The sequence below is a fragment of the Neobacillus rhizosphaerae genome, assembly GCF_937468385.1.
Lineage (GTDB): Bacteria > Bacillota > Bacilli > Bacillales > Cytobacillaceae > Neobacillus > Neobacillus rhizosphaerae.
In genome coordinates, this window is the sequence record NZ_CALBWS010000006.1 from 56,114 (window position 1) to 165,896 (window position 109,783).

The 109,783-nt window shown below is 37.0% G+C and carries 107 protein-coding genes, 2 tRNA genes, 1 pseudogene and 2 other annotated features (1 of these 112 only partly in view); of the genes and pseudogenes, 37 read left to right on the forward strand and 73 right to left on the reverse strand.

The features are described from left to right. Both M5A78_RS07005 and M5A78_RS07010 read right to left on the reverse strand, forming a co-directional pair. Positions 1-317 carry the 5' portion of a DUF2089 domain-containing protein gene (locus tag M5A78_RS07005; protein WP_248734570.1) on the reverse strand. 55 nt of this gene lie to the left of the window's left edge, so the window shows 317 of its 372 coding nt (coding positions 1-317); the start codon lies at positions 315-317; the stop codon falls past the left edge of the window. A gap of 153 nt (positions 318-470) precedes the next feature. After that, a complete protein-coding gene (locus tag M5A78_RS07010; protein WP_248734571.1) occupies positions 471-689 on the reverse strand; it encodes a helix-turn-helix domain-containing protein in 219 nt (72 codons plus the stop codon). Positions 690-844: 155 nt separating this feature from the next. Here M5A78_RS07010 and M5A78_RS07015 point away from each other — a divergent pair, with 155 nt between their 5' ends. Then, on the forward strand, positions 845-1,018 hold the full coding sequence (locus tag M5A78_RS07015) for a hypothetical protein (protein ID WP_248734572.1): 174 nt from the start codon (positions 845-847) through the stop codon (positions 1,016-1,018). A gap of 61 nt (positions 1,019-1,079) precedes the next feature. On the opposite strand, the gene asnS is transcribed toward M5A78_RS07015, so the two are convergent. Further along, a complete protein-coding gene (gene asnS / locus M5A78_RS07020) occupies positions 1,080-2,471 on the reverse strand; it encodes an asparagine--tRNA ligase (protein ID WP_248734573.1) in 1,392 nt (463 codons plus the stop codon). A 379-nt stretch (positions 2,472-2,850) separates the two neighbouring features. Here asnS and M5A78_RS07025 point away from each other — a divergent pair, with 379 nt between their 5' ends. Beyond that, positions 2,851-3,081, forward strand: coding sequence for a hypothetical protein (locus tag M5A78_RS07025; protein ID WP_248734574.1), 231 nt, complete (start codon positions 2,851-2,853; stop codon positions 3,079-3,081). A gap of 179 nt (positions 3,082-3,260) precedes the next feature. Next, positions 3,261-3,395: a BA3454 family stress response protein gene (locus M5A78_RS07030; protein ID WP_248734575.1), complete on the forward strand. Its 135-nt coding sequence runs from the start codon at positions 3,261-3,263 to the stop codon at positions 3,393-3,395. Positions 3,396-3,455: 60 nt separating this feature from the next. On the opposite strand, the gene helD is transcribed toward M5A78_RS07030, so the two are convergent. Further along, positions 3,456-5,780 carry an RNA polymerase recycling motor HelD gene (gene helD, locus M5A78_RS07035; protein ID WP_248734576.1) on the reverse strand — a complete coding sequence of 775 codons (2,325 nt, stop codon included), beginning with the start codon at positions 5,778-5,780 and terminating at the stop codon, positions 3,456-3,458. 416 nt (positions 5,781-6,196) lie between these two features. On the opposite strand from helD, the gene M5A78_RS07040 reads away from it, so the two are divergent. Further along, positions 6,197-6,727, forward strand: a complete 531-nt coding sequence (locus M5A78_RS07040; RefSeq protein WP_248734577.1) for a YceI family protein — start codon at positions 6,197-6,199, stop codon at positions 6,725-6,727. A 77-nt stretch (positions 6,728-6,804) separates the two neighbouring features. On the opposite strand, the gene M5A78_RS07045 is transcribed toward M5A78_RS07040, so the two are convergent. After that, the gene (locus tag M5A78_RS07045; RefSeq protein WP_248734578.1) at positions 6,805-7,740 is read right to left on the reverse strand and encodes an ATP-grasp domain-containing protein; all 936 of its coding nucleotides are present in this window, start codon (positions 7,738-7,740) and stop codon (positions 6,805-6,807) included. Positions 7,741-8,217: 477 nt separating this feature from the next. Between M5A78_RS07045 and M5A78_RS07050 the strand changes: the two genes are divergently transcribed. Beyond that, positions 8,218-9,441 carry an MFS transporter gene (locus M5A78_RS07050; RefSeq protein WP_248734579.1) on the forward strand — a complete coding sequence of 408 codons (1,224 nt, stop codon included), beginning with the start codon at positions 8,218-8,220 and terminating at the stop codon, positions 9,439-9,441. Positions 9,442-9,560: 119 nt separating this feature from the next. On the opposite strand, the gene M5A78_RS07055 is transcribed toward M5A78_RS07050, so the two are convergent. The 9 genes from M5A78_RS07055 to M5A78_RS07095 form a co-directional block, all read right to left on the reverse strand. Then, the gene (locus M5A78_RS07055) at positions 9,561-10,049 is read right to left on the reverse strand and encodes a L,D-transpeptidase family protein (RefSeq protein WP_248734580.1); all 489 of its coding nucleotides are present in this window, start codon (positions 10,047-10,049) and stop codon (positions 9,561-9,563) included. A 112-nt stretch (positions 10,050-10,161) separates the two neighbouring features. After that, the gene (locus M5A78_RS07060) at positions 10,162-10,425 is read right to left on the reverse strand and encodes a metal-sensitive transcriptional regulator (protein WP_248734581.1); all 264 of its coding nucleotides are present in this window, start codon (positions 10,423-10,425) and stop codon (positions 10,162-10,164) included. Positions 10,426-10,488: 63 nt separating this feature from the next. Continuing rightward, positions 10,489-12,957 carry a CoA-disulfide reductase gene (locus tag M5A78_RS07065; protein WP_248734582.1) on the reverse strand — a complete coding sequence of 823 codons (2,469 nt, stop codon included), beginning with the start codon at positions 12,955-12,957 and terminating at the stop codon, positions 10,489-10,491. Between the two features lie 122 nt (positions 12,958-13,079). Beyond that, positions 13,080-14,588 (reverse strand): aminotransferase class V-fold PLP-dependent enzyme, encoded by a 1,509-nt coding sequence (locus tag M5A78_RS07070; protein ID WP_248734583.1) that lies wholly within the window; start codon positions 14,586-14,588, stop codon positions 13,080-13,082. 186 nt (positions 14,589-14,774) lie between these two features. Continuing rightward, positions 14,775-15,110: a hypothetical protein gene (locus M5A78_RS07075; RefSeq protein ID WP_396954607.1), complete on the reverse strand. Its 336-nt coding sequence runs from the start codon at positions 15,108-15,110 to the stop codon at positions 14,775-14,777. 162 nt (positions 15,111-15,272) lie between these two features. Beyond that, positions 15,273-16,013, reverse strand: a complete 741-nt coding sequence (locus M5A78_RS07080) for a polysaccharide deacetylase family protein (protein ID WP_248734585.1) — start codon at positions 16,011-16,013, stop codon at positions 15,273-15,275. Between the two features lie 93 nt (positions 16,014-16,106). Further along, the gene (locus M5A78_RS07085) at positions 16,107-16,769 is read right to left on the reverse strand and encodes a DUF2306 domain-containing protein (protein ID WP_248734586.1); all 663 of its coding nucleotides are present in this window, start codon (positions 16,767-16,769) and stop codon (positions 16,107-16,109) included. Positions 16,770-17,000: 231 nt separating this feature from the next. Further along, positions 17,001-17,600 carry a TetR/AcrR family transcriptional regulator gene (locus tag M5A78_RS07090; protein WP_248734587.1) on the reverse strand — a complete coding sequence of 200 codons (600 nt, stop codon included), beginning with the start codon at positions 17,598-17,600 and terminating at the stop codon, positions 17,001-17,003. Between the two features lie 33 nt (positions 17,601-17,633). Further along, positions 17,634-18,278 carry a VC0807 family protein gene (locus M5A78_RS07095; RefSeq protein WP_248734588.1) on the reverse strand — a complete coding sequence of 215 codons (645 nt, stop codon included), beginning with the start codon at positions 18,276-18,278 and terminating at the stop codon, positions 17,634-17,636. Between the two features lie 257 nt (positions 18,279-18,535). On the opposite strand from M5A78_RS07095, the gene M5A78_RS07100 reads away from it, so the two are divergent. Next, positions 18,536-19,408 (forward strand): MerR family transcriptional regulator, encoded by an 873-nt coding sequence (locus M5A78_RS07100; RefSeq protein ID WP_248734589.1) that lies wholly within the window; start codon positions 18,536-18,538, stop codon positions 19,406-19,408. 109 nt (positions 19,409-19,517) lie between these two features. After that, a complete protein-coding gene (locus M5A78_RS07105; RefSeq protein ID WP_248734590.1) occupies positions 19,518-20,039 on the forward strand; it encodes a MerR family transcriptional regulator in 522 nt (173 codons plus the stop codon). Between the two features lie 84 nt (positions 20,040-20,123). Here M5A78_RS07105 and M5A78_RS07110 read toward each other — a convergent pair whose 3' ends face one another. After that, a complete protein-coding gene (locus M5A78_RS07110; RefSeq protein ID WP_248734591.1) occupies positions 20,124-20,588 on the reverse strand; it encodes a GreA/GreB family elongation factor in 465 nt (154 codons plus the stop codon). 507 nt (positions 20,589-21,095) lie between these two features. Here M5A78_RS07110 and M5A78_RS07115 point away from each other — a divergent pair. Beyond that, positions 21,096-22,052: an NAD(P)H-dependent flavin oxidoreductase gene (locus M5A78_RS07115; RefSeq protein WP_248734668.1), complete on the forward strand. Its 957-nt coding sequence runs from the start codon at positions 21,096-21,098 to the stop codon at positions 22,050-22,052. Between the two features lie 91 nt (positions 22,053-22,143). Here the strand turns inward: M5A78_RS07115 and M5A78_RS07120 are convergent, their stop codons facing one another. The 4 genes from M5A78_RS07120 to M5A78_RS07135 form a co-directional block, all read right to left on the reverse strand. Beyond that, positions 22,144-22,827 carry a M50 family metallopeptidase gene (locus M5A78_RS07120; protein WP_248734592.1) on the reverse strand — a complete coding sequence of 228 codons (684 nt, stop codon included), beginning with the start codon at positions 22,825-22,827 and terminating at the stop codon, positions 22,144-22,146. 139 nt (positions 22,828-22,966) lie between these two features. Then, a complete protein-coding gene (locus tag M5A78_RS07125; RefSeq protein ID WP_248734593.1) occupies positions 22,967-23,377 on the reverse strand; it encodes a hypothetical protein in 411 nt (136 codons plus the stop codon). Positions 23,378-23,452: 75 nt separating this feature from the next. Next, positions 23,453-24,838, reverse strand: coding sequence for a sensor histidine kinase (locus M5A78_RS07130; protein ID WP_319942261.1), 1,386 nt, complete (start codon positions 24,836-24,838; stop codon positions 23,453-23,455). Between the two features lies 1 nt (position 24,839). Then, on the reverse strand, positions 24,840-25,511 hold the full coding sequence (locus tag M5A78_RS07135) for a response regulator transcription factor (RefSeq protein ID WP_248734594.1): 672 nt from the start codon (positions 25,509-25,511) through the stop codon (positions 24,840-24,842). A gap of 168 nt (positions 25,512-25,679) precedes the next feature. Between M5A78_RS07135 and M5A78_RS07140 the strand changes: the two genes are divergently transcribed. Both M5A78_RS07140 and M5A78_RS07145 read left to right on the forward strand, forming a co-directional pair. Then, on the forward strand, positions 25,680-26,246 hold the full coding sequence (locus tag M5A78_RS07140; RefSeq protein WP_248734595.1) for a membrane-spanning protein: 567 nt from the start codon (positions 25,680-25,682) through the stop codon (positions 26,244-26,246). Positions 26,247-26,260: 14 nt separating this feature from the next. Next, positions 26,261-26,848: a hypothetical protein gene (locus M5A78_RS07145; RefSeq protein ID WP_248734596.1), complete on the forward strand. Its 588-nt coding sequence runs from the start codon at positions 26,261-26,263 to the stop codon at positions 26,846-26,848. Positions 26,849-26,901: 53 nt separating this feature from the next. Here the strand turns inward: M5A78_RS07145 and M5A78_RS07150 are convergent, their stop codons facing one another. The 12 genes from M5A78_RS07150 to M5A78_RS07200 form a co-directional block, all read right to left on the reverse strand. After that, positions 26,902-28,266 carry an aspartate kinase gene (locus M5A78_RS07150; RefSeq protein ID WP_248734597.1) on the reverse strand — a complete coding sequence of 455 codons (1,365 nt, stop codon included), beginning with the start codon at positions 28,264-28,266 and terminating at the stop codon, positions 26,902-26,904. A 205-nt stretch (positions 28,267-28,471) separates the two neighbouring features. Beyond that, complete coding sequence (locus M5A78_RS07155; protein WP_248734598.1) at positions 28,472-29,086, reverse strand: NUDIX hydrolase; 615 nt, start codon at positions 29,084-29,086, stop codon at positions 28,472-28,474. A gap of 111 nt (positions 29,087-29,197) precedes the next feature. After that, positions 29,198-30,361 (reverse strand): homogentisate 1,2-dioxygenase, encoded by a 1,164-nt coding sequence (locus M5A78_RS07160; protein ID WP_248734670.1) that lies wholly within the window; start codon positions 30,359-30,361, stop codon positions 29,198-29,200. Beyond that, complete coding sequence (locus M5A78_RS07165; protein ID WP_248734599.1) at positions 30,361-31,293, reverse strand: fumarylacetoacetate hydrolase family protein; 933 nt, start codon at positions 31,291-31,293, stop codon at positions 30,361-30,363. The genes M5A78_RS07160 and M5A78_RS07165 overlap by 1 nt, the downstream gene beginning before the upstream one ends. 4 nt (positions 31,294-31,297) lie before the next feature. After that, complete coding sequence (locus M5A78_RS07170; RefSeq protein WP_248734600.1) at positions 31,298-31,918, reverse strand: flavin reductase family protein; 621 nt, start codon at positions 31,916-31,918, stop codon at positions 31,298-31,300. Positions 31,919-32,020: 102 nt separating this feature from the next. Then, positions 32,021-33,136: a 4-hydroxyphenylpyruvate dioxygenase gene (hppD, locus tag M5A78_RS07175; protein WP_248734601.1), complete on the reverse strand. Its 1,116-nt coding sequence runs from the start codon at positions 33,134-33,136 to the stop codon at positions 32,021-32,023. 251 nt (positions 33,137-33,387) lie between these two features. Beyond that, positions 33,388-34,182, reverse strand: a complete 795-nt coding sequence (locus M5A78_RS07180) for an ABC transporter ATP-binding protein (RefSeq protein ID WP_248734602.1) — start codon at positions 34,180-34,182, stop codon at positions 33,388-33,390. Further along, entirely contained in the window at positions 34,157-35,188 is a 1,032-nt protein-coding gene (locus tag M5A78_RS07185) for an ABC transporter permease (RefSeq protein WP_248734603.1), read from the reverse strand. The genes M5A78_RS07180 and M5A78_RS07185 overlap by 26 nt, the downstream gene beginning before the upstream one ends. 125 nt (positions 35,189-35,313) lie before the next feature. Further along, a complete protein-coding gene (locus M5A78_RS07190; protein ID WP_248734604.1) occupies positions 35,314-36,312 on the reverse strand; it encodes an ABC transporter substrate-binding protein in 999 nt (332 codons plus the stop codon). A gap of 338 nt (positions 36,313-36,650) precedes the next feature. Further along, complete coding sequence (locus M5A78_RS24695) at positions 36,651-36,779, reverse strand: hypothetical protein (protein ID WP_264760441.1); 129 nt, start codon at positions 36,777-36,779, stop codon at positions 36,651-36,653. 185 nt (positions 36,780-36,964) lie between these two features. Continuing rightward, entirely contained in the window at positions 36,965-38,125 is a 1,161-nt protein-coding gene (locus tag M5A78_RS07195; RefSeq protein WP_248734605.1) for a cation:proton antiporter, read from the reverse strand. A 264-nt stretch (positions 38,126-38,389) separates the two neighbouring features. Then, positions 38,390-41,797, reverse strand: a complete 3,408-nt coding sequence (locus M5A78_RS07200; RefSeq protein ID WP_248734606.1) for a hypothetical protein — start codon at positions 41,795-41,797, stop codon at positions 38,390-38,392. A gap of 211 nt (positions 41,798-42,008) precedes the next feature. Between M5A78_RS07200 and M5A78_RS07205 the strand changes: the two genes are divergently transcribed. Next, complete coding sequence (locus tag M5A78_RS07205; protein ID WP_248734607.1) at positions 42,009-42,485, forward strand: hypothetical protein; 477 nt, start codon at positions 42,009-42,011, stop codon at positions 42,483-42,485. A 45-nt stretch (positions 42,486-42,530) separates the two neighbouring features. Here M5A78_RS07205 and M5A78_RS07210 read toward each other — a convergent pair whose 3' ends face one another. Together M5A78_RS07210 and M5A78_RS07215 are read right to left on the reverse strand one after the other, a co-directional pair. Then, on the reverse strand, positions 42,531-43,040 hold the full coding sequence (locus tag M5A78_RS07210) for an HD domain-containing protein (protein ID WP_248734608.1): 510 nt from the start codon (positions 43,038-43,040) through the stop codon (positions 42,531-42,533). A gap of 257 nt (positions 43,041-43,297) precedes the next feature. Next, complete coding sequence (locus M5A78_RS07215) at positions 43,298-45,256, reverse strand: LTA synthase family protein (RefSeq protein WP_248734609.1); 1,959 nt, start codon at positions 45,254-45,256, stop codon at positions 43,298-43,300. 516 nt (positions 45,257-45,772) lie between these two features. Here M5A78_RS07215 and M5A78_RS07220 point away from each other — a divergent pair. Then, positions 45,773-45,961, forward strand: a complete 189-nt coding sequence (locus tag M5A78_RS07220) for a hypothetical protein (RefSeq protein ID WP_248734610.1) — start codon at positions 45,773-45,775, stop codon at positions 45,959-45,961. A 105-nt stretch (positions 45,962-46,066) separates the two neighbouring features. Here the strand turns inward: M5A78_RS07220 and M5A78_RS07225 are convergent, their stop codons facing one another. Together M5A78_RS07225 and M5A78_RS07230 are read right to left on the reverse strand one after the other, a co-directional pair. Then, complete coding sequence (locus tag M5A78_RS07225) at positions 46,067-46,228, reverse strand: hypothetical protein (RefSeq protein ID WP_248734611.1); 162 nt, start codon at positions 46,226-46,228, stop codon at positions 46,067-46,069. Positions 46,229-46,352: 124 nt separating this feature from the next. Further along, positions 46,353-47,690, reverse strand: a complete 1,338-nt coding sequence (locus tag M5A78_RS07230; protein WP_248734612.1) for a TrkH family potassium uptake protein — start codon at positions 47,688-47,690, stop codon at positions 46,353-46,355. Positions 47,691-48,104: 414 nt separating this feature from the next. Here M5A78_RS07230 and M5A78_RS07235 point away from each other — a divergent pair, with 414 nt between their 5' ends. Together M5A78_RS07235 and M5A78_RS07240 are read left to right on the forward strand one after the other, a co-directional pair. Then, positions 48,105-49,610: an MFS transporter gene (locus M5A78_RS07235; RefSeq protein WP_248734613.1), complete on the forward strand. Its 1,506-nt coding sequence runs from the start codon at positions 48,105-48,107 to the stop codon at positions 49,608-49,610. A gap of 231 nt (positions 49,611-49,841) precedes the next feature. Beyond that, positions 49,842-51,143, forward strand: a complete 1,302-nt coding sequence (locus M5A78_RS07240) for a NarK family nitrate/nitrite MFS transporter (protein WP_248734671.1) — start codon at positions 49,842-49,844, stop codon at positions 51,141-51,143. A gap of 50 nt (positions 51,144-51,193) precedes the next feature. On the opposite strand, the gene M5A78_RS07245 is transcribed toward M5A78_RS07240, so the two are convergent. The 3 genes from M5A78_RS07245 to M5A78_RS07255 form a co-directional block, all read right to left on the reverse strand. Further along, positions 51,194-52,036, reverse strand: a complete 843-nt coding sequence (locus M5A78_RS07245; protein WP_248734614.1) for a LysM peptidoglycan-binding and 3D domain-containing protein — start codon at positions 52,034-52,036, stop codon at positions 51,194-51,196. Between the two features lie 243 nt (positions 52,037-52,279). Continuing rightward, positions 52,280-54,340, reverse strand: a complete 2,061-nt coding sequence (fdhF, locus tag M5A78_RS07250; protein ID WP_319942262.1) for a formate dehydrogenase subunit alpha — start codon at positions 54,338-54,340, stop codon at positions 52,280-52,282. A gap of 151 nt (positions 54,341-54,491) precedes the next feature. Beyond that, positions 54,492-56,645 carry a PAS domain S-box protein gene (locus tag M5A78_RS07255; RefSeq protein ID WP_248734615.1) on the reverse strand — a complete coding sequence of 718 codons (2,154 nt, stop codon included), beginning with the start codon at positions 56,643-56,645 and terminating at the stop codon, positions 54,492-54,494. A 298-nt stretch (positions 56,646-56,943) separates the two neighbouring features. Here M5A78_RS07255 and yhfH point away from each other — a divergent pair, with 298 nt between their 5' ends. Then, positions 56,944-57,078 carry a protein YhfH gene (gene yhfH / locus M5A78_RS07260; protein WP_248734616.1) on the forward strand — a complete coding sequence of 45 codons (135 nt, stop codon included), beginning with the start codon at positions 56,944-56,946 and terminating at the stop codon, positions 57,076-57,078. A 253-nt stretch (positions 57,079-57,331) separates the two neighbouring features. Continuing rightward, positions 57,332-57,517: a hypothetical protein gene (locus tag M5A78_RS07265; RefSeq protein WP_248734617.1), complete on the forward strand. Its 186-nt coding sequence runs from the start codon at positions 57,332-57,334 to the stop codon at positions 57,515-57,517. Positions 57,518-57,773: 256 nt separating this feature from the next. On the opposite strand, the gene M5A78_RS07270 is transcribed toward M5A78_RS07265, so the two are convergent. After that, positions 57,774-57,989, reverse strand: a complete 216-nt coding sequence (locus M5A78_RS07270; RefSeq protein WP_248734618.1) for a cold-inducible protein YdjO-related protein — start codon at positions 57,987-57,989, stop codon at positions 57,774-57,776. A 50-nt stretch (positions 57,990-58,039) separates the two neighbouring features. On the opposite strand from M5A78_RS07270, the gene M5A78_RS07275 reads away from it, so the two are divergent. Beyond that, complete coding sequence (locus M5A78_RS07275; protein WP_248734619.1) at positions 58,040-58,177, forward strand: hypothetical protein; 138 nt, start codon at positions 58,040-58,042, stop codon at positions 58,175-58,177. A 43-nt stretch (positions 58,178-58,220) separates the two neighbouring features. Here the strand turns inward: M5A78_RS07275 and M5A78_RS07280 are convergent, their stop codons facing one another. After that, positions 58,221-60,146 carry an endonuclease MutS2 gene (locus M5A78_RS07280; protein ID WP_248734620.1) on the reverse strand — a complete coding sequence of 642 codons (1,926 nt, stop codon included), beginning with the start codon at positions 60,144-60,146 and terminating at the stop codon, positions 58,221-58,223. A gap of 474 nt (positions 60,147-60,620) precedes the next feature. Between M5A78_RS07280 and M5A78_RS07285 the strand changes: the two genes are divergently transcribed. Then, complete coding sequence (locus M5A78_RS07285) at positions 60,621-61,322, forward strand: Crp/Fnr family transcriptional regulator (protein WP_248734621.1); 702 nt, start codon at positions 60,621-60,623, stop codon at positions 61,320-61,322. A gap of 37 nt (positions 61,323-61,359) precedes the next feature. Here the strand turns inward: M5A78_RS07285 and M5A78_RS07290 are convergent, their stop codons facing one another. Then, positions 61,360-62,037: an LrgB family protein gene (locus tag M5A78_RS07290; protein WP_248734622.1), complete on the reverse strand. Its 678-nt coding sequence runs from the start codon at positions 62,035-62,037 to the stop codon at positions 61,360-61,362. Continuing rightward, positions 62,021-62,416, reverse strand: coding sequence for a CidA/LrgA family protein (locus tag M5A78_RS07295; RefSeq protein ID WP_248734623.1), 396 nt, complete (start codon positions 62,414-62,416; stop codon positions 62,021-62,023). Before M5A78_RS07295 ends, M5A78_RS07290 begins: the two co-directional genes overlap by 17 nt. A 180-nt stretch (positions 62,417-62,596) precedes the next feature. Here M5A78_RS07295 and M5A78_RS07300 point away from each other — a divergent pair, with 180 nt between their 5' ends. Beyond that, positions 62,597-63,199, forward strand: a complete 603-nt coding sequence (locus M5A78_RS07300) for an SCO family protein (RefSeq protein WP_248734624.1) — start codon at positions 62,597-62,599, stop codon at positions 63,197-63,199. A gap of 260 nt (positions 63,200-63,459) precedes the next feature. On the opposite strand, the gene M5A78_RS24700 is transcribed toward M5A78_RS07300, so the two are convergent. Beyond that, positions 63,460-63,594 carry a hypothetical protein gene (locus tag M5A78_RS24700; protein WP_264760442.1) on the reverse strand — a complete coding sequence of 45 codons (135 nt, stop codon included), beginning with the start codon at positions 63,592-63,594 and terminating at the stop codon, positions 63,460-63,462. A gap of 187 nt (positions 63,595-63,781) precedes the next feature. On the opposite strand from M5A78_RS24700, the gene M5A78_RS07305 reads away from it, so the two are divergent. Beyond that, a complete protein-coding gene (locus M5A78_RS07305; protein WP_248734625.1) occupies positions 63,782-65,401 on the forward strand; it encodes an ABC-F family ATP-binding cassette domain-containing protein in 1,620 nt (539 codons plus the stop codon). A gap of 88 nt (positions 65,402-65,489) precedes the next feature. Here the strand turns inward: M5A78_RS07305 and M5A78_RS07310 are convergent, their stop codons facing one another. Further along, positions 65,490-65,621: a YuzL family protein gene (locus tag M5A78_RS07310; protein WP_248734626.1), complete on the reverse strand. Its 132-nt coding sequence runs from the start codon at positions 65,619-65,621 to the stop codon at positions 65,490-65,492. Positions 65,622-65,721: 100 nt separating this feature from the next. Here M5A78_RS07310 and M5A78_RS07315 point away from each other — a divergent pair, with 100 nt between their 5' ends. Beyond that, positions 65,722-65,964 (forward strand): YkuS family protein, encoded by a 243-nt coding sequence (locus M5A78_RS07315; protein ID WP_248734627.1) that lies wholly within the window; start codon positions 65,722-65,724, stop codon positions 65,962-65,964. A 62-nt stretch (positions 65,965-66,026) separates the two neighbouring features. Here the strand turns inward: M5A78_RS07315 and M5A78_RS07320 are convergent, their stop codons facing one another. After that, entirely contained in the window at positions 66,027-66,440 is a 414-nt protein-coding gene (locus tag M5A78_RS07320) for a hypothetical protein (protein WP_248734628.1), read from the reverse strand. 91 nt (positions 66,441-66,531) lie between these two features. Here M5A78_RS07320 and M5A78_RS07325 point away from each other — a divergent pair, with 91 nt between their 5' ends. Further along, entirely contained in the window at positions 66,532-66,762 is a 231-nt protein-coding gene (locus tag M5A78_RS07325; RefSeq protein WP_248734629.1) for a hypothetical protein, read from the forward strand. Here the strand turns inward: M5A78_RS07325 and M5A78_RS07330 are convergent. Next, a complete protein-coding gene (locus M5A78_RS07330) occupies positions 66,759-67,247 on the reverse strand; it encodes an Hsp20/alpha crystallin family protein (RefSeq protein WP_248734630.1) in 489 nt (162 codons plus the stop codon). The genes M5A78_RS07325 and M5A78_RS07330 overlap by 4 nt on opposite strands. A gap of 190 nt (positions 67,248-67,437) precedes the next feature. Here M5A78_RS07330 and M5A78_RS07335 point away from each other — a divergent pair, with 190 nt between their 5' ends. Both M5A78_RS07335 and M5A78_RS07340 read left to right on the forward strand, forming a co-directional pair. Further along, entirely contained in the window at positions 67,438-67,695 is a 258-nt protein-coding gene (locus tag M5A78_RS07335) for a hypothetical protein (RefSeq protein ID WP_248734631.1), read from the forward strand. A gap of 6 nt (positions 67,696-67,701) precedes the next feature. After that, complete coding sequence (locus M5A78_RS07340; RefSeq protein ID WP_248734632.1) at positions 67,702-67,935, forward strand: hypothetical protein; 234 nt, start codon at positions 67,702-67,704, stop codon at positions 67,933-67,935. Between the two features lie 96 nt (positions 67,936-68,031). Here the strand turns inward: M5A78_RS07340 and M5A78_RS07345 are convergent, their stop codons facing one another. Together M5A78_RS07345 and mprF are read right to left on the reverse strand one after the other, a co-directional pair. Continuing rightward, positions 68,032-69,201 carry a D-alanyl-D-alanine carboxypeptidase family protein gene (locus tag M5A78_RS07345; RefSeq protein ID WP_406603674.1) on the reverse strand — a complete coding sequence of 390 codons (1,170 nt, stop codon included), beginning with the start codon at positions 69,199-69,201 and terminating at the stop codon, positions 68,032-68,034. Positions 69,202-69,409: 208 nt separating this feature from the next. After that, positions 69,410-71,938, reverse strand: a complete 2,529-nt coding sequence (mprF, locus tag M5A78_RS07350) for a bifunctional lysylphosphatidylglycerol flippase/synthetase MprF (RefSeq protein WP_248734634.1) — start codon at positions 71,936-71,938, stop codon at positions 69,410-69,412. A gap of 268 nt (positions 71,939-72,206) precedes the next feature. On the opposite strand from mprF, the gene M5A78_RS07355 reads away from it, so the two are divergent. The 5 genes and pseudogenes from M5A78_RS07355 to yidC all read left to right on the forward strand — a co-directional run bounded on the left by M5A78_RS07355 (position 72,207) and on the right by yidC (position 78,156). Further along, positions 72,207-72,659 carry a cupredoxin domain-containing protein gene (locus M5A78_RS07355; RefSeq protein WP_248734635.1) on the forward strand — a complete coding sequence of 151 codons (453 nt, stop codon included), beginning with the start codon at positions 72,207-72,209 and terminating at the stop codon, positions 72,657-72,659. A 331-nt stretch (positions 72,660-72,990) separates the two neighbouring features. Next, positions 72,991-73,254: pseudogene (locus tag M5A78_RS07360) on the forward strand (transposase); the annotation flags it as partial. A gap of 578 nt (positions 73,255-73,832) precedes the next feature. Next, complete coding sequence (gene pflB, locus M5A78_RS07365; protein WP_248734636.1) at positions 73,833-76,058, forward strand: formate C-acetyltransferase; 2,226 nt, start codon at positions 73,833-73,835, stop codon at positions 76,056-76,058. 64 nt (positions 76,059-76,122) lie between these two features. Further along, positions 76,123-76,860 carry a pyruvate formate-lyase-activating protein gene (gene pflA / locus M5A78_RS07370; protein WP_248734637.1) on the forward strand — a complete coding sequence of 246 codons (738 nt, stop codon included), beginning with the start codon at positions 76,123-76,125 and terminating at the stop codon, positions 76,858-76,860. 504 nt (positions 76,861-77,364) lie between these two features. Next, positions 77,365-78,156, forward strand: a complete 792-nt coding sequence (yidC, locus tag M5A78_RS07375) for a membrane protein insertase YidC (RefSeq protein ID WP_248734638.1) — start codon at positions 77,365-77,367, stop codon at positions 78,154-78,156. A gap of 106 nt (positions 78,157-78,262) precedes the next feature. Here yidC and crcB (M5A78_RS07380) read toward each other — a convergent pair whose 3' ends face one another. Next, on the reverse strand, positions 78,263-78,622 hold the full coding sequence (crcB, locus tag M5A78_RS07380; RefSeq protein WP_248734639.1) for a fluoride efflux transporter CrcB: 360 nt from the start codon (positions 78,620-78,622) through the stop codon (positions 78,263-78,265). Further along, positions 78,619-79,014, reverse strand: coding sequence for a fluoride efflux transporter CrcB (crcB, locus tag M5A78_RS07385; protein WP_248734640.1), 396 nt, complete (start codon positions 79,012-79,014; stop codon positions 78,619-78,621). Before crcB (M5A78_RS07385) ends, crcB (M5A78_RS07380) begins: the two co-directional genes overlap by 4 nt. Before the next feature lie 140 nt (positions 79,015-79,154). On the opposite strand from crcB (M5A78_RS07385), the gene M5A78_RS07390 reads away from it, so the two are divergent. Beyond that, entirely contained in the window at positions 79,155-79,745 is a 591-nt protein-coding gene (locus M5A78_RS07390; RefSeq protein WP_248734641.1) for a YhcN/YlaJ family sporulation lipoprotein, read from the forward strand. Between the two features lie 51 nt (positions 79,746-79,796). Here the strand turns inward: M5A78_RS07390 and M5A78_RS07395 are convergent, their stop codons facing one another. From M5A78_RS07395 to M5A78_RS07405, 3 genes are all read right to left on the reverse strand, one after another. After that, the gene (locus M5A78_RS07395) at positions 79,797-80,384 is read right to left on the reverse strand and encodes a GNAT family N-acetyltransferase (RefSeq protein ID WP_248734673.1); all 588 of its coding nucleotides are present in this window, start codon (positions 80,382-80,384) and stop codon (positions 79,797-79,799) included. Positions 80,385-80,442: 58 nt separating this feature from the next. Then, a complete protein-coding gene (locus tag M5A78_RS07400; RefSeq protein ID WP_248734642.1) occupies positions 80,443-80,646 on the reverse strand; it encodes a DUF6501 family protein in 204 nt (67 codons plus the stop codon). Between the two features lie 96 nt (positions 80,647-80,742). Beyond that, positions 80,743-82,386, reverse strand: a complete 1,644-nt coding sequence (locus M5A78_RS07405) for an AMP-binding protein (RefSeq protein WP_248734643.1) — start codon at positions 82,384-82,386, stop codon at positions 80,743-80,745. A 236-nt stretch (positions 82,387-82,622) separates the two neighbouring features. Here M5A78_RS07405 and sda point away from each other — a divergent pair, with 236 nt between their 5' ends. Next, the gene (gene sda / locus M5A78_RS07410; protein WP_396954580.1) at positions 82,623-82,748 is read left to right on the forward strand and encodes a sporulation histidine kinase inhibitor Sda; all 126 of its coding nucleotides are present in this window, start codon (positions 82,623-82,625) and stop codon (positions 82,746-82,748) included. 80 nt (positions 82,749-82,828) lie between these two features. Here the strand turns inward: sda and odhB are convergent, their stop codons facing one another. The 11 genes from odhB to trpE all read right to left on the reverse strand — a co-directional run bounded on the left by odhB (position 82,829) and on the right by trpE (position 95,832). Then, positions 82,829-84,097 carry a 2-oxoglutarate dehydrogenase complex dihydrolipoyllysine-residue succinyltransferase gene (gene odhB, locus M5A78_RS07415; protein ID WP_248734645.1) on the reverse strand — a complete coding sequence of 423 codons (1,269 nt, stop codon included), beginning with the start codon at positions 84,095-84,097 and terminating at the stop codon, positions 82,829-82,831. A 2-nt stretch (positions 84,098-84,099) separates the two neighbouring features. Beyond that, positions 84,100-86,940 (reverse strand): 2-oxoglutarate dehydrogenase E1 component, encoded by a 2,841-nt coding sequence (locus M5A78_RS07420; protein ID WP_248734646.1) that lies wholly within the window; start codon positions 86,938-86,940, stop codon positions 84,100-84,102. A 449-nt stretch (positions 86,941-87,389) separates the two neighbouring features. Continuing rightward, on the reverse strand, positions 87,390-88,463 hold the full coding sequence (gene mnmH / locus M5A78_RS07425) for a tRNA 2-selenouridine(34) synthase MnmH (protein ID WP_248734647.1): 1,074 nt from the start codon (positions 88,461-88,463) through the stop codon (positions 87,390-87,392). Between the two features lie 233 nt (positions 88,464-88,696). Beyond that, on the reverse strand, positions 88,697-89,272 hold the full coding sequence (locus tag M5A78_RS07430) for a hypothetical protein (RefSeq protein WP_248734648.1): 576 nt from the start codon (positions 89,270-89,272) through the stop codon (positions 88,697-88,699). Between the two features lie 169 nt (positions 89,273-89,441). Continuing rightward, positions 89,442-90,221, reverse strand: a complete 780-nt coding sequence (gene trpA / locus M5A78_RS07435; RefSeq protein WP_248734649.1) for a tryptophan synthase subunit alpha — start codon at positions 90,219-90,221, stop codon at positions 89,442-89,444. Next, the gene (trpB, locus tag M5A78_RS07440; RefSeq protein WP_248734674.1) at positions 90,196-91,380 is read right to left on the reverse strand and encodes a tryptophan synthase subunit beta; all 1,185 of its coding nucleotides are present in this window, start codon (positions 91,378-91,380) and stop codon (positions 90,196-90,198) included. The genes trpA and trpB overlap by 26 nt, the downstream gene beginning before the upstream one ends. A 59-nt stretch (positions 91,381-91,439) precedes the next feature. Then, positions 91,440-92,048 (reverse strand): phosphoribosylanthranilate isomerase, encoded by a 609-nt coding sequence (locus M5A78_RS07445; protein ID WP_248734650.1) that lies wholly within the window; start codon positions 92,046-92,048, stop codon positions 91,440-91,442. Beyond that, positions 92,045-92,836, reverse strand: a complete 792-nt coding sequence (gene trpC / locus M5A78_RS07450) for an indole-3-glycerol phosphate synthase TrpC (RefSeq protein WP_248734651.1) — start codon at positions 92,834-92,836, stop codon at positions 92,045-92,047. Before trpC ends, M5A78_RS07445 begins: the two co-directional genes overlap by 4 nt. Beyond that, the gene (gene trpD / locus M5A78_RS07455; protein ID WP_248734652.1) at positions 92,837-93,862 is read right to left on the reverse strand and encodes an anthranilate phosphoribosyltransferase; all 1,026 of its coding nucleotides are present in this window, start codon (positions 93,860-93,862) and stop codon (positions 92,837-92,839) included. Beyond that, positions 93,834-94,445: an anthranilate synthase component II gene (locus tag M5A78_RS07460; RefSeq protein ID WP_248734653.1), complete on the reverse strand. Its 612-nt coding sequence runs from the start codon at positions 94,443-94,445 to the stop codon at positions 93,834-93,836. The genes trpD and M5A78_RS07460 overlap by 29 nt, the downstream gene beginning before the upstream one ends. Beyond that, positions 94,429-95,832, reverse strand: coding sequence for an anthranilate synthase component I (trpE, locus tag M5A78_RS07465; protein ID WP_248734654.1), 1,404 nt, complete (start codon positions 95,830-95,832; stop codon positions 94,429-94,431). Before trpE ends, M5A78_RS07460 begins: the two co-directional genes overlap by 17 nt. A 62-nt stretch (positions 95,833-95,894) precedes the next feature. Further along, positions 95,895-96,143: a binding site (T-box leader), on the reverse strand. Between the two features lie 36 nt (positions 96,144-96,179). Further along, positions 96,180-96,429 (reverse strand) — a binding site (T-box leader). Between the two features lie 183 nt (positions 96,430-96,612). Here trpE and M5A78_RS07470 point away from each other — a divergent pair. From M5A78_RS07470 to M5A78_RS07485, 4 genes are all read left to right on the forward strand, one after another. After that, on the forward strand, positions 96,613-97,896 hold the full coding sequence (locus tag M5A78_RS07470) for an MFS transporter (RefSeq protein ID WP_264760443.1): 1,284 nt from the start codon (positions 96,613-96,615) through the stop codon (positions 97,894-97,896). Between the two features lie 18 nt (positions 97,897-97,914). Next, on the forward strand, positions 97,915-98,031 hold the full coding sequence (locus tag M5A78_RS07475) for a PTS fructose transporter subunit IIC (protein WP_248734655.1): 117 nt from the start codon (positions 97,915-97,917) through the stop codon (positions 98,029-98,031). Positions 98,032-98,192: 161 nt separating this feature from the next. Then, positions 98,193-98,263 (forward strand) — tRNA-Gly (locus M5A78_RS07480). A 10-nt stretch (positions 98,264-98,273) separates the two neighbouring features. Beyond that, positions 98,274-98,365, forward strand: a tRNA-Ser gene (locus M5A78_RS07485). Positions 98,366-98,504: 139 nt separating this feature from the next. On the opposite strand, the gene M5A78_RS07490 is transcribed toward M5A78_RS07485, so the two are convergent. The 4 genes from M5A78_RS07490 to M5A78_RS07505 all read right to left on the reverse strand — a co-directional run bounded on the left by M5A78_RS07490 (position 98,505) and on the right by M5A78_RS07505 (position 103,226). Further along, complete coding sequence (locus M5A78_RS07490) at positions 98,505-99,410, reverse strand: 4Fe-4S binding protein (RefSeq protein ID WP_248734656.1); 906 nt, start codon at positions 99,408-99,410, stop codon at positions 98,505-98,507. Between the two features lie 160 nt (positions 99,411-99,570). After that, on the reverse strand, positions 99,571-100,158 hold the full coding sequence (locus M5A78_RS07495) for a DMSO/selenate family reductase complex B subunit (protein ID WP_248734657.1): 588 nt from the start codon (positions 100,156-100,158) through the stop codon (positions 99,571-99,573). Positions 100,159-100,170: 12 nt separating this feature from the next. Next, positions 100,171-102,564, reverse strand: a complete 2,394-nt coding sequence (locus M5A78_RS07500) for a DMSO/selenate family reductase complex A subunit (protein ID WP_248734658.1) — start codon at positions 102,562-102,564, stop codon at positions 100,171-100,173. Continuing rightward, positions 102,543-103,226, reverse strand: coding sequence for a TorD/DmsD family molecular chaperone (locus M5A78_RS07505; RefSeq protein WP_248734659.1), 684 nt, complete (start codon positions 103,224-103,226; stop codon positions 102,543-102,545). The genes M5A78_RS07500 and M5A78_RS07505 overlap by 22 nt, the downstream gene beginning before the upstream one ends. A gap of 243 nt (positions 103,227-103,469) precedes the next feature. On the opposite strand from M5A78_RS07505, the gene M5A78_RS07510 reads away from it, so the two are divergent. Further along, complete coding sequence (locus M5A78_RS07510; RefSeq protein ID WP_248734660.1) at positions 103,470-103,763, forward strand: DUF6509 family protein; 294 nt, start codon at positions 103,470-103,472, stop codon at positions 103,761-103,763. A gap of 41 nt (positions 103,764-103,804) precedes the next feature. On the opposite strand, the gene M5A78_RS07515 is transcribed toward M5A78_RS07510, so the two are convergent. The 3 genes from M5A78_RS07515 to ku all read right to left on the reverse strand — a co-directional run bounded on the left by M5A78_RS07515 (position 103,805) and on the right by ku (position 105,509). Continuing rightward, a complete protein-coding gene (locus M5A78_RS07515) occupies positions 103,805-104,008 on the reverse strand; it encodes a cold-shock protein (RefSeq protein ID WP_248734661.1) in 204 nt (67 codons plus the stop codon). A gap of 138 nt (positions 104,009-104,146) precedes the next feature. Then, the gene (gene cspD, locus M5A78_RS07520) at positions 104,147-104,347 is read right to left on the reverse strand and encodes a cold-shock protein CspD (protein WP_045524040.1); all 201 of its coding nucleotides are present in this window, start codon (positions 104,345-104,347) and stop codon (positions 104,147-104,149) included. 331 nt (positions 104,348-104,678) lie between these two features. Then, positions 104,679-105,509 (reverse strand): non-homologous end joining protein Ku, encoded by an 831-nt coding sequence (gene ku / locus M5A78_RS07525; protein ID WP_248734662.1) that lies wholly within the window; start codon positions 105,507-105,509, stop codon positions 104,679-104,681. A 130-nt stretch (positions 105,510-105,639) separates the two neighbouring features. Between ku and M5A78_RS07530 the strand changes: the two genes are divergently transcribed. After that, on the forward strand, positions 105,640-107,484 hold the full coding sequence (locus M5A78_RS07530; protein WP_248734663.1) for a DNA ligase D: 1,845 nt from the start codon (positions 105,640-105,642) through the stop codon (positions 107,482-107,484). 8 nt (positions 107,485-107,492) lie between these two features. Here M5A78_RS07530 and dapF read toward each other — a convergent pair whose 3' ends face one another. Together dapF and M5A78_RS07540 are read right to left on the reverse strand one after the other, a co-directional pair. Continuing rightward, a complete protein-coding gene (gene dapF, locus M5A78_RS07535) occupies positions 107,493-108,476 on the reverse strand; it encodes a diaminopimelate epimerase (RefSeq protein ID WP_248734664.1) in 984 nt (327 codons plus the stop codon). Between the two features lie 76 nt (positions 108,477-108,552). Further along, a complete protein-coding gene (locus M5A78_RS07540) occupies positions 108,553-109,344 on the reverse strand; it encodes a hypothetical protein (RefSeq protein ID WP_248734665.1) in 792 nt (263 codons plus the stop codon). Positions 109,345-109,783: the final 439 nt, after the last annotated feature.

Sequence of the window (109,783 nt, forward strand, 5' to 3'; positions counted from 1 at the left end):
TTTTCTAGCATCAAAACGACCTTTTTCTTATCGATTTCTATTTTCTTGCTCGTTGTGTAACCAAGCGAAGAAATAATGTCGTCCAATTTTCCCCGAACAGTTGGGTAAGAAATTCCTAATTCCTTTTCAACCTCCTTTATATTTCCACGGCATTTGAGGAAAATTTCAATAAAGTGAAGCTGTTCCTGGGCAAGTGACGCAAGTTTTGTTAATTGAAATTTATTTTCCACTACCGTATGACATTGAGCGCACTCTAGCTTGGTAATCGTTAATTGTTTGCTGCAAACTGGGCAATTTGTAATAAGTGGATAAGACATATTTCTCTCCTTTCCTTCTTTAACCATATCATACATTACTTTTATTAAAAATTAAAGTAATTAATTAAGTTTATTTATAAAAAATTAAAATAATTAATATAGATCCTGAATAAACAAAAAAACAGACTCAACAATGGAGTCTGTTTTTTAAGTTTATGCTTCCTCGGCTGTCCAAACATATAAATCTTCAATCCGGCAATTTAACTCTTTAGAAATTGTCATCGCATTATTTAAGTTCATAATTCTCTTGGACAAGTAGTCATCAAGTTGACTCCTAGGAATATTTGTATTCCTTTCCAAACTCTCCAAGTCCATTCCTCTTTTTGAGAGTAATTCTTTGAGGTTACTCTTTTTTGCTTTATAATTTGTCAAAACGACACCTCACTTTTATAAAGAATACCATAGTTGCATAATAAAGGAAAGGTACGGGCTTTTTTATATCCTAAATAACTCTGATTACATGAAGTTACAATAGATTTCATTCATTTGTGTTATACTTAAAATGGATTATAAAAGGGGTGTTAAAATTGAAAAACTCAAATAACCGCTACAGTTGTGGGCAGACTGTCAACATTAAACAAACGGGTGAGGTTGTTACGATATTAAAATGGCAATATGTAAAAAATATGAAGAGGTATTCATATATCGTTAAAGAACACCCAGGTACCTTTTATTTCGAGGAAGAATTACAAAATTTATAAAAATTAAGAACCAACAAAAGAAGGAGACCGATTCATTGAATTGGTCTCCTTTTATCAACCTCTAAAATTCGGCATTTCCAGTCGTTCTTGGGAATGGAATGACGTCTCTGATGTTGGACATTCCTGTTAAGTACATAATTAAGCGTTCGAAACCTAGACCATAGCCTGAATGCTTCGTACCACCGTATTTTCTTAATTCCAGGTACCACCAATAATCTTCCTCAGACATACCCAAGTCTTTGATTTTTCCAGCTAATATTTCTTCACGTTCCTCACGCTGGCTGCCGCCGATTAGTTCACCAATTCCTGGTACTAGGAGGTCGGTTGCGGCAACAGTTTTGTTATCCTCATTTAAGCGCATATAGAAAGCTTTGATTTCCTTAGGATAATCGGTAACAAAAACAGGCCTTTCAAAAACCTTTTCACATAAATAACGTTCATGCTCTGTTTGTAGATCAAGACCCCATTCAACAGGATAGGCAAAGGCTTCCCCGGACTTCATTAATAATTCGATTGCTTCCGAATAAGTCACACGGCCGAAGTTAGCTGTATGGGCTTTATTAAGGCGATCTAGCAATCCTTTTTCAATAAAGCTGTTAAAGAAATTCATTTCCTCAGGAGCTTGTTCAAGTACATACCCTATTACATATTTCACCATTTCTTCAGCAAGATCCATGATGTCTGGAAGCTCAGCAAATGCCAGTTCAGGTTCAATCATCCAAAATTCTGCCGCATGTCTTGCCGTGTTCGAGTTTTCTGCTCTAAAGGTCGGTCCGAAGGTATAAACATTTCGAAATGCAAGCGCAAATGCCTCAGCAGAAAGTTGTCCACTGACAGTTAAGTTTGTTTCTTTGTTAAAGAAATCCTTAGTTAAATCAGTTTTTCCGTCTTCATTTTTAGGAAGATTGTCCATATCTAATGTTGTCACACGGAACATTTCCCCTGCACCTTCTGTGTCACTGCCGGTGATAATAGGTGAATGAACATAAACAAATCCTTTTTCTTGGAAAAATTTATGAATAGCATACGAAGCAAGCGATCTAACACGAAAAACTGCTGAGAATGTATTGGTTCTTGGTCTTAAATGTGCGATTGTCCTTAAATACTCGAAGGAATGTTTTTTCTTTTGTAGCGGGTAATCCACATTTGATATTCCTTCAATAACAATGTTCGTTGCTTTGATTTCAAATGGTTGCTTGGCCTGAGGCGTATGAATAAAATCTCCCTCAACTTTAATCGTTGAGCTGATTGGCAGCTTGGTAATATCTTTGAAATTCACCAACTGCTCATCAAAGACAATTTGAACACCTTTAAAGAAGCTACCATCATTTAATTCAATGAAACCAAACGTTTTGGAATCTCGGATGGTACGAATCCATCCTGATAAATGTACCTTTTGTTCAACAAAATTTTCCGTATTTCTATACAACTCTTTAATTAAAGCCTGTTTCATTTCGGTTCCTCCTAAATCATATGTATAAGGTTTCTTTCATAATAGCTAAATAAAAAACCTCCCATCCCGATTGGGACGAAAGGGTAGAATTTCCTATTGTAACCGTTTGTCTTCAATCCCTTTCATATTATATAAAAATCGCAACAAATAAGCAATATTCAACAAATCATTCCGGTTTCTCTGGAAATTTTATTTACGTTTTTCAGTAAGTTATCCTTAATATCGCAACCATTTAGAAGATTCATTTATTTATCAGTCCATAATTCATTCTTAATTGTCAAATTTTTTTGAAAATTTCCAGAAAAATAGCAGGAAATACCTAGTTTATAGCGAATTAGTAATAAAAAGTGCGATTCTTGATTAATAGGGAGTGTTTGATGTGGACAAAGTTACCTGTCTTGCTTACCTTCTTTACAAATCTTCTAAGAATCAAGACATCAGAGAAAAAGCCATTCAATTATTGAATGGTGATGTGTCAATTCGTGAATTAAAAAGAAATGTTTCGATTCAAGCCCATCTTGTCTTTGCAGAATCATTTCTGAAAAAGAACAAACTAGACAAAAATCAAGTTCAATTGTTTGCAGAAGAATTTATGGCAATAGAAATTTAAAAAACTTCCGTTTTGGAAGTTTTTTTTCCTAATTATTAATGATTCATCTACCATCAGGGATAAAAAAGAAATGTCGAATAATAATCGTCATACTAACTCTATTTCTTGGATATTATAAAGCGTTGTGGAAATTTGGTTCTACAATTATTTCATTAATAAAGAAAGGTGTTTGAATTAATATGGTACAAGTAGAAGTAACGATCACTTTTGAAGGAAGAAGCTATTTGACAAATGTCATCACCAACCGGGACACATCTGAAGAGGAAATATTACGCCTTGCTTTTGAACAGGTACAAAAGCAATGGAAAAAATAAGATATTCGAATCAACAAAAGCTGCAAGATTCCTTATGAATCCTGCAGCTTTTTTATGCAGCTATTTTAATGCATACCTATCCGTTGAAACGGCTTCTAATAACGGACTTAGGTCATCAGTTGCAAACATATGCAATTCATGCATAGCTCGTGTACAGACCGTATAGAATAATTTCCGCTCACGTTCCCTTCTGTACTGTGAGCAATCGTAGACGATAACGGCATCAAATTCTATCCCTTTAGCGAGATAGGATGGAATCACAAGGATACCTTTTTCATATGAAACCGTCCCTTTTTCAATGATATGAACCGATATTTCATTTTTAAGTTTTTCAAAAACAAGTCTACTTTCCTCTGCCGTCCTACAAATAACCGCAATCGTACGATGCCCTTCTTTCTGATATTCACTAATTTTTTCAAGAATGCGATGGTTAACCTTCCACTGGTCGACTCGTTCAATAACAGGCTTCCTTCCTTTCCGGTTAAATGGTTCAATTTTTTCCCCGTCAGTAATCAGCTCGCTTGTGAACTCAACAATTTCCTTTGTAGAACGATAGGTTTTGGTTAAGAGAAATGTTTCAACTTCCTCACCTACTATGTCCAGATCCGTTAAAACCGTCGTTGATCCTGTCGCACCTGAAAAGATAGCTTGATTGAAGTCCCCAAGCAGAGTCATTTTACTATATGGAAAAAGCATCTGAATAAAAGCAAACTGAAAAGGCGAATAATCCTGAGCTTCATCAATAAAGATATGACGAATCGCCGTATTCGATTTCCGCCCTTCGATTAAGTCCTGAAGGTATACAAAGGAAGTGGTATCTTCATAGAGAATTTCCATATTGTTTAATCTATCCAATGTTTGACTGCAAATAGAGTCCCAGTTTGTTGGCAGGCTTTTAGCATCTCCCAATTCTTGTTCAAATAATTGGCGATAGATTCTCGGTATATCGATGAACTTCAAACTTTTTACCCTAGCAAATAATGGCTTGAATTTTTCTCTCACTACCATCTTGGTGAGAAGCCGTTGTTCTTGCTCAAAATCATCAAATGTATTTTCAGTAAAGCGATTCTTTTCTTGCATCTTCTTGAATGCTTCTAAATAATCTTCTTTGTCAAGGAATTGAACTTCTTCCTCTACCCAGCCTTTTGTCCGTTCCCGCTTCTCAGCCCTTTTTAGTTCTTTTAATAACCATTGCTTGACAATCTGCATACGGTTAGGAATAGAATAACTTGTTTCCAAGGAATAAAAATAATCATGAATCTGCTTTTTTGAAATCAACATATCCCCTCTAAAGGTTAAATCCCTAAACATTAGACCGCGTCTCGATAGATCCGAGACATATTGATCGATGTTTTTTTTAAAATCAAGACTTCCCTTATAGAGAATGCCGGCAACTCTAGTTGAATACTCTTCCGCTTCTTCCCCATTAAGTAGGTACTCCAATTGATTGAATGAATCTTCGACATCAAATTCACGGTCCAAACGACGGATTAAGTATTCCATGAAAGTAGCTTGCTGCATATTTTCTTCGCCTAACTCAGGCAGAACTGTTGCCACATAGCTATTAAATAATGGGTTAGGAGAAAAAAGCATAATGTTTTCCGATTTTAACGTATCTCGATGGCGATAGAGCAAATAGGCAACTCGCTGCAATGCTGCTGAAGTTTTACCACTGCCTGCGACCCCCTGAACAATAAGTACTTTGCTGCGCTCATTGCGGATAATTTGGTTTTGCTCACGTTGAATCGTGGCGACGATACTTTTCATTTGGATACTGGCGTTTGTTCCAAGGACTTCCTGTAGCATTTCATCTCCAATCGTAACGCCAGTATCAAACATCCCTTTAATTTCCGATTCCTTAATAATAAATTGTCGCTTTAATTCCATTTCCCCTTCGATATTCCCATCAAGGGTTTGATATGCGGCAGGGCCTGGGGAATAGTCATAATAAAGACTGGATATGGGTGCACGCCAGTCATAAATTAAGAAATTTTCATCCAGTTCATCCATTAACGAAGCAATCCCTAAATACACTTGTTCTGCTGACTTTTCCCCATTTTCCCAAAAGTCAATTCGGCCAAAGTAGGGGGAGTTTTTTAACCTAGCAAGCGTTTTAAGATGATGGTTTAATTGTTTATGAGTCCGCTCGCGTTCAGAAAGAAATTCAGCCTGCTGTTTAATACTCGCTGCCGTCTCAATGATATCATCCGGTTCTTCCATATTGACGGTCACATCATCCCAAAATGTTTTGCGTATCTCGTGAACGTCTGAGCTCACTTTACCGGCATTTTGTGTTATTTTTTTTACTTTTTCTTCAATTACATTTACAACTGAATGGACTCTTTGCTGTTCCAATCTCCAATCCTTGCCTTGTAAATCGCTCATGAAACCACTCCCCAGATAAAATTTTATTCAATAAGTTGACAATCCCGCAATTATGTGTTAATGTTATTATTGAGTTATTATGCAAACTTCATTTTCATATATTTTTATACCGAATCCCATTTTACCATTCACCTTTTCTATTTTCAAGATGGTTTTATAGACAAAAAACGCCAATTTGGCGTTTTTTTCATTTTTACCTATTGTTGTAGAATTTTATCCTCTTTTCCCTCATATGTTAATAATCAGAATTCCTGATAAATATCGATCATGAGAATTTTGAAAAAAATCACTTATTAATTCGAAGTTATAAAAAAAAACAATTGACAATATCGTGACATCCATCATATAATTTATCTTGAATTAAGTTATTTCAATTTCAAGATAAATATATTCAAAACAAATTGGAGGAAAATAAAATGACAAAAACAAAATGGGCTCTTGATGCATCACACAGCAGTGTAGATTTTTCTGTTCGTCACATGATGATTGCAAACGTGAAAGGTACTTTCAATAGCTTCAACGCTACTATTGAAGCAGATCCAACTGATTTAACCACTGCAACTATTGAATTCTCAGTTGATACTGCAAGTGTTGACACTCGAAATAAAGATCGTGATGGACACTTGGTTTCTGCAGATTTTTTCGATGTAGAAAATCACCCAACAATGACATTCAAAGCTACTAACATTGAAAAAACAGACGAAGGTGAATATAATGTTACAGGTGATTTAACACTTCGTGGAACTACAAAACCAGAAACATTTGCAGTAACCTTTGAGGGTCAAGGTAAAGATCCATGGGGAAATGAAAAAGTTGGCTTCACTGCAAATGGTACAATTAATCGCTCTGATTATGGCCTAGTATGGAATGCAGCTCTTGAAACTGGTGGCGTTCTTGTAGCTGAAAAAGTAAAAATCAACCTACAAATTCAAGCTGCAAAAGCTTAATAATCATATAATCAAAAAGAGGCTGATCCGGATGGAGCAGCCTCTTTTTATGGAATATATAAAATTTTTCATAACCTTCACGATTTATCAAGTTCAGATTTCAAAAACTTCGCTAGCTCAAGCATGCCAAATTTCCCTGCTTTGGCTTCAGCATCCGAATTATAGTTTGTATTTGTATTAATATCATAAGTATAAATTTCACCTGCGGCATTTCGGATAAATTCGATACCGGCAACTTGGATACTATTGGCAGCAAGTAACTGTGCATATTTTTCAATGATTGGGTCTGAAAAACCATTAATGATTTCAAACTTTGGCCTTTCTTCCCTATCCTCTCCCACTGGACAGAATAAATCGCCGATTTGGCAGGCATCTGCTGGACATAATTGGAAACCTTCAGAAGTATCAACTTGCACGGCATAGACGAATTTCCCGCCAACAAATTCACAGCGAGTAATAAAGCTTTCAGGTGCTTGGATGTACTCTTGGATTAAGGTAATACCGTCAATTGGTTCTTCGAATGCAGGCCCCTCTACATAATTTCTTAACCCATCTAAAGATTGAAACAGTTGAACACCCAGTCCTTTTCCGGCACGATTGTGTTTTGTAATAAAAGGTTTGCCTACAAATTCACTCGCAACCTCTAGAATTTGTCCTTTCCCTACGGCAGCAATGGTACTTGGTGTTTGAATACCATATTTTTTTAGTTCAATGTATTGAACAACCTTACTAACCTCTAGCTGAAGGGCACGGGTTCCATTAAATACCTTTCGCCCATGAGCTTCAAGCCAAGCAAGTACCTGTGCAGCAAATTCCGGTGCAAAGCGATGCCCCCGTGTGTGCGAGGATGCACTCATTCGATTATAAAAAACTCCTTCAGGCGGCTCTTTTGATAGATCCAGACTGCCGCTATCGAGGTGCCATTCTTCATATGGAACTCCTAGCTCATCTAGGCGCTTCGTTAAATGTACTGTCCATTCACTATTTTCGTGGATGATGTAAACCTTTTTCAACAGAAAAAATCTCCCCTCATTTAGACTATCTAATTAGGCGAAGTGCTTTCGTAATTTTTTTACTAACCACATGACTTTTTTCAAACCACTCTATTTCTCAATCTGCGGTGAAAATTTACGTATATGTAAGATAATACCCACTGTTCATATTCTAATATTCTATCAACGATTTGTGAAGCCATTCTTGTTCGGACAGGTCATAAGTGCAACTACGTCTCTGACTCTGTCTTCGCCTAACGGCTCGCCAGTCGACGAGTTTTCTTTATCAAATTGGATTCATATACTGTCACTAATTTAGTTCCATCCGGAATGTGGCTCAACTTGAATGTCAGCAATAATATCTGAAATACCTTCCATTACAAAATTAGGAGATTTTATTTTTTTTCATAATAACTCTATCTTTTTTTAGCGTTTTTTATTATCATCTAATTAGTTAATTATCTAATTAGATGATAATGTTATTAGGAGGACTTAGAAATGTTTCAGACCTTAAAAAGGGAAAATTCCTACAGAAAATTATTCTTTGCGGGTATTATCAATGGAGTTGGGGATCGCTTTAGTCAAGTAGCTTTGCTTGCATTAATTCTAAATTTAACTGGTTCTGGCTTGTCAGTTGGAATAACAATGGCCTTAAGGATGCTTCCTTTCCTCTTTTTTGCTCCCTTCAGTAACAAATTGGCAGAAAAATGTGGCAGAAAAAATTTGTTACTATTTACTGATTTTTCAAGAGCAGTGATTGCTGTTTCTTTTTTATTTATCCAAACAGCTGACGATTTATGGCTTGTCTATATTGGCTCGTTCCTGCTTGCTAGTGGCGAAGCCTTATACGGTCCAATAAGAAAATCTAGTATCCCAGCAATTGTCCGTTCTGAACATATTAAAGAGATAAATTCATGGGAACAGGTTTCATTGGGGTTTGTGTTAATTGTTGGGGCACTTAGTGGTGGGGTTGTTTCTTTTCTTTTCGGGGCGAAGGCAGCTTTTTCGTTTAACATCATATCCTTTTTAATTGCTGGTCTCATCATTCGATCCATACCAACTCTCGAGTCCAATGAAACAATGACAAAAGAATGGATAAAAAATAAGCGGTCAGTAAAGATTCTTCCTCTTGTGATGGCATCTTCTTTCCTATTGATGTTGATTACTTTTGATGTGCTAGTACCATTAGTAAATGGCATTGATAATATTTTGCTAAGCGTCTATGCTGTTAAGACTTTTCATGCAGGCGACCTTGGGGTTGGGATTCTGTACAGCGTATTAGGTACAGGGTTCATTATTAGTCCGATGGTAACAAAATGGATAACAGGAAGATTTCTATCTGTTGCTTTTATGTGCCTTTTCATGGAAGGCGTCATTCTCTCCGGAATCAGTCAAGCAAACTCTTTTGTGCTCATTGTTGTCTTATTTGGAATCTTAACGATTTTTGGCGGGGTGGGGAACACATTGCTAGATACCGCTGTTATGCAAACCCTCCCTTCAAAATTCCACGGTCTTTATTTTGGCTTGTCAGCCACTATTGCCAATACCTTTCTCGGAATTTCTATGTTCTTGACCGGAGTTTTGTTGGAATTTATTTCTCCGAGAATGATGGGACTAATAGGAGGCGTTTTTTACATTAGTCTAGGGGCCCTATATTTTATTTGGACATTTCGAATGAACCTATCTATTGAAAAAAGTAAGCTTGCTGCTAGTGAAAATTAAAGGCTGTTTTCGCAAATACTGTTGCTTTTCTTACTAAATTTTCCTAATTCTATAAAAAGAGCCAAACTAAAAAAGGCTGATTCGTTCCTAGAATCAGCTTTTTTCCGATTTCACAAAGCTTAGGGGAGAATACTAACGCTTGTTCCATTCGGTACTATTTCGGCAAGCTGAAGTACATCACGATTATACATTCTCACGCAACCATGGGAAACCGCTTTTCCAATTGAACTTGGATTATTCGTACCGTGAATCCCGTAGCCCTGCTTTGAAAGGGAAAGCCATAACACTCCAAATGGGCCCCCAGGATTAAACTGGCGATTAACAATTACGAAATCCCCTGTTGGGGTATTAGTAAGCATCTTTCCTACTGCGATGGGATAAATTTTCATTAATCTTCCATTATGAAAAAGAGAAAGTTTTCTTTTTCCAACTGATATTTGAATGATGTAAGGTATTGTACTTGGCTCCTGCAAACCAGGAATTTGGATTTTTTGACCAACGTGCAAATGGCCGACCCCCGGATTCGCAGTGTAAAGGCGTTGAAGGCTAACTCGATAATTAGCTGATATAATACCTAGCGTTTCGCCAGACCTAACTGTATGAATCATGCTATCCCACCTTTCTTCTGATAGCATATGCCTTTACAAGCTGGCCGTTGCCAAAATTAACATTTACGGTAATTAAAACGCCTATCCCTATGGATAGGCGTCCCTTCTTCTATTACCTGCTTCTAACAAGCATATTAACGGCCTCTTCAACAAGTTTAGAAGAATCAGCATTGCCTGCATCAATTGATTCGCGAATGCAGTGTTCGAGATTAGAGCTGACAATCACAGCAATCGCCCTGTCAATCGCAGATCTTGCTGCAGAAAGTTGGGTAATGACTTCCTTGCAATCCTTACCTTCCTCTATCATTCTCATAATCCCTTTGATTTGTCCTTCAGCTCGTTTTAAACGATTAATCGACTTATCATTATAGATCATCTAACTCACCTCTGTTGTTTCGATTTTAAGCGATAATTAATCAGAAGTCTAATATATATCCAATTAAATAAACAAATTCAATCCAGAATCTTCGGCATCACCAAGATAGGTTGCTACTCCTCCAATATCAATTCCTTCAATTAATTCTTCCTGCTTGATCCCCATGATGTCCATCGACATGGAACAAGCAACAAGCTTAACACCTGCTTCCATGGCATTTTTCATTAAAGTTTCTATGCTATCAACATTTTTTCTTTCCATAGCATGATTGATCATTTTTGCACCCATCCCACCCATGTTCATTTTGGAAAGTGGGAGATGGCTAACACCTTTTGGCATCATCATACCAAACATTTTTTCCATTATATCTTTTTGGACTGGTGGGGCATCATTACGTCTAAGCACGTTTAAGCCCCAAAAGGTGAAGAACATGGTTACCTTTTTACCCATTGCTGCGGCACCGCATGCGATGATGAAGGATGCAATTGTTTTATCAAGGTCGCCGCTAAAAACAACCATCGTTGCCCCATCTTTGGAAGCTTGCACACCAGTCTGATTAGTGTTATCTGATTCTTTACTTCCTTTTTGAATATAAGCTTTAAATTTTTTCTCTTCAAATGTACTACTTAATAAGGTATTGCCTGTTTTATTTGACCATGACTGAATATCCTTGGCAAAACCAGGATCTGTTGCATGCACTTCAAGCACATCACCTGATTTCATTTTATCCATTGTTTGGTACACATTCATAATTGGCCCCGGACATTGTAAACCACAGGTATCAACTAAAATCGTTTCTGTTGGTTCAACCTGTACAGACTCCACTTTTATCTCTTCAATCATCCCAGAATCATTAATTATTGCTCCACTATTTTTTTTCATAGATGGTTCATAGACACTTGAATATGTTTTATATCCACCATCAAGGTTTTTCACTTTAAAACCATTTTGTGATAGTATTCGAGCACCTAAATATCCTCGCAAGCCCACTTGACAAGTTAAATAAATAGTTTGATCCTTAGGTAGTTCATCTAAACGATCTCTTATTTCACCTAATGGGATATTAATCGAACCTTCAATGTAACCCATTTCTCGTTCGATTGGTTCTCGAACGTCAATCAGCAGACCACCTTTTTGTACGATTTCGTTAATCTCATACCATTGGACGGTTTCTACTAACCCCTCCGCAATATTACTTGCTGCATATCCAGCCATATTGACAGGATCTTTTGCAGAAGAATAAGGTGGTGCGTAGGCTAGCTCTAAATCTGGAAGGTCAAAAATAGTCAGCCCACCTTTGATAGCAGTAGCAATAACATCAATTCTTTTATCTGCTCCATCATAAGATACAGCCTGCCCACCAAAAATCTTTCCAGTTTCTCTCTCAAAAATGAGCTTTAATGAAATCGGAAATGCACCAGGATAATATCCAGCATGCGAACCAGGGTGAACATGGACAACTTCATATGGAATCCCTAAACGTTTTAGTGTTTTTTCATTATTACCCGTTGAAGCCACTGTCATATCAAAAACTTTAGCTATAGAACTCCCTAGTGTTCCTTTGTATCGTACAGCAATTCCATTTATATGATCAGCAACCAGTCTTCCTTGGCGGTTGGCCGGCCATGCAAGTGGGATTTGTGTCGATTGACCGTTGATATAGTCTTTAACTTCAATCGCATCTCCGATTGCGTAGATACTTGGATCCTCTGTTTGTAAATGTTCATTCACTTGGATACCGCCACGTTGTCCAACAGATAACCCCGCGCTAACCGCTAATTGATTTTCTGGCTTTACGCCTATCGCTAAAATAATCATATCCGTTTCAATAAATTGACCGCTCGTTAACTTCACGATTTTCCCCTGTTGTTCGAATGATTCTACTCCATCTTCAAGAATGAGATTGACTCCCTTTTCACGAAGATGACCGTGTAAAATCGAGGCCATTTCAAAATCAATTGGAGCCATTATTTGATTAGACATTTCGATCAATGTCACCTCAATTCCTAAATCCCAAAGGTTCTCAGCCATTTCAATACCGATAAATCCTCCACCGACCACTGTTGCTTTTTTCGGTTTTTTTATATCAACAAAAGACTTAATTTTATCTGTATCTGGAATATTTCTTAACGTAAACAGCGATTCAGCTGTTTCTATTCCCGGAATTGGTGGCTTAATTGGACTCGCCCCAGGTGATAAAACAAGAACATCATAGGATTCTTCATACACTTCCTCAGTTTTTAAATTTTTCACCTCTACCGTTTTTCTTTCACGATTGATTTTTATAACTTCACTTAAATTACGAATATCTAAATGAAATTTTCTTGACATCCCCTCAACCGTTTGAACCAATAGCTTATCCCGCTCAGCAATAGTTCCACCAATATAGTAAGGTAGCCCACAATTAGCAAAAGAAATATATTCCCCTCTTTCAAACATAATAATTTCAGCTTTTTCATCTAATCTTCTCAATCTTGCAGCTGTTGTTGCTCCGCCTGCAACCCCGCCAACAATAATGATTTTTTCACCCATTTATCATTACCCTCTTTCAGATTATTTCTGTATGACATAGTGGTATCATACCACACAATTACACATACGGGTAAGGGTATGCACGAATGTTTGAAAATTGGTCAAATCTGACCAATTCTACTTCACCATTCAAAACGGAAAAGTGGGGCCATATCTTCTCTTATATGGTCAATATAAAAATAATCATTACTTGCTGTGTCGTAAATATAATCTTTTTTCCAGTTGTCAATGTTCAAAACAATATCCTTCATCGCTTTAACGAAATAGAGGATTTCCTCATTTGTCATGATTGGATGTAATGAGAACCGTACCCATCCTGGTTTATCCGACATATCTCCAGCATCAATTTTCTCGGTAATCTGCTTAGAGGCCTCCTTATTAATATGAAATAGATAATGTCCATAGGTTCCGGCACAAGAACAACCGCCCCTCACTTGAATACCAAATCGATCATTGAGCAAACGAACAATTAAATTGTAATGAATATTATCGACATAAAACGAAACAATTCCTAAACGGTTCCCTTCAATGTGACCATCTAAAATATGAAGCTCTGCGATTGCGTTTAATTCCGTTAATACTATTTTCAATTGTTCTTTTTCTCTCTTTATAATATTTTCAACACCCATTTGGTTTTTCAGATTCAAGCAGAGGGCTGTTCGAATAGCTTGTAAAATCCCTGGTGTCCCTCCATCTTCCCTCAGCTCAATTTCGGTATAATATTGATGTTCCCCCCATGGATTCGTCCATGTCACTGTCCCTCCACCTGGGTGGTCAGGCACCCTATTTGCATATAATCTTGAATCAAAGACTAATACTCCACTCGTTCCTGGTCCCCCTAAAAACTTGTGTGGTGAGAAAAAGACAGCATCAAGCTTTTCCAGCGGGTCTTTTGGATGCATATTAATTTTCACATATGGTGCCGCTGCTGCGAAATCAACAAAGCAAACACCTCCATGTTGATGCATAATTTTTGCTAAATGATGATATCTAGTTAGAATGCCGGTTACATTAGAACAGGCTGTAAACGACCCGATTTTTAATGCTCTGCCTTTATATTGTTGCAAAAGCTGTTCCAAATGATTTTCATCAATTCCGCCATTATTATCGGGTCTAATAATTATGACATCAGCCAATGACTCAAGCCATGATGTTTGATTGGAATGATGTTCCATATGCGTTAAGAAAATAACTGGCCGCTCACTTTCGGAAAGTTTTAGCCGCCCTTTCCATTTTTCATGTACCCTAATTCCTAACATCCTTTGAAATTTATTGATAACAGACGTCATTCCAAAGCCATCTAGGATGACAGCATCATGGTTATCGGCGTTTACATGTTCCTTTATTATTTTCTTTGATTGCTTATATATCCCTGTCATCATTAAACTGGTAATATTTGATTCGGTATGGGTATTGGCCATATACGGACCAAACACCTCAGAAATTTTTTGTTCAATGGGTCGATAAAGTCGCCCGCTGGCAGTCCAGTCTGCATAAATAATTTTCTTTTTACCATAGGGGGATTCGAATTCCTGATTCATCCCAATCACTTGTGTTCGGAACGGTTGAAAAAATAGTTCGAGGTTATCAGGGATTCGATAGGTATTACTTCCAATCTTTGCCGTGATCATTTGGTTCACCCCTTACAATACACTCCTGCTGCAATCAATATATGCATCGCACTTTTGTAGTGGTTACCGCTTTATAACAAATAGAAAAACAAAAAGGAGGCATTCTTATATTAAGAATAGCCTCACTTCCTTTACTTTAAAATATGAATGTAAATGTCTATACATAAAGGTCTTTTAAACTTCTCCCTAATAAGTAGTAATCTTTGCAGACTCTTTTCTGCTTACTTCATCAATTTTCTGAATAAACATTTGAAAAACTCGTTTTTTTTCCTCTAGATCTTTTATGTATTCTTTCAACTGGTTGTAACTTTCTTCAAAAGGTTTATGATACATCTCTCGAATTTTTTCGATGATTTCATCATTTACCGTTGATTGAATAACTTGTTTGGTAATCCCATATTTATAGGAATAAACCTTTAATTCCTGTGCGACTTCTTCATACTCCTTGCCAATTTCAGCAAGGACTAATGATATATCATCCTTCCACTCATCCAGCGATTTCTGTAAATAGGATTTTACCATGCTTTCTTCCAAAAAAAACCTCACCCCAATCGAGAATTTAGTATTGTTTTCATTATTATAACGGTGTTTTTTTACATAGACGTTTCGTTGAGATTACATTGATTTGTCAATTAGTCAGTGATTTTTTTTCATCAAAAAAACGATTACCCGTTAAAGTAATCGTTAATCATTATTTACCTCCACTGCTTTGGCAAAGTCTGTTAGAGTTGTGGAGTACTTAATATACGTTCTCGGTAACAAATAAAGTTCATTCTTTATTCCTGATTCAGAAAATGGCCCAGGTATTGTTGTAAGTCCAAACAGATAATCTTTTTTCGTATCAACTACTACCTGATCATTATAACTGCCATATGGATAAGAGAGTGCCATTACCGGTTTTCCCGTTATTTTTTCAATCTTTTCTTTGGATACTTTAAGTTCATAGTCGAGATTAGCAACTTTTTGTAAATCCGGATGTGTGGCAGTATGTGATTGGACAGAAATAACACCTGATTCAGCGAGCATTTTTAGGTCAGATTTGGTTAATCGATTGGGACGCCCGATAAAGTCAGAAATGACAAAAAAGGTTCCTGATGGCATAAAATGATCGGTTTTCAGCTTTTGAAAAATAGTAAAGGCTGTTAGATTATTTTTGTAGCCATCATCGAAAGTAATAAAAATTGGTTTATTTACCCTCTTTCTTTCTTGCCAGCGCTCGAAGGTTAATAATGTAAAACCATGGTCTCGTAAAAAAGCCATTTGTTTTTCAAAATTTTCAGGAGTGACATATAGTTCCTTTGATCCATGCCCTTTATATTCGTCAATCGAGTGATAAAGTAAGATCGGAACTTTTTGGGCTGCTGATACAATTTTAGGAAGTCCTAAAAAGTGAAGACAAAAGAATAGAAGCAATAGCCTTTTCATACCGTTCCTCGCTTTTTGTCAATCGCATGTATTTACAACTTATTCTTCCTGAATTTAAGTCATCTATAACTTTTTTCAATAATAAAATGTGATTTAAATAACGGGATTTGTTGAAGTGATGTTTCGCCCTGTCGTAAGTTTCTTGTTTTTCTGCTTCCTCCATTCTACAAATAGAAGGTTCATTAAAATGCTAATGTACACGGCAAGAGGAAATGAAAGGGAACTATCTAAAAATAATGATAAGGGAATGACGACAATCCGAAACGTAACGAAAACCCAGGTAATCGCATAACTGCGAACAATCCACTCTTTATGTGCCGTTATTTTCCGCTGGGTTGCCCTAATCACACCGATTGAAGTGGTCCAGAGCCAAAAGATATTAAGAACAAGAAAAGCAATGGTTGAACCCATCCCGCCAGTTGCTGAAAGTGTAAGGTATGGTACCATTAAAATATTGATAAAAATAGCCACAGCATATATTTTTCCTAACATTTTATGAAGCTTTGCGTTCTTTTGGCTTTTCTTCGTCAATTGAAACGGACCGATGGCAAGCGAGATGGTTCCCAATAGAATATGCGGGTAGAAAAACCATTTCCATGTCGTCACAGAGAAATTAGGATTCTGCATTTTCCCTTTTACGATAGGTGCCCACTCAACACCATTCAGAAGAAACATAACAAAAATATAGATTGTAAATAAAGCAATAATGAAATACATCGACCCTACCATAAACTTTCTTTTTTTCTCGTTTTTCATTTTCTCAAACTCCCTGCTATTTTTTTTTCATAACATTTGAATTAAGGGCAGTAAATCAATTATATGCTGAGATTATTTCTGATTTAAGAAAAAAAGGAGTGATGCAATGGGATCGGTTTTATCCTAATAAATTTATCATTAAGGCAGATATAAATAATGGGAATCTTTTTGGATTTATGGTAGGCAATTAAGTGGCAGTGATTATAAAACCCCACAATTAGGGTTAAATTATTATATTAATGTCTTAATAATCATTTTAAATATATCATTCGATTCTATTTTATCTTCTTCCCCAGTGGTTAGTATTTGCGTAACCCGTAAACCATACGAAAATGTCATCATCAAAGTTGCCATTTTTTCAGCGTCAATATTCTCAGGAATTACCCCATTTGCCTGCCCCATTTTGATCCATTGAGTACCAGTTTCCTTGCTGTACCTAAATATATCATTGAGGATTTTTTTGACCTTTTCATTATCCTGACTCAACAAATAAATAAAAATTAAATTGCCGATATCATTGGTATTTTGCCTTGAATGAAAAAACTGGCTGACAACGCCGAAGTGTCCTTGATTGAGGCTTTCATCTTTAATGGAACGAGTAATTGTCATATGAAACTTTTCATTCATTTCTTCTATCTTTGATTTTAGAATTAATCCAAATAATTCATCCTTACTGTCAACATAATGATAAATTGCCCCTTTTGATAATCCAGATCTTTCAATGATGTCTTTTAATGTTGTATTTCGACAGCCCTTTTCGAGAATGATAGCCTCCGTTATGGTTAGGATGTGTTGAAAGCTCGGATTATTGTAAATACTTGAATTAGTCATCTCGTTACCTTCCTTACTTTATCTGCTATTTTATTATTGTAAATTGGTTAGGTTATTTAAGCGTACTTTTGCATATCTACGATATACGATTGTAAATAAAATGGCTGCGCCAATCACACCATAAAAAATAAGTTGTGAAATAGCTAAAAAAGCGGTAATCGATAGTTCATAAACTAGAATGATTTTTAAAGTTGCTTCTCCCAATAAAGCGATTCCCCAGATGGCTGTCATTATCCTTAATACATTACGGAAATATGGCAGCTCCCAATTCTTTGCGAATTGCCCTTTCTTTTCAGACTCTCCCTCCGCACTAAATCTGATCGCGAAATGATAAATCAACGGTTTAGAAAAGAACAGAGATGCGATAAAAAGTAAGCCTAATAATCCTGTGACCATAGATTCCCTTAATAAAATGAGCCTCTCGTTACCACCCAGCACAAATGCAAGTAAACTTAGCACAAACCCCGTTAGCATAAACAGGCCAAATGCATCTGCTTTTTTATATTTCACAACGTGATACAGATTATCCCCCAATGGGATTAACGTCGCGATTAACAATGAAACAAAACTTGAGTAATAGTTTATAAGCAGTTTATAAACTACTACAGGAATGACACCATTAATAACAATACTAATAACAATCATTTGAATCAATTTCTTTTTTGACGAAACTTTCACGTTTCATACACCCCTTTTTATTATCCATATGTTACAAACTATACATTACAAACCGACGGTCGGTTTGTCAATTGTTTTTTTACTTTTTTCATTTTATAGAAATGATTGCTCATTATGCAAGATTATGTTGTTATTTCGTGATATCAGTCTTGTTTTGATAGCTTTTGTCATCAGGCAGGAAAATAAGATACTAGATGGTGAATATGTATCACAAAGATGATTTTTTCCTAGATTCAATGGAGAGGAAGGATTTTTTGATGAAGGCTTACACCTTAAAAGAAGTATCTAAAAAAATAAATATCGCCCCCGGAACGTTACGACAATGGGAAAAAGATTATCATGAAATCTTGGAGATTCCTCGGTCAAAGCAAGGTGCAAGATTTTATACAGAATTGGAGATTGAGCAATTGTTAGAACTTAAGCAAATGACCAGGAAAAAGTTGAGTAAGGATTTGATTCGCCAAGTAATACAAAAAGAAATTAAACCGGATACCTGTGAAAATATCACCAAAACATCCGAAATTTCTCTTGAAGTTATATCTGAAACAGTACCGACAGCAGTTGAAGAAAATCCATTAATAAATGCTGATCAATTTTTTGAGGCGATGGAAAAGTATAAGAAAAATTTTTTAAATGAGATAAAGGATGAGATTCGCAGTGTCGTTCACAAAGATGTGTTAGACGAAGTAAAAAAAGAAATTTCAAAAGGTATCTTTTATACAGTAAAATCTCTATCCGATTCTTTATACAAATCCTCTGCCAATACAAAGGATGAAATTGAGAAGCTATCATTGTCACTCGAAAAATCTTCTGAGATGACTGCAGCCTCATTACAGTATCTTTCCAACAACATTGCTACAGTTTCCCTTGAGACGTCAGAGGAGATTTTTACCCTCTCAAAGCAGTTATCTGAAACATCTGAAGAAATATCACATTATCTGGATACCACTAACGATGAAATTTCTAGTTTAACAGAGGCTATTTCAATAGACCGTGAATTCTTCGAAGAAGAACGTAAGGAATACCGTCATGACATTAGCCAAAGAGAATTGGCTTTTCAACAATGGTTAACCAGTTTTAGGGATGTTGCAGTGGCTAAAGAAAGGAAATGGTGGAGATTCTGGTCCTAATATGGAGGTGACGTGGTTACTAAAAGTTCTTTATTAAGGTCTTAATTCAAAATGATTTTTTAGCTGATTGACACTCGAGATTGTGTAATATAACAAGGGGGGTTCGAACATGAATACAAGTGATGTGGCAAAATTATTAGGGGTGTCCGCTAGTTCAATTCAGCGCTGGGTTAAGCAGCTCGGGCTGCCAATGGAAAAAAATGAACGGGGGCATTATCATTTTACTAACGAAGATATTGAGTTATTAAAAAAAATCCATGAACAACTTCAAAACGGAACACTCCTTCATGATATTAGCCCGCTGAGGGAGAAAAAAAGTGCAAGAATAGGGGCATTTAAAGCAGTCGAAAATGATGTTGCACTCGAAAAATTATTTTCGAAGGTAAGCAAATTAGAAATGAGTTTAAATACTAAAGCAGACTCAGTTGTTTCCTACCAACTCCTGCAGCACCGTCGGGAAATAGAAGATTTACAGAATCATGTAAATCAATTATCTCAACAGCTTGAACTACTTCAAAACCAAGTAAAAGAAATGATGAGCCCCACTCAAATAGACAAACCACTCGTATTGGATCATGGCAAAGTAAAAAGAAAAAAGAAAAATATCGTAAGTTCAATATTTGGATTTTGATTTAAATTTTCCATACAAATAACATGACCGAGCAGTACAACAAAATCGGTCATGTTATTAATTAAATGGCCTTCCTAGCCCCAATTAAGCTTTTTTATATCTCTCTTGTGCTTCAAACAAATTCCCTACATCCGAAATATCCTTAATCGTTACTTGAAGTTCACCTGTTGGAATCTTCAACGATAGTTGTTCACCGAGTTGTTTTAGCAACAGCTGTCTACCAACGGGTGATAAAAAGGAGATAAACCCCTTATCAGGATTTGACTGGTCAGGAAAACAAATAACATAATCTTCCATGTCATGATCCACATCGTAAAGTACAGTCACTTTTGTCCCAATATAGACTTTAGGAATTACCGATATAAAGGCGTTTTTACGATTTTGTTCTAATAAATCTTCAACCTCTAATACATACAAACTAAAAAAATGCTTGATTCTTTCCTGGACTGGTGTTGATGAAAGATAAAGATTTGTTAATTCCTGAATATTCTCCTCAATATACACTAACTGTTGACTGAAAAAATCTTTGGATTGGCTACTACGGTTCATAATAAATAGCCTCCATGCTAGGATCAAATTTCCTGCAGAATTTCATAAATTGTTTCATTTCAAACTCCTCCTAAATAAAAAAATGAACTTTCCTATCGTATAGAAAATTTCTTAGGTCTACGCTAATTAAATGGGTTAATCCGTAGTAACCCAATACGAAAATGGAAAGTTTTCCTCTTCCTTCAAACAATAGGAAACCTTGGTACAATATTACCATATCTATACAGAAAAGTCGCCAAAATGGGTTGTCGAAAGATTTGAATAAGGGGATAACCGAATTTATTGATTGTAATTAAAACAAACCAAACTCTTTGATAACTTATTAATTACTCTAATCAAATAACTGGTTATTCCCTCCAAGAATTGATAATTATACAACCTACTTTTATGACCAGGTGATAGAAATCACATACAAATGAAAAGCAAAGTGATACCATTCATGTGAAGGTATTTTAATCGAAACGAGGTAATGAATTGAACTTTCCACAACTTAAAATAGGACATATTATGCCAAGGGTACCGATAATGCAAGGTGGAATGGGTGTTGGGATATCTCTAAGCAAGCTTGCATCAGCTGTCGCAAATGCTGGTGGGATTGGGATAATTTCTGGAACAGGTATTACTGTAAATGAGATGCGTTCACATATTAGACGAGCGAAGGAGCTAGTCAAGGATGCCGGATACATTGGGGTAAATGTATTATTTGCCATGAATGATTTTGCTGAAAAAATGAAAGCAGCACTTGAAGAAAAAGTTGATTTTATTATTTCAGGTGCTGGCATCTCTAGGGATATGTATTCATGGGGAAAAAAAGCAGGAATCCCGGTAATCTCCATTGTCTCTTCTGCTAAATTAGCTAGGATTTCCGAACGCTTAGGTGCTGCAGCCATAGTGGTTGAAGGCTTTGAAGCTGGCGGCCACCTTGGTACCGATCGGCCAATGTTTGATATTCTTCCGGAAGTAGTGGATGCTGTTTCCATCCCGGTAATTGCAGCAGGAGGAATTATGACTGGTGGGGATATCGCTAAAGCACTCGCAATGGGAGCGGCAGGCGTGCAAATAGGAACTCGTTTTGTTGCCAGCGAGGAATGTGATGCACCTCTTCAGTTTAAACAGAAATATGTCGAAGCAAGAAAAGAAGATATGGTTTTGGTTAAGACAACTGTCGGCCTGCAGGGAAGAGCCATCAAAAATAATTTCACCAAATTAATAAGTGGACCAGATAAGATTAAAATTGCAAAATGCCAAGATTGCTTGAAAAATTGTTCTTATCGCTTTTGTACACTTGATTCTCTGCTAACTTCTGTTAATGGAGATGTAGAAAATGGCCTAGTCTTTGCCGGTGCAAGAGTAGATGAAATCAAAGAAATCCTTCCTGTCCAAAAAATTATTGACAATCTCACTGCGGAATATGTTGAAACATTAAGGGAAAAGTTCCATAACCCTACTATTTCTCCATCGTAAACTAAGAGCCAACTGCACGAAAGATTCAGTTGGCTCTTTTCTTTATATTTGCAACAGCTCATCCCTGAACTACTAATAAAACATCTATCGTTTATTTTTCAAGTTTATAATATCCTCTTTTTAGCCCATAATAACTGAACCAAAGGGCTTGAAGAAAGAAGAAAAAACCCCAGACTGGAGCAGGAAGAATAACTGTTAGCCTGGCAAGGTTAGCTGCATCCCCTGCTTCATACGGCTGAATAAGACTTATATATAGAATTTCATAGGCACTTTGAACCGAGTCAACCAGTAGAATTGATGCAATAAGTAATAAGAGATAATCTCTTAAATTTTGACTACCTTTAATGAGTAAGATGAGGAAGGCAATAGCAAATGAACAAAGCCAAAAGATTCCATAAGGATTCCGAACCCAAAAAATAAGGTTTAAGAACATGAACCCTAGCAGGATATCAATTAAAATTATCTGCTTTTTCTTGCCAATTAATAAGTATGATAGAAACGCCATAAATGAGGCAAAGGTATATCCGGCAAGACTTGTAAAGAAACTGCCAGCCCAGGTAGATTGGTTACTATATGTTGCCCCTTCAGAATTCATAAATAAGGAAATCCTTTCAACATTTCCGCCAAGCAGCGCAATCAAAGCATGACCAGATTCATGAATAAGTGTATTTATTACCTTTGCGTAATTTCCAACAATCGGTACATGAATCAACAAAAAAGCTAGCATGAGGAAAAGGAAAAACTTCGCACTTAATTTGTCTCGAACAAAGCTCAAGATTGATTCTCCTCTTTATTAAAATTTACTTTATTCCCTCATTTTAACATTTTTGTTATATTCATAGTAATTTAATCCTCATAATTTTTGAAAATAATAGAGTAAGTTATGAGTCAGTTTGTTATCTTCATTCTTAAAATTATTTTTCTGTATTCCTTGGTTCCTGTTTATTGCTTTGTGTAAATGTCAATAGGCAAAAGAATACAAAACTTAGAAGTAAAATAGCTCCTCCTCCAATATAGAAAGCAGTCTCCACTGCAGCAGGAAGAAATCCCGGACGGAAATTATACAATGCCATACCGCCAGTCAAGCCTATTGACCCAATGATAGCTGAATAGACATGAAGCATGGCCAAAATACGATTTTTTGGTTGAAATACTCGATAATAAACCGCCCATGAAAATAAGCTTAGCCAGCCAACCACTAAAATATGGGCATGAATAGGGCGAAATGCATAAGAGCCTGAACCCGCCATATGTCCCCCAAGTACGGCTCCAATTAAACCGAAAACTGCGGAAACCTTTAATAATAGATTGCTATACTTAGTCATATAAATAATTCACCTTCCTTTTTTCAGTTAATAAATAGAATACTTTATGAATATGAACGGAATATGAACAGCACTTTACATTTTGGGAAGAACCACTTTAAAGACAGTTCCTGTACCCTTTTGACTTTCTAATTCGATTTTTCCATGATGCAAATCGATGATTGTTTTTACAATGGATAAACCAAGACCCGTTCCTTCAATTGTGCGCTCTCTTGAGGTATCTGCCCGGTAAAAACGGTCATAAATTCTTGTAATTTCTATTTCATCTAAACCAGCACCTGTATCTTTAAAAACCACTTCAATATGTGTTTCTGATTCAGATAATTCAATATCAATCGAACCGTTTTCCTTGTTATACTTTATCGCATTTGTCAAAAGATTTTCCCAAACAGAATATAACAATGAGGAATCACCTTTAACTGATACTTCTGGTAGCATGAAACTAATCATGATTCCTTTTTCCATAATACTCCATTGGTATTGGTGAACAACACTCTTTAATTGACCTGTTATATGAACTAAGCTTACATCCATTAAATCCTTCTTACTTTCAATTGAAGAAAGAAGCAAAAGCTGTTTTGTCATTTTTGACAGACGGTTAACTTCATCCTGGACAATGCGAACGTACTTTTGCTTTTCAATTTCACTTTTATCGTTACTTTCCAGTAAGTTTAGATAGCCTTTTATATTTGTAAGCGGTGATTGAATATCGTGAGAAATATTGGAAATCAATTCTTTCCTTAGTGTATCTACTTTGGCTAACTTTTCTGACATCCTTGTAAAATTTACAGCTAAATTCCCTAGTTCATCCTTCCGGTCAATATCCAGCTTAATGGAAAAATTACCCTCCGAAATTTCTTTTGTCGCTTTATTTAGCTTTCTAATCGGTTGTACTAAATATTTTGTACTAATCAGAACGAATAAAATGCTTAATAAAATCGAAATGACTAGCAGCCAGCCAAAAAGAATATGCATTTCATTGAACATAAGTTTAATATCGGGTCTGATAAACAAGGCATATTTTTCATTTTGGTATTCAAGGGGTACACCGACAGAATTTTTTGTTTCATTGGCAAAAAAACCAGTTACAAATGTTTTGTGAGGGAAATTACGTATCCCGTGATAGGACTCCCCTTGAATGACTTTTCTAGAAATTGCTTTGGGTAAATTGGTAACTCTAAAAGGTGATCCAAAATATACCCTGTCACCTTCCTGATTGACCAACAGAATTTGGTAACCAATCGCCCCTATATGGTCAAAATAATCATTCAGACTAATCAATGGGTGGTTGCTTGCAAAGTCAGCAATCTCTATGGCAAAATTCATGACTTTCTCGTCATTTTGCTGTTTCAATTTACCTTGGTAATAGGCATTGGATAGAAAAAAGGAAATTATTCCGCTTACAATCATAATCATAATCGTAATAAAGGCAAATTTACTATATAAGGATTTCATGAGCATATTATAAAACCTCCAAGGAATAGCCTACCCCTCTAATTGTCTTAATGGTAAAATCTTCAGCAATATCTGTAAACCGCTCACGCAATCGTTTGATATGTACATCAACGGTTCTTTCATCCCCCTCAAAATCCAGGCCCCAAATTTTTTCTATAAGGTGACTGCGGCTGAAAACCTGATTGGGATGCTCAGCCAAAAAGGTCAACAGCTCAAATTCTTTTAATGGAAGCATAAAGGTTTTATTTTTAATTTTCACTTCATAGCTTTTTTTATTTATATATAACGAACCTATATTAATATTGGCTTCACTTGCTTTACCATACCTTCTCAACAAGGCATTGATCCTAAAAATTAATTCCTTTGGTTCAAAGGGCTTAATTAAATAATCGTCTGTACCTGATTCAAATCCTTTTTCCTTATCCTCAATCTGGCTTTTAGCCGTTAATAAAATAACCGGTATATCATACATTTTTCTAATGTTATATGTTAAAAGATACCCGTCCATCACTGGCATCATCACATCCACTATCGCTAAATCAATTAACTCCTTCTCTACAATTTTTAAAGCAGTCGCACCATTTTCTGCTGCGATTATTTTAAAACCCTCTTTGGTTAAAATTCCTTTCACAAGGTTGCGGATATATTGATCATCATCGACAATTAAAATCGTTTTCATCTTCACACCTGCTTATTTATTCAATTTATTCACTTCTTTCATTGTACTTAAAGCCATTTCATTTGGAAAGAACGAACGTTTTTTTCGCAATAGAAATTAATTGACTTTATTTTATAAACATTGGACATAATTGTAAGGACTCCTTTTTATGTGAGGTGAGGTGAAGTAATGAAACGGGCAATCATTATAATATTAAGTATATTATTCATCATCTTTATGGCCATATTATGTATCTATTACCTCATGAAAGGTGATTCTTCACGGTGGCAGGTTGCACTCGGGGGAATTTTCGCAAGTGCCCTACCGCTTTCCTTATTACTTTTGAAAAAGAATCCCTTTAACATTCCGATTATTTGTACTTATTATATTTTTTTATTTTGTACGTTGTATTTAGGCTCCATTGCAAGCTTTTATCTCCATCTCAAATGGTGGGATTCCACCCTTCATTTTTTCAAGGGGATATTCATTGGTTTGGTGGGAATCGTGTTATATAAACGATTGATCCCTAGAAATGTACGAAAGGATGTTTCACATTGGATGCTTTTTCTCTTCACCCTTTCTCTTGCCGTCTTGGCTAGTGTACTTTGGGAAATTTATGAATTTGTCGGAGATTTGACGTTTGCCCACACGATGCAAAGAGGCGGTAATAAAGATACGATGTATGACCTGCTTTGTGGTTTGGCTGGTGGTCTTATTGCGGCGTTATATTCTTTTGTTCGAAAACAAAAGCTTTAGTTAGGGGTGAATGAATGAACCGAAAACTCGTTATCATACTTAGTGCGTTATATGTTATCTTTATGGCCATCTTAATGGTCTATTACCGCCAAAATGGCGAATCATTTAAATCAACAGTAGCTATTGGCGGTGTTGTCTGCGGTGCTATCCCGCTTCTATTGGCACTATTTACTAAGCTGCAATTTAATTTACCAATTGTCATTTCTTATTTAATTTTTCTAATCGGTTCACAGTATCTGGGCTCTATCCTAGGCTGGTATGGACTAGGCTGGTGGGACACTTTTATGCATTTGGTTAGCGGAGCCATCCTTGCATTCACCGGAATTGCGTTATATGAGAGGATGATACACAGAAATGCGGGTGATGAGATTTCCCCCTGGTTTGTCTTTTGGTTTACCTTATCGTTTGCAGCATTAGGCGGTGTCTTATGGGAAATCTATGAATTTACTTGCGACCAGTTTTTTGGCATGACCTTGCAAGGTGGCGGAAACAAAGATACAATGACTGATTTAGTTGCCGGCACAGTTGGCGGTCTCATCATTGCTGTTTGGTCTGGTGTTAGAACTAAGAAAAAGATAAAGAAAGAATATCCACAGATGTAATTCAAAAAAAGCAGTCTAAACGTAAATTTAGAACTGCTTTTTTTCAATCACGATTACACCGTTACAACCGGAAAAAAAAACTCCTCATACAGCGCCTGAACCGCTTTTTTTTCGTCAACTTCCTTTACCCCAAACATCATGCTGACCTCAGAAGATCCCTGGTTTATCATTTCGATATTGACAATCGCCCTTGCCATGGCTTTAGACGCTCTTGCCATCGTACCGATATTATGACGCATGCCTTCGCCAACAACCATGATGAGGGCTAGACCATGTTCGAATTTCACTTCATCCGCATGTAATTCTAACTTTATGCGTCTGGTGATTTCCCCCTCCATTTCCATATCAAACTGATTTTCTCTTAAAATAATTGAAATGTCATCAATTCCCGAAGGCGTGTGTTCATATGATAATCCAAACTCTTCTAAAATGCTTAAAAGTTTGCGACCAAATCCAATTTCTCTATTCATTAAATATTTGCTCACATAAATACTGCAAAACCCTTGGGCGCTTGCAATACCAATAACAGGACCATTTGTATTATCCCGTTCATTAACAATTCTCGTCCCCACTGCTGAAGGATTGTTCGTATTCTTGATTTGAACGGGAATTCCTGCCCGGAAAGCCGGCACAAGCGCTTCGTCATGTAACACAGTAAATCCTGCATAAGAAAGCTCACGCATTTCTCGGTATGTTAATTCCTTAATTTCCTTTGGTTTCTTGACAATAAAGGGATTAACAGAATAAACGGCGTCCACATCAGTAAAGTTTTCATATAAATCTGCTTTAACACCATTGGCAAGGATGGAACCAGTTATGTCTGAGCCGCTACGTGAAAAAGTGAATACTTCTCCTTCTTTACTATAACCAAAAAAACCCGGAAAGATTAATAATCCATCCCTTTCTCGCAATGAATACAAACGTTCATATGATTCAGGTAATACCTGGGCGTTTCCTGGTTCATCACTCACGACAAGTCCAGCCACTCTCGGATCAACATAATAGGCCTCTACTCCCTTCTCTTGGAAGAATGCAGCAACCAATTTTGCATGATTGTCCTCACCACTTGCCTTCACCCTATCGATAAACCTTTCTGGCTTACTTCTGTCTCCATTTAGCCTTTCCTCTAGATCAGCTTGTATTTCGGTAATAATCTCAGAAGAAAGATTTAGTTCCTCGGCTATTGTCGCATACCTTTGGATTACCGCTGCTAACATTTCCAATGGATTCTGCTTCAGCAAGCAGCGCTCTGCACATTCAATTAATAAATCGGTGACCTTTTGATCTCCGGCAAATCTTTTCCCTGGAGCTGACACGACGACTATTTTACGCTCGGAATCAGAAGTTACAATCTGGAAAACCTTCTCGATTTGTTTTCCAGAAGCTAAAGAGGATCCGCCAAACTTTACTACCTTCATGTAAAACATCTCCTAATTCCAAAAATATAATCTTAATTTTATCTGAATTCAGAAAATATACAAGAGTTTTTTCTTCCGCACAGGCACATTTGTCTTTTTACCAAGGACGCACATATTAAAGGACATCAAAAGAAGTAAATTTCCATTAAGAAATCCACTTCTTTTCCTCTTAAATATATGTTTTACTATTTCCTTTGGAAATTGACTAACGAATTAATTCAATAAAATGAGCAAGAATCCTTGCAGTCAAACCCCAAATTACTTTATCCTCAAACATATAAAAATACTCTTCCATCCCTCTTGTCCGCCAATTGTAGTTTTCTCCACCAACGATTAAATCAAATGGAAAATTTTTCTCCGGCTCTACTTTAAATTCGATATGATATATTTCAGGTTCCTTTTCAATGAAAAAAGTTATTGGAACTGTGAAAATTTCCCCGACCTCTGCAGGATTCGGCTGGATCGTTTCTAAACTACTAATAATTCCGACATAAGGATAGACCATCATTCCAAAAGGAGAAACCATAAAATCAAGCGGATAAACTCCTGTGATTTTTTCCACGCTAATCCCTAATTCCTCACTTGTTTCACGAATTGCCGCAGACTTTTCATCTATGTCTAAAGCATCCATCCTTCCCCCTGGAAAACAAATTTCACCTGGCTGTCTCCTTAAGTTCAATGAACGAACTTCGAATAACACATGAACCCCGTCTTCTTTTTGAATAAGAGGTAACATAACAGCATATTTTGAAAACTTCTCACTACCTAGTATTTTAGTGGTATGACTTTTTAATTTTGCTTGTACTATTTCCAACTCCATGATTTCACCTCTATTCATTTTCAAGGTTCTTACTATCTACAATAACATTTTTATTAGTTGATTGAAAAAAACAACCCAACTTCGATCAAGTTGGATTGTTCCTGGGAATTCTTATTCTTTTTTTTCAAACCAAGAATACATATAGGCAGGATCTTCAATTTCCTGTGCTGTTTTTACAATCCTCAAAGGATGGAAGGTATCAATCATAACTGCCAATTCCAATGTTTCTTTCTTCCCTATACTTGCTTCAGTTTTGCCAGGATGAGGACCATGTGGGATCCCGCCTGGATGAAGCGTAATTGAACCCTCTTGAACCCCTTTACGACTCATGAAATTTCCTTCTACATAATAAAGAAGTTCATCACTGTTAACATTGCTATGATAATACGGTGCAGGAATCGATTCTGGATGGTAATCATACAATCTTGGTACAAAGGAACACACGACAAAATTGTTTCCTTCAAAGGTTTGATGGACAGGAGGAGGCTGATGGACCCTTCCAGTGATTGGCTCAAAATCCTCGATATTAAAGGCACAAGGATATAAGTACCCATCCCAGCCTACCACATCAAATGGGTGATGCCCTAGAATATGGGAGGAGATCGTGCCCCTCGCTTTCGTCAACACCTCATATTCACCTTTTTCGTCAATCGTCAATAATGCTTCTGGTCCACGAATATCACGTTCACAAAATGGGCTGTTCTCTAGTAGCTGACCATATTCGTTACGGTAGCGCCTTGGTGTGGTAATTTGACTAAATGCTTCTACAAAAAGCATTTTGGTCACTTCGTTAGCATCAGGTATTAATCGAAACATCGTACCAATCGGTATGATGAGATAATCACCAGGACGGTAGGAAATCGTCCCGAACATCGTTTCTAGTTTCCCTGTGCCGAAGTGGATATAGAACATTTCATCCCCATCGCCATTCCGATAAAAGCTTTGCATTGGCTCAGTGACATTTGCTGTTCCAATTAACAAATCTTGATTTCCTAAAAGATAATCTCTTGCTTTTAAGGCATCACCTTTTTTTGTTGTCTTACTTGTAAAAAAGTGACGATGATTGAGAGCCTTTTGTTCTTCATATTCTGGCAAGTAATTACCAAGCAATTCAGATTTTACTATTTCAGTAGGCATATAGTGGTGATATAAAATCGATTGGGTTCCTGAAAAACCCCGCGTTCCCATAACCTGCTCTCGATAAAGACTTCCATCCACCTTTTTAAACATCGTATGACGTTTATGTGGGACTGTTCCCATTTTACGGTAATACATCATTTCACCTCTATTCCATCAATAATTGAATTGTGTAAGACACCGAGATGCTCAATTTCCAACTCAACATGATCACCTGGTAATAACCAGCGGTGTACATCAAGGCCAAGCTCGAGAATACATCCTGTCCCGACTGTCCCAGAACCAATAATCTCTCCAGGATAGAGGGTAACATCTGAAGATGCCCGTTCAATCATTTCCCCAAAGGAATAAAAAAGATCCTTCATATTTCCTGCTGAAAGTAATTGACCGTTTACACGTGCTTTCATTGTGAGATTGAAGCCCTTTCCTAATTTCAAAGGCTCCAGCTCATCTTTGGTAACAATCCATGGACCAATAGAGGTTGAAAAGTCCTTTCCCTTCGCCGGACCAAGACCCACCTTCATTTCCTTCCGCTGTAGGTCTCGTGCACTCCAATCGTTCAATATACAATAGCCAAAAATATACTCATCTGCTGCTTTAGCTGGTATATTTCTCCCTTCTTTGCCAATAATACAAGCAATTTCGAGTTCGTAATCAAGCCAGTCAGCTCCAAGAGGCTTCGCAATTTCTTCTCCAGGTCCCTTTATTGCAAGATGATTGGAAAAATAAAATACTGGTATTTCATACCATTCTGGAACCATTTCAAGACCACGGTTTTCCCTTGCCGTTTTCACATGCTGCTCAAAGGCATAAAAGTCACGAAAGCTTTTTGGCCTAGGAAGAGGTGCCAATAATCGGATTTCACTCAAAGGGTAAATTCCTTTTTGATTGTTTAATAAAGACAATAATGCTGCTTTTTTTAAATTTGCTTCACTGTTTTCGAGGAAAACTACAAGATTATCAGGTAACTCCCCACCAGTTACTTCATACATATCAACTGCATGCTCTTGGTCCAACAGAAAACCGGCCCTAATTGTCCCATCTTTTTTTTCAAAGGTTACAAATTTCATCTGGTCACCTTTTTTCCTTTTTTCGAATCAGTTCAAACGTTTTTGCTAATGGGTCAGTGAAAACATTCCCCGCCATTCTTCCTACCGGCTTTAATTTTGCTGTTTCTATTCGTCCTTTATTATAAAGCTCACCGTTTACATGGATGTGAACCACCTTGCCAATTACTAGACTGCCTGCTCCAGGCTTATCGCCAAAATGAAGCACCTGATAGAGCTCACATTCTAAATGAATATGTGATTCCTTAATCCGCGGTACAGCCACCTTCATACTGGGTTCCTTGGTAAAACCTACTTCTTCTATTTCATCGATGTCAGCAGCAAATTCAATCGCACAATCATTCATTTGCTGAGCCATTCCTTCACTGACAATATTAATAACAAATTGGTCTGTCTTTTCAATATTGACTAGTGTATCTTTTTTAGCACCATCCGTTCCCCGTCTCATTGGTGAAAAACAGATGAGCATCGGGTCCGCACCTATCGCAGTAAAGAAACTAAATGGCGCAGCATTAGCAATGCCATTCTCATCCATTGTTGACACGAAGGCAATCGGACGAGGCAAAATCGATCCAACTAAAAGTTTGTATGCTTCTCTCCATTCAAGTTTTTCCGGTGAGATTTCCATTCCTTCACCACTCTTTCAGTTTGAAAAAAGGGAGAAATCATTCTCCCTTAATCCCACCTTATGATAGATTTACCCTTTAAATCTAGCTTCTTTGTTTAGTTATTAAAGATTTCCTCGTTTTTCCTGTTCCCGCTCAATTGACTCAAACAATGCCTTAAAGTTTCCTTCACCAAAACCACGAGCCCCTTTTCGTTGAATGATTTCAACAAATAAAGTGGGACGATCAACGATTGGCTTTGTGAAAATTTGCAGTAAATAACCCTCATCATCACGGTCAACCAAGATATTTAGTTCGCGAAGCTTTTCAATTTCTTCATCAATTTTTCCAATCCGTTCACCTAATGAGTCATAATAGGTTCCAGGTGTCTTGAGGAATTCCACCCCGTTCTTTTTCAATGTGGTTACCGTAGACACAATATCTTCTGTCAAAATCGCTAAATGCTGCACACCCGGTCCATTATAGAATTCTAGGTATTCCTGGATTTGCGATTTGCGTTTCCCCTCTGCCGGTTCATTGATTGGGAACTTGATCCGCCCGCCATTGTGCATGACCTTTGACATCAAAGCCGAATATTCTGTCGTAATATCTTTGTCAGAGAAATGCTTCATTTCCTTAAAGCCCATGACCTTTGCGTAATATTCCACCCACTCTTCCATACGCTCGACATTTCCGACCACATGGTCAACCCCAATCAAACCGGCATCCTCAATTGGTAAATAGACTGTGTAGGGCTCATACCCAGGTAAAAACTCCCCTTGATAATTTTTTCGCTCGATTAATGAATGAATCGTGTCCCCATATGTACCGAGAACAGCCTTTTTTACGATTCCCTTTTCATCCCTCATTTCAAAAGGGGCTACATGGACGATTGCTCCCCTACTAACAGCCTCTTCAAATGCTTTGTCCACATCATCGACCAACAACGCTACGTCCTTTACACCATCACCGTGTTTCTTCACAAACTGGGCAACTCTACTTCCTTCGGTATAGGAGCCTGTAATGACAAGACGAATATTCCGCTGCTTGAGTACATAAGAGACCGTTTCACGATTCCCTGTTTCAAGACCAGAATAAGCAACTGGTTTAAACCCAAAGGCTGTGCAAAAATAATGACAAGCTTGCTTGGCATTGCCTGAATAAATCTCAATATAATCTACATCTCTAACAGGGAAAAAATCATCCACAAGCTGATCAGCTCTGACTCGTTTTTCAATCATTTAAAAGCCTCCATTCACAATAAAATATAACAATATTCTGAATTGATTTTAAACGAAGGCCTCTTGTCCTCTCAAGAGTAGGAGGTAAAGCAATAACGCTTTTAGGTACTAAAGAAATACTCTCCCATCATAGTATTTTATATGGTAAACATAAAAAGAAACATGCCTTGTAAAAGGATGTTTCCATTGTGAGTATATAAAATATGTTGCTACAAAAATATTCCAATCATTATGGCGCTTTAAAAAATTTTTCAAGTAAGCATCGCCCGATCATTAGCCATTTGAATACCACGGATTCGTTTAAATTCTTCTAATAAACGTTCAATCGTAAGCTGCTGCTTATTTTCCTCATCGACTTCTAAAATGATTTGACCTTTATCCATCATAATTAATCGATTACCTAGGTCAATGGCTTGCTGCATATTATGGGTAACCATTAATGTTGTAAGGTTGTATCTATTTACAATTTCCTTCGTTAAGTTCGTAATCAACTCAGCCCTTGAAGGATCTAGTGCAGCTGTATGTTCATCAAGCAGTAGAATGGAAGGTTCCGTGAATGTGGCCATTAATAAGGAAAGGGCTTGACGTTCCCCACCGGATAACAAGCCAACCTTTGCACGAAGCCGGTTTTCGAGGCCGAGGTGCAAGGATTCAAGTACCTCTCGGAAATAATCGCGTCTTTTTTTCGTGACACCCCGACGAAGGGCTCTCGTTTTATTCCTTGAATAGGCCATCGCAAGATTTTCTTCAATCGTCATACTTGGGGCTGTTCCGGCCATTGGGTCCTGGAAGACGCGGCCTATCATTTTTGATCGGCTAAATTCAAGAGAATTGGTTACATTTACTCCTCCAATATGAACTTCTCCTAAATCTGGAATCAAAACTCCCGCAATGATATTCATTAATGTCGATTTACCAGCCCCGTTACTACCAATAATCGTGACGAAATCTCCAGGCTTAAGGGATAGATTCACATGATCTATGGCGATTTTTTCATCAGGTGTTCCTTCATTAAAAATCTTATGAATCTGATTTAAGTGCAGCATGATTGTCCCCCTTTGCGGTGGCGGTAGCTTGGATGGCGGGTAGCTTTTCTACTTTTCTCCGTGCTTTTCGCTTGTTCTCTTTTGATCGATCGATTATTTTCGGTGTTGTCAGTGCAATAATGACAATAATAGCCGTAATCAACTTCATATCGCCTGGTTCTAAGAAGTCAATCCTTAAGGCCATTGAAACGACAATTCGATAAATAATTGAGCCGCCAATTATAGCAAGGGTTGTTCTTGCGATAGTTTTTGTTCCAAAAAGGGCCTCACCAATGATGACCGAAGCTAAGCCAATAATGATCATCCCGATTCCCATACCAACGTCAGCGAATCCGCCTTGCTGGGCAATGAGTGCACCAGAGAAAGCTACCAAGGCATTGGAAAGCCCAAGTCCGAGAATGACAAGTAGGTTGGTATTTGCCGAAAGGCTGCGAATCATTCGCTTATTGTCTCCTGTCGCTCTGATGGCTAAACCAATTTCGGTTTGTAGAAACAGATCGGTTAAGAACTTGATAAGAAAGGTAACAACAATCATAAAAATGAGTATTCCCCATGTTTCCGGAAGATTATCACCAAGACCAACCGTTGAAAGCATGTTATTGAAAAATGAATCAATTCCTGTTTTTTCAAAAAAGTCACTAATGTTTGTAAATGCTGTTTCCGTATTTAATAGGGGAATATTTGAACGGCCCATGATCCTTAAATTTATTGAATAGAGTGCTATCATCATTAAGATTCCGGAGAGCAAGTTATTAATTTTTCCAAACGTATGAAGCAGCCCTGTTAAGCATCCTGCGGCAAAACCGGCAAATATGGCCAAGATTGTTGCCAAAAATGGGTTTACCCCCGCCGATATCATTATCGCCGAAATGGCTGCCCCAGTTACAAAACTCCCATCTACCGTTAAATCTGGGAAATCCAGAATACGAAAGGAAAGATAGACTCCTAGCGCCATAATTGCATAGATGATTCCTGCTTCAAATGATCCAAATATGGCTGTAAACATTGAGATCATCCTTTCTTTAAGCCTTTAGTTCAAGTCAGAAATGCCATCAGCTCATATTGCATTCTTATGTAAGAATCAAGGAGTTAACCCATGGAAGGGTCTCCTCCTCGAAAAAATAGCATTAATTATTTTCCTTCATAAAACTCGCCAAGCTTACTCCATTCCTCTTTCACCGTTAAGCCTTGTGCTTTGGCAGCAGCTTTATTTATGACTAGTTTTAAACTGCTTGGGAGTTCAACTGGAATTTCCGATGCTTTCTTCTTCCCAGTTAAAATGTCCGCAGCCATTAAACCAGATTGATAACCGAGGTCAAAATAGCTAAACCCACTTGCTGCTACAGCACCTTTTTTCATGGAATCAAGCTCGCCTACAAATAAGGGAATTTTTTTGCTGTTTGCAACGGCAATAACGGAATCAAGCGCAGTGACAACCGTATTATCAGTTGGAATGTAGATAGCATCAACACGTCCGACTAATGACTCAGCAGCCTGCTTCACTTCTGATGTATTGGCAATAGAAACTTCTACAAGTTTGGCCCCTTTCTCTTCCACTAGTTTTTTTACTTCTTTTACTTGGACTTCAGAATTCTGTTCCCCTGAGTTATAGATAACACCAATATTTTTTGCTTTTATTTCATCCGTAATAAAGTTAATGGTTTTTTTGGTTGCTTCTGGATGGTTGTCAGTTGTTCCAGTAATATTTTTTCCAGGTTTGTCAAAAGCTTTTACTAAGCCTGCAACAACTGGGTCTGTCACCGATGTAAAGATAATCGGAATATTCTTTGTAGCATTTAATGCAGCTACCGCACTTGGGGTGGCATTGGCAAAAATCAGGTCTACTTTGTCACCAACAAAGTTATTGGCAATTACTTGTGGATTATTCGGATCTGCTTGTGCATTTTGCTCATCATACTTTACCTTAATTCCTTTATCTGCCAAAGCCTTCTTAAAGCCCTCTGAAGCGGCATCTAAAGAGGGGTGCGGAGCATACTGGGTAATCCCCACTTTGAACTCCTTATCCGTTCCTCCCTTTTCTGAACCTCCTGATGTTTCTTTACTTCCACATCCAGCAAGCAGCAACATTCCTGCCAAAGCTACTGAAAGTGCTTGGAGCCTTCTCTTCATAATAATTTCCCCCTTAACATTTTTAATAACTTTAAATTTTCCAAAAATTAAATATATTAAAAGTTATTCTAGTATTTTTATGCATTAAAAGCAATAGAAATCGCAAAAATATTTTTTCGCTTTAAAGCGACATAATATGTGATAATCAATCCATCTCGGTTGTCCCCCCTTCTTCTTTAGAAAAGCGCAAGGCGCCCGCCTATCGGCGCCTGGAGCTGGACATTTCTCGAAGTTCAAAGTTATAAATTCTTATATTATAAAGAAAAAAGCCTTCTAGCTAGTAGAAGGCATTTATGGTTGTATATTAAATTATGAATGGAGTAACAAAAATATGTATTTTACCAATCACGGGTGTTCTCGAGTAATTGGTCAATCTCAACATTCTTCATCTTTTGGCTATTTTTCTCAGATGTTAGATTTGTCGTTGCTTCTAATAATTTGTCGATATCAATTAATCCGGTACCCATTTCTAACCTCCAAAATTTATAGTTATCTTTCGCTTTATCAAACAGTTCGGAGGGTTAATATAATTTATAGGGGTACTACTTTATGAGATTTAACCTTGGTAAAAAATGTAGGGAAACAACAGTAAAAAAACTGCTTCAAAACGCATTACATCCAGCCTTCATAATAGGCTGGATGTCTCTTTGATTTATGCGATGCTTTTTATTTCTTTTTGGTTACTCCCTTGTTTAAAAATGTATTTCATCATTGGCGGAGTAACAAGCGTGGTTACAAGGACGACGATTACTAGAATTGAAAATAGTTCTTGGCTGATTAATTTTGACTCTAATCCTATCGTGGCAATAATTAAAGCAACCTCCCCACGGGAAACCATGGCTGCTCCAATTCCTAATGAACTTCTCCATGAAAACCGAGCCATTTTTGCACCAGCTGCTGCACCAATTAATTTCGTTAAGATTGCTAGAATACTAAGCCCAACAATAAGGCCTAAATGCTGTGAAATACCTGTAAAACTTGCTTTCAAGCCGATAGTGGTAAAGAAAACAGGCACGAAAATTGAATAGCCAATTGTTTCTACCTTTTCAAATATTTCATGCTTATATTCCGTTAAACTTATTGCAACTCCGGCAATATAGGCTCCTATAATCGCAGCAATTCCAGTTAATTCAGCCACATATGCATAAAGAAAACAGATAATTAAGCCGCCTGAAAGGATTGATTCTGTCACCATTAATGGGGCAAACTTTTTTAAAATCCAAGGGACAATTTTCCAAGATACTAAAATAGCACCTCCGAAGAAGAGTATTTTTTTAATAATCATCATACTTAAATTTACTTCTCCACCAGCCATACTCATTAAAAATGCTAAAAATATGATAACGAGGACATCATCAATGACAGCGGCACCTAAAATCGTTGCTCCTTCTTTAGATTGCATTTTATTAAGTTCTTTAAGCGCTTGAACAGAGATACTTACACTGGTCGCAGAAAGCAATAAGCCTAAAAAGATAGCTTCAAATGTGGACATATTCATGATAATTCCTGTCAGATAGCCTACAAGTAGTGGCACAATAATTCCACTTACCCCCACTAGTGTAGATGCTTTCCCAGATCGCTTAAATTCATCTAAATCAGTTTCCATCCCAGCAATAAACATTAACAAAATGACACCTATTTGACTTAGCTCATCCAATGTTTTCGATTCTGAAACGAGCCCTAGAACCGCAGGTCCTAAAATAATTCCTACAAGCAATTTTCCTAGAACCGAGGGCTGTCCTAACTTTACACTAATATCGCCTGCAATTTTAGAGGCAAGTAAAATAATCATCAACTCAAAAATTAATTCCATCGAATCACCTTTCTTTTTCTGAAAAATAAAAAGAGCCTGTCTTAATAATGACAGACTCTTTCCTGAAAAATAGAAAAAGGCCTGTCAAACCAATGGACATAATTATCCCTTGGTGACAGGCTCCTCCAAATAACAGCAATCATTTAATTAATACTAGTATAACAGAATAAATGATATTTATCAATTAGCCCTTAGACATTGTTTATTTTTCCAAAAATAAGCAGGCAGGCAAAATACATTTCCGATTAAATGGTAGTATGAAATTTAATCCCACTTTTTTACTTTATCGATTACTTTTTCCTTCAAAATGGTTATAAAAGTTGATTGTCCCTTTTGTATTTTTTGCTTATGCCATTCATTGAAGCTTGCAACGGTAATCATGATTAGTCCAGCGATTAATAAATATGCCCACCATGGCATATTTCCCCAGTAGGGTCGTGTTTGCAGGAATACATTTAATAGTAAAACACCACACCCAACAAAGAAATATGATTTTATTTGGAGGAATACACCTGCGAGCAAAGATAACAATGACAATGATCCTAAAATAATCGCATCATAAATTGTATTGCTTGCTAAACCATCCTGGATTAAAAGCAGAGAAACAATGATGAGTACTCCCCATTGAATCGCTTTCGTTATATCCGAAAAGCGCCCTTTTAAACTAAGTCGTATGAAAATCACAAGAATAATATATGGAAGGACGTTTACCTCCCGTTCCCATAATGACGGAATGTTTAAATCCCCAATGATTGCATAGTATGGTTGTAATAAATAGGCTCCCGCGATGATAGACATAAAGACTGAGAAACTGGTAGGTACTCTTTTTCTCTGCAGCCAGAAATTGATTGCAATCAGAACACCTGGCAGTGCATGGCTCCATAAGTGCTGATTCGCAAAAAAGTACATAAACCAAAAGAATAAGAAGGAAACGGCCGTATATCCGTCTACTTTTATTTCCTGAAACTTAGCTCCACCTGTCACCAGCTTTTTATAAACCTTCTGTCCGATTAGAACCATGGTTATGCCTAACCCTCCAAAAAGAAGCATTTTTTCGAGCTCATTCAACTCACTTAAATATGAGAATTCAACGGTTGCGATAAATGCTAAGAGCAAAGGGATAATCCCTAATAAATCCCATTTAATTTTAAACAAATAGACCATTGTGGCAATCGTATATCCACAGGTAACCATGTACGGCAGCCAAGTAAACGGATAGGTCATTAGCATACAGACAATTCCGACAATAGAGAATGGCACCAAATAATAAGTTGTTCGTTTTTTAAATTCTCTATGAGCAATACAGGTAAAAATAAGAATAAGCCCACTTGTAATTGGGAATTCATAGCCCCCAAAATTTTGGACAATTAGTTTATCCAATCCAATTGAAACAGCAAAAAATAGGGTTGTAAAACTACCATAAAGAAAGGATTTGATTTTCCATTCCTTAACAGCTAGTTTTGTACTTAATACATAGACTAAAAAGGCCAAGCCATAGCTATATATTGCGTCTGTATGAAAAGCAAACCAGGTAATAACAAGTGCGATTGGGTAAATGCAATGACCCATCCATGCAAAAGCATCTGAAAGACCTAAATCCTTGTTTTTAAAAATATAAGCGATAAAAAGTAAGATTACCGCACTTGTAGAAGCGATGAATGAATTCATTATATGGGTGAATGGGAATCTCATTGTCATGGCATGGATAAGCGAAAAATAGGATAGCCATGCTGTGATACTGACAAGATATGGGATCCATTTCGTACCCATCTTTTTATATAAATAGAAATACATTCCGATTCCAATTACCAACACTAAAGGTTGCACCCATAATTGATTAATTGGGCTAAATAAAGCATGGAAAATGGCAATGGTATAAAGGCCTTGGGATGTAAACAATGAAACCCTGCTTAGTTCCTTTTCCCTTATTTTTTTCCATATAAAGCTTGATAAAAAAATAAATATTGCCCCTATAGCAAAATTTACCGCATAGCCATATTCTTCATGATACGTTGTGAAGTTTATATTAATTTCTTCACCAAAAGCGGCACATGCCAAACCAAGTGAGCTTGGTAAGATCCATAAGGCTGCTTCCTGATAATAAGCCCTTGTTTCCATTTTTAATAGTAGATAAGCAATTATTGTGAGGAGCAGCAGCATGACTCCTAGCTCCCACCAGTTGAAAAGACTAATCGCTAACATAATAGCGAGCATCATCAAGACTAACCCAATGTCCTTTGAACTGTTCTGTATGATTCTAAAATATTTTGCTAAAGGTACAATTCCGAAAACGATAAACAAAATAAAACCTGTCAAACACAATGTAAGTGAAAAATTTATATTGTAGATATGTTTAACAATTAATGCAACAGCTTCGTAGATGCCAGAACCGACAAAAACCGAACTCAGATACGTAAATAGACGCATTGGACTGTTATGTGCTAAATAAATAAAGTTAGCTCCTATGATAAAGTAGGCGAGCATTAGCACAATAGAAGGATTCCCCGAGCGGAGTATTATTCCCTCAAAGCTAATATAGATGAAGGCAAATCCAGAAATCATTGCACTTGTATAGTGAAAAACTTTATCTAGAGAAAATCTTCCGTTCAGTGCCTTAGGAACAAATACTATGCCAACTCCTATTAGAGCGTAGACTATCGCGCCAAAATTATCGAGGAAGCTGTGCTCTATTAGCTGATAAGCACCATAAACGAGCATTGCACTAAAAATAAAATGGTATTCTTTCCTTCCACTGACATACATCATCGATAAATAAATTAGGGCAGTTAAGATGAGGTTGAAACTGTATAAGACCTCATGGTCGTATAAAAAAAGCATGAAAAGTGTACTAAGAACGAGATTAACTTGGATATAAGGGACAAATTCCTTTGTAAATAATTGGAGTGATTCTCTGTGTTTCAATTGGTGGTAGACAAAAATGAGCAAAGCGTTAAAAACCATCGTCCCCAGGTAAAAGAAATCAACCTTTAGGAATAGTCCCGCCAATAAAAAGGCCATCCCCGCGGATATCGAAACATAGGTAAACCATACGAACAGTCTAGAGCTTAAGTTCTTTGCAAATAGAATATACATAATCACCGGTAGAAAGCTGCCAAGCATCCCCAAAAGGTAACGGCCAGCACCGTTAATCGATAAATACGGGCCTAAAAGACCAAACCATCCAAGCGAGAGAATAAATATCGGTAAGAATAAACTGCCAAGAACAATAAAGGCAAATGCCGTTTTATCAATATGCAGCACTTTCTTAGTTAAAAAGGCTATTCCATAAAATAAAAGTGATACAATCGCAATCGCACCGCTTTTCATAATGCTTGTCATTGATTCCCAATTGCTTGTGGCTACGAATAAACCGCCAATTAATAAGAAGATTACTCCCATATTTAATAACCAAGTAATATTCCTTTCGCGAACCTCTTCGGGTGTTAGTATTTTTTTCTCTTTTTGAGGTTTTGGAGGTACAATCGAATGGATTGGCACTTCCTTTTCTGTTGGAAGAGGAAGGGCTTCTATTTCTAATAAATCCTTATGATATTGATGGTGCGCCTTGGCCACAGTCTCAACAATTGTATCCGATAAATAACCTTCCTCTTTCAACGTGAAAAGCTCCTGCCTAAAAATCCTTCTTTTCTCTTCCCGTTTATTTAGCTCCATTAAATCTCCCCGCATTCATCCCATTTATGGTGTAATCAGGCCATTGAAATATTTTGTATAATACCCTATTCTCTCTATAGTGTAATTTTACACTAAAATGAAATATTTTCAATATTTTCCTTAAAATTATTATTTGCAAAAAAAGTTGTAAGTTTGGGAGAAAAATCTGTATGATTAAAGAATGTTTACATAAAAAGTGTTGGAGGTCTCTATGCTTACTTTTAATGAAAAATTAGCCGTTATCGACGAATTTTCGGGATTAGAAAGAAAAAATGTTTCACTAGGTCGCATTAATTTCCAGTTTCCAAACAGTATTTCAGAGAAAAAAAATATTGTTTATCATTTGCACCCTAATGGAAATGGCTTTGTATATGCTGGGCAGTTAGAAAATTATGAAACGGACGAAAAAGGAATGGTCAATATCCGTGACTTTTCCGCTGATCAACTACGACAGCTGATAAAAGAAGCGATTCATGCACTCTCACCACTTGAACCCAATACAGTCGAAGAAGCAATCATTGGAGATTCAAATGAGGAGCGCTGGGCTGATAAGGAAAATAATCAGCTTATCGTAATAAATGAAAATGATGCATGGAATATTTATTTTGGGTTAAATCTTGATGCCAGTTTTGATACATATCAAGAAGCTGTGGAGTTTTTGACCGAAGAGGGTTTTCAACGAAAATAACGAGAAAGGCTGTGCAGGTCATATGCACAGCCTTTATTATTCTATTCAACCCTCCCTTTCAATCCATTGGTCTAAGCGGATAATACTTTGCTTGGCACGATCATATTCAATCGTACGATAATGGTGCATCCCACCTTCTTCTTCATCCCTTTCATCCGCCCATTTAACAATCTGCTGTAAAGGTGTCCTGACAATATCATTAGAAGGCAAAAACGAATCAGTATGGAAAAGAATCGCAAGTGCAATCGTTTTGGCTTTAATCGGATTTTCACCAAGTCGGATTAAGAGTTTATGTGCTCTTTCTGCCCCTTTGATCGGGTGTATGTCATTTTGCTTATACAATTCATAATCCCATTTTCCGTTTTTATACCATGTATAGTGGCCCATATCATGGAGAAGTCCTGCTTTAGCAGCAATATCCACGTCCAATTGATGTTTCTTCCCTAAATGAAAAGCATGATAGGCAACAGCAATCGCATGAGCTAATCCAGAGCGATTCAAATATTTTTGGGCGATATGATGTTCGAAAATGTTTAATAAGGTTACGTCTCTCATGCTCTCTCTCCTAACTTTTGCAAAAAAATATATTTCATTTATTATATGATAACTAAGCACTCATAGCTAATTATTAAAAGCAAAAAAAGCAGGGATCCTTTTATCCCCTGCAATAGTTTTTTCATTATTAACCCATCGTTTTGAATTTTGTTATCCTGGATCTTCCACCTTACCATTAATATTTCACATCGTAAATGATGTGTATCGGCATTTTCATTTGGTATGAAAAAGAGAGAAGAATAATTCTTCTCTCTTTATTATTTATTAGTAGATGATTTTGTCGCTTTGCTTCCTTTTGGACCTAGATAATCATAATCGCTTGGATTAATTGATGTATATCCTTCCGGTTTGTAGAAGCGTAACAAATCTTTATAGACGATTTCATCTGACATCTGAAGCTCTGTATTAACTTTTTCAGAAGTATCCTTACATGCTTCCGCATTTTCCATTAATTCACCAGTCTCAGATGAATAGCATTTACCTTTAATTTGGATAACATCTGAGGCCACAAAATCACCATTACGGAATGATGCCCAATTTCTGTGGTCTTTAGATAATAAATCTGAACCAAACTCCATATAGTCCTTCGTATCAATACCTAATAAATGAAGAAGAGTTGGACGTACATCAACTTCCCCACCGATTTGCTTTTGAATGCCGCCTTTAACACCGGGAACATGGATAAATAAAGGTACACGCTGTAACTTCGCATTACTAGCTGGTGTGATTTCGTCGACTCCAAGTACTTTTGCCATCGCTTCATTATGGTTTTCAGAAATACCATAGTGGTCACCATACATGACGATTACTGTATTATCATATAAACCATCAGCTTTCAAATCGTTAAAGAATTGTTCAAATGCTTGGTCCATATAATTTGCAGATTGGAAATATTGGTTTACCACCGGATCACCATAATCACCTGCAGGGAAATCAGTGTCTTGCGGATCCATTTCAAATGGGAAATGGTTGGATAATGAAATAAATTTTGAATAGAATGGCTGCTTTAAGCCTTCAAGTAACGGCATTGACTCTTTAAAGAACGGCTTATCCTTCATCCCGTAGTTCTTTGTATTCTCATCTGTCATGCTATAATATTCAGAATCGAAAAATTGATCATAGCCTAATGCTTTATACATAACATTACGGTTCCAGAATGTTTTTTGATTACCATGGAATACAGCCGAATTATAGCCATAGCCTTTTAAAATAGCTGGTGCTGCCTGAAAAGTGTTTTGTGCTTTGTTAACGAACACCGCACCTTGAGCCATAGGATATAATGAGTTTTCCATTAAGAATTCAGCATCAGATGTTTTACCCTGTCCTGTTTGATGGAAAAAGTTTTCAAAATAAAATGTATTGCCATCATGCGCTAATGAATTCAAAAATGGAGTAACTTCCTTTCCATCAGGCATTTTATAATCAATCATAAAGCTTTGGAATGATTCCATTGAAACATAAATCACGTTCATTCCTTTTGCTTTTCCAAAGTATTCTGGATTTGGTGCTGCATAGTTCGCTTTCCGATAGTTCTCAACATCTGTAATATCACTGCTGTCTGCTAGGGCACGCTGGCTGGATGATTTAATATTTTGAATGACATCATAAATCGTAAAGTTATAGGCGCCAAGATACTTAACTAAGTAATTTCTATCAAAGGAACGAGTAAGTAACTGCGGACGATCCTTTTCTGCTAAACCTAAGTTAAACAAAAAAGTGGTAATGGCAAACAAAAGAACAATTTTAAAAGCTTTTCTGTTCGTTACCGTAACTTTTTTGAAAACTGTTAATGCTAGAACAATTAAAATAATCATGTCCGAAAAATAAAAAATATCTAATGGGGACATTAATGAAAGGGCACTGTTTCCCAATTGTCCTGCATTTGTCTTAGTCTGCATTATAACAGGTACTGTTATGAAGTCATTAAAAAAGCGATAATAAGCAATATTTGCATACAATAAAAAGGATAACAAGAAATTAATAATAATCATTACACGTTTTGTATGCTTCTTAAAAAGCAGTGCGATCCCAAAAAAGAACAGTGCAGAGCTTAATGGATTAATAAATAATAAAAATTTCTGTAAGTTATTGTCAATCCCTAATTTAAATTCAATTTGATAGGCTGCATATGTTTTGATCCAAAATAATACAACGGCGATTGCAAAGAACGTAATATGACTATTGTTAAATTTCTTAGAAAGTCTAATTTTATTCATTTCTAAATTCTCCTCTCACTTACCAATAAGCTTCGGTAAACGAACCTCAATTACTATATCACATTTTCTATAAAAGTAAAATCATAAACCTTGCCATTTTTTGTATTATATACAGCAATAATTTACGTCATTTTTCTTATAAATTCGACAAATCGCAAATTCTTAATGATAATTTACTTTTCTTGGAAAATGGGATATTCCTTTATTCTTATGTGATTCACATGTGGGACATGACTATTTCTATTTTCATTAATATAAGACGATTTAATTAGCAAATAGTTTCATCTTAATAAATTTTTCTTTCGCCAATGTTTTTCTCATATGAGCAAACGAGAGATGAAAAACGTTTCCAAATATATGGAATCATTTATAATATAATAAACCTGAAACTTTTACTATGCAATATGAATTTAGTCTTATCTTTAATGAGGGAAACATGCTAAATTTTCAGAATAAATATTATTAATATGGGAAAGCATATTCATGAACGAATAAATTGTAAGGGGGAACATATTTATGCCTAGAATTAGACCTGAATTTACCAAGAGCACTTATTTTGTTGATGAACCTGGGAATTGGCATTTAAAGGCGGGGGCTCCAAAAGAACTACAAGCGGAGTTGAAAAATTATCTAAATAGCCTCGAGGATTTAGATGAACCGGGAACCATTAATGGCGTGCAAATTGACTATCCATACGATCACTAAAATGAAGAATATAATATAGAAGAAAGCGGTTAAATTAATATTAAGCTGAGCACAACACATTAATCAATCCGTAAACAATAGGAAAGGCAGGATATGATTCCTGCCTTATACCATATCTTCATTTTCTTTATCAATATCACTCGGCTGAGGTTGTTCCTTCGAGATTATACTCCCCAGAACCTCTCTATTATTACTAGTGGCATCTTTTCCTGCGCCTGGTGTGATATTTGCAAATGGAAGTTGTTCTAATTCTTTACCTCTTGGCATTATTCCTCACTCCTTTATCTTACCTTTTCCAAGGAGTTGAAATACTATGCAAATATTCAATCAGGAACGATTACTTCTTCAACACTTTTTTTGCCATTTTTTAAAATCCTCTTTGATGTAAAAACTACCCAATCATGATTTTACCCTTAGGGTACCGGAATTTGTCAGGGTTTCTTCGCATTGTTACTGCATAGGCAATTGTTAATGGTCCTACCCTGCCGGCAAACATCGTGAAAGTAATTAATCCCTTTCCAATCGGAGATAATTCCTTAGACAAGTCCATAGATAAACCTACAGTTCCAAATGCAGACGTTGCTTCAAATAAAAGCCTTAAAAAATCTGTTCCCCGCTCAGTGATGGTTAATAACATTGTAATCATCATTACAAGAAACAGGGCACTCAATGTTACGGTAAGTGCTTTGTAAATCGTTTCATAACCGATTCTTTGCCGATAAAAAATAACATCCTCTTTACCTCGTATTTGTGACCAAACAGCTCCAATTAATGTAGTAAAAGTAGTGGTTTTAACACCACCTCCCGTTGAGCCTGGAGATGCTCCGACAAACATTAAAAACACAATTAACAATAATGATGATTGGGTCATATCGGTAAGATTCAGCGTATTGGCTCCATCTGTTCTGGCGGCAGCGGATTGAAATAGTGCACCTAATATTTTCCCCGAAAAGGACAATGGTTTTAATGTTTTTTCATTCGAAAATTCTAATAAGAAGATTCCAATCGCTCCGCCTATTAATAAAAAGGCACTTGTTACCACGACAATTTTGGTATGTAAAGATAACCTTTTTGAACTGCGATACTCAAAAAGTTCATTCATAACGATAAAACCTATTCCACCTAGTGTAATTAGCGCACAAATTGTTAATACAACTGTTGGGTCATCTACATAACTAGATAAGCTTTGAAAATTCCCCATAATATCAAATCCTGCATTATTAAAATTGGATATTGAATGGAAAATTCCGTAATAAATTGCTTTTCCTAATGGCATTTCAAAAGAAAATCGAACAGCCAAGATTACCGCCCCAACAAATTCAATCACAGCAGTAAAGATTAATATCCGTCTGGCTAAGCGAACAATTCCTTCCATCGATAGGTTATTTAATGACTCTTGCAGCAAGATTCTTTCCTTTAAAGAAATTCTTTTTCCTAATAAAAAGGCAAAAAGCGTGGCGAATGTCATAAATCCAAGGCCGCCTACTTGAATCATAAACAAAATGACTAATTGGCCAAATAACGTAAATGTGGTTCCAGTGTCCACGACAACTAGACCTGTTACACATGTAGCAGATGTAGCCGTAAATAAAGCGTTTAAAAATGACAACCCTTGTCCATTGTTTGTAGAAACTGGAAGTGTTAACAATAGGCTTCCTAATAAAATGATGGTTGCAAATCCAATTACTAGAATTTTAGGAGGGTCAAGATAGTTCTTTTTACGATGCATTCATTTTCTTCCTAACCTATTAATTTTTTTGTAATAGTAACAACATAAAATAAAAGGGCATTATTCTACTTTCCCTAAATATCCCCAATTATTTGAGTATCTGTCCTTCTGACCCGATATTATTTTCAATAATAGGAAATTTTTACATATATATATATTATATATACTATAATTCGGGTAATTCCATTACAGGAAAAATATACTACTCGGTTAAAAATATGTAAATAAAATTCTTTTTCCTTCTTGTAAAACTAATATTTTCACTAGACTTGTGTCTAACATCATTGTTAAATAATTCAAATTGTTCTATAATAGACTAAGAAAATTTTTCCACATCAATGGATTCAAAGTCACGATTTATAACTGCTTATGTATCGAAATCATAGATTAGAATGGGATTTAAGGGGGATGAAAATGCACCAAGGAACAAAACAACTCTTTGTTCAAACGGGAAGCCTTGTGGCTGGTTTTATGGTCTGGGTACTAATCTCTTCACTAATGCCTTTTATTAAGGAGGATATTAACCTATCATCATCACAAATTGCTTGGGCTACAGCGGTACCGGTTATCCTCGGGTCTCTGCTAAGAGTACCAATCGGATTTTGGGCCAACCGTTATGGTGCCAGAATATTATTTACAATTAGTTTTATCATTTTACTTTTACCAATTGCCATCCTTAGCTATGCAAACTCCATCTTCATGTTAATTTTAGGCGGATTTATGCTTGGAATTGGCGGAGCTGTGTTTTCCATAGGTGTTACATCATTACCAAAATATTATCCAAAAGCAAAGCAAGGCTTTATCAATGGGATCTATGGAGCAGGTAATATTGGTACAGCCATAACTTCCTTTTCCGCTCCAGTTCTAGCAAATGCCTTTGGCTGGAGAACAACGATAAAAATATTTTTAATCGTTGTTTTAATTTTCGCTATTATTAATTTCCTGTTTGGGGACAAGAAGGAAAACAAAGTAAAAAGTTCAGCGTCAGAGGTATTCAAACAGGTTTATAAAAATCCTAAAATTTGGTTTTTAAGTTTATTTTACTTCATTACGTTTGGATCGTTCGTCGCATTCACCATTTATCTGCCATCATTTTTAGTAAATCACTTTGAATTAGGAAAGGTCGATGCAGGCTTACGGACAGCCGGATTCATTGCGCTTGCAACTATTTTTAGGCCAATCGGAGGCTGGCTCAGCGATAAAGTTAATCCTTTTCTGATCCTTATGGTTGTGTTTTTCAGCCTTACCTTTGCAGGGTTCCTTTTAGCGTTCACACCATCCCTGCCGATTTATTCTTTTGGCTGTTTATTAGTTGCTTTCTTCGCAGGGATTGGAAATGGGGCTATCTTTAAGCTAGTTCCTTTATATTTTTCAAAGCAGGCTGGAATTGTCAATGGTATTGTATCAGCAATGGGCGGGCTTGGTGGTTTCTTCCCGCCCATTATTTTAACGATTCTCTTTAATTTTACGGGGCATTACGCGATTGGATTCATGTCCCTATCCGAATTCTCCCTAGCTAGTTTAGTCATCGTTGTATGGCTTTACTACCAAGATAAACTAGATATTTCCGCTAAAATTGTGAACCATGCTGTTGATGGCATTTGTGTAACGGATATTAATGGAATTATCCAAAGCATCAATCCGGCATTTACGAAAATTACCGGATATAGTTCTGAAGAAGTTATCGGAAAAACACCAAGTGTCCTTCAATCCGGTGAACACGGCACCGATTTTTATAAAAATATGTGGACCAATTTAAAGACAAACGGGTTTTGGGAAGGATATATTTGGAACAAACGGAAAAATAACGTTATTTATAAAGAATGGTTAACCATTACAGCCATCAAAGATGATGCCGGAGAAACAAAAAATTATGTTGGAATGTTTAATGAAGAAAAAGAACATCCCAAGGAAAACTAAAGGGGTTCAAAAAAAGAGGGATTCTCAGCCATGATGGTCTCTTTTTTTCGCTAATCAACCATACTTAAATAAATATTACAACTTTTTGTCTAACCACTTTAGTTCACAGTTCCTTCACTATTATTGTGACGTACGTCACAATAATAACATCACCATGTGGTTTATATTATCCTCATAAACAATTTCAACTTTGTAATATTAAATTTGAAACGAATTTTGGGGGAATTAATGATGGCTCGAATTAATTATTGGAATCCAGAAGATGAAAAGTTCTGGAAAGCAGAAGGCAAGAAACATGCAAATAGAAATTTATGGATTTCTGTACCATCTTTGATGCTCGCATTCATCGTTTGGCAGATTTGGTCAGTTGTTGCCGTCAGACTTAACGATATTGGCTTCCATTTTACTGAAGAACAATTATTTACACTTGCTGCTATACCGGGACTTGTAGGAGCAACTCTTCGCTTTGTTTATACATTTGCAGTTGGGTCAATTGGTGGTAAAAACTGGACAGTGATTTCAACAGCGATTTTGGCAATACCGGCGATTGGTATTGGCTTTGCAGTACAAAACCCTGACACACCATTTTCAATCATGCTATTGCTTGCAGCGCTTTGCGGTCTTGGCGGCGGGAACTTTTCATCTTCTTCAGCTAATATTAGCTTTTTCTTTCCAAAAAAAGAGAAAGGTACTGCACTTGGAATTAACGGTGGTTTAGGAAACATGGGTGTATCTGTTGTTCAATTCGTCACACCATTAATCATTACTTCAGGAACTTTCGCACTAGTTGGTGGTAAACAAGTTTTAGCAAACGGTCAGGAAGTATGGTTACAAAACGCAGCATTTATTTGGGTAATCCCAATCGTGATTATGACAATTCTTGCTTTCTTTAAAATGGATAATGTTCCAGGAACAAAACAATCTGTAGCAGACCAATTTGTTATAGTAAAACGTAAACATACTTGGATTATGACTGCCCTTTATGTAGCTACATTTGGTTCATTCATTGGCTATTCAGCGGCATTCCCGTTACTATTAAGATCTCAGTTTCCTGAACACATTTCACTTGCTTTCCTTGGTGCTTTAGTGGCTGCAGCTGCAAGACCAGTTGGCGGCTGGATGGCTGACAAACTGGGCGGTGCAAGAGTGACTGCATATGTGTTAGTCGTTATGGGGATTGGTGCAGCAGGCGTTATTTACTTCTTAAATGGTAAACAATTTGCTGGTTTCTTACTTGCTTTCTTAGTTCTATTCCTTGCATCAGGTATTGGTTCTGGATCCACATTCCAAATGATTCCAAATATCTTTATTCCAAAAGAAGCAGCACCAGTTATCGGATTTTCAGCAGCCTTTGCAGCATATGGCTCTTTCTTCATTCCAAAGCTTTTCGGATGGTCTGTTAATGCCACTGGTACACCCGTAACTGCATTTTACTTCTTTATCGGTTTCTATGTGATCTCTTTTGGTCTTAACTGGTTCTTTTATCAGAGAAAAGCTTCTGTTTCAAAATCAGTAGTAAAACAAGCGGGATAAATCCCTTTAAATCAAAAAAACCTGCCTAAATTTTAGGCAGGTTTTTTTGATTATTGGTTTAATATTTTTATTTTTATATGTTTTTTCCCCCAATTAATTGCATCTTGTTTAGAAGGAATAAACACATCAATTCTATTTCCTTTTATCGCTCCACCTGTATCAGCAGCTGTTGCAACGCCGTACCCTTCGACATATACTTTACTTCCAAGTGGGATGACAGAGGGATCAACTGCGATGACCTTTGCATCGGGGTTAGCATTTAAATCAACACCTGTGGCAGTCGTGCCAGAACATCCTTCACATGAAGCAGTATATGCGGTTGCTTTTACCGTAATTTCCTTCGTGCTGTCATTTTTACTTTTTGAAGGAGAAAGAACGCCCGAGCTAACCTCTTTTTTTGCTGGAGAAGCTATTTCTTTTCTAGCATCTTTGGCCGTATCTGATAGTGATGTTGGTTGACCTGATACGCTATTATTTCTCAAGGTATTGCTATTTTGAAATAATGTTTCTGTGTGAGGATTTTTACCATCATCACTTAATTGATCATAGATTACAAGATTTAATCCTGGATGTATCAGGTCAGTATTTAATTGATTCCACTCTTTTATTTGTTTAACCTTAACTTGAAATTTCACTGCAACATCCCATAAGGTATCATCCTGCTTGACAGTATATTGTTTTTCAGTCGCAATCTCTAAAACATCTCCAGGATGAATAAGGTCAGTAGAAAGATGATTCCATGTTTGAATATTTTCTACAGATGTATTATGTACTTGTGAAAGATCCCAAAGGGTATCCCCTGTTTGCACAGTCAACTCTGCCGCTTGTACATTAGCACCTACAGTTCCTGAGAGTGCAGCTACTGCAATGAATGTTTTTATTTTTTTGATCAATTCCTTACCTCCCATGTTCTTTCGTAGCTAACGATACCAATCATAACATGGATTTTTCTGAAACAAAGAACAGGGGAATGTTAATTCATTTACAAGTATGGCAATTATATTACAATAACATATCTAAATATCATAAGATTAAAAAAGAAAAGTAAATAGTAAATTATCTGAATGTTAATAACCTTAAAAGCAATAAAAAATAGTGCAGCGTTATTTCTGCACTATCCTTTAAACATAAGTTAGTTAACAAACCTTCGAAATCGCAACTGCACATGCTTTGAATTCTGCGGTCCCGGAAATCGGATCATATTCATTTAAAGTTAACACATTTGTTGGTGTTTCGCTCCAGTGAAAGCTCATAAAGACAAGTCCTGGTACCACTTGTTCTGTCACCTTTGCTTTAACCTGGAGTTCACCACGTCGGGAACGGACCTGAACAACTTCACCATTAGTAATTCCAAGCTCACTTGCATCTTCTGGATGAATATCAACTGTCTCTTCTGTTTGCTTAACTTTGACACCTGCTGCATAGTGGCGTGTCTGGGTATGTGTATTATAAGACTCATAGCGCCGCCCTGTTGTTAACGTAAATGGGTATTCCTCATCGGGCAATTCTAATGGCTCCGTATAGTCCACGGGAACAAATGGTGATTTTTTAGCCACTGGCTGCTGTTGATGGAACCTTTCATGCATAATAAATGTTCCAGGGTGATTCTCATCAGGGCATGGGTAATGGATACTATACTCTTTTTCAAGTCGGGCGTAGGAAATACCACCATACATCTCCCAAGCAAGATTTCTGACCTCATCCCAAATTTCCTCACTGTTATTATAATGCATTGGATACCCCATCATCGTGGAGAGATCACAAAGAATTTCCCAGTCTTCCTTAGTATTAGGTTCGGCCTCAACTGCCTTACGCACCCGTTGAATTCTTCGGTCCGTATTCGTGTAGGTCCCATCTACTTCTCCCCATGAACGAGCAGGAAGGACAACATCTGCCATTTTTGCTGTTTCAGTTAAGAAAATATCTTGAACAATTAATAAATCAAGTTTTTCTAATAAGGTTTTTGTATGATTCATATGAACATCTGCAAGAAGCGGGTTTTCACCGATGACATATAAGGCTTTTAATTCTCCCATTTCCAACCGATCAAAAGTACGGGTTTGGGTATCGCCTGCCTGTGGATTAAGCTCTACCTTCCACTCCTTTTCATAACGCGCTCGGAACTCGTCGTTTGCTAAGCTCATCGCACCTGCCAATTGGTTAGGCAAACAGCCCATATCACCAGCACCTTGAACATTATTTTGTCCTCGAAGCGGCATGATACCGGTGCCTTCTTTTCCAATGTTTCCTGTTAACAAGGCAAGATTAGCTATGTCAAATACATTATTAACACCACAATGGTGCTCGGTGATCCCAAGTGTATAGGCAATCATCGAACTGCTTGAAGTAGCATATTCCCTAGCAGTTAAGATAATGTCCTCCGCCCTCAAACCGGTAATAGACGACGCATATTCAGGAGTATACAGTTCAACCTGCTTAGCGAGCAAATCAAAATCAATCGTAAACTTCTCGATAAACTCAGGATTATATAAATTTTCCTTCAGAATGACTCGAATGAAGGCATTGATTAGCGCTATATCCGAACCGACATTAATTTGTAAATGCCGATGGGCGACCTTTACCATATCGATTTTTCTTGGATCAATTACGATTATCTTGAGCCCTGATTTTGCCGCTTTTTTGATGCGATTGGCGATAATTGGATGGGCTTCCGTCGTGTTTGAACCCATCAACAGCAATACTTCTGCCTTATCGAAATCTTCAAGTGTATTAGTTGGGAAACCGCTTCCAAAAACTGTTGCCAGACCGGCAACACTAGGAGCGTGTCATGTGCGGTTACATCCGTCAATATTATTACTGTGAATGACTGTCCTCATAAACTTTTGTGTAATAAAGTTGGATTCATTTGTACTTCTTGCACAAGCAAACATGCTTATTGCGTTTGGACTCCATGTTGTTTTGATCTCTGTTAATTTTGTAGCAATGAATTGATAGGCCTCTTCCCATGACGTTTCAACTAGCTTTCCAGCCTTGCGGATAAGCGGAGATGTTAATCTATTTTTTGCATGTACATATTCATAGGCAAATGCACCCTTTACACATGTTTGACCTTTGTTTACTGGCGCTTCCTTGTCTCCGCGGATTTTCATAATTTTATTATCCTGAACTTCAAGGACTAAGCCACATCCAGTACCGCAGTATCCGCAAATTGTTTTCACAAAATTTGGTTCACCCACTGTTATTCCTCCCCTTAATTCATTAATACCTATATAACCATATTAATCTATTTAATACGATTGTAGATTCTTTTTTATAAAAAAATTTGTCTTTTTTATAAGACTATAGAAATTTTTTAAAATAAAAAACGAGAGATTTGCTCTCCCGTTTTTACGCAATTTTGGTAGGTAAAAAAATATTAAAGGTTGTGCCTTTATTCGGTTCACTTTCAACAAATACTTTGCCATTATGGCTTTCAATAATTTTGAAGCTAACCATTAATCCTAAGCCATTGCCGTTTTTCTTGGTTGTATAAAATGGTTCACCTAACTTTTGTAACTTTTCTTTCGGAATCCCAACACCTGAATCCTGAATCGAAATTTGCACATTATTATCTTGAATTATTGTTTTAACATGCAAATCCCCGCCATTTGGCATCGCTTCGATACCATTTTTAATAAAATTTAGAAACACTTGTTTTAAGCGGTTTTCATCACATTCAATCTGAATAATCTCCTCGTTACAATCAAATGACAAGCTAACATTCTTCTTCCGCGCTTCGAATTCAAGCAATGAAACAACATTTTTAATGACAGGCACAACATTCTTTTCTTCTAATTCGACTACCTTTGGTTTTGCTAGTACCATAAAATCCTCAACAATGGTATTAACTCGTTCTATTTCATCGAGGATAATGTTTAAAAACTCCATCCGATCAGGGTCTTTTTCATCTAACTGTAAAAATTCTGCATACCCTTTCATAGACGTAAGGGGATTTCGAATTTCATGAGCTACCCCGGCAGCCAGCTGGCCTACAGCAGCGAGCTTATCTTGACGGTGGAGGACCTCTTCTGTTTGCTTCCGTTCAGTAATGTCATTACGTATCGCTAAATATTGGTAAGGTTTACCTTGTTCATCCAAAAACGGAACAATCGTTGTGTCTACCCAATAATAGGTTCCGTCCTTTGCTCTATTTCTAATTTCACCTTTCCAAACATGTCCCGTTCCAATTGTTTTCCACAGGTCTTTGAAATACACTTTTGAATGGTGACCTGAATTTAAAATATTATGGTCTCTTCCTAAAATTTCTTCTCGACTATATTTTGAAATCTCACAGAACTTATCATTCACACTGGTAATAATTCCTCTCTCATCTGTAAAGGCTACGATTGAAGATTGATCCAGAGCAAATTTAATATCAATATTTTCTTTAAGTGTTTCTTTTAGGTGCTCTTCCGCCCTTTTTCTGTCAGAAATGTCTGAACGAATCGCAATATATTGGATTGGTTTACCATTTTTATCCAAAAATGGAACAATCGTAGTATCAACCCAATAATAGGTTCCATCCTTTGCTTTATTACGAATTTCGCCTCGCCAAATCTTCCCCGATTGGATAGTTTGCCAAAGGTCCTTAAAGAATTCCTTTGAATGGTACCCAGAATTTAAAATCCGATGATTCTTTCCGATGATTTCTTCTTGTTTATACTTTGAAATCTCTTCAAATTTATCATTCACAAACACGATTGTTCCATATGGGTCTGTAATAGCAACAATTGTTGAGGAATCAAGAGCTGCCTTAATGTCCTTTAAATTTGTATCAGTCGTTGCTAATTGTTTACTAATTAACGTACTCGATACTATAAGACCGCAAATAATTAAAACAGTTACAAATAAGACCAAATAAATAAAAAAGGGAGTTTCTGTGCTTGACCCTCTCACCAGGTCACTTGTCGTAACAGTGGCCCTCTTTAACAAGAAATGACCTTCAGCAATAGCTGCAGATATTATAATGGCACTGATTGGTTTTAACCATATTTGATGACCTTGTTTGTAGCTTTTTGGAGAAAAAAGAATCCAAAGAGAGAATAGAAATAATCCAAAAATCAACAACCCCAACAATGTAAATAATGGTATATTGTACTTTACATTCAAATTCATTGCATAAAGACCGATTACTTGAATTGCAATCACAGCAAACGTAAGAAATAAACCGCCAATAAGGTAATGATAAAAACGAATCACTTTACCATAAAAAGGAAGAAAAGCCATTCCTGTAAATGCTACCCCTATAAAAATGGAAAGAACCGTTAGTGGAATATGATAACTAGCAAATCGATTTGTATCTGCTGATATAAGTCCCATAAAATTCATTATCCATATTCCAATTCCCATTGAAAATGTTCCACCAAGAAACAATAGCCTTTTATTTTGTCCTGAAGTTCTTATTAATGTAAACATATCTAAAGCTGTATATGATGCCATGGTGGTTAAACCTATTGCAATGATAATAATATAAGGATGAAAAGTTCCTAACAATGCATTCATTAACCAGCATCCCCCATTCCCACTGTCCGTTTCTACTATGATTGTAATGTAAAGCAGAATGTTATGGAAGCATAAAATATGGAAGAAGAACATTTTTATCAATATTTTTACCAATAAATACACCTTTAGTAAAAAAAATAATTAAAAGTTCATTAATATTTCTTGTGATAAAAGCCTTATTTTTTTTAAAACAGGTGATTTTTCCAAAAAAAGTCTACACAATTTTCTATTTTTTGATTATACTGTACTATAACAAGAGGAAATAAAATAGACTGTATTAATAAAGGAGGAGTTTTACATGTTAATGAGTCCAGTTGAGTTTTTCAGAAACCTACCAAAGAAGGAATGTCCAGAATGCGGTCAGCATGTGGAGGAGCAAGCCGAAAGTTACTTAATGGAATGTGATCGCTGTTTATCCAAAAGAGAAGAATAGTTGGGAAAGAAGAAGCGCCTTGCTAAGCCACGACAAGAAAAGGTTATCTAACAGAAGAAGTCTGAATTTTGATTTCATCTGTTAAAGGTTATTTAACCTCGAGGGGCTAGGCGCTAGAGCAAGAAAGCACATAAAACTCTCCAGTCAATGGAGAGTTTTATGTTGTTATTCAATTATTTTCCGTTTTGGAGAAAATTAGGCAAGCATATTCCCTGCCTTAAAAACAAATCCTTTAGACAAGGAGCTGAAGAGAATGGCAAAAAAAAAGGACTATCTTACAACTGCTCCAAGAAAAGGACAAATGACAGTAAATAATGGAGCAATATACCCTAATCAAAAATATGTAGCAGGAAATTCTGTGGATGAGGACAAATACTTAGAAGAAGCCAACACCCTGCTTGCAGCAGATGAAATTGGCCAACAGAACGAAAATTTATAATAGGATTCGTTGGGAATATAATGATTTTGATAAAAAACTATCATGAGCCTCAACTCCCAACCCAACCATGGAAATAAATTTAGAGAACAAGCCGTAGTCACCTAATAAAGGCGGTGAGAGCAGAGCTAGACTTCACATCTTTCGTCTAGTGAAATGGGTATTTTACTTTAACTGGTTAAAGTGATTCATTTTGCGGCGCTCCGCCCCTTTTCCACAGAAAAAGACTGTCCATTTATCGTGACAGTCTTTTGCCATCTTAGATTTTCGGAAGCTCTCTTATTTCATGCATCATCTCATTGCCACACATTGGGCAAAGTAAGTCATCAGCGACAAAATCCTTTCTCATCCAACCAATACATGATTGATCGATACAGGAATAAATTTCAGTGTCCACCATTATTACCTCAATATCTTCTTCTTTCCGTTTACCATAAAAAATGAGAACCGCCTCCTTTTTACTAGTATGCCCCAAAGGACCTTTTTCATTTCCAGTAAACGATTTTAACTTTGGAGGTTAAAAGAATGGATTTAAACAATAAACGATATACGTCTGCCGGAACAGACATTGCAGAAGTCAAAAGGCTAAACGACCAGTCCGGGTTAAGTTATAATGCAGTGAAGAAGCTTCTTGGTAAACAATATTTAAAGTCTAAAAATTAGTTGAAGCCTGTAAGTGAGGCTTCAATTTTTTTGTTACTTGATCTTATTTTTTATATTCTATCGTAATAGTTTCATCATGTCCTTTTGAAAGGAGTTTACTTTTCTTTCGGTTTTCTTTTGTTTGAAAAATAATATCAAAATCATAATCCTCAGGGTAGAGTTCTTTTGCCGCTATATAAAGTTGTATCCTTTTATGATTGATAGAAACCTTCTCTCCTTTTATTTGGACAAGATAATTCCCAAGTGGATCCGGTCCGGTATAGACAATTCCAAACTCATTTGTCGGGGAAATCTTCACATTGTCTCCTATTTGAAAAAGTGGCACTTGTACCTCCGTTTTTGCTGTCTTCTTTCTGTCCTTAAATTTGTTCACAATCACCTGTTTTTCTAAATCCTTCAACTTCCAAGTATTCGTTTCTACGATTGTATATTGTTTCTCTTCCTTATAGGTGATGGCATGCGCTCTTTCAATAATCTTCGGATGAATCCCTAGCTTTAATGCAATGGCAAACGCCTGACTATCCCCACCCCTGCCAATGATTAAGCGATAGGTTGGGCTAAGTGTGTTTACATCAAATTCCATCGATCCATTTAAAAAACCGGGATGTTCTTCGGCAAACTCTTTAATCTCACTATAATGAGTCGTTGCCAATATGGTTGCTCCTTTTTCATAAAGAGTTTCCAGTATCGCTGTAGCTAGACCCATTCCTTCTCCTGGGTCGGTGCCAGATCCAAGTTCATCTAATAAAACCAATGTCCGGTTATTGGTTTCTTTCAAGATTTCAATGATATTCACAATTCTTGAACTGAACGTACTTAAATTTTCAGTAATACTTTGCCCATCCCCAATATCCACTAGAATACGATCAAATATACATAGATTACTCTCCTCAGCGGCAGGAATATGAAGACCGCATTGGACCATTAAAGTTAACAATCCGACAGTTTTAATTGTTACCGTCTTTCCACCCGTATTCGGCCCGGTGATTACTAATGCCTGTTGCTCCTTCCCCAATACGAATGATAACGGCACAGCTTTTTCTCCCAAAATTGGATGACGAGCGTGAATCAGTTCAATCTCATCTGTTTCATTAATTCCTACCCTAGAAGCATTTATCGAACGGCAATATTTTGCTTTTGCAAATAAAAAGTCATAATGTACCATTGTTTCAACAGCCATAAGGATTTGCTGTTCCTTTTCCTCAACCAATCCTGTTAAGTAGTTCAGAACCTTTTGCACCTCGATTTCTTCATCAGAAAAAAACCATGTTAGCTGATCTTGGTAAATGGCAATTTCTTCAGGCTCGATAAATAGAGTCGAACCCGAAGCGGACGTATCTAACACCGTTCCCTTTATTTTATTGCGATATTCCTTTTTAATTGGAATGACATATCGTCCATTTCTCTGACTAACTACATTTTCTTGTAAAAAGCTTTTATATTTATTTGAGCGAATTAATTGGATGGTTTTTTCTTTCAATCGCTCCTCATGAATCGTTATTTGCTTCCTTATTTTCAATAACTCCTTACTGGCATAATCATCTACCCTACCGTTACGTATACAGCGGATAATTTCACTTGCAAGCTCCGGAATTTCATCAATCACATTTACATATGCTGACACTCTCGGAGCGTAATAAGCTTTATCCTTCATAAATCTTCGCATCTTCCCGCAGCAATCCAAAAAATCATAGAGCTTTGTTAATTGTTCAGCTCTTAATGCTACACCTTTATTCATGTTACCTAACAGCTGTTCCATCCCCTCCAAACCATGAACAGGAACACTGGAGCTTTTTGTCAAAATAACAGCAGCCTCGGAAATCTCATCAAGCCAGGCATCGATTTGCCTTTTATTGGTAGAAGGTGTCAGGCACTCAATTTTTCTTTTTCCCTCTTTTGTTAATGCATATTGTGCGATTATTTCCTTAATTTCTTTAAATTCCAATGTGTTAAATGTATGCTGATTCAATTTATTTTACCTCCTAAAATAAAAATAACCGCAATGAACAATGTCATTGCGGCAAAAAGATATGAGTGGATTCACTCATTTTTCATACTCAAATTAAACCAAAATAAATACTGTCTACACGAGTGTACACAGCTACATTGGTAAAAAGATGTATGCCTATGTCTGCCCATTGTTCTTAACTTCATTCCAAAACCAAATAAGCCTCTATTCGAACACAAATTAAACGAAGAGATTGACTGGAATGAAAATATCCAATTGATTGGATTAGTTAAGAACGACACCTAACATAAAACATACTCCTTTATTGAAAAAGTAAATTCTTCTAAAGATTACGATAGTGGGAATGTTTTGTCAAATACCAATTACCAATAAAATTCAAAAACATTTAACAATCATAGTTCAAAAGTGGCTATTTCTACCTCCTTTTACAGTTTATCATATTTATAATAACTATTAACTTTTAAGGTGGTAAGTATGATTACAGGTCAAACAAAAAACCTTTTAACAGATGAATTAATCGAACTTTTGCATAAGGCAGGACGAATGATTGAAGTGAGAAAGGGGACATTTTTGTTTCAAGAGGGCATGCCTGCTTCCGAAATGTACCTTATCCTATCTGGAAAAGTTCAAATTTCAAAGATGAACGCCGAAGGACAAGAACTTTATTTACGCTTATGTTCAGCAAATGAGATTGTTGGCGAATTAACATTATTCACCGAAGACCCAAAATACATTTTTAACGCTAAGGCGATAGCGGACTGCAAAGTGGCAGCAATCAATCTAGCTTCGTTAGAAACCTCTCTTTTTGAAAATAGTAAACTTTCCTATTTGTTTTTAAAATGGATGAATGATCATTTCCGGAGAACAATGACAAAGTTTAGAGACTTAGTGTTGTTCGGCAAAAAAGGTGCTCTATACTCTACCTTAATTAGGTTATCTAACAGCTATGGAATTGAAAAAGAAGACGGCATTCATATCTCTGTTCCGTTAACCAATCAAGATTTAGCGAACTTTTGTGGTACAGCTAGGGAAATCGTCAGCAGAATGCTTGCAGATTTAAAGGAAAAAAAGGTGATATCCATCCATCAAAAGAAAATAATTATTCATAATATCGACTTTCTACGAAGTGAAAATGATTGTGAAAATTGTCCCATTTCAATGTGTAACATTGATTAAGAAGGATTAGAAAGGAGATTCTCATCTCCTCGCAGACTTAAATAAAAAAATCAATCCCATAAGGAATAATAAATGATGTTAACACTGCAGTAATTCCCATGGCAGCACCCGCAACAGCCCCTTGTACCTCCCCTTCCTTCACTGCCTCAGCCGTACCGATTCCATGGGCGATTGTTCCAATCGACAAGCCACGAGCAAATGGATGAGTTATCTTAAATAGACTTAATAACTTAGCGCCAAACATCGCACCAATCATTCCTGTAATAATCACAAAAGCAGCGATTAGGGGGATATTTCCGTTTAAAATCCTCCCAATTTCCGTTGCAACTGGGACAGTAACTGATTTTATCGTTAAAGCAAGGATGACCATTCTTGAAAATTGCAGACAATAGCCCAAAATAATTGCGGAGAAAATGGTGGTAACTAAGCCGATTGAAATCCCCACAAGTGCTGCGCCATAGTATTTAGCCAATAAGCGGCGATTTTTATAAATTGGCACAGCGAGGGCAACTGTTGCTGGACCTAGTAAATATGTCATCATTTTTTTTGCTGGAATGTATTCGTCATAAGAAACATTTGAAATAACTAATAAGAAGATAATTACAATCGTGCTCAAGAAAACCGGATTGGTTAATGGGGAAGAATATTTTGCTGCTATAAAGCGAGCAAAAATATAAACAGACAACGTTAGAAGAATACTATAAAACGTGATCACGATAATTCACTTTTTCCTTTTCATTTTTCATAATGACGGATTGAGTTGCTTTTCCTGCAGATATAAGCCCAATAAAAGCACTGACAATCAGAACAAAAAGGAAAGATAATCCTTTATTAACTAAAACTGATCCTATCGTCATCATACCTACCGAAATGGGAATAAAAAAGAAGCCAAGATGTTTTAACAGCCACTCAGCTGCCATTTCTATTTGTTCAATCTTAATGACACCCATCGAAAGCAATAAGAAAAGAAGCACAATACCGATGACGGTTCCAGGTATCGGTAAATGAAAAATCCGCACCATTTGATTCCCAACTTGATAAATACCAATAAGAATCAACATTTGTACTGAAAATCCCCACATCTTTTTCATCATGTTTAACACCTATCTCTCCATTTTCCATTCAAACTGTTTTGTTGCATCCACCATTCTCACAAATTCAAACAATAATATTAAGTATAAAGGAGCGACAATTCTGACGCATTAACTTTGTTCACAAAATATCTATATCTTTTTTAAAAAAACTTCTTTATCTTATTGGTAGGAGGGATAGTAATGAAAAAAATCTATCTCATTTGCAGTCTTGTTTTGTTCCTCGGAATTGCCGGAGGAATTTCTTTCTTTTTGATTCGAGATGCAAATGCGACAATACCAGCAAAAGTAAGCTTGATTAACCAAAATGGCGATCCATATAATTTTGGTAAGGATAAGACAAAATTAAAGCTTATTGAATTTATTTATACCCATTGTCCAGACATTTGCCCAACAACGACACAAAAGATGGTTGCCTTGAAAAAGGATTTAGTAAAAAACGGAGTTTTCGGCAAGAATATCGAATTTATCACCATTACCATAGATCCCTACCGCGACACACCAGAAATTTTACAGGGGTATATGCAGGGGTTTGGAATTAAAAACGACGATGATTGGTTGTTTTTAACTGGGGATCAGAAAAATATTAAAAATGAGCAAGGTAAAATTAAACAGGTTACTGATGCATTGCAATTTCAATTTAAAGACCCAGGAAACGGACAATTCGTCCACTCTACTTTTATTTATTTAGTTGATCAAAATAACAAATTTGTCGCGAAGTTTCCGATGGGAAAAGAATTTAATAAGCAAGCGGTTTACGACAAAATTATGAATAAAATTGAATAAAGAACAAAAGGCGCAAGCGCCCGTTTAGCGGCGTATGGACTGGAGCGCTCCAACTGAGATAAAGGAAACACGAAGAGCGATAGCGATTCGATGTTGACTTATCGTAGGGCGGAGAGCGAAGTACACTAGCCGCTGTGCGCTGGAGCTGGATTCAGAGAACTATTTCAATTTATCCACAATTAATTATTTTATAATTTCCTATACAATAAAAAAAGCGGTTAGTCCCTTGGATTAATCGCTTTTCATTACCAGTTTTTTATTTAATTCACAGAAGAAGGATATTTTTTAATTTGCTGTAACGATAAAAGGTAATTGGACTTTGGTTTGGTTAGACTCGCTTTTATACCGGCTTTTTTTAACTTGTTAACGAGTTCAGTAAGCTGTTTCTTTGCCATACTTCTCACCTTCTTTATTACTTCTTAAAACAATTCTACAACAAAATTATGAATAAAGTGTGAAAATAGGAAAAATTTTTTAGAAAATTTTTCTTAAAAAATTCTAATCGACCTTTAGGAATTCGCTATTCTTCTATTTTAATGGTATACTATATGGCAATATGGTTTTTTGGAGGATGTTTTAAATATGATTACCGTAAGTAACGTTGGTTTAAGATATGGAGACCGAAAGCTTTTTGAAGATGTAAATATTAAGTTCAACCCTGGTAATTGCTATGGATTAATTGGGGCAAATGGAGCAGGGAAATCAACTTTTTTAAAGATTTTATCCGGTGAAATAGAAGCACAAACTGGTACTGTACAACTCGGACCAAATGAACGGATGGCTGTGTTAAAACAGAACCATTTTGAATACGAGGAATTTGAAGTATTAAAAACCGTTATTATGGGTCATGCACGGCTTTATGAAGTTATGCAGGAAAAAGACGCGATTTACATGAAGGAAAACTTCACGGATGAAGATGGCATGAAGGCGGCTGAACTTGAAGGTGAATTTGCTGAATTAAACGGTTGGGAAGCTGAGTCAGAAGCAGCGATTTTGTTAAAAGGCCTTGGAATTGGCGACGATCTTCATGATAAAAAAATGGCTGAATTAACTGGATCAGAAAAAGTGAAGGTCCTACTTGCACAAGCATTGTTCGGCAGACCGGATGTTTTACTGCTGGATGAGCCAACAAACCACTTAGATATCAAAGCGATTCAATGGCTTGAGGATTTCCTGATTAATTTTGAAAATACCGTCATTGTTGTCTCCCATGATCGTCATTTTCTAAATAAAGTGTGTACGCACATTGCCGATTTGGACTTTGGAAAAATTCAAGTCTATGTCGGGAACTATGACTTTTGGTATGAATCAAGTCAATTAGCCTCAAGAATGGCTTCTGACGCCAATAAGAAGAAGGAAGAAAAAATTAAAGAGTTACAAAGCTTTATTGCCCGTTTTAGTGCCAATGCCTCTAAATCTAAACAGGCAACATCTCGGAAGAAATTATTAGATAAAATTACCTTGGATGATATCAGACCATCATCGCGCCGTTACCCATTCGTTGGCTTTACTCCTGATCGTGAAATCGGGAATGACTTGTTACGAGTGGAAGGTTTATCAAAGACGATCGATGGCGTAAAGGTTTTAGATAACATAAGCTTCTTTATGAACAAGGGAGATAAAATTGCTCTTGTTGGAACGAACGAGGTTGCTAAGACTATTCTATTTAAAATTTTAACGGGCGAAATGGAAGCAGACAGTGGAACTTTTAAGTGGGGGATCACCACTTCACAAGCTTATTTCCCTAAAGATAACTCCGAGTATTTTGAGAACAGCGATGTTAACCTTGTCGATTGGCTTCGTCAGTTCTCACCAAAGGATGACAGCGAAAGCTTTTTACGTGGATTTTTAGGAAGAATGCTATTCTCTGGTGAAGAAGTATTAAAGAAAGCAAGTGTCCTTTCCGGGGGAGAAAAAGTTCGCTGCATGCTATCAAAAATGATGCTAAATGGTGCTAACGTTCTACTTCTTGATGAACCAACAAACCATCTTGATTTAGAATCAATTACTGCTTTAAATAATGGATTAATAAATTTTAAGGGCTCTATTGTTTTTGCTTCACATGATCATCAGTTCATTCAAACGATTGCTAACCGGATTTTCGAACTGACACCAAATGGATTAGTGGATAAGCAAATGACCTATGATGAATATCTTGAAAATGCTGATATTCAAAAACAAGTCGCTGAAATGTATCAGTAACAAGAAAAATGAGAACTAACCTAGGCTCTGGCGTTAGACAATAAAATGAATTCGGGCACCCACATTGTCATTGGTGGTGCCCGTTTTTTTAGCTCCTCTTCTGTTTTCTCCGCGATGAAGATTCAGTTCGTGAACCTGTTTCTGAAGTTGTTGTCCCTTGGCCTTCCACTTGTGAGGAATTCAGCCCGATTTTCGATGCGTCCTTTTTTCGCTTACCCATATGACCACCTCCCCTATTAGCTTTTGGAAAATAATCTCTCTCTATACCGAATATTTCCGTTAATCTTAGGCAAGATAATCTACAGGAGGAGGTGTTTTGTATGGCAAAAGTTGGAGTAGAACAATCTCTTACAAACGTTCAACAAGCACTACGGGAAAAGGGTTATGACGTTGTAGAATTAAGGCAGGAGTCCGATGCGAAAAATTGTGATTGCTGTGTGATTACAGGTCTGGATTCAAACATGATGGGAATGCAGGATACCTTTACAAAAGGCTCAGTGATTGATGCAAATGGGATGACTGCTGACGAAGTATGTCAACAAGTGGAGAGTAGACTTCCATAAGTTCCACTTAAAAACTAAAGCTAGGATTTCGAAAGACTAAAGGATTTCAACTTTAGTCTTTTTTATTCCTCCTTTTTCGCATGTATATTTACCTTGGGGCTTTTTTCTGAAGTGTTTTTTTTCATATTTTCATTCCGGCGGTTTTCCACTTTTTCCTCCTCATCAAGCTTTGGTGTAAATTCACTTCCATACGTTGCACCAATATTCAATTTCCCCTTTAACTCTTTAATTCCAAGCTGGCCAAAATTATTATTCAGCTCATATTTATCAAAGATGATTTTTTCAATATTAATTTTTTCTATAATAATCGGTGGATCAGTTGATTTAATAACCATATCGGATGAATTTTGTTGCTCGAAGGTTTCTAATGATTTCTTCAACTCTTCGATATTCATTTCTAAGGAAGACAATTTTTTTTTAAATTCCTTTTCATAATCATTTTTACGGAATATGAGGAATAAACCTTTTAATGACATGCCACAAACTCTCCCTTATTTTAACCTACTACTATTTATATGGATTAATTATCCTAACATGTCCAATTTATTGAAAGGATGGAATAATAATATGTTCTTCTTACCAACAAAAATCAATCTTGGAGATTTAATTGTTAATGAAGCTAGTTTAGGATCAAGCATATCGATTGGCTCAACACAGAAAATTAGTATTAATAATACAACCAAAAAAAATCAGGGATTTGGACAGCAAATTGGTGATAAAACATCAATCATTCTCCCCATTCATTTTGTTCAGGATGGAGATGTTATTGACGCAGAAGTTTTCTTTTCAGGAAACTAATCAATGGGAATGATCTCTCCCACTTTAAAGGTACGCGGGTAACTAACAAATAGGATTCCGTTCCAGAATTTTGCTCTTAATTCATTAGAACTTACTGAATCTGGTAATGTAATTGCTCTTTGGAATTCCCCATAGTATCTTTCTGAGTAGCTAGGTTTAATTGATGGGTGCAAAGGCAAGGATGAACCCTTAATAGAAAGGACATTCCCACTTAGCCCTAATTGAATATCTTCTTTTTTTACCCCAGGGAGCTCAATTAATACGGTTACTTCCTTTTCACCCTCTATGACATCTATAAGCGGAAACGTACGCAATATTTTTTCTTCATCATTAGATTTGTCTCCATTACCTCGGAAAGGAGATTTAAATGGCTGGTCATTGACAAACTGTTGAGCGAATTCCTGATCAAAAATATTTTCCCAAAAATCACCACCATGCATATTTTTGGCAATTTCCATCCATTGTTTTAATTTATCCATATCCATTAATTCACAGCTCCCATTCCCCTAATAAAATCTCATAAATCGTCAAGTTATATGAATAAATTATTTTTTTTAGTCATTCACTTACTACTCTTATAATCTTATGCATATTATCTTTGTCACTTACCTTTAATAATCATAAACTATAATGAAATTCCATATATATAAATGCAAGTATAGGGGGGGAATTTCCTTGCAGACTCCAGTTCCATATATTAATATTAATATTTTCATGATAAAAATTAATTCCTTTGAGAATGCTTCCGCGGTTAATATTGGTCAAAACTTACTTGCTGAGTGGCATAATTCTGATAAAAAGAATCAAGGTTTCGGGCAAAATTTGGGTGATAAGAGCAGCTTTTTGGGAACAAGGAGTTTTGTTGACGACAGAGATCAAATTGATTCACCATCTTCCTTTGACTCCAACCCCAATAAATGTAAGAAGGAGTGAGTCATCATGTTATTTGCACCCGTTGCTATAAATTTATTAGGGTTTAAGGTAAATGTTATAGATCAGGGCTCAAATGTCGTTATCGGTCCGAACCAACAGATTGACCTTTTTGTTTCCACGAAGAGAAATCAGGGGTTCGGCGAACTGAACGGTGATCTCTCACCTGTCTATATTCCAATCCAAGCGGTAACAGATCCTGATGTTATTGATGGCGCTGCCGTAAAAAACAGTATCATTTAGTAGCATGGCTCTAAATCCTCTCATTCTTCATGTTATTCCTTACAAAAATAAGCCATGGAAAGGTGAATCCTTCCATGGCTTATTTTTGTGTATGTTTTAGTATTTTCTTGTGAATTTTTTGCGGATACCAATAAAAATTCCACCAACGACAATGATCAAAATTCCATAAATAGCATTGACTTGTAAAAACTGTTGTTCATTTTCTTTTGATTTTCCACTCTTCGTAGGAACTGTCTTAAGAATTGGCGGTTCCTTATATTTTAGTTGAATCAACTGAACAACATGACCATTACTATCCTTTATCGACAGGATCCCATCGCTATTAATTATTTTCTGGCACCCCGCAACATTTTCTGTAATTAGAGTGTCATGTTCAGGATAAAATTCTTTATTATCCTCTTTAAAAATTTCGCCCTGGTTTATCATAGCATGCTGATAGGTTTTAAAACCGTAATCTAGCAAAACGGCAGTATCATCATATATATCTCTTTTTTGCTCAGCCTTTAGAACAATCGCAGTCATCCTTATTTTCCCATTATCAGCAGTTGTGGCCAAGGTTTGTTTCGATTCAGTTGTATAACCAGTTTTCCCACCGGTTATTCCCTGATAGGGAAATTCCCCCTTTAGCATGCGATGATGGGTTAATAATGTTGTTTTCCATGATTGTCCTTCCCACTCAAGCGATTTTGTACCGAAAATTTCAGCAAAAACGTTATTCTTAATCGCATAATTCGTCATCAATGCTAAGTCCATAGCTGTTGTATAATGATTTTCATCAAATAATCCATTAGGATTGGTGAAATGGGTATTCTTTACCCCAATAGTTGTTTTTAAATATTCATTAAGATTTACAGCAAAACGGTCGACACTTCCGTCTATGTGCTCAGCGATGGCCACTGCTGCATCATTCCCTGAGTTAATCAACATCCCTTGTATCAGCTTCTTTAAAGAGACCTGCTCCCCTTCATTTAAATAGACCCTAGTTCCATCTTGGTTAACTGCGTTAGCGCTTACAGTAACGATACTGTCTAAATTCCCTTTCTCAATCGCATAGATAGCAGTTGCAATTTTGGTAAGACTTGCTGGATACATTTTTTCGTCAGCATTTTGGGCATAAAGGACAGCGCCAGTGTCGGAATCTAAGAGTACTGCTCCTTCACTCTTTAAAGGTAATTGTTGACTTTCTGCTGCATAGGTATTTATTTGATTTGAAAATACAAATAGAAAAATCATCATGATAGAAATAAATTTATTCAATAGATACACCCTTACTCTTTTCGAATAATCCCTCTTTGATTTTATCAGATTCTCCAAAAAAATAAATAGTTTTTCCTAAACTTGGAGCAAAATGGGAGACAAGAGAAGGATGGTATTAGAAAAAATAAAAAAAGGTGGTGTCTCAAAAGTATAGTGAAAATAAAAAACTGACCCAAAAGTCGTCATTCAACGACCTTCTGGGTCAGCCTCAGCGAATCTATGGTCTCTTTTTCGAGATTAACAAAGTTATTTGTGCCATGGTAAAGGGTAATGAAGATTTTCTTCGATAGGCCAAATATTTAGGCTCCCATATATTAGTATATTTTTCTTTAAATTTTCTTAAACCCTGAAAGTGGTAAATAAAATGTCCATGTAAGAAAATTTGAGCAGCAATCTTTTCACTTAAAAAGGAAAACCTTGATAGACCAACATTAGCTAATGGTGCCATCCCCATATTAAACCGATTATAGCCCTGTTCTTTTGCCCAATCAATTAATGATAGGAACAGAAAATCAATGGTTCCCGGACTAGCATCAGGCTTAAACCTCATTAAATCAACAGAAATCGTTTGAAAATCATCATAAACATACATGATGCTCATGAAGCCTTGAATTTGGTTCTTATCATCTTTTACAATAGCAATAGGTGCTTTGTTTAAATAATCACGATCAAAGAATCCTAATGAAAAACCCTTCTCTCTTCTCCCTTGAAGCCAGTCATTCGAAACGTCTTTTAAATCGGTCAATAATTGATCGGAAAAAGGAGGTTCCAACAATTCAAAATAAAACTCTTCTCGATTAAACTTATTTTTTAACGCACGCAAACCCTTCATTTTGTTTCCCGAGAGAGAGAAGGATTTTAAATCAACAAAGGCATCTTCACCCAATTTAAAAAATGCAAAACCGTGTCCATGAAGATATGGAAGCATCTCATCACTAACTTGATAAAAAACGGGAGTAAATCCGTACAGGTCAGCTATTTCCTGAAATTCATCAATTGCATTAGATATTTCATTTTGTTCACCAATGGGATCTCCAAGAATGATCAGTTTATCAGCGTATTGCTGGAAAGGAATTAAGATATTTTTCTTACTGTTCCAAAAAATGTATTTGTCATGTAAGAAAATCAAATGGGACAAAACCTTTCCTTTATATTTTGTTAAGTGACTGCTGATTTCTTTATCTTGGCTGATTGAATTCTTAAACTTCCATTTTTTAGACAAACTGTTTAAATAACCTGAAAAAAGAATGAATAAAGCGATAACTAATCCAATAAAGGCACTCATAAACAAATCACGATAATCAACTATTACATAAGGTAAAAATTTTTGCGGGATCGTTATTTTAGAGATCGGTAAATTTAAATACCCTATCAAAATGTACATGGAAGTAATGATAAGGATAACCGACACATCAAAAATTGTTTTCCCCCAAGTAAGGACATAACTTTCCCGATAAAATTGACCCTTTGACATTCTAAGGATAAGAGCGACAATGATTAGGAAAATCGCTTCTTCATAATCTATTCCTTTAAAAATCGAGAATAATGATGCAAGGATTAAGGCGAACATTGTTAACTCATATGCTCTTTTTACACTGTATTCAATGCCGCGCGATAAACCTAATAGTAAGAAACCTGCCGCAACGGAAAGTTGGTGAGAAACGTTAATAATCGGAAATGACAATAGTTCCTGAGCTATCTTTAACCTCGACATAATTCCAGGCACACTCGCTGATAATAACAAGATTAGTCCTGATAAAAAAACGAGTATCGTCAAAATGACATGACTTAAGCTTTGAACAATCGCTTTAGGCAGATAATTCCAAGAGTGGTTCCATTTTACCCAATACATCTTGATGAAAAACACCAAGCTGATGATAAATGGTATGAAATAATAGCCAATTCGATAAAACAATAGAAGAACTAAGACTTTCTCTTCAGGTACATGTAAATCCTGCATGCCCCAGATAAATACCAAATCAAATGAACCTAGGCCCCCCGGAATCATACTAATAATACCGGCACAAGCAGCAACAATGTAAACTGGAAAAAGGTTTTCAAAAGATATCGGTATTCCCAATACCCTGCTTAAAGCAAATATAGCCATGAACACCGCTAGCCATTCAACAATGGAAACAACGATAAGCTCAATACCCACTTTAGTGGTAATTAATTTCTGATTGTCTTTTTTAGACTTAAACGTATGTATAATGAAAAAAATGGGCAGGTATAAACCCACACCTAAAACAGCAAAATAGAGCCATTTAACATCAACAAACAACGGGAATTGATGAAAGCGGGTCGTGACAATCCACGAAAGCGCTGAAACCCCCGTTAAATAAAAAAGTGATACAGATGCAATTACACCAAGTAGCCTTCGCTTATCATGTTCAAGCTTGTGAAAAAAGTAGGTTCTCAGCATAGCGCCTACCAATCCGCCCAAACCTATTAAATTAGAAAAAGAGTTGGCAATAAAAGACTGTTCTAATAATTCTCTTTTTGGAACCTTTAAACTTAATATTCGTACTAAAATCACGTCATAAAGCAGCATTGGTAATACAGCGGCAAAGGTAATGGCTAAAATCAATAATAATATCCAGAAATTTAGTTGATTTATTTCATTTTTTAATAACTGCATGTTTAATCCTACAGTGAATTTTTTAATCTCGATGATAGCAAAAATTAATAAAAACAGCGGAAAGATAAATTTTACTACTTTTAATATTTTTTCTTTTCTAATCCCCAACAAGATGACCACCTATTTTTTCAATCCTGATTTAAATATATACGTTTCGATAGGAAAATCAAAGAAATATATTCTTTTAATGGATGTTTGCTTATGTTCATTGTAGACATTTTATTTAATATTCAATCATCCTTAAAGGCAAAACCGATTTCAGCTTTTCTTTTTCCGTCTAACAAATACAAATTATTAAAGTTTTTAAAAAGAGACAAGTTTTCTAACCCACTCGGCATAAGTATTAAATAGGACAAATTTACGAGGAGGTTATTTAATGAAGTTCTTAGTCTTTAAAAAAGAAACATTGCTTTTCTTTTTAGCTGTAGGGGTAGTGCTTGCAAGTATCTCAGCATGGTTTATGTTAAAAGCAGGTGATAAAACGGTATTTAATCAACAATCGGATACGTCAATCCGTGAGATTCATATGGTTACAGTAGAATTCAAGAGCAAAATGAAAAATGGCAAGGAAATAGAGGCATACCGTTGGGATCCTGGATCAATCTCCTTGAAACAGGGCGAAAAGGTAAAATTGTTTATTAGTGGGATTAACGGGGAAAAACATCCTTTTTATATAGAAGGCACTAAAATTAAGGGAACAGTAAAAAAAGGGGAAGAAACCATTGTTCCGCTTAAATTCGATAAACAGGGAACTTATCGGTTGATCTGTGAGGCACATTCGGACCGAGCCCATAATGGGCCGATGATTGCTGATATTGTAGTCAATTAGAAGCAGAAGAATTTCCTCTGCTCAGGCTATCGAAAAACCTTCGACAGCCTTTATTTTTTTATGTCACTTTAACATTTCACCGCGTTAATTTATTATAATATTATTTATGCAACATGTCTGTTGATTTGCGCTCCAGGCGCTTCGCTTTCCGCGGGCGTGCCGGGGAGCCTCCTCGGCGCTAATGCGCGCCTGTGGGGCCTCCCCGGCCCCGTACTCCCGCAGGAGTCTTCGCGCCTTCCGCTCCAATCAACAGGTGCAAATTTAATAATGTCCACACACAACCAAAAAAATAAAAAAATAAGTGGTGGAAATCTATGTTTAAACCAAGAGAATCTTCCAAAGTGAATATGAATTTGTGTCTATTGATGAATTAGTTCCTGATGATCACCTCCTTCGTTTGATTGGTAAATATATTGATTTTTCGTTTCTTCTTGAAAAAGTTCTCCCTTATTATAGTGATGATAACGGTCGCCCATCTGATCCCCTAATTTTGTTTAAAATGATCTTTATTGGTTATCTTTACGGTATTCGTTCTGAGCGACAACTAGAAAGAGAAATACGAATGAATGTTGCCTATAGTTGGTGTTTAGGTTTATTCAAGGATCACTTAGCCAGGTTAGAAAAAGTGTGTTGCAACTCTTTACGTTGATTTGCCACCCTGTTGATTGGAGCGGAGGGCACTCGACTCCTGCGGGATAGAGAGGTCACGGGAGACCCCGCAGGCTCCCGGACCTCCCCGCGGAAAGCGAGTGCCCGGAGCGGAAATCAACAGGCCAGTTAGCAGGGCCAATCCATTAATAAAAAATTGCCGAGAAATATACCCTTTCTCGACAATCTGAGCAGAAGAAATTCTTCTGCTTCTTTCAATGTTTTATAGATGGTGTTTCATTAGTTTTCACTATTAATACGTTGATACTATTGTATTCTTCTTATATAACAGATGTATAATATGCTTGTATTTTTATAATACAGTTTAAAAAGACAAACTAGTTCACTCAAAGAAAATTCGAATAAAACAGTCAATAAACACATAAATACCAACACTTCACAATATCTTAACAATTACACTCAATTTCATGTTACATATTTCACATACAATCTGTTATACTGAATTTAGGTTAAAGATATCTCAACTGTTATATATTTTTCAAAAAACTTAAGAGGTGAAAAATAATGGAACAATGGCAAGGATTTACAAAAGGGACTTGGACAAAGGAAGTTAATGTTCGCGATTTCATCTTAAACAACTACATTCCATTTGAAGGAGACGACTCCTTCTTAGCTAGTGCAACAGATGCCACAAATAAGCTTTGGAAACAGGTAATGGAACTTACAGCGCAAGAACGTGAAAATGGCGGTGTCTTTGATATGGACACAGAAACCGTTTCAACAATTACATCACATGGACCAGGATATCTAAATGAGGACCTTGAAAAAGTGGTTGGTGTGCAAACAGATAAACCTTTTAATCGTTCTATGCAGCCTTTTGGTGGAATTCGAATGGCTAAAGCAGCTTGTGAAGCTTATGGTTACGAATTAAACCCTGAAATCGAAAAAATTTTCACTGACTTCCGAAAAACACACAATCAAGGTGTATTCGATGCCTATACTGATGAAATGATGCTTGCTCGTAAAGCAGCGATTATTACGGGACTTCCTGATGCGTATGGCCGCGGTCGCATAATTGGGGACTATCGCCGTGTTGCCTTATACGGTGTAGATTTCTTAATTAAAGAAAAACAACAGGATCTAAAGAATACCAGCAAGGTCATGACTGAAGATAATATCCGCTTACGTGAAGAGATTGCTGAACAAATTCGTGCTCTAAAAGAATTGAAAGAACTAGGCACTAGCTATGGATTTGATATTTCCCGACCTGCCGTTACTGCCCAAGAAGCATTCCAATGGTTATACTTAGGATATTTGGCAGCCATTAAAGAGCAAAACGGGGCAGCAATGAGCCTTGGACGTGTATCTACCTTCCTAGATATTTATATCGAAAGAGATTTAAAAAATGGTACAATTACCGAAACTGGAGCACAAGAAATCGTAGACCACTTTGTCATGAAGCTTCGTCTAGTGAAGTTTGCCCGTACACCGGATTATAATGAATTATTTAGTGGTGACCCAACATGGGTAACAGAGTCAATCGGTGGTATGGCTTTGGACGGACGTTCTCTTGTAACTAAGAACTCTTTCCGTTTCCTTCATACATTAGATAACTTAGGTCCAGCACCAGAACCTAATCTAACTGTTCTATGGTCACCACAGCTGCCTGAAAACTTTAAGAACTATTGTGCAAAAATGTCAATCAAAACAAGTTCAATTCAATACGAAAACGACGACATCATGCGCCCTGAGTATGGAGATGACTACGGAATTGCCTGCTGTGTATCCGCGATGGAAATCGGCAAGCAAATGCAGTTCTTCGGTGCTCGTGCGAACCTTGCAAAAGCCCTACTCTATTCGATCAACGGTGGTGTCGATGAGAAATTAAAAATTCAAGTTGGACCACAGTATCAACCCATTACATCTGAAGTTTTAAATTACGATGAAGTAATGGAAAAATTCGATAAAATGATGGAATGGCTGGCAGGTCTATACATTAACACCTTGAATGTTATTCATTTCATGCACGATAAATATAGCTACGAAAGAATTGAAATGGCCTTACATGATACAACGATACTTCGCACAATGGCAACAGGAATTGCAGGACTAAGTGTTGTCGCTGACTCCCTAAGTGCGATTAAATATGGCGAAGTAAAAGTAATCCGCGATGAAAATGGTTTAGCTGTAGACTTTAAAACAAGCGGCGACTATCCTAAATACGGGAACAACGATGACCGCGTTGACAGCATTGCCGTCGGAATTGTAAAAACCTTTATGAAGAAGCTTCGCAAACATGTAACTTACCGTAATTCTGTACACACTTTATCTATTTTAACCATCACTTCAAACGTGGTTTACGGCAAGAAAACCGGAAATACACCTGACGGACGCCGCACTGGAGAACCATTTGCACCAGGTGCAAACCCAATGCACGGACGTGATACAAAAGGAACGTTGGCTTCCTTATCATCTGTTGCAAAGCTTCCATATAGTTACGCAATGGACGGAATTTCAAATACCTTCTCCATCGTTCCAAAAGCACTTGGAAAAGAAGAGGAAAGCCAAATTCGTAATTTAGTCTCCATTTTGGATGGCTATGCCATTAAAACAGGACATCATCTTAATGTAAACGTCTTTAACAGAGAAACACTAATTGACGCAATGGAGCATCCAGAACTATATCCTCAATTAACCATTCGTGTTTCTGGCTATGCAGTAAACTTCATTAAGTTATCGAAAGAACAACAGCTTGATGTTATTAATCGGACTTTCCATGAGTCATTGTAATTAGAATTCTTGGGGCTCCTCTTTTTAAAAGGAGTCCCCCTTATTATGAAAGGGGATTATCACCATGAACGGAAATATTCATTCTATTGAAACATTAGGAACGGTGGACGGACCAGGGATTCGTTATGTCATTTTTACACAAGGCTGCCTGTTACGCTGCCAGTTTTGCCATAATGCTGATACCTGGGAAATCGGCTCAGGAAAACAAATGACTGTTTCCGAAATCATGGATGATTTGATGAGTTATCTTCCTTTCATTCAAGCTTCTGGTGGCGGTATTACGGTGAGTGGCGGTGAACCTTTACTACAAATTCCTTTCCTAACGGACCTTTTCAAGGAATGTAAACAAAAAGGGATTCATACAACCATCGATTCCTCTGGCGGCTGTTTCTCACATTCCAAGCTTTTCATTGAACAGCTTGAAGAGCTATTGCAGTATACTGACTTAGTCCTGCTGGATTTAAAACATATCAATCGAAAAAAACATATTCAACTAACAGGAATGGCAAATGACCACATTCTTGATTTCGCAAAATTTTTATCAGATAGGAAAGTCCCTATTTGGGTCCGACATGTATTAGTCCCAACGGTTACAGATGACCCAGAAGATCTGCAAAAACTTGGGGAATTCATCGGAACACTTGAAAATGTTAATAAGATTGAAATACTCCCCTACCATAAGCTTGGAGTCTATAAATGGGAAGCGCTTGGTCATGAATACCCACTAAAACATGTCGAGCCGCCAACCGAAGAAAAAGTTGAATTTGCTTATCAGTTGCTAACTGCCCATTGGCAAAAATAATTAATTGAAAAATAGCTTTTAATCAGCACCGATTCCAAAGTGAACCGGTGTTTTATATTATTATCCTAATAGATTTTTAGTAAAGTTTTCAAACACTGGTATTTTTGCTTGGTTTAAATTGATTATTTAGCTATTCTCAGATATACTCTTATCATTGGTTAAACAAGCGAGGTGATAATTTTTGTTTCAGATACTCATCGATAACTCGGATATTAATACCTTAAATGCCCTTTATGTCAGTATTTACTTAGGATTAATACTGAAATTTTTATTGGCTTGGGGTGTGGAATATTCATTTTTTGGATCACTGTCAAATCCTGCAAATACAAAAATTATTCATCCATTGTTTTTTTACAAGAAAAAAAGCACTTTAAATGGCAGCTTTATTCTCATCAGAATTGTTAAATATATTCGAAAAAAGCAATATTCTCAGGATGATTCCGAAGAACCCGTTTCCCTCCAGCTTACTTAAAAAAAATCTACATCTACATTTTAGGAGGAAACATGAAAAAGAAACGTTCTTCATTAATAATTATCGCACTTTTAGCCTTTACAACTTTAGTTCTATCAGCTTGTTCATCACAGGGACAAAGTGGTAAAAGCGATGGGTTTTTCCAACATTATTTCGTAAATACCTTTTCAACTATTATCAAAACAGTAGCCGACCTGCTCCATGGAAACTATGGACTGGCTATTATTATTGTTACCATTGTTATTAGGCTTATCTTGATGCCTCTAATGTTAAAACAATATAAAAATCAAATGGCTATGAAGGAAAAAATGGATGTTTTGAAACCTGAAATGGACACGATTCAAAAGAAAATGAAGGCTGAAAAAGATCCAAAGAAAAAACAAGAGCTTCAAGCAGAAATGATGGGACTTTATCAAAAGCATGGTGTAAACCCGCTGAATATGGGATGTTTACCTATCTTGATTCAGATGCCTATTTTGACAGCCTTCTATTATGCTATTCGGAGTTCAAAGGAAATTGCTCAACATCAATTTTTGTGGTTTAGCCTTGGTCACCCTGATATCATAATTACTATTATCGCCGGGCTGATATATTACTTTCAATTTAAAGTTTCACAATCCAACATGCCATCTGCTCAGCAACAACAAATGAAATTCATGGGATTACTTTCCCCATTAATGATTGTCATGTTTTCCTTTAGTGCTCCAGCAGCACTACCGCTTTATTGGGTTGTGGGAGGAATATTCTTAATCGTGCAAACGATGATTAGCCGAAAACTTTATCAGACTAAAAAACCGGAAATTGTTCAAGCAAAGCAAAAATAATTAGTATTAAAAAGAAGCATCAGATTTGATGCTTCTTTTTTATAATATAAGAATTTATAACATTGGACTTCGAGAAATGTCCAGCTCCAGGCGCCTTGCGCTTTTCTTATATCCTTCGCCCTATTAGCAGCCCACAAAAAGTTAAAATAATCCCTAAAAAATAACTTAGGAATAAATATCCATAAAAAATAGGATATTTTTTTTCTTTCCTGATTTGTTCTGATTCAAGGTTCAAAGTTGAAAAGGTCGTAAGTGCTCCCATAAATCCAATTCCTAATAGTGCAATGAGACGGCTATTTATTTGCATACCAGTTATTAAGCCTAATAAAAATGCACCTGTTAAATTGACGCTTAACGTTCCGAGAGGGAAGCTTGTTTTATTACGCTCCTGGATTTGCTTACTTAAAGCAAATCGACTTATTGCACCAAAAAATCCACCGAGTGCAACTAAAATCATTTCCCTCATGTCGTCCTCCTCATTTCTCTTTTTCCCTTCTCACCAATAGTCGACCCTAATTTGACAAAAAAGAGTCCACCTAGAAAACTACTCAATATGTACAATAGTGCCAATATATCTTCATTCGCTTCTATAAGATGAACCGTTTCAAGACAAAACGTTGAAAAGGTTGTATAGGAGCCTATGACTCCAGTTGTCAAGGCTGTTAAAAAATAGGGGTGCAGTTTTTTGGGAAAAACAAAATGAGTCGTAATCCAGCCCAGTAAAAATGCACCGCTGAGATTAATGATCAGTGTCCCCACAGGAAAGCCCTTCCCCCAAAAATCCACAGCGATAATAGCTAAAGAATAACGGAGTAAACTGCCAATTATCCCACCTAATCCAACATAGAAATATACCAATATAATCACTCCGCTAACAATAAAAATTTACCTGATTTAACAGAATCTTCTTGAATATCCATTATGTCATTAAGGATATTTTGTTCTAATTGTGGAATTCTAATCTTGTATTAATAAGTGAAAGGAGTGGTTAGAGCAACATGAAGAAAAGTTTATTCATTACTGCAACCCTCATTTTTAGTTTTTATTTAACTGGCTGTGCCAGAAATAATGTGAATAATGATGTCGCAACTCGAAATAGGAATGTAACTGAACCGACGAGGGTCAATTATCAAACACCTATAAATGGAGGTCCCGCCATTACAGGTGTGGATGTAAATGACACAGGACTTGATCGAAATCTTAATCGTCGGGACAACAATAAAACTGATGTTGGGAATAACCGAAACAACACGTCCAAGATGAGAGTAGCTGATGAAGCGGCTGATCGAGTTGCTGACTTACCTGAAGTAGATCGTGCAAATATTATCGTGACTGACAATAATGCGTATGTTGCTGCAAAATTGGATCGTTCATCGCGAAATGAGCTGACATCCGATATAGAAAAAAAGATCTCACAGAAGGTAAAATCAGTGGACAAAGATATCGATAATGTATATGTTTCTACAAACCCAGATTTTTACGATCGTATGAATACTTATGCCGGGGATATCCGAAATGGCAAACCGATTTCCGGTTTCTTCAACCAATTTTCAGAAACCGTCCGCAGAATATTTCCTACTGCTAGATAACAATTTGAATAAGAAAACCATGCCTGGTATCTCCTCTGCCAGGCTTTGTCTTTATTCCTCCAGTTTCATTATAAGACCATTTTTCACCATTCCCCATTCGTCACAAAGGATACTATAATAAACCGTATCTCGTGCAAATCCATCAGATATAATCCTGTCTTTTCGCAGGGTTCCTTCTTTAACGGCACCCAAGCGGGCAATAGCTTTTTGTGACCTAAGATTTCGTTCGTCTGTCTTTAATTGGACCCGTGTTAGATTCCATGTTTCAAATGCATGGGTTAATAAAAGTAATTTACATTCTGTATTTACTTTTGTACGCCACACATCAGGGTGGTACCATGTCCAGCCAATTTCCACACTTTTTTGGGCAGGAAAAATATCTAAAAATCGAGTACTGCCAATAATTATGTTATGATTGTTAAACACTGTGAAGGTATATTGTGTCCCTTTTTCTCTTTCTTTAATGGCTGTGTCGATCATTTTTTTCATGTCGTCTTTGGTACCTATTTTAGTAGCCATATACATCCAAATTTCATTCGGCAAAGCCGCTTCCCATAAGCCATCTAGGTGCTCCGTACATATTGGTTCTAATCTTACTGATTTCCCCAGTAACTTAAAAGGTTCGCTCCACAAAAACATCACAATCATCCTCCTATTCAAAAAAAAGACTGTAGGCAATGCCTTACAGTCTTCTTAATTAAGCATCTTGGAAATATTCCTTGTAAAAACCGCCGACTTTCCCAGTATTATCGATAATGTAATAAAATTCTTCTGTTTCATTTTTCACATCATAGACTTTTCCAGCTGTTAAAGCGTTATTGACAAGATATTTTTTTGCATCCGTATGAACACATTTAACTTTCTTAAGTGTTTCACGATCACGCCATGATAGATGTAGCATTGTTGCCACCGTTCCTTTCGGTCATTGTCCAATATCTAGTATAATCAATTGACCCATTACTTCGCAACAATATCATTTCCTTCGACTTTTAATAAGTTAAGCATGATTTTTTATTAATTCTGTTGCTTTTTCTCTAAGACGAAATTTTTGAATTTTCCCTGAAGCAGTCATTGGATAAGAATTAATAAATTCAATATAGCTTGGTATTTTATGTTTGGAAATTTTCCCTTTACAAAAATCCTTAATCTCGCTAGGAGTAGCTGATTCTCCTTCTTTTAAAATAATCCAAGCCATCACTTCTTCCCCGTATACTTCATTTGGGATACCTATAACTTGAATATCCAGTACTTTTGGATGAGAATAAAGAAACTCTTCAATCTCACGGGGATAAATATTTTCCCCTCCCCTGATTATCATATCTTTTAAACGGCCGGTTATTTTGCAATAACCATTTTCGTCCATTACAGCTAAATCTCCAGTATGAAGCCATCCATCTTCATCAATGGCTTCCCTGGTTGCATCCTGATTTTTATAATAACCTTTCATTACATGGTAACCTCTGGTACACAGTTCTCCCTGAACGCCACGAGACACTTCCTTAGTCGTTCCCGGCTCAACGATTTTCACCTCCACGTTTGGCAAGGCCTTTCCCACAGTTTCCACTCGTAATTCAATCGGATCATCGGTTCTCGTTTGTGTAATAACAGGAGAAGATTCAGTTTGTCCGTATGCGATTGTAATTTCAGCGGCTCCCATCTTTTCAATAACGCCCTTCATTACCTCAATTGGACAATTCGACCCAGCCATAATTCCTGTTCTAAGTGAGGATAGGTCATATTTTTCAAAATCAGGATCATTTAATTCCGCAATAAACATGGTTGGAACCCCGTGAAGCCCGGTACATTTTTCATCCTGTACCGTTTGTAATACTTTTTTGGGGTTAAATTCTTGTACAGGAACCATTGTCGCACCAACGGAAACGCACGCCATCGTTCCGAGAACACAGCCGAAACAATGGAAAAAAGGCACTGGAATACAAAGCCTATCCACTTGGGTTAGCTTCATACAGTTCGCAATGTTAAAACCATTATTAACAATATTGTTATGTGTAAGCATAACCCCTTTAGGAAAGCCAGTTGTTCCAGAAGTATATTGCATATTAATGACATCATCCGGATTAAGAGACGCCATTCGTTCATGTAACTCCTCATCTGCAACTGTTTCACCAAGCTTGATTATGTCATCCCAGGAATAGGTTCCTGGATATTTTTTATCCCCTAGGACAATTACATTTTTAAGAAAAGGTAAACGCGGACTTATTAGTCTTCCTGGTACAGAATTCTTCAATTCTGGAACAATTTCATAAATCATCTCGATATAGGAAGCATCCTTCCAAGCATCCATTAATAGGATGGTGGTTGAATCGGATTGTTTTAATAAAAATTCGAGTTCGGCTGTACGGTAATTTGTGTTAACTGTTACAAGAACTGCCCCCATCTTTCCGGTGGCAAATTGGGTTACCAGCCATTCAGGCATGTTTGTTGACCAAACAGCTAGCTGTTCTCCTTTTTCTATTCCGAGTTTCATAAAACCTTTGGCAGCCTTTCGGCAATAATCATCAAAATCGCGATAAGTCCAGCGTAAGTTGCGATCTGCATAAATCACCGCTCCATGTTCTGGGTGTAATTTTGATTTCTCTTCCAATAGTTTACCAATTGTAACATTTAATAAAGTCGACAATCTTTCATCCCCCTTAAATATGGATAATCAATGGTAAATAAAACGCTAATAAAAGAATGGTATCATATTTTTGGAAATATTCAATATTTTTGAAATATATTTACTAAATGTGAAAAATGTGTGAATCTTTTTTTATTTGTTAATTAAGGGTTCTCAAAATAGCAGAAAACCATTACAATAAACAAAACTGAATACTCAATCCATTTTCCAAGGAGGGCATTCTTAAATTGAAGATTATGAGTAACGAGCAGTTGGTTGTTTCGTATCGGGATGCATTAAAGACTGGCAAGGAAAAGGAATGGATTAAGATTTTGAAGGATGAAATTCAACGTCGTGGATTAAGACCATTTAAAAATCAATAACATCGTTTTGAATCATACTAAGATGTAAAAACCGCTGAAGCTAGAATATTCAGCGGTTTTTACAATTAAATTATAATTTTTTAACCTTCAAGAAGTAAATGTTCCGGATCTTCAAGCAAATCTTTGATTTTACTTAGAAAGCTAACAGCCCCTTTCCCATCGACAATTCGGTGGTCATAAGATAGAGCTACATACATCATTGGCCGGTTTTCTATTTTCTCTTTATCAATCGCTACTGGCCTAAGTTGAATTTTATGCATTCCGAGGATACCTACCTGCGGACCATTAAGGATTGGAGTTGAAAGTAAAGATCCAAACACCCCACCATTTGTTATCGTAAACGTCCCACCCTGTAAATCTTTTAGTGCTAATTTGTTGGTTCGCGCTTTATCTGCCAGCTGCAAAATATCCATTTCTATTTCGGCAAATGATTTACGGTCGGCACCTCTGACAACAGGAACCACCAGTCCTTCCTCAGTTGAAACCGCTACACCAATATCATAATATTTCTTGACCAATAGCTCATCACCCTGAATTTCTGTGTTTAAATAGGGAAATTTCTTCAAGGAGGCAACAACCGCCTTAGTAAAAAAGGACATAAACCCTAGTCTAACGTCATGTTCTTCGAAAAATTGATCCTTTCTTCGTTTCCGAAGATCCATTACAGCTGTCATATCAATTTCATTAAAAGTCGTCAACATTGCCGCAGTTTGTTGAACCTCTACCAGCCGTTTCGCAATGGTTTGCCTGCGTCTAGACATACGTTCAAAGATGATTGGTTTTTCACTATCCAGAGCACTTTCACGTTTTGGATCCACCTTTGGCACAGCCTGATGGTTTTGATTTTTATCCGTTTGGAAAGAAGTGATATCCTGTTTCCTAATTCTTCCTAATGGATCCCTTGTCTGTATATCCTTTAAATCCAGTCCTTTTTCCCTTGCAAGACGACGTGCTGCCGGAGATGCGATTGGATGCTGACCTATTTCTTCCCTTTTTCGAGCTGGTGGAAAATCAAAATTAGAATCGGTACTGTCATTCTTTGTGGAAGATTCGATATTTTCAGTTTTAGGTAATTCATCATGCTTAAAATCAATATCGGGTCGAGTACTTTCCCCTCTTTCATTCACTGTAGCTATTGCCTCTCCTACCCTGACTGTATCTCCTTCAGCAAATTTCTGTTCTGTAAGAATACCAGCAAAGTCAGAGATAATTTCTATATTTACTTTATCGGTTTCCAGCTCTACTAGATAATCACCTTTCTCTACATATTCCCCCACATTCTTTAGCCATTTTGCAATCGTACCTTCCGAAATCGATTCAGCTAATTCTGGTACTAATATATCAGACATGATTAATTTCTCCCTTCTTCAACCCTCGTTAATGCCGCTTGAAGGATTTTAGTTTGAATTAATTTATGAACATTTGGTTCTCCCTCCGCAGGGCTTGAGCGGCGACGACGTCCGATATATTCAACCCTAATTCCTTTTGGGACAAGTTCATTTATTCTAGGTTCAACAAAATTCCAGGCTCCCATATTTTTTGGCTCCTCCTGAACCCAGAAGACCTCGCTTATGTTTTCATATTTTGCAAAAATGTGTTTAATTTCCTCTGTTGGAAATGGATATATTTCTTCAAGCCTAATGACCTGGAGCCATTCAAAAACACTTTCCTCGTTAAGTTGGTCTGCAATGTCAATTGCCATTTTCCCAGTACATAGAACAATTCGTTTTACCTTCTCATTCTCTCTAGAAAAAGCAAAGTGTTCAATCACCTGCCTAAATACCCCTTCGCTCAGTTCAATTGCTGAGGAAGAAACAAGCGGATTACGTAACAGGCTTTTGGGTGACATGATCACAAGAGGTCTAATCTCTTCCTTAGTTAATTGTGCTGCCTGCCGCCTTAGTAAATGAAAGTATTGGGCTGCGCTTGTAAGATTGACAACCCTCCAATTTTTTTCGGCGGCTGATTGTAAAAATCGTTCTAACCTTGCACTCGAATGTTCAGGCCCCTGCCCTTCATATCCATGTGGGAGCAACAAGACAAGACCTGAATTTTGTCCCCATTTTGCCCTACCCGCAGCGATAAACTGATCAAACATAACTTGGGCGGCATTGGCAAAGTCACCATATTGGGCCTCCCAAATTACTAAGGTTTCTGGAGAAAAGACATGATAACCATAGTCAAATCCAACTACAGCTGCTTCTGTTAATGGGCTATTATAAATCCCAAATGATGCTTTTGCTTCAGAAAAATGATGCAAAGGAACGAAGGGTTCACCTGTTTCACTATCGTGCAGGACTAGATTCCTTTGAGCAAACGTCCCGCGCTCACTATCTTGTCCTGAAACCCGAATGGGTGTACCGTCCGCTAAAATCGTTGCAAATGCAAGTGTCTCTGCTAACGCCCAATCAACTTTTCCCAATTCGTTCAGGGCATCGGCGCGTCTGCTTAATATTTTTTCAAGCTTATTAAACACGTTAAACTCTTTTGGCCATTGAAGTAACTCTTGGTTTATCTTTTGTAAAGTTTCTAAGGAAACCCTTGTTCCAATCGATTTATATTTCTTATCGAAGGAAGGAGGTTCAGGAATTTCAACTTTCTGCTCTCTTTTCAGGGTTGAAACCTTTTGAATGGCAGCCACAAGTCGCTGCTGGATTTCTATTTGAATTTCGGACAACTGCCTATCATTTACAATACCCTCTATTTTAAGGTTTTTTGCGTAAATTTCTCTTACCGTTGGGTGTTTTTGAATAAGCTTATACATTTGTGGACTTGTTGTCATTGGCTCATCCATCTCATTATGACCAAACCTGCGATACCCTACTAAGTCAATAAGAAAATCCTTTTGAAAAACCGTGCGGTATTCAGCCGCTAAAATAGCTACTGCTATACATGCCTCTGGATCGTCAGCATTTACATGGATGATGGGAATTTCATAACCTTTTGCAAGATCACTTGCATACCTAGTTGAACGTGAATCCCACGATTCCGTTGTAAAGCCAATCGTATTATTTGAAATAATATGAATGGTTCCCCCGGTACGATATCCCCTAAGCCTGCTTAAATTTAACGTTTCAGCCACGATTCCTTCACCGGGAAAAGCGGCATCACCATGAATTAATATAGAAAGTGCAGTTTTAAAGTTTTCAGTCGGATATCCAGGCTTGCTCCTATTATCCTGAGCAGCACGTGTAAACCCTTCAACAACAGTACCAACATATTCAAGGTGGCTCGGATTATTTGCCAAGGTAACCTTTGCTCTTGCAGTATTATTTGCGGTTAACTGCCTGTTCAATCCTAAGTGATATTTGACATCTCCTGTCCACCCAAAATTAATACCAATCGATCCTTCGGATGGAACGAGTTCTTTATTTGGGGCATGCTGAAATTCTGCAAAAATCATTTCATATGGTTTTCCAAGGACATGGGCGAGAACATTCAGCCGCCCTCTGTGAGCCATCCCAATGTTTATAAATTCCGCGCCGTCCTCGACCGCTTCTGAAATAATCTCATCAATGACAGGTACCATTACATCAAGTCCTTCAATGGAAAATCGCTTTTGACCAACAAAGGTTTTATGAAGAAACCTTTCAAACTCTTCGACTTCGTAAAGTCTTTTTAAGATATTTAGCTTTTTCTCCTTGTTATATGAGGTTTGAAACCTGTTTCCTTCAATTCTTTCAATCAACCAATTTTTCTCGTTAGCATCATGGACATGATCAAATTCATACGCAATTGTTTTGGTGTAGATTTCTTTTAAATATTGGTAAGCTTCGAGAGCTGTTTGAAATGACGATGCTCCATTTTGGGTAATAATCTCGGCAGGGAGCTGCTTTAAATCCTCCATACTAAGACGATAACTTTTTAGTTCTAGATGCGATAAATCGGGTTTTTTATTCCCCAAGGGATAAATATCGGCAGCTAGGTGTCCATAAGTGCGAATATTTTCAGTAAGTTTTACAGCTGCAATTATTTTTTCATGCTGATCAGGCTGTAGTGCTGTAACAACAGGAATGGGATGATTCAAATCTGACAAATCCGCTTCATTTATTTCCTCAAAAAATAAACTTAATTCCTGTTCAACCGCAGTTGGATCCTGTTTATATCTTTCAAATTGGTCAATCAAATAACCGAGATTCGGACCGAAAAAACCATCAAAAAAAGCTTTTTTATCTTCATTTGGACTGTTCATGCTTCAATCCTCCTTACACCATATGTATTATGACAACAACCATAATTACTGCTACCATTTTAAAAGAACGTAAATGACCTCTCACTTCACCATCTTTTATGGAACTTCGCTTCATTTTCAAATTCCTAGTTAACTTAATAATGGCGGTGTAAGCAAAGCTAGGCTTCACCTAATTCGCTGTCAAAAATGGATATTTTTCAGTTATATTGGATATACTGAGTCGTTTTTGCGACGCTTCGCCTCTTTTTCATATAAAACGAACCTGAAATTGACTAAAATCAATATATTCTTATGTAATGAATATTGTTTAGTGTGTGTTATTTAGGCACAAAAAATTTCCTAATAAAAAAAAAGTGCAGAAAATGAGAAATAAATGAGAATTCCCTTAAAAAGGAAAAACACACATCAAAATGATGTGTGTTTTTCCTTTTTATTGAACATCGTCCTATTCAATAGTTTTTTAATGCGAAATTTGGATGAATGGATAACTCATTAAGTAAATTGGCAATTTTTTCGGCAGCATCAAAAGGGTTATCAGCATGAATGTCAAAAAAATCCTCTTTATACTCTTGTCTAGCATGGTCATAACGTGGGTCATAATAGTGTTCAAGTAAAATTTTTATCATTTCTTGATAATCCTTCACATGCAGCGATTCAATTAGACTTTTTCTTACTTCACTATCTTTCACACGTCTTAATACCTTTTCGATCCCATCGGAGATTTTATCGTAATACCATCCCTCTTGCTCATATGGTTTTACATATTCAGAAATAAGCTGAATAACCCGTTGTTCAAGTGGGGAGTGAATATAAATATTAGTACCTTTAAATTTAATATCCATTAATTTCTCAGGCTGAACCGCTTTGCCAATTCGTTTGCTTTCAGCCTCGACAAGAAAATAATCTGCTCCTTGGATTTCTTGAAGCCCTTTAAATAGAAGGGAGTCAAATGTTTTTTGGTTATGACCATTACTAAGACCAATTGTCCCGAAAATTGAACCTCTGTGTCCCGCCATTTCCTCAAGGTCCAAGATTGGATAGCCCTTCTTTTTCAGTAACTTTAACACCTCAGTTTTCCCAACACCTGTCATTCCGTGCAGCACGATTGCTTTACTTGGAAGCAGAGATGGTAACTTTTCAAGAATATAATGACGGTATGCTTTATAGCCGCCGATTAATCGCCAAGCGAAAATGCCCGAAAATTCCAAAAAGGTTATAACTGCTTTGCTGCGCATGCCACCACGCCAACAATGAATAACTATCTCTCCTTTAGCCTGGTAGGATTTAATTATCGATAGTAAATGGGGAATTTTCGGAGAAACCAGTTCCATAGCCCGCCATTTCGCCGCAGAATTTCCTTCATGTTTGTATATCGTTCCTATTTCTTGACGTTCTTCATTTGAAAATAGTGGAACATTGATTGCTCCAGGAATAGCTCCATCCTCAAATTCAATCGGTGAGCGTATATCAATGATTATCGGATCTTTTAACATGAAAAGTTCATCAACAGTAATTTCCTTCATATAAACTACGCCCCTAGATAAAATAATAATTGCCGCAAGTGGTAAAATTCTATTAATAAACAAACAAAACTTCCGCAAGTGGGAAGTTTCAAACGAAGTTCATCTCATCATGAAAAAATACTTTCTTGCGCTTTTTTGAAAGAGATTTTCTTTAAGAATATAGTTCTATTATAAAGGAGATAATTGAAGCTAGCAAGAAGTTGAAAATTTACATTGAAGTATTTAGCAGTTTTTTAGCGAAACGGGGTTCCGGTTAACTTTTCCACCGCAGTGCAAAACTTCTCCCAATTAGGTGGAAAGCATTCGATTCCTTCGCTTTGGTAGATCTTTCCCATCGTTTTCAACTTTAATGACCAGTAATTCCCATCAAGGATTATTCCATCCTCTTTCCGGTAAGAGGGTTCCCAATCCCAAATATTCACCGTATAAAGCTCTCTTTTGAAATCCTCTAAATTGCCTGAATTAGCTGGATGAATAGTTGAAAATGGGTGACAATCATCTTGATTTTTCCATTCTAACGAAGCAAAGTTATTTTTCACAAAATTAACACGGACTTGATAAGATATTCTTCCGAAACCTTCTTGAGTGGCAATTAATGAGAATGGATATTTATCTGGATGAATAGAAATGCTGCCTCTGTTTACATGAAATAAATCCTTTTTTCTTGTGACAATCGATTTAATATGTGAAGGAAGGATTGGTTTTTCTCGATGTGATGTAAGGACTTGATTTACTTCATAGCAAATTTCTGGAATGGGTAATGGTCCATTTTTTTCTAAAATCGAAAGTATCGTTTCATAAACCCTCATAACTCCTCATCCTTATAATTAAGCTGTTTAGTTTTTTTATAATACTTGCTTCTAAAATTAGTTTCAACAACCTAAATTATATTAAAGAAAGCCATTCCCTGCTGTAACAAATGACACTTAGAAGGTGAAAAGTCTACTCCTAAGAAAAGAAGCAGACTTTTGATCTATATTATTTATGATTCTTGTTGAATATCGACATTAATATTTCCATTTCGCTGAGGTTATTTTTTTCAAATAATTCGACAATTCTACTGCCGACTACTACTCCATCACAATATTTGGTCAGTTCGTTTATTTGTTCTTGACTAGAAATCCCAAAACCCGCTAAAACTGGAATGGGACTTAACTCTTTTACTGCTCTTAAAAATTGATTTAAGTCATGCTGGAACAAGTTTCTCGTTCCTGTTATCCCTTTAACTGTAACCATGTATAAAAACCCTTTTCCTCTGCCTGCTATCTGTTTAATTCTTTCAAGTGGTGTTGCAGGTGTAACAAGACGAATTAATTCAATTTGCGCTTCCGCAAGCTGGGGGACTAGCATATCCTCCTCTTCAATCGGCAGGTCAGGAATAATGCAGCCGTCCACCCCAGCATTTTGAATATCTTGAACGAAGGCTCCAATCCCGTAAGCATAAATTGGATTTAGGTAGGTCATAAGGATAATTGGAATCGTAACGAGCTCTCGTGCTTTTGCTAGTTCAGTTATTATTCCCTTTAATGTTGTTCTACTTTTAAGTGCCCTAATCCCTGCGTTTTGAATAATTGGGCCATCAGCAACTGGATCCGAGAAAGGAACTCCGACTTCAATGGCAGTCGCTCCGAATTTTTCTAGGAGCAGCAACCTGTCTACCAAGCACTCTAAACCGCCATCCCCTGCCATTAGGTAGGGGACAAAGGCTTTACCATCGTTTTCATTTAGTAATTCAAAGGATTGTTCCAAACGATTCATTTTCTTTCCCCTTCTCCATTCTTGTTTTCACAGCATCTACATCTTTATCACCACGGCCCGACAAACATACCACTATATTTTGAGTTTCTTCCATTTCAGAAGCCAATTTTACTGCAAAAGCGATGGCATGAGCACTTTCAAGCGCTGGTATGATTCCTTCCAACCTTGATAAAAGCTGAAAGCTCTCAAGTGCTTCATCATCCGTAATTGCATAGTATTTTGCCCGGCTGCTGTCCTTTAAGTAGCTATGCTCGGGTCCTACTCCTGGATAATCAAGTCCGGCTGATATCGAATGGGCTTCTTGAATTTGCCCATCATCATTTTGTAGCAAATACATTAAGGACCCATGTAAAACTCCCGGCTTCCCCTTAGTCAGCGAAGCAGCATGAAAATTCGTATCAATGCCCTGTCCAGCTGCTTCCACACCATATAAGCTGACAGATTTATCCTTAATAAAGGGATAGAAGATTCCCATTGCATTGCTCCCTCCACCAATACAGGCCACAATTGCGTCAGGAAGACATCCATTTCGCAGTATAAATTCTTCTTTTGTTTCCTTACCAATGACACTTTGAAAATCTCTTACCATTGTGGGGAAAGGGTGTGGACCCATAACAGAACCCAATAAATAGTGGGTATCATCCACATTAGCCACCCAGTACCTGAGAGCTTCGTTGACTGCATCCTTTAAGGTCGCACTTCCTGATGAAACACTGACGACCGTAGCACCGAGCAATTCCATCCGAAATACATTTAGTGCTTGTCGTTTAATGTCTTCCTCTCCCATAAAAATGATGCAATCAAGGTTTAAAAGGGCACAAACAGTGGCTGTGGCAACCCCATGCTGCCCAGCTCCAGTTTCAGCAACAATTTTCCTTTTTCCCATTCGAACAGCTAAAAGCGCTTGACCAATAGCATTGTTGATTTTATGAGCACCCGTGTGATTTAAATCTTCTCTTTTAAGGTATATATTCGCTCCACCGGCATACTTACTAAGGTTTTCTGCCAAATATAACGGGGTTTCCCTGCCAACATATTCTTTTAATAATCTATCTTTCTCTGTATGAAAGTTAAAATCCTTTTTGGCATTTTCATACTCCTGCTCCAATTCCAATATAGCCTTCATCAATGTTTCAGGAACAAATCGTCCGCCGAACATGCCAAAATGACCTTTTTCATTTGGTAATGTATATGTTTTCACGCCGTTCTCCTCCTAATCTAAATGACGCCTTTAGCCTTTTCGATAAATGCCTTTATTTTTTTTACATCTTTTACCCCATTTGTTTCTACTCCTGAACTTACATCTACCATAAATGGGCTGATGGTTTTGATGGCTGTCTCAACATTATCTACATCTAATCCTCCAGCAAGGATGATTTCCCCCCCCTTAATAAGGCTAGTATTCACATCCATCCAATCAAATGCCTTTCCATTTCCGCCCCTGTATTTTCCTTTCGGACCGTCTAGTAGTAGATACTCACAAGGAAATTGATTATAAAGTGCTAAGGCTTCATTGCTATTAAAGCTGATCGCTTTGATTATCGGTAAGGATATAGTCTCACTGAAAAACGCTGTTTCATCTCCATGTAATTGGATATGAGTTAGACCAACAATAGCAGCAATCCTTTCTATTTCGTCCCTGGTCTCGTTTACAAAAACGCCAACCTTGATCACTTCTACAGGTAAATGAGAAACAACTTCTTTTGCCTTTTCCGGAGATACTTTTCTCTTACTTTCCGCAAACACAAACCCGAGGGCATCTGCACCGTATTCTACAGCAGCAACCCCAGTGTCAACATCCGTTATCCCACAAATCTTTACCTTCATCGTTTTGCACCTTCATTTATAGGGAGGCGAAAATCGACAAAGGTTTGATTTATATCAGAACTCTTCATAAAGGCTTCACCAACTAAAATTCCATTTGCGCCTGCATTTCTAACTCTTTTTACATCTTCCTGATGATGAATTCCACTTTCACTAATCAAAAAGGCCCCACTGTTTTTTACCTCAGCAGCTAATTTTTCTGTCACACCAAGTGAAACCTGAAAGGTTTTCAGGTCTCTATTATTAATGCCAATCAGCTCCGCACCAATCTTAATGGCCTTTTCTAGCTCCTTCTGATTATGGATTTCCACCAATATCTCCAATCCCATACCCTTAGCATATTGATAAAGTTCATGTAATCTCATTTCATCCAACGCTGCTGCAATTAATAGAATTAAATCGGCTCCATATGATGCTGCCTGCTTGATTTGCAGTGGATCAATAATAAAGTCCTTGCATAGAAGAGGTAGTTCAACAGCCTCACGAACTGCCTTTAAATCGGAAAATGATCCTTTAAAAAAAGTTTGATCAGTCAAAACAGATATCGCACTTGCTCCAAATTTTTCGTAAGCAGATGCTTGCACACCTGGATTCACAACATTATTTATCGTTCCTTTTGAGGGTGAAGCCCGTTTGAATTCGGCAATAATTGATAATTCATCAGTTGTTTGTAGTTTTTTTATAAAGGAATGTCTTTTATATTGGCTTTCTGGGATGAAATTCTTTCTTTCTCGAAGATGATCTACTTCTTGCTTTTTATGTTCAAGGATTTGCTCAAGGATCGTTCCCATTTATATCGCCTCCATTTGCCCAGCTTGGGATTTTTCAATTAAGGACGTTAATTTTTCATAAGCTGCTCCTGAATCAATGATTTCCTTAGCTGCTTGAATGCCGACTTTTATTGTGTTGGCTTTTCCTGCAGTGAAAATTCCGATTCCAGCATTGAGCAGTACTGTGTCCCGATAAGCACCTTTTTTCCCTTTCAAAACGTTTACCAATATTTCGGCATTTTCCTTGGCATCGCCACCTTTAATACAACTATTTTTATACTGCGGTAGGCCTGCCTCTTCCGGATAGAAGGAATGATTGGTAATCATTCCATTGTCCAAAATGATAAAATGGTTTTCCCCTTGAAGTGAAGCTTCATCCATAAAGCCAGCCCCATTGATGACTGTTGCTCGTTTACGTCCCAGTTGTTTTAGCACCTCAGCAAACACATTTAATAAATCCCTACGATAAATCCCAAGAAGTTGATAATCTAGTTCAATCGGGTTTGTCAGCGGACCGATAAAATTAAAAATAGTTGGGATTTTGAGTTGCTTACGGACCGTCATAACCTTTTTTAAATTTGGATGAACATGGGGTGCAAATAAAAAGGCAACACCGATTTCTTGAAGTATTTCTTCCGTACTTTCAGCTGATAAATTCAGATTCACCCCTAAGTACTCCAGGACATCAGCACTTCCGGTTTTACTTGAGATACTTCTATTTCCATGCTTGGCGACGGGTACTCCTGCTCCTGCAATGACAAAAGCGGAAGTTGTGCTAACATTAAAGCTTGATGAACCATCTCCCCCCGTCCCGCAATTATCAAGAACATTTACAAAGTTTTTCTTGAATGTCAGCGAATTTGCTTTCATTGCACGAACAATACCGACAATTTCATCCACTGTTTCTCCTTTTGATTTCAATCCCATTAAAAAGGCCGCGATTTCCGATTCAGAAACCTCTTTTCCCAAAATAAAATCAACCGCTTCCTTCATTTGATTTTCAGAAAATGATTTTTGCTCAGCTAACTGGAGTAAATAGTTCTTCATTGGTTTCCTTCCTTTCTAACTCAAATAAAAAATTTTGAAGAATTTGTTTTCCAGATGGAGTCCCAATGGATTCAGGATGGAATTGCAGTCCAAAGACGGGGTATTGATTATGTTGAATGGCCATCACTTCTTTGTCATCAATTGAATGAGCGATACATTCAAGCTCCTCAGGTATAGTGCTTTTTTCAATTGCCAATGAATGATAGCGCATTACTTCAAGTGGTGATACCAGATCATTAAATATTTGGTTGTACTTATGAATAATGAAGGAGGTTTTGCCATGCTTAATGAAATGAGCACTTCTAATTTCGCAGCCAAAAGCTGCACCAATTGCCTGATGGCCAAGACAAATTCCTAAAATCGGAATTCGTTGGTAAAAGCTCTGAATCAATTCAATGCATATTCCCGCATCCTCAGGTTTTCCAGGACCAGGCGACAGGATGATTGCTTTTGGATTCAAATTATGGATATCACCCACCGTTAACTGATTGTTTCGATACACAACTACCTTTTCTCCCAATTCTCCTAGATACTGATAAAGGTTAAACGTAAATGAATCAAAGTTATCAATTAGTAAAATCATCCTTAGGTCCCTCCAAAAAGCCTTTTAACTTGCTAACAGTTTCCTCGTACTCTGACTCGGGATTGGAGTCAAAAACAATTCCCGCTCCCGCTTGAATATAGGCTGTTCCCTCTTTTAGAATCATCATTCGAATCGCTAGTGCAAAATCCATGTTTCCGTTTATCGATAAATAACCTATCGCTCCGGAATAAAGGCCACGTTTTGACTTTTCTAAGGAATTAATAATTTCCATTGCTCTCACCTTTGGAGCGCCTGAAACAGTTCCTGCAGGTAGGCAAGCAGCAAGTGCATCAATCGCTGTTTTGTCAGGTTGAAGGCAACCGCTAATTTCTGAGACAAGATGCATAACATGGCGGAACTTTTCTACTACCATATACCTCTCAACCTGAACAGAGCCAAATTCACTTACCTTGCCAAGATCATTCCTGCCAAGATCGACGAGCATTTTATGCTCTGCAAGCTCCTTTTCATCATGTAATAATTCTTTTTCAAGCTGAAAATCTTCCGCTTCGTTTTTCCCTCTCCTTTTTGTCCCAGCGATTGGATTGGCTATTACCGTTCTCCCTCTGGTTTTAATTAAACTTTCAGGAGAGGAGCCAATAACGGTATATGCCTCGAAATCGATATAAAACATATATGGTGTGGGATTATTGGTCCGATGCATTCGATAAAGGGATAAAGCTGAACCTTGGAACGCTGATTTCATCCTCCTTGAAAGTACCACCTGGAAAATATCACCGGAAAAAATATGCTCCTTTGCCGTTTCTACATTTTTAACAAACGCCTCTTTTGTCGTTTCCGAGGTAAATCCAGAAAGCGAAAAAGATTCCTCTGCATGATAATCGTACGGCCTTTTCAGCTCCTTCACCCTTTGGTTAACCTTGTTTTCAACAATTTCCAGATTACTTTCTTTTAAAAGTGGTATTCCTATAATCAAAACCTTTTCCTTTAGATGATCAAAAACAATGATTTCTTCATAAAACATTAAGTGCACATCAGGCATATATAATCCGTTAGGGTATTCTTCTCCGATGATTTCCAACTGCCTGATGATGTCATAGCCTGCATACCCTACCGCACCGCCTATGAACGGAAAAGGCATTTCGTCGATATTGATATAAGGCAAAAGCTCCTTTATAATCTCTATTGGATTTCCTGTTAAAATCGTTTTTTCACCATTTCGATTGATAATTTCGTTCTTATCTCCAGTTGAAATAAGTTCAAAAGCCGGATCGGCTCCAATAAAGGAGTAGCGTCCAGAATCATTAAATTTATGAGAGCTTTCCAATAGAAACTTCTTTTTTCCATTAATCTTTTGCAAAATAGAAATAGGAGTGTGGATATCTCCGCTCATTTCTTTAATAATAAAATCAATTTTGGTCGTCATTTCTCTACCCCTTTCATAATAAAAAAAAATCGTCCTCTATATGCATAACAAGCGTTACGCATATAGAGGACGATTTTGAATCGTGGTGCCACCTCCATTTGAAGCAAAAAGAACTTGCTTCCTCTTTTCAGATACAGAGCTTATGACCCGATATCCTATCCTTTTAACGGTGGAGCTCCGTGTATCCCTACTTTTGTTCAAGATACCTCTCACAAGTCCATTCCACAAATCCTCTCTTACCGGGTTCCCACCTTTTCCCGGCTCTCTGGAAAGAAATAAAAATGTGTACTCCTCTTGTTCAACAATTTGCTGTTTTAAGTTGTGAAAATAAAAAGGGCCCTCCATCCAAAAAGGACGGAAGACCCGTTGTGCCACCTTTAGTAGCTAAAACTTAGCTCACTTTACCGATATCGAAGCAAAAGCTTTTAATATCTGTCTCATGTAACGATGAGAGTTTCGCCAAAGCCTACTGATCTTTAACAAGGTTCGGTTTGGAAGCTCAGAAGTCCATTCACTATTACATCATCACTGATTTGCACCAACCATCAGCTCTCTTCAGATTCCGTATTAGTTACTACTCTTCGTCAATGCCTTAACTTCATTTTATTGTTTTTAATATTATTAAATCCCCTCCCTCTTGTCAAGAGTCTTTATTGAGAATTTTCAAAAAAATCTATTACCTCTCCTGCCATTAAAAGGATTCCCTTCATATAGTTTTTTTTTTGAAAAAAAGTCAATATTAACAGTACAAATAAAATGAAAGCGGGATAGAGAGAAAAAATGGAGCATATTGATCAATTATGGAAAAGCACACCTGCTAGACAAAAAAAACAGTCTAAAGCAGGACAAAAGCGTTCCGAAGAGATATCAAAGCAAAAATGGGCAATTCTTTCACTATCTTCTATTCCTTTAGTCATGACATTAGGAAATTCCATGTTAATACCCATTTTACCTTCGCTGGAAAAAAAATTAGCCATTACATCGTTACAGACAAGTATGATTATTACAGTTTATTCAGTCGTTGCCATTTTTTTAATACCCATAGCCGGATATTTATCAGACCATATCGGTAGGAAAAAGATCATCATCCCAAGTCTTATCATTGCTGGAATTGGCGGTCTCATTTCCGGCTGGGCTGCGTGGAAATTAGATAGTGCTTATTGGGTAATATTAGCGGGGCGTGCTCTTCAAGGAGTGGGTGCTGCAGGGGCCTTTCCAATCGTACTTCCATTAGTAGGTGATATGTTTAAAAATGAGGATGACGTTAGTGTTTGTTTGGGTCTTATTGAAACCTCAAATACCTTTGGAAAGGTATTAAGTCCCATCTTCGGAGCATTTCTAGCTGGATTTATCTGGTTTTTACCATTTCTTTCTTTTCCAGTCTTTTGTGCCATTTCTGTAATGATGATGATTTTTCTAGTAAAATCTCCAAAAAGCTCCAATAAACCAATCCCATTTAGGGATTTCTTTAATGGTGTTAAAAATACCTTTAGTGAAAAAGGGCGTTGGCTTTACGCAATCTTTTTTATAGGTGGCACCCTAATGCTCGTTCTATTCGGAATACTGTTTTACCTTTCTGAAATATTCGAAAAAGAATATGGTATAAAGGATATTAAAAAGGGCTTCTTTTTAGCGTTACCATTAGGAGCACTTTGCCTTTCATCTTTTATTGGCGGAAAAATCATTAAAAAAAATAAAGTATTAATGAAATGGTTAACCTTTGGCGGATTACTAGCTACAGCTCTTTCCATTGGGGCCTTATGGTTTTCGATTAAGTTATGGTATATGATTACTATGTTTTTAATAAGTGGTATCGGAATTGGTATTGGGCTTCCTTGTCTTGATACACTTATTACTGATGGAGTAGAAAAGAAAGAACGTGGGACTATCACCTCGTTTTATACTTCCATGCGGTTTATTGGGGTCGCAGCAGGTCCACCGATTATTGCTATGCTAATGAAATTTTCAAACCATTGGATTTTTATCCTCATGAGCAGTCTAAGTATTTTAGCAGCCATAGTGGCTCTATTTGCAATTAAACCCAAGGCTCAGGGACAACATTAACATTAAGAGCTGTGGTTTGTGCAATGTGTTGTCCCATTAGTTGACAATGGTGCAAGGATGTACGCCTTAGCGATCTTAGTTGGTTCGGTCGTATCCGCATTATTAATTGGTTTCTTAAAGAAACCAGTAAAATAAAAAATCAGCCGGCAATCCTAGGTTGCTGGTATTTTATTATTAAAGGAAGGTGACATGCTTGCCCTTAAAAGTATTGCTTCTGCATTTGTAGGAAAAGACAAAGTTTCCCTATCATGTTCGAAGTTATTATGCTATAATATTTATTGTTCTAATCAAGGTTTGCGGGTGTGGTTTAATGGTAGAATTTCAGCTTCCCAAGCTGACGGCGGGGGTTCGATTCCCCTCACCCGCTTCATAAACATGGAGAAGTACCCAAGTGGTTATAAGGGGGCGCACTCGAAATGCGCTAGGGCGGGCGACCGTCGCGTGAGTTCGAATCTCATCTTCTCCTCCATACATAGGTTAGATAAGCGCGAAGTCCACTAGCAGCTGGAGCTAGACGGTTATCGAAGTTCATTGTTATTAATTGTTATAAATTCTTATATTATAAATCAAAAAACGCCAGTGGTTCTGGCGTTTTTTTTGATTTAAAATTATTCAAAAGGACTTAACCATTCAGAATCTCTGTTTGTACAAATATGACATTTCTCTTTTTCTGGCTGAAAAGAAGAAAATTTCTGTCCACAATCCCGGCATTTTTTTGTATTAAGGCTTTCTACCTTGTCACTTTTTTCTTTTATATTAGATCGAATACGGATGGCCTCTTCTGGACAAATATCTGTGCAGGCAGTACAATTCACACATTTTTCATGATGTAGCTGGATAGCAGTTTCTAAAAAAGTAAATACTTTTTGCGGACAAAAGGAAAAACAAGCCATGCATAGTGTACATTTATTTTTATCCATTTCTACTGAATAAAATTGGAACTCTTGATAATAATTTGTCAGATTCCACTCATCTTCTTCCATTTGCCACGAAACCGGAGCCAAACTTCTAGCTAACTGTTTCCCCTCTGTTTGTATTGATGAAAATAAGGCTCTCCGCGAAAGCTTCTCCTCATTACTCTTTTGAACAATTTCAATCGGTTTTTCACCAAGCTGGAGCAATATCCGATTGGTTCCAACAAGGACTAAGTCCCATTGTTCATTCAATGGATTATGTTTTATCTGAATGGCGTTCATTCCTCTTTTTTTATATATCAACAATTCCTTTACCGTCGGAGTATATGCCTCACTATAAATGAGACAAGTATGATCAAATTCCCTTGTTACTGCTTTTCCTTTAATAGCTGACAAGGGGCAGGCAATGATACAATCTCCACAGGAATTGCAACGCTGTGAATCTATTTCCATTGTTCTTTCATTGCATGAAATTGCTTCATATTTACAAACATTCGTACAAACAGTGCAGGTGGACCTATAGTTTCTTTTCCTTGAACATTTATCCGTTATTTTCAAATCAGCATGCATACTTTCTAACCAATTTAGAATCAAAGACATAGTATCACCTGGATAGATTAGCCGAGGTACCAATGATCCCTTTGGCACTACAGCTGATTATTTTATCCCGCATTTACGTGAGTTAGACCTTCACTTCAAGGCTTTACTCTTGCATGAAGGTTTAGTGGGGAATGAAGCCCCCACGGATTGAAGTTTCACCTTAAGAACTGGACAATTTCGCATCCCTGTGGGGCGTAATGACGATATTGGGTTGTGTAATCGAATTGCTCGGCATCCCTTTGATTTGACTTACACTTCCATATTTTCTCTTTAATTCCTCAACTGGTCCAAAGTCTATAGCCCTCATTGGACATGTTGAAACACACACCGGTTCCTCTCCCTTCTCTTGAAGTTCCATGCAAAAATCACATTTATTCGATTTAAACTTCTTTTTATTATATTGCGGTGCCCCATATGGACATGCCATAACGCAAAGCTGCGCCCCTGCACAAATTTCTTGATCAATCGTAACGACACCATTTTCTTTATTCTTTACAATCGCTCCGGTAGGGCAGCTGGGAATACATTTTGGTTTGGTACAATGATTACAGGCGATCGTAAAATAAAAGGATTTAATGTTATGAACAATTCCGCTAGACGGCTGCTGGATGAAACCCCCTTCCTCATAGGTATACACTCTTCGAAAATTCACACCCACATCGAGATTATTTCTATCCTTACAAGCAACACTACAGGCCTTACAGCCGGTGCAAAGACTTTGATTAATATAAAACCCTAACTGAGCCAAACTCCTCACTCCTTAAGCTTTTTTCACTTCAACAAGGTTTGTCTGTTGCGGATTTGATTTTGCAAGAGGTGTTGGCCGCTGAGATGTTAGGACATTAAGGGATCCTCGTTGATCTAGTCCGTCTTTATCTGGTGTGTACCATGCACCCTGTGGTATTCCAGCTACACCAGGAGTAATACGCGGCGTTACTTTCACATCAATCATTAACGAACCACGATCATTAAAGACCTGTGCACGGTCACCATTTTTTATGCCCCGTTTCTCGGCATCCTTCGGGTTCAGCCACATTTCCTGCTTTGCTGCTTCCTCAAGCCATGACTGGTTGTCATAGGTAGAATGACATCTCCGTTTGTAATGCCAGCCAATGAGCTGTAAAGGATACTTCTCTTTTAGTGGATCTTCCGGTCCTTCCCATGAAGGAATATACTTTGCAATAGCCGGTATTTCATCATGCTGGTCCATATCCCATAAAGCCTTTGAAAATAATTCAATTTTTCCTGAAGGTGTTTCAAACGGTTTTTTCTCGATGTCATCTATTTGGTCTTTAAATCCGATCAGTGGTGAATCATATTTAAAATGATGAACCCCCTGTTTACGGAATTCCTCAAATGTCGGGAAGTTAGGATCTATCTCTTTCCTTGTTCTTTCCACGCTTTCTTTAACCAAGTCGAGGATGGTTCTTCCCTCAGTATATTTTTCTTTTACCCCTAATTTATCTGCTACCTCAGCAAATACATCATATTCATTACGGCATTCATACAGTGGATCAATTGTTTTTTCCCCAAAAACAACATAATCTCCAAAACACCATGGCACACCAATATCATAGCGCTCAAAAAAGGTTGTACCAGGCAATAAAATGTCAGCATACTTTGCACTAGGGGTCATAAAAATATCACTTACCACAATAAATTCTACTTTGCTCTCATCCTCAAGAAGCTTGGTCGTCTTATTAATGTCTGAGTGCTGATTAATAAGCATATTCCCTGCCATATTAAAGATTAATTTTATATTGGTTTTTAACTTGTCTGTTCCTTCTAGACCGTCTGCTGCTGTCATTTCTGTTCCTTTTTCCACTGCTTGTGTCCAAAGAAAACATGGAATAGAAGCTTTTACTGGATTTTCATAGGAAAATGGAAATACTATATTCGATCGGTTCCAATAACCAGTCCCAGCTCCCCAGCCGCCAAGCTTTCCAACGTTTCCTGTCAGACAGGCCAGCTGTGCTCCTCCGCGCATGAATTGCTCACCGTAAGCTTGCCGCTGTGCCGCCCAGCCTTGAATAAGAGCGGCTTGCTTAGTTTTGGCGTACTCGCGAGCAATTTCACGGATTTTCTCTGCTGGTACGCGGCAAATTTTTTCAGCCCATTCCGGTGTTTTTGGAGTACCATCCTTTTCCCCGAGTAAATAGCTTTTCAGAGATTCCTGCTTGGCTACTCCATCAGGCATATGTTCACCATCAAAACCGATACAGTATTTATCTAGGAATGCCTGGTCTTGTAGTTTCTCTGTAATGATTACATATCCCATAGCATCCATCATGGCATTATCAGTCGTTGGGAGTATGGGAATCCACTCATCCGCAAATGCGATGGCCGTATCTGTATACCGCGGGTCAATGACGATAATTTTAGCGCCATTTTTCTTTGCCTGCATTAAATATTCCCTATATGGGGTAGAAAATATCATTTCTGAAGGGTTTTGTCCCCATAAAATAATAAGCTTTGAATGTAACAGGGTATCAAAGCTGCTCCCTGAGTTATTCGTTCCATAGGTATAGGGAGTCGCCACATTTCCTGCTCCTGAACTATAATCATTACGGTAATTTAAATAGCCTCCTGTTAGCGATAATAGTTTCCTAGCCGCATTTTTTCCTCCATGTAATCCCCAGCTTTGACCGGAGGCATAGTTTACATAACGTGATTCTGGCCCATATTTATCACCGATTCGTTTCACTTCAGAAGCAATTGTCTCTATTGCCTCTTCCCATGAAATCCTTTTAAACTTCCCTTCTCCTCGTTTCCCCACCCGTTTCATTGGATACTTTAAACGATCTGGATGGTAAAGCATGTTACGATAGTTTCGTCCTCTGACACACGCCCTTAAAGGAGGTGTTGCAAAGTCGCCGCCTGCTTGTGTGTCAGTACTTACACGTACAACCACTCCATCTTTTACATGCGCCTTGATGACACAGCGCCCACCGCAGTTATTAATGCTACAGGTTGAAATAATTTTCTCACTATCTTTTGCCACTACTACCTTTGCCTCTTCTTTACGATCAATGAGCATCTTTGTTCCGATTCCACCTGCAATTACTGGTAAACCAATTGCCCCTGACCATTTTAAAAACGTACGTCGTTGCATTTTATTGGCTAACAAATTCTTTAATGGATTTTTTTCAGACATATTCTTGTGCCCTCCCTTACTTCAACTAATGATTCCAGGTCAAAGCTCAAAAAATCTTCAAGAAGCATGGCAGCTCCTAAATATAATTGACTATTCGTATTTTCAATTACTCTTTCACAAAAAAATGGAATCCAGATGATTAAATGTTCTTCTAGAAAGCTAATCTGGGTGGTAAGCAATTTTTCTATCTTTTCTTCCGTAGGTTCATGCAAACATAAATCTGAAAGATAGATCATAAATTCCAGTTCAAGTAATAGATGGTCGTCAGGTTCATTGTTTTCCTTCCTATATTGGAGACCAAATCGATGGTATTGCTCCCTGACTTGATAGGTCCATTCTTCAAAAAGCAGATGTTCCTTACTCCTGTAGTACGATTCCCATGGAGGTGCAACTAATGGTCCTGGTCCTATGAAAAGCCTTTGGTACTCTTCCTTCTCCCTTTTGATTTGCTCAGTAGACAGGTGTTTAAAAAAGTCATGAAGGATTTTCCCCCCTTCATGGAATTCCCCTAATTCTTCGAAAGTGTTATCCCTTTGAATTTCAAATAATGTTTCTAATTTTTCTGGCACAAAAAATAACAAGTGTAACAGTTGATAACATTTTTTTCTCGATAACAAAAACGACTGTAATTGGATATGTATAGATTCTGTCGTAGAAGTCATATCGCACTCTCCTGTTTGTGAATTATTTCACATAAATATTCAAATATTTTTTCACCTACTTTATATCTATATTACATATTCATATTACCGCATTCTCCCAAAATTGTTATCTACTTTGTGTATTTATTCACATTATTTTCAAATTAAGGTGACAAAATCAGACAAAAAGATGGATAATTTGTTCTAATTTTTCTCAGAACACAAAAAGAGTGTATAATAAGACGATAAAATAATATATAAAGGATGATCAGCTTGAACATTACTAACCATTTAGTTGAGAAACTTGAAGATCCATTTGGATTATTATCTGGTGACCGCTATGAATTTTTCCTTGAACTTGATGTAGATGAAGAGGATGAGCTCTATTCTGATAAAGGTGTTGGAATAAAAATAATTTTTGTAAGCGATGAGAATGGACAAAGAATTTCTCAGTATCATTTTTTTGAAAAAGGAACTGAAAAAGTGTTAGACTTTGCCCTTGAAGAGGTCGAAGAAGAATTGGTCTTAAATTTTTGCAAGGAACATTTGGAAGAATAAAAAAAGCAGGAGACATTTCCTCCTCCTGCTTTTCAAAATGATTACATAAAATTCTTACTATGGTTATGAATTACCTGAAGCTCTTTTGTGGTTTGACTCATTTCACTTTTGCATATTGGACATAGGGGCACTTCACTGCTCTTAAAATTATCGCGAATCCAGCATTTACAATTATCTGAAGAACATACCCAAATTTTTGTTTCTTCTAATTTAATTTCTTCATCATTTTTTCTGCCAAACGCCAAAACTAATCACCCCTTGTACTTAGTGCATGACTGTTTTTGAACACTTTGTATCTACCTCAAAAACTATGTTTCTAGTGATATATATAGATAAAAAGGTGATGCCCTATTCGAATGCATCACCTTTATTTTTTAACAGAATTATACTGCTTTAACGTTAGAAGCTTGTGGTCCACGAGCGCCTTCAACGATTTCAAAAGAAACCGATTGGCCCTCTTCTAAAGTTTTGAAACCTTCTGATTGGATTGCTGAGAAGTGTACGAATACATCTTGACCGCCTTCAGCTTCAATAAATCCGAAACCTTTTTCTGCATTAAACCATTTAACTTTACCGTTATTCATGGAATTACCCCCAAAAAAATGTGTTCACTTTAAGTTTATCTTACATTTAAAATAATAAAAAAGGCGTACTTGCACTATTGGGCAATAGGCATCACCCACTGTTCGTGCAGTTACGACTACTAAAACCATAAATATTTAACGAACATTAAAGCGTACCTCTATTTTATCTTAATAAACCTGTTTAGTCAAACAAATTTCTAAAACTAGGAAATACTGAAAATATCTTGTATTACATTCGAGAAGAAATGAAGCCTTTTGAGTTTCACATATGGGAACTTTTCTTTTTGAAAATTAAGAAAGCCAATTCAACAGTCCGAATCGGCTTTCTTTTTCATGCTTCTTTCTTTATCTTTGGTTCTGGCTTCTTTTTTTGCGCTCCACCTTTTTTGGGTTTTGTCCGATCTATCGATGCTTTTAGTGCAGCCATTAAATCAGTGACATTTGAAGGAATATCCCTCGTCGTCGCCGTTACCGTTTCTTTCCCGTTTCGTTTCGATTCAATTAATTCTAGCAAGGCAGAACGATATTCATCCGTATATTTATCAGGCTCGAATTCTGAGGTCAATTGGTCAATAAGCAAAATTGCAGTGTCTAATTCTTTTTTTGTCACTTTATCTTCTGATGGGACATTCGGTACGTCACCAGCCTTGCGGACTTCGTCTGGAAAATGAATAGTTTCCAAAACCAATGTATTCTCATAAACACGAATGACGGCCAATTGCTCTTTAGAGCGAATGACAATTTTAGCAAGTCCCACTTTTTGTGATTCCTGTAAAGCCTTTCGTAATAATGAATAGGCCTTACTACCACCTTCATTCGGTGACATATAATAGCTTCGCTCAAAATAAATGGGATCGATTTGTTCAATTTTAACAAAATCGATGATTTCAACTGCTTTTTCCTCGTTTTCCCTTCTTAGTTTTTCGAGGTCATCGTTATCAAGGACCACAAATTTTCCTTTTGTGTATTCATATGCCTTAACGATTTCCTCAGGTTTTACTTCCTCCTCACAAACAGTGCAAATCTTTTCATATTTAATCGGAGCGTGGCATTTGTTATGAAGAGTGCGCAACTTAATATCCTTATCTTCTGTTGCTGTATGAAGCTTGATAGGAATGTTAACAAGCCCAAAGCTAATACTGCCTTTCCACATCGTGTGCATAGAGTATTCTCCATTCTTTTTGTTATTATTTTGTGTCTCCTAATAAAGGACATTCATTAAAACAACTGGAAAAGGATGAAAATGTCCATCTTTAAGCAAAATAAAGATAAAAAGGAAAGGAATAAAAGTAATGAAGCCAATGCTACCAAGTTTAACCTTTGAACTTCCTGTACGTCCCAATTGGCTTTACGAAGTTAAATATGATGGATTCCGAGCAATACTGGACTGGAATGATAACGGAATTGAGTTAACGAGCAGAAATGGTAAACCACTTATTCCACAATTTCCGGAAATCAAGGAATTTTTGTTAAAATATGAAAAGCAAATCAAACCTTTTTTACCACTCGAGTTGGATGGTGAGCTTGTTTCTTTGGAAAACCCTTATAAAGCTAATTTTTCCGCCATTCAAGTGCGTGGCCGTCTAAAGGCAGCGAAAAAAATCACGGAACAAGCAGAGAGATCTCCTTGCCGGTTGATGGTTTTTGATGTTCTAATGGTAAAAGGGGAAACCATATGTTCCCTTCCCTATCAGCGGCGAAAAGATAAGCTGATTCAATTATTTCAAAATATCGGTTTAGGATTAGATGCCAATCCCAATAATGCTCAATTGCTACAGCTTGTTTTTCCCAATGAAGATTTTAATGAATTATGGGAAAATGTTGTGTTATATGATGGAGAAGGTATCATTGCCAAATATCAAAATAGTTTTTGGGAGGAAGGGAAACGTTCCTTACAATGGTTGAAATACAAAAATTGGAAATATGTTAGCTGTTTTGTCACTTCATTCGATAAAACCAATGGATATTTTTATGTTGGCCTGTATAAGAAAAACATCATTCATGTGGTTGGGCAAGTTCTTTTTGGTTTTAAACCGGAAGAAAAACAGGCCCTTCAGCAAACGATTAAACAAAATATTCTTAGTGAAGATACACAATTTATTAATATGGAGCCCTCTATTTGTCTAGAAGTGAAATATTTGGAATTATTTGATCATCAGCTCCGCGAACCACATTTTGACCGCTTCCGATTCGATTTAGAACCGAGGGAATGCACATATGAACAATTTATTTTTCAACAAAAAAATTTACCAGCAGATTTACCTATATCCCACCCAGATAAACCACTCTGGGAAAATCATAATATCCAGAAAACTGATTTCATCCTTTACTTACGTGAAGTTTCTCCGTATATGCTCCCTTTTTTAGAGAATCGCTTGCTAACGGTCATTCGCTATCCACATGGGATGTTCGGAGAGGCATTTTATCAAAAAAACTGTCCAGCTTATGCACCGGAGTTTGTCCACACACATTTAGTTGATGATATTGATTATATTCTCTGTAACAATCTAAAAACCCTCATTTGGCTGGGAAACCAATTAGCGATTGAATTTCATATTCCCTTTCAAACGATACACAGCAAGGGACCTAGTGAAATTGTCTTCGATTTGGATCCACCATCAAAGGATGCGTTCCATTTGGCTGTCAAAGCTGCATTATTAATAAAAGAAGTGTTCAATCATTTAAATTTGATCGGCTTTATTAAAACGTCAGGTAATAAAGGACTGCAAATTTACCTACCTTTGCCTGAAGGAGAATACTCCTACGAGGATACAAGACTGTTTACGACCTTTATCGCCGAATACTTAATTTCACAGGCCCCTGACTCCTTTACCATTGAGAGAATGAAAAAAAACCGAGGAAAAAGGCTTTATGTTGATTATGTACAACATGGAGAAGGGAAGACGATTGTTGCCCCCTATTCTATGCGTGGGAATGAACATGCAGGAGTTGCTACACCACTTTATTGGGAAGAGGTTGATGAAAAACTCACTTCTGTTGCATTTAACATGGAAAGTGCATTAAATCGACTTCGGAAACAGGGAGATCCATTTAGGAATTATTTTCAAACAAAACAAATTCAACCCTTTGCACCGGTCCTTGAAGTTTTAAAAAAGGATTCAATAAAAAAAGGATAAGGGGAACCTTATCCTTTCAACGTTTTTGTTATTACTTGTTGTGCCACCTCTTGTAGCTTTTCATATGAGTGTTGCTCCATTAAGTCTTTTTTGGAGGATATTGTAAATAATTCACCTTTAAGATTTATCTCTACCGCTGCTTCGTAAAGATAAGTAGCGTTTCCAATTAGGTCAATCTTATATTCCCCCGCAATTTGATGAACAACGCATTGTACTTTTCCGCCATTATTATATACATTAATGGTTTTCTCAAATTCATTTAATTCTAGTAAGCAAGTAACGAGTGAGGATGCTGACATTGCTGTACCGCAAGCATTTGTAAATCCAACACCCCGTTCAAAAGTTCGTACATAAATTGCTCCAGGTTGTAATGGTTTTACAAAACTAACATTCACACCATCCGGAAATAACTCATTGGGTCCATTTACTTTTTCACTAAGTTGTTTTTGAATATCACTTTGAAGTTGTTCCGTCTCCACAATCGTGATTAAATGCGGGTTGGGAACGGCAAGTGCCGTAAATGTTAACTCATCTGACAGTTCCTTAATCCTCTCGTTATAAAGCGTTGGCTGGTTTAAATTTAATGGCAAGGTCTTTAATTCAAATAGCACCGGAGAAATTTCTACTTGATAGGTGTGGATATCCTGAAGGAGGTCTGCTTGTTTACTAACCTTAAGATTAGCCTTCATGGTTTCAATTACAGCTTCATTCAGTCCATATAATTCACAAATATATCGTGCGACCAGCCGAAGTCCATTTCCGCACATCGAAGCCTCAGACCCGTCGGCATTAAATACCCGCATTCTTCCATCAGCGTGCTGACTCTTCATCACAAATAAAATCCCATCTGCTCCTAATTCAGTATTACGATTGCATAACAAACGGGCAAGTTCCGCCCTTTCCTTTTCTGTGAAAGAATAAGCATTGGAAATTTCATCGATTAGAAGAAAATCATTTCCAGAGCCATGGCCTTTAATTAAGTCAATCTGCACAATAAAACCCCCACAAGAGATGTCAATTTCCTTATATCATATCAAACATTATTCATGATGAAAACCGTACAAACTTTTACCTTTCGATAAAGAATTCATTTATTAAAAATGACATTCTCAAAAGCTTGTCCCTTTCTGATAAAGTTCCTTTAAATGAGAGTACCGGTGTATTGGGCTCTGGAAAACGAAGGCCCCATTCTATAGGCATCCATCCTCTGCGCAGTCGCCCCTCCTGCATATCCTCCGAATTCAATACCTGCTCATCCATAAATACGGCAGACCCTTCCACAGCACCAATGTAGCTCCCCGCTACATCCAGCAATTCTTTTTTGTTTTTCCGCCAAGAAAGTTTCTTTTTCTCCAAGCAACCCAAGAAGGTTCTCTCTTTATCGAATACGCCAATTTTGATTGTTTTTTTTCCCTTTATTTCAAAGAAACCCATGGCTTCATCTTTTGAATTGTAGAGAGCAAACATTTTGGAAGGTCGTAATCCGTTTAGCCCCTTCCTACGGTACTTACTTATCCTTCCTGCCAAATTTCCGTCTGTAAAGTAGAGCAGCAAGCTGGGTGAGGGGGTATTCATGTAACACAATAAAAGATGGCGGGTCGTAAATAGTGAGTGATGATAACCTTCATTTTTATCATTCGTCATATTCTTAGCACTCAAAATCGACTGTTTCATTCTAAAAAGATAGAAATGGAAGCTAATAAAACTATAAGTTATAAATGGTATCGTCCATAACATAAATTCTTGACTTTTAAAAAAAGAAAGATTTCCAATAATAATCATGCTGGCTGGAATTAATGCAGCAATACTCTCATTTAAGCTAATATTCGCTGAATCATAGTAATAATCGTTGATTTTCATCTAGAAAACTCCTTATCTATTCCTCTTATACTAGTTTATTTACTATGTAGGAAAAAAATGATAGAAGAATTTTCAACTAGAAACCGACTTGGGTTCACCACCTACCCACTCATCGAAAATAGACTGTTTATGATTAGTACACCAACATAATAAATGTGGTGGGAGCAGAGCAAGCTTAGCTTTACCTTTCCAAAGAAAATAATAGATATTTTTACGATAAGATTCGACATAGTGATTCATTTATGCGAAGCTCCGCCCCTTTTCCAAAAAAACTATCATGAGCCTCAACTCCCAACCCTACCATGGAAATAAATTTATAGAACAAGCCGTAGTCACCTAATAAAGGCGGTGAGAGCAGAGCTAGACTTCACATCTTTCGTCTAGTGAAATGGGTATTTCACTTTAACTGGTTAAAGTGATTCATTTTTGCGGCGCTCCG

Bases quoted from the DNA above. Each gene is read 5' to 3' on its own strand.
- asnS (WP_248734573.1), bottom strand. From the start codon at position 2,471: ATGAAACAGGCTTTAATTAAAGAGTTGTATAGAAATACGGAAAATTTT.
- M5A78_RS07030 (WP_248734575.1), top strand. From the start codon at position 3,261: ATGGTACAAGTAGAAGTAACGATCACTTTTGAAGGAAGAAGCTATTTG.
- helD (WP_248734576.1), bottom strand. From the start codon at position 5,780: ATGAGCGATTTACAAGGCAAGGATTGGAGATTGGAACAGCAAAGAGTC.
- M5A78_RS07040 (WP_248734577.1), top strand. From the start codon at position 6,197: ATGACAAAAACAAAATGGGCTCTTGATGCATCACACAGCAGTGTAGAT.
- M5A78_RS07050 (WP_248734579.1), top strand. From the start codon at position 8,218: ATGTTTCAGACCTTAAAAAGGGAAAATTCCTACAGAAAATTATTCTTT.
- M5A78_RS07055 (WP_248734580.1), bottom strand. From the start codon at position 10,049: ATGATTCATACAGTTAGGTCTGGCGAAACGCTAGGTATTATATCAGCT.
- M5A78_RS07060 (WP_248734581.1), bottom strand. From the start codon at position 10,425: ATGATCTATAATGATAAGTCGATTAATCGTTTAAAACGAGCTGAAGGA.
- M5A78_RS07065 (WP_248734582.1), bottom strand. From the start codon at position 12,957: ATGGGTGAAAAAATCATTATTGTTGGCGGGGTTGCAGGCGGAGCAACA.
- M5A78_RS07070 (WP_248734583.1), bottom strand. From the start codon at position 14,588: ATGATCACGGCAAAGATTGGAAGTAATACCTATCGAATCCCTGATAAC.
- M5A78_RS07075 (WP_396954607.1), bottom strand. From the start codon at position 15,110: ATGGTAAAATCCTATTTACAGAAATCGCTGGATGAGTGGAAGGATGAT.
- M5A78_RS07080 (WP_248734585.1), bottom strand. From the start codon at position 16,013: ATGAAAAGGCTATTGCTTCTATTCTTTTGTCTTCACTTTTTAGGACTT.
- M5A78_RS07085 (WP_248734586.1), bottom strand. From the start codon at position 16,769: ATGAAAAACGAGAAAAAAAGAAAGTTTATGGTAGGGTCGATGTATTTC.
- M5A78_RS07090 (WP_248734587.1), bottom strand. From the start codon at position 17,600: ATGACTAATTCAAGTATTTACAATAATCCGAGCTTTCAACACATCCTA.
- M5A78_RS07100 (WP_248734589.1), top strand. From the start codon at position 18,536: ATGAAGGCTTACACCTTAAAAGAAGTATCTAAAAAAATAAATATCGCC.
- M5A78_RS07105 (WP_248734590.1), top strand. From the start codon at position 19,518: ATGAATACAAGTGATGTGGCAAAATTATTAGGGGTGTCCGCTAGTTCA.
- M5A78_RS07110 (WP_248734591.1), bottom strand. From the start codon at position 20,588: ATGAACCGTAGTAGCCAATCCAAAGATTTTTTCAGTCAACAGTTAGTG.
- M5A78_RS07115 (WP_248734668.1), top strand. From the start codon at position 21,096: ATGCCAAGGGTACCGATAATGCAAGGTGGAATGGGTGTTGGGATATCT.
- M5A78_RS07125 (WP_248734593.1), bottom strand. From the start codon at position 23,377: ATGACTAAGTATAGCAATCTATTATTAAAGGTTTCCGCAGTTTTCGGT.
- M5A78_RS07130 (WP_319942261.1), bottom strand. From the start codon at position 24,838: ATGCTCATGAAATCCTTATATAGTAAATTTGCCTTTATTACGATTATG.
- M5A78_RS07135 (WP_248734594.1), bottom strand. From the start codon at position 25,511: ATGAAAACGATTTTAATTGTCGATGATGATCAATATATCCGCAACCTT.
- M5A78_RS07140 (WP_248734595.1), top strand. From the start codon at position 25,680: ATGAAACGGGCAATCATTATAATATTAAGTATATTATTCATCATCTTT.
- M5A78_RS07145 (WP_248734596.1), top strand. From the start codon at position 26,261: ATGAACCGAAAACTCGTTATCATACTTAGTGCGTTATATGTTATCTTT.
- M5A78_RS07150 (WP_248734597.1), bottom strand. From the start codon at position 28,266: ATGAAGGTAGTAAAGTTTGGCGGATCCTCTTTAGCTTCTGGAAAACAA.
- M5A78_RS07155 (WP_248734598.1), bottom strand. From the start codon at position 29,086: ATGGAGTTGGAAATAGTACAAGCAAAATTAAAAAGTCATACCACTAAA.
- M5A78_RS07160 (WP_248734670.1), bottom strand. From the start codon at position 30,361: ATGTATTACCGTAAAATGGGAACAGTCCCACATAAACGTCATACGATG.
- M5A78_RS07165 (WP_248734599.1), bottom strand. From the start codon at position 31,293: ATGAAATTTGTAACCTTTGAAAAAAAAGATGGGACAATTAGGGCCGGT.
- M5A78_RS07170 (WP_248734600.1), bottom strand. From the start codon at position 31,918: ATGGAAATCTCACCGGAAAAACTTGAATGGAGAGAAGCATACAAACTT.
- hppD (WP_248734601.1), bottom strand. From the start codon at position 33,136: ATGATTGAAAAACGAGTCAGAGCTGATCAGCTTGTGGATGATTTTTTC.
- M5A78_RS07180 (WP_248734602.1), bottom strand. From the start codon at position 34,182: ATGCTGCACTTAAATCAGATTCATAAGATTTTTAATGAAGGAACACCT.
- M5A78_RS07185 (WP_248734603.1), bottom strand. From the start codon at position 35,188: ATGTTTACAGCCATATTTGGATCATTTGAAGCAGGAATCATCTATGCA.
- M5A78_RS07190 (WP_248734604.1), bottom strand. From the start codon at position 36,312: ATGAAGAGAAGGCTCCAAGCACTTTCAGTAGCTTTGGCAGGAATGTTG.
- M5A78_RS24695 (WP_264760441.1), bottom strand. From the start codon at position 36,779: ATGGGTACCGGATTAATTGATATCGACAAATTATTAGAAGCAACGACA.
- M5A78_RS07195 (WP_248734605.1), bottom strand. From the start codon at position 38,125: ATGGAATTAATTTTTGAGTTGATGATTATTTTACTTGCCTCTAAAATT.
- M5A78_RS07200 (WP_248734606.1), bottom strand. From the start codon at position 41,797: ATGGAGCTAAATAAACGGGAAGAGAAAAGAAGGATTTTTAGGCAGGAG.
- M5A78_RS07205 (WP_248734607.1), top strand. From the start codon at position 42,009: ATGCTTACTTTTAATGAAAAATTAGCCGTTATCGACGAATTTTCGGGA.
- M5A78_RS07210 (WP_248734608.1), bottom strand. From the start codon at position 43,040: ATGAGAGACGTAACCTTATTAAACATTTTCGAACATCATATCGCCCAA.
- M5A78_RS07215 (WP_248734609.1), bottom strand. From the start codon at position 45,256: ATGAATAAAATTAGACTTTCTAAGAAATTTAACAATAGTCATATTACG.
- M5A78_RS07220 (WP_248734610.1), top strand. From the start codon at position 45,773: ATGCCTAGAATTAGACCTGAATTTACCAAGAGCACTTATTTTGTTGAT.
- M5A78_RS07225 (WP_248734611.1), bottom strand. From the start codon at position 46,228: ATGCCAAGAGGTAAAGAATTAGAACAACTTCCATTTGCAAATATCACA.
- M5A78_RS07230 (WP_248734612.1), bottom strand. From the start codon at position 47,690: ATGCATCGTAAAAAGAACTATCTTGACCCTCCTAAAATTCTAGTAATT.
- M5A78_RS07235 (WP_248734613.1), top strand. From the start codon at position 48,105: ATGCACCAAGGAACAAAACAACTCTTTGTTCAAACGGGAAGCCTTGTG.
- M5A78_RS07240 (WP_248734671.1), top strand. From the start codon at position 49,842: ATGGCTCGAATTAATTATTGGAATCCAGAAGATGAAAAGTTCTGGAAA.
- M5A78_RS07255 (WP_248734615.1), bottom strand. From the start codon at position 56,645: ATGAATGCATTGTTAGGAACTTTTCATCCTTATATTATTATCATTGCA.
- yhfH (WP_248734616.1), top strand. From the start codon at position 56,944: ATGTTAATGAGTCCAGTTGAGTTTTTCAGAAACCTACCAAAGAAGGAA.
- M5A78_RS07265 (WP_248734617.1), top strand. From the start codon at position 57,332: ATGGCAAAAAAAAAGGACTATCTTACAACTGCTCCAAGAAAAGGACAA.
- M5A78_RS07275 (WP_248734619.1), top strand. From the start codon at position 58,040: ATGGATTTAAACAATAAACGATATACGTCTGCCGGAACAGACATTGCA.
- M5A78_RS07285 (WP_248734621.1), top strand. From the start codon at position 60,621: ATGATTACAGGTCAAACAAAAAACCTTTTAACAGATGAATTAATCGAA.
- M5A78_RS07295 (WP_248734623.1), bottom strand. From the start codon at position 62,416: ATGATGAAAAAGATGTGGGGATTTTCAGTACAAATGTTGATTCTTATT.
- M5A78_RS07300 (WP_248734624.1), top strand. From the start codon at position 62,597: ATGAAAAAAATCTATCTCATTTGCAGTCTTGTTTTGTTCCTCGGAATT.
- M5A78_RS24700 (WP_264760442.1), bottom strand. From the start codon at position 63,594: ATGGCAAAGAAACAGCTTACTGAACTCGTTAACAAGTTAAAAAAAGCC.
- M5A78_RS07305 (WP_248734625.1), top strand. From the start codon at position 63,782: ATGATTACCGTAAGTAACGTTGGTTTAAGATATGGAGACCGAAAGCTT.
- M5A78_RS07310 (WP_248734626.1), bottom strand. From the start codon at position 65,621: ATGGGTAAGCGAAAAAAGGACGCATCGAAAATCGGGCTGAATTCCTCA.
- M5A78_RS07315 (WP_248734627.1), top strand. From the start codon at position 65,722: ATGGCAAAAGTTGGAGTAGAACAATCTCTTACAAACGTTCAACAAGCA.
- M5A78_RS07320 (WP_248734628.1), bottom strand. From the start codon at position 66,440: ATGTCATTAAAAGGTTTATTCCTCATATTCCGTAAAAATGATTATGAA.
- M5A78_RS07325 (WP_248734629.1), top strand. From the start codon at position 66,532: ATGTTCTTCTTACCAACAAAAATCAATCTTGGAGATTTAATTGTTAAT.
- M5A78_RS07330 (WP_248734630.1), bottom strand. From the start codon at position 67,247: ATGGATATGGATAAATTAAAACAATGGATGGAAATTGCCAAAAATATG.
- M5A78_RS07340 (WP_248734632.1), top strand. From the start codon at position 67,702: ATGTTATTTGCACCCGTTGCTATAAATTTATTAGGGTTTAAGGTAAAT.
- M5A78_RS07355 (WP_248734635.1), top strand. From the start codon at position 72,207: ATGAAGTTCTTAGTCTTTAAAAAAGAAACATTGCTTTTCTTTTTAGCT.
- pflB (WP_248734636.1), top strand. From the start codon at position 73,833: ATGGAACAATGGCAAGGATTTACAAAAGGGACTTGGACAAAGGAAGTT.
- pflA (WP_248734637.1), top strand. From the start codon at position 76,123: ATGAACGGAAATATTCATTCTATTGAAACATTAGGAACGGTGGACGGA.
- yidC (WP_248734638.1), top strand. From the start codon at position 77,365: ATGAAAAAGAAACGTTCTTCATTAATAATTATCGCACTTTTAGCCTTT.
- crcB (WP_248734639.1), bottom strand. From the start codon at position 78,622: ATGAGGGAAATGATTTTAGTTGCACTCGGTGGATTTTTTGGTGCAATA.
- M5A78_RS07390 (WP_248734641.1), top strand. From the start codon at position 79,155: ATGAAGAAAAGTTTATTCATTACTGCAACCCTCATTTTTAGTTTTTAT.
- M5A78_RS07395 (WP_248734673.1), bottom strand. From the start codon at position 80,384: ATGTTTTTGTGGAGCGAACCTTTTAAGTTACTGGGGAAATCAGTAAGA.
- M5A78_RS07400 (WP_248734642.1), bottom strand. From the start codon at position 80,646: ATGCTACATCTATCATGGCGTGATCGTGAAACACTTAAGAAAGTTAAA.
- sda (WP_396954580.1), top strand. From the start codon at position 82,623: ATGAGTAACGAGCAGTTGGTTGTTTCGTATCGGGATGCATTAAAGACT.
- odhB (WP_248734645.1), bottom strand. From the start codon at position 84,097: ATGTCTGATATATTAGTACCAGAATTAGCTGAATCGATTTCGGAAGGT.
- M5A78_RS07420 (WP_248734646.1), bottom strand. From the start codon at position 86,940: ATGAACAGTCCAAATGAAGATAAAAAAGCTTTTTTTGATGGTTTTTTC.
- mnmH (WP_248734647.1), bottom strand. From the start codon at position 88,463: ATGAAGGAAATTACTGTTGATGAACTTTTCATGTTAAAAGATCCGATA.
- M5A78_RS07430 (WP_248734648.1), bottom strand. From the start codon at position 89,272: ATGAGGGTTTATGAAACGATACTTTCGATTTTAGAAAAAAATGGACCA.
- trpA (WP_248734649.1), bottom strand. From the start codon at position 90,221: ATGAATCGTTTGGAACAATCCTTTGAATTACTAAATGAAAACGATGGT.
- trpB (WP_248734674.1), bottom strand. From the start codon at position 91,380: ATGTTCGGCGGACGATTTGTTCCTGAAACATTGATGAAGGCTATATTG.
- M5A78_RS07445 (WP_248734650.1), bottom strand. From the start codon at position 92,048: ATGAAGGTAAAGATTTGTGGGATAACGGATGTTGACACTGGGGTTGCT.
- trpC (WP_248734651.1), bottom strand. From the start codon at position 92,836: ATGGGAACGATCCTTGAGCAAATCCTTGAACATAAAAAGCAAGAAGTA.
- trpD (WP_248734652.1), bottom strand. From the start codon at position 93,862: ATGAAGAACTATTTACTCCAGTTAGCTGAGCAAAAATCATTTTCTGAA.
- M5A78_RS07460 (WP_248734653.1), bottom strand. From the start codon at position 94,445: ATGATTTTACTAATTGATAACTTTGATTCATTTACGTTTAACCTTTAT.
- trpE (WP_248734654.1), bottom strand. From the start codon at position 95,832: ATGACGACCAAAATTGATTTTATTATTAAAGAAATGAGCGGAGATATC.
- M5A78_RS07470 (WP_264760443.1), top strand. From the start codon at position 96,613: ATGGAGCATATTGATCAATTATGGAAAAGCACACCTGCTAGACAAAAA.
- M5A78_RS07490 (WP_248734656.1), bottom strand. From the start codon at position 99,410: ATGTCTTTGATTCTAAATTGGTTAGAAAGTATGCATGCTGATTTGAAA.
- M5A78_RS07500 (WP_248734658.1), bottom strand. From the start codon at position 102,564: ATGTCTGAAAAAAATCCATTAAAGAATTTGTTAGCCAATAAAATGCAA.
- M5A78_RS07505 (WP_248734659.1), bottom strand. From the start codon at position 103,226: ATGACTTCTACGACAGAATCTATACATATCCAATTACAGTCGTTTTTG.
- M5A78_RS07510 (WP_248734660.1), top strand. From the start codon at position 103,470: ATGATCAGCTTGAACATTACTAACCATTTAGTTGAGAAACTTGAAGAT.
- cspD (WP_045524040.1), bottom strand. From the start codon at position 104,347: ATGAATAACGGTAAAGTTAAATGGTTTAATGCAGAAAAAGGTTTCGGA.
- ku (WP_248734662.1), bottom strand. From the start codon at position 105,509: ATGCACACGATGTGGAAAGGCAGTATTAGCTTTGGGCTTGTTAACATT.
- M5A78_RS07530 (WP_248734663.1), top strand. From the start codon at position 105,640: ATGAAGCCAATGCTACCAAGTTTAACCTTTGAACTTCCTGTACGTCCC.
- M5A78_RS07540 (WP_248734665.1), bottom strand. From the start codon at position 109,344: ATGAAAATCAACGATTATTACTATGATTCAGCGAATATTAGCTTAAAT.